This window comes from Collinsella sp. CLA-ER-H5, assembly GCF_040092375.1.
Lineage (GTDB): Bacteria > Actinomycetota > Coriobacteriia > Coriobacteriales > Coriobacteriaceae > Collinsella.
In genome coordinates this window covers 1-89,048 of sequence record NZ_JBBNLR010000008.1, presented here as the reverse complement: position 1 = coordinate 89,048, position 89,048 = coordinate 1, and the positions used below count along the sequence as shown (strand labels likewise).

Annotated in this window: 76 protein-coding genes; 45 read left to right on the top strand and 31 right to left on the bottom strand. The window is 61.7% G+C overall.

All coding sequences use genetic code 11. The annotated features are described in order from the left end of the window. Positions 1-146: 146 nt before the first annotated feature. Positions 147-341 (bottom strand): hypothetical protein, encoded by a 195-nt coding sequence (locus AAAX31_RS04670; RefSeq protein WP_349076327.1) that lies wholly within the window; start codon positions 339-341, stop codon positions 147-149. A 318-nt stretch (positions 342-659) separates the two neighbouring features. On the opposite strand from AAAX31_RS04670, the gene AAAX31_RS04665 reads away from it, so the two are divergent. The 4 genes from AAAX31_RS04665 (at position 660) to AAAX31_RS04650 (ending at position 3,475) form a co-directional block, all read left to right on the top strand. Continuing rightward, positions 660-959, top strand: a complete 300-nt coding sequence (locus AAAX31_RS04665) for a DUF2958 domain-containing protein (RefSeq protein ID WP_349076326.1) — start codon at positions 660-662, stop codon at positions 957-959. Between the two features lie 4 nt (positions 960-963). Then, positions 964-1,560: a hypothetical protein gene (locus AAAX31_RS04660; RefSeq protein ID WP_349076325.1), complete on the top strand. Its 597-nt coding sequence runs from the start codon at positions 964-966 to the stop codon at positions 1,558-1,560. 527 nt (positions 1,561-2,087) lie between these two features. Next, positions 2,088-2,741, top strand: a complete 654-nt coding sequence (locus AAAX31_RS04655) for a DUF1648 domain-containing protein (RefSeq protein ID WP_349076324.1) — start codon at positions 2,088-2,090, stop codon at positions 2,739-2,741. 500 nt (positions 2,742-3,241) lie between these two features. Beyond that, the gene (locus AAAX31_RS04650; RefSeq protein ID WP_349076323.1) at positions 3,242-3,475 is read left to right on the top strand and encodes a hypothetical protein; all 234 of its coding nucleotides are present in this window, start codon (positions 3,242-3,244) and stop codon (positions 3,473-3,475) included. A 101-nt stretch (positions 3,476-3,576) separates the two neighbouring features. Here AAAX31_RS04650 and AAAX31_RS04645 read toward each other — a convergent pair whose 3' ends face one another. From AAAX31_RS04645 to AAAX31_RS04615, 7 genes are all read right to left on the bottom strand, one after another. Further along, a complete protein-coding gene (locus AAAX31_RS04645) occupies positions 3,577-5,535 on the bottom strand; it encodes a type IV secretory system conjugative DNA transfer family protein (RefSeq protein WP_349076322.1) in 1,959 nt (652 codons plus the stop codon). Next, on the bottom strand, positions 5,532-6,887 hold the full coding sequence (locus AAAX31_RS04640; RefSeq protein ID WP_349076320.1) for a hypothetical protein: 1,356 nt from the start codon (positions 6,885-6,887) through the stop codon (positions 5,532-5,534). Before AAAX31_RS04640 ends, AAAX31_RS04645 begins: the two co-directional genes overlap by 4 nt. Further along, complete coding sequence (locus AAAX31_RS04635; protein WP_349076318.1) at positions 6,880-7,344, bottom strand: hypothetical protein; 465 nt, start codon at positions 7,342-7,344, stop codon at positions 6,880-6,882. Before AAAX31_RS04635 ends, AAAX31_RS04640 begins: the two co-directional genes overlap by 8 nt. Positions 7,345-7,426: 82 nt before the next feature. Continuing rightward, positions 7,427-7,885 (bottom strand): hypothetical protein, encoded by a 459-nt coding sequence (locus tag AAAX31_RS04630; RefSeq protein WP_349076317.1) that lies wholly within the window; start codon positions 7,883-7,885, stop codon positions 7,427-7,429. Positions 7,886-7,942: 57 nt separating this feature from the next. Then, entirely contained in the window at positions 7,943-8,407 is a 465-nt protein-coding gene (locus AAAX31_RS04625; protein ID WP_349076316.1) for a hypothetical protein, read from the bottom strand. 85 nt (positions 8,408-8,492) lie between these two features. Beyond that, a complete protein-coding gene (locus AAAX31_RS04620) occupies positions 8,493-9,125 on the bottom strand; it encodes a hypothetical protein (protein ID WP_349076315.1) in 633 nt (210 codons plus the stop codon). A gap of 1 nt (position 9,126) precedes the next feature. Then, on the bottom strand, positions 9,127-9,333 hold the full coding sequence (locus AAAX31_RS04615; protein WP_349076314.1) for a hypothetical protein: 207 nt from the start codon (positions 9,331-9,333) through the stop codon (positions 9,127-9,129). 198 nt (positions 9,334-9,531) lie between these two features. Here AAAX31_RS04615 and AAAX31_RS04610 point away from each other — a divergent pair, with 198 nt between their 5' ends. After that, positions 9,532-10,734 carry a hypothetical protein gene (locus tag AAAX31_RS04610; protein ID WP_349076313.1) on the top strand — a complete coding sequence of 401 codons (1,203 nt, stop codon included), beginning with the start codon at positions 9,532-9,534 and terminating at the stop codon, positions 10,732-10,734. Between the two features lie 8 nt (positions 10,735-10,742). Here the strand turns inward: AAAX31_RS04610 and AAAX31_RS04605 are convergent, their stop codons facing one another. Next, a complete protein-coding gene (locus AAAX31_RS04605) occupies positions 10,743-12,029 on the bottom strand; it encodes a site-specific integrase (protein ID WP_349076312.1) in 1,287 nt (428 codons plus the stop codon). Between the two features lie 770 nt (positions 12,030-12,799). Between AAAX31_RS04605 and bilR the strand changes: the two genes are divergently transcribed. From bilR to AAAX31_RS04570, 7 genes are all read left to right on the top strand, one after another. Beyond that, complete coding sequence (gene bilR / locus AAAX31_RS04600; protein ID WP_233506182.1) at positions 12,800-14,830, top strand: bilirubin reductase, long form; 2,031 nt, start codon at positions 12,800-12,802, stop codon at positions 14,828-14,830. 449 nt (positions 14,831-15,279) lie between these two features. Further along, on the top strand, positions 15,280-15,675 hold the full coding sequence (locus tag AAAX31_RS04595) for a helix-turn-helix domain-containing protein (RefSeq protein WP_117848371.1): 396 nt from the start codon (positions 15,280-15,282) through the stop codon (positions 15,673-15,675). A 285-nt stretch (positions 15,676-15,960) separates the two neighbouring features. Next, positions 15,961-18,843 (top strand): proton-conducting transporter membrane subunit, encoded by a 2,883-nt coding sequence (locus tag AAAX31_RS04590; RefSeq protein WP_349076310.1) that lies wholly within the window; start codon positions 15,961-15,963, stop codon positions 18,841-18,843. A gap of 12 nt (positions 18,844-18,855) precedes the next feature. Then, positions 18,856-19,437 carry an NADH-quinone oxidoreductase subunit NuoB gene (nuoB, locus tag AAAX31_RS04585; protein WP_117769763.1) on the top strand — a complete coding sequence of 194 codons (582 nt, stop codon included), beginning with the start codon at positions 18,856-18,858 and terminating at the stop codon, positions 19,435-19,437. Further along, complete coding sequence (locus AAAX31_RS04580; protein WP_117848369.1) at positions 19,437-20,138, top strand: NADH-quinone oxidoreductase subunit C; 702 nt, start codon at positions 19,437-19,439, stop codon at positions 20,136-20,138. Before nuoB ends, AAAX31_RS04580 begins: the two co-directional genes overlap by 1 nt. 5 nt (positions 20,139-20,143) lie before the next feature. Next, the gene (locus AAAX31_RS04575; RefSeq protein ID WP_117848368.1) at positions 20,144-21,232 is read left to right on the top strand and encodes a nickel-dependent hydrogenase large subunit; all 1,089 of its coding nucleotides are present in this window, start codon (positions 20,144-20,146) and stop codon (positions 21,230-21,232) included. Positions 21,233-21,239: 7 nt separating this feature from the next. Further along, positions 21,240-21,581 carry a 4Fe-4S dicluster domain-containing protein gene (locus AAAX31_RS04570; protein ID WP_117848367.1) on the top strand — a complete coding sequence of 114 codons (342 nt, stop codon included), beginning with the start codon at positions 21,240-21,242 and terminating at the stop codon, positions 21,579-21,581. Positions 21,582-21,891: 310 nt separating this feature from the next. Here AAAX31_RS04570 and AAAX31_RS04565 read toward each other — a convergent pair whose 3' ends face one another. Further along, a complete protein-coding gene (locus AAAX31_RS04565; RefSeq protein ID WP_117848366.1) occupies positions 21,892-22,521 on the bottom strand; it encodes a response regulator transcription factor in 630 nt (209 codons plus the stop codon). Continuing rightward, positions 22,518-23,774 carry a histidine kinase gene (locus AAAX31_RS04560; protein ID WP_117848365.1) on the bottom strand — a complete coding sequence of 419 codons (1,257 nt, stop codon included), beginning with the start codon at positions 23,772-23,774 and terminating at the stop codon, positions 22,518-22,520. The genes AAAX31_RS04565 and AAAX31_RS04560 overlap by 4 nt, the downstream gene beginning before the upstream one ends. Positions 23,775-23,874: 100 nt before the next feature. On the opposite strand from AAAX31_RS04560, the gene AAAX31_RS04555 reads away from it, so the two are divergent. The 6 genes from AAAX31_RS04555 (at position 23,875) to AAAX31_RS04530 (ending at position 32,089) form a co-directional block, all read left to right on the top strand. Continuing rightward, entirely contained in the window at positions 23,875-24,813 is a 939-nt protein-coding gene (locus AAAX31_RS04555; protein WP_117848364.1) for an ABC transporter ATP-binding protein, read from the top strand. A gap of 9 nt (positions 24,814-24,822) precedes the next feature. Next, a complete protein-coding gene (locus AAAX31_RS04550) occupies positions 24,823-26,010 on the top strand; it encodes an ABC transporter permease (RefSeq protein ID WP_117848363.1) in 1,188 nt (395 codons plus the stop codon). Further along, positions 25,997-27,202, top strand: coding sequence for an ABC transporter permease (locus AAAX31_RS04545; protein ID WP_117848362.1), 1,206 nt, complete (start codon positions 25,997-25,999; stop codon positions 27,200-27,202). Before AAAX31_RS04550 ends, AAAX31_RS04545 begins: the two co-directional genes overlap by 14 nt. A gap of 183 nt (positions 27,203-27,385) precedes the next feature. After that, a complete protein-coding gene (locus AAAX31_RS04540) occupies positions 27,386-28,099 on the top strand; it encodes an ABC transporter ATP-binding protein (RefSeq protein ID WP_117848361.1) in 714 nt (237 codons plus the stop codon). A gap of 8 nt (positions 28,100-28,107) precedes the next feature. Further along, on the top strand, positions 28,108-30,774 hold the full coding sequence (locus tag AAAX31_RS04535; protein ID WP_349076307.1) for an ABC transporter permease: 2,667 nt from the start codon (positions 28,108-28,110) through the stop codon (positions 30,772-30,774). Between the two features lie 109 nt (positions 30,775-30,883). Continuing rightward, positions 30,884-32,089 carry a DUF362 domain-containing protein gene (locus tag AAAX31_RS04530; protein WP_117848359.1) on the top strand — a complete coding sequence of 402 codons (1,206 nt, stop codon included), beginning with the start codon at positions 30,884-30,886 and terminating at the stop codon, positions 32,087-32,089. 164 nt (positions 32,090-32,253) lie between these two features. Here the strand turns inward: AAAX31_RS04530 and AAAX31_RS04525 are convergent, their stop codons facing one another. Continuing rightward, positions 32,254-33,219, bottom strand: a complete 966-nt coding sequence (locus tag AAAX31_RS04525) for an alpha/beta hydrolase (protein ID WP_349076306.1) — start codon at positions 33,217-33,219, stop codon at positions 32,254-32,256. Positions 33,220-33,405: 186 nt separating this feature from the next. Here AAAX31_RS04525 and AAAX31_RS04520 point away from each other — a divergent pair, with 186 nt between their 5' ends. From AAAX31_RS04520 to AAAX31_RS04485, 8 genes are all read left to right on the top strand, one after another. Further along, the gene (locus AAAX31_RS04520; RefSeq protein ID WP_349076305.1) at positions 33,406-34,089 is read left to right on the top strand and encodes a hemolysin III family protein; all 684 of its coding nucleotides are present in this window, start codon (positions 33,406-33,408) and stop codon (positions 34,087-34,089) included. Between the two features lie 110 nt (positions 34,090-34,199). Further along, positions 34,200-35,573, top strand: a complete 1,374-nt coding sequence (locus AAAX31_RS04515) for a hemolysin family protein (RefSeq protein WP_349076303.1) — start codon at positions 34,200-34,202, stop codon at positions 35,571-35,573. 24 nt (positions 35,574-35,597) lie between these two features. Beyond that, complete coding sequence (locus AAAX31_RS04510; RefSeq protein WP_229058903.1) at positions 35,598-36,431, top strand: hypothetical protein; 834 nt, start codon at positions 35,598-35,600, stop codon at positions 36,429-36,431. 136 nt (positions 36,432-36,567) lie between these two features. After that, a complete protein-coding gene (locus tag AAAX31_RS04505; protein ID WP_035136593.1) occupies positions 36,568-36,957 on the top strand; it encodes a YtxH domain-containing protein in 390 nt (129 codons plus the stop codon). After that, positions 36,957-37,712: a PRC-barrel domain containing protein gene (locus AAAX31_RS04500; protein ID WP_117848356.1), complete on the top strand. Its 756-nt coding sequence runs from the start codon at positions 36,957-36,959 to the stop codon at positions 37,710-37,712. The genes AAAX31_RS04505 and AAAX31_RS04500 overlap by 1 nt, the downstream gene beginning before the upstream one ends. Before the next feature lie 72 nt (positions 37,713-37,784). Beyond that, positions 37,785-39,191 (top strand): polysaccharide deacetylase family protein, encoded by a 1,407-nt coding sequence (locus AAAX31_RS04495; RefSeq protein WP_349076302.1) that lies wholly within the window; start codon positions 37,785-37,787, stop codon positions 39,189-39,191. 328 nt (positions 39,192-39,519) lie between these two features. Beyond that, on the top strand, positions 39,520-41,364 hold the full coding sequence (locus AAAX31_RS04490; protein WP_117758587.1) for a CBS domain-containing protein: 1,845 nt from the start codon (positions 39,520-39,522) through the stop codon (positions 41,362-41,364). 74 nt (positions 41,365-41,438) lie between these two features. Continuing rightward, complete coding sequence (locus tag AAAX31_RS04485) at positions 41,439-42,635, top strand: Nramp family divalent metal transporter (protein WP_117758623.1); 1,197 nt, start codon at positions 41,439-41,441, stop codon at positions 42,633-42,635. A 516-nt stretch (positions 42,636-43,151) separates the two neighbouring features. On the opposite strand, the gene AAAX31_RS04480 is transcribed toward AAAX31_RS04485, so the two are convergent. After that, the gene (locus tag AAAX31_RS04480) at positions 43,152-45,368 is read right to left on the bottom strand and encodes an acyltransferase family protein (protein WP_349076301.1); all 2,217 of its coding nucleotides are present in this window, start codon (positions 45,366-45,368) and stop codon (positions 43,152-43,154) included. A gap of 187 nt (positions 45,369-45,555) precedes the next feature. Here AAAX31_RS04480 and AAAX31_RS04475 point away from each other — a divergent pair, with 187 nt between their 5' ends. From AAAX31_RS04475 to AAAX31_RS04460, 4 genes are all read left to right on the top strand, one after another. After that, a complete protein-coding gene (locus tag AAAX31_RS04475; RefSeq protein WP_117848354.1) occupies positions 45,556-46,518 on the top strand; it encodes a ribokinase in 963 nt (320 codons plus the stop codon). Between the two features lie 30 nt (positions 46,519-46,548). Beyond that, positions 46,549-47,523: a nucleoside hydrolase gene (locus AAAX31_RS04470; protein ID WP_117848353.1), complete on the top strand. Its 975-nt coding sequence runs from the start codon at positions 46,549-46,551 to the stop codon at positions 47,521-47,523. A 103-nt stretch (positions 47,524-47,626) separates the two neighbouring features. After that, complete coding sequence (locus tag AAAX31_RS04465; RefSeq protein ID WP_349076300.1) at positions 47,627-48,115, top strand: S-ribosylhomocysteine lyase; 489 nt, start codon at positions 47,627-47,629, stop codon at positions 48,113-48,115. A gap of 145 nt (positions 48,116-48,260) precedes the next feature. Further along, a complete protein-coding gene (locus AAAX31_RS04460; protein ID WP_117848351.1) occupies positions 48,261-48,905 on the top strand; it encodes a DUF4867 family protein in 645 nt (214 codons plus the stop codon). Between the two features lie 197 nt (positions 48,906-49,102). Here AAAX31_RS04460 and AAAX31_RS04455 read toward each other — a convergent pair whose 3' ends face one another. Then, the gene (locus AAAX31_RS04455) at positions 49,103-50,209 is read right to left on the bottom strand and encodes an ATP-binding protein (RefSeq protein WP_117848350.1); all 1,107 of its coding nucleotides are present in this window, start codon (positions 50,207-50,209) and stop codon (positions 49,103-49,105) included. A 383-nt stretch (positions 50,210-50,592) separates the two neighbouring features. Here AAAX31_RS04455 and AAAX31_RS04450 point away from each other — a divergent pair, with 383 nt between their 5' ends. The 4 genes from AAAX31_RS04450 (at position 50,593) to AAAX31_RS04435 (ending at position 56,364) form a co-directional block, all read left to right on the top strand. Next, a complete protein-coding gene (locus AAAX31_RS04450; protein ID WP_117634553.1) occupies positions 50,593-52,023 on the top strand; it encodes a 6-phospho-beta-glucosidase in 1,431 nt (476 codons plus the stop codon). 425 nt (positions 52,024-52,448) lie between these two features. Beyond that, complete coding sequence (locus tag AAAX31_RS04445) at positions 52,449-54,248, top strand: histidine kinase N-terminal 7TM domain-containing protein (RefSeq protein ID WP_158558611.1); 1,800 nt, start codon at positions 52,449-52,451, stop codon at positions 54,246-54,248. A gap of 2 nt (positions 54,249-54,250) precedes the next feature. Beyond that, positions 54,251-55,744 (top strand): sensor histidine kinase, encoded by a 1,494-nt coding sequence (locus AAAX31_RS04440; RefSeq protein WP_147334499.1) that lies wholly within the window; start codon positions 54,251-54,253, stop codon positions 55,742-55,744. Then, positions 55,741-56,364 (top strand): response regulator transcription factor, encoded by a 624-nt coding sequence (locus AAAX31_RS04435; protein ID WP_117842985.1) that lies wholly within the window; start codon positions 55,741-55,743, stop codon positions 56,362-56,364. The genes AAAX31_RS04440 and AAAX31_RS04435 overlap by 4 nt, the downstream gene beginning before the upstream one ends. Before the next feature lie 191 nt (positions 56,365-56,555). Here the strand turns inward: AAAX31_RS04435 and AAAX31_RS04430 are convergent, their stop codons facing one another. The 5 genes from AAAX31_RS04430 to mgtA form a co-directional block, all read right to left on the bottom strand. Then, positions 56,556-57,398 carry a hypothetical protein gene (locus AAAX31_RS04430; RefSeq protein ID WP_349076298.1) on the bottom strand — a complete coding sequence of 281 codons (843 nt, stop codon included), beginning with the start codon at positions 57,396-57,398 and terminating at the stop codon, positions 56,556-56,558. Positions 57,399-57,478: 80 nt separating this feature from the next. Further along, entirely contained in the window at positions 57,479-58,720 is a 1,242-nt protein-coding gene (locus AAAX31_RS04425) for an SPFH domain-containing protein (RefSeq protein WP_349076297.1), read from the bottom strand. Between the two features lie 815 nt (positions 58,721-59,535). Beyond that, positions 59,536-60,090 carry a Trm112 family protein gene (locus AAAX31_RS04420; RefSeq protein ID WP_349076296.1) on the bottom strand — a complete coding sequence of 185 codons (555 nt, stop codon included), beginning with the start codon at positions 60,088-60,090 and terminating at the stop codon, positions 59,536-59,538. Between the two features lie 24 nt (positions 60,091-60,114). Further along, a complete protein-coding gene (locus AAAX31_RS04415; protein WP_349076295.1) occupies positions 60,115-60,852 on the bottom strand; it encodes a DUF4428 domain-containing protein in 738 nt (245 codons plus the stop codon). Between the two features lie 222 nt (positions 60,853-61,074). Next, a complete protein-coding gene (gene mgtA, locus AAAX31_RS04410; protein ID WP_349076294.1) occupies positions 61,075-63,843 on the bottom strand; it encodes a magnesium-translocating P-type ATPase in 2,769 nt (922 codons plus the stop codon). A gap of 436 nt (positions 63,844-64,279) precedes the next feature. On the opposite strand from mgtA, the gene pyrE reads away from it, so the two are divergent. Then, on the top strand, positions 64,280-64,960 hold the full coding sequence (gene pyrE, locus AAAX31_RS04405) for an orotate phosphoribosyltransferase (RefSeq protein WP_152074526.1): 681 nt from the start codon (positions 64,280-64,282) through the stop codon (positions 64,958-64,960). Between the two features lie 368 nt (positions 64,961-65,328). After that, the gene (locus AAAX31_RS04400; protein WP_117839941.1) at positions 65,329-65,949 is read left to right on the top strand and encodes a helix-turn-helix domain-containing protein; all 621 of its coding nucleotides are present in this window, start codon (positions 65,329-65,331) and stop codon (positions 65,947-65,949) included. A 144-nt stretch (positions 65,950-66,093) separates the two neighbouring features. Here AAAX31_RS04400 and AAAX31_RS04395 read toward each other — a convergent pair whose 3' ends face one another. Next, complete coding sequence (locus AAAX31_RS04395; protein WP_117839942.1) at positions 66,094-66,948, bottom strand: MurR/RpiR family transcriptional regulator; 855 nt, start codon at positions 66,946-66,948, stop codon at positions 66,094-66,096. Positions 66,949-67,114: 166 nt separating this feature from the next. Continuing rightward, the gene (locus AAAX31_RS04390) at positions 67,115-69,706 is read right to left on the bottom strand and encodes a hypothetical protein (protein ID WP_349076293.1); all 2,592 of its coding nucleotides are present in this window, start codon (positions 69,704-69,706) and stop codon (positions 67,115-67,117) included. Positions 69,707-69,820: 114 nt separating this feature from the next. Here AAAX31_RS04390 and AAAX31_RS04385 point away from each other — a divergent pair, with 114 nt between their 5' ends. From AAAX31_RS04385 to AAAX31_RS04370, 4 genes are all read left to right on the top strand, one after another. Further along, entirely contained in the window at positions 69,821-70,813 is a 993-nt protein-coding gene (locus AAAX31_RS04385; protein WP_124785749.1) for a helix-turn-helix domain-containing protein, read from the top strand. Between the two features lie 170 nt (positions 70,814-70,983). Continuing rightward, positions 70,984-72,423 (top strand): glycoside hydrolase family 1 protein, encoded by a 1,440-nt coding sequence (locus AAAX31_RS04380; protein ID WP_349076292.1) that lies wholly within the window; start codon positions 70,984-70,986, stop codon positions 72,421-72,423. A gap of 140 nt (positions 72,424-72,563) precedes the next feature. Next, entirely contained in the window at positions 72,564-73,100 is a 537-nt protein-coding gene (locus AAAX31_RS04375; RefSeq protein ID WP_117790320.1) for a PTS glucose transporter subunit IIA, read from the top strand. A gap of 235 nt (positions 73,101-73,335) precedes the next feature. After that, a complete protein-coding gene (locus AAAX31_RS04370; protein ID WP_117757704.1) occupies positions 73,336-73,893 on the top strand; it encodes a hypothetical protein in 558 nt (185 codons plus the stop codon). 493 nt (positions 73,894-74,386) lie between these two features. On the opposite strand, the gene AAAX31_RS04365 is transcribed toward AAAX31_RS04370, so the two are convergent. From AAAX31_RS04365 to trxA, 8 genes are all read right to left on the bottom strand, one after another. Further along, positions 74,387-75,055 carry an HAD-IA family hydrolase gene (locus tag AAAX31_RS04365; protein ID WP_117757705.1) on the bottom strand — a complete coding sequence of 223 codons (669 nt, stop codon included), beginning with the start codon at positions 75,053-75,055 and terminating at the stop codon, positions 74,387-74,389. Positions 75,056-75,160: 105 nt separating this feature from the next. Beyond that, complete coding sequence (hypE, locus tag AAAX31_RS04360; protein ID WP_349076291.1) at positions 75,161-76,195, bottom strand: hydrogenase expression/formation protein HypE; 1,035 nt, start codon at positions 76,193-76,195, stop codon at positions 75,161-75,163. A gap of 48 nt (positions 76,196-76,243) precedes the next feature. Next, positions 76,244-77,356, bottom strand: a complete 1,113-nt coding sequence (gene hypD, locus AAAX31_RS04355) for a hydrogenase formation protein HypD (RefSeq protein ID WP_226790499.1) — start codon at positions 77,354-77,356, stop codon at positions 76,244-76,246. Further along, positions 77,356-77,616, bottom strand: a complete 261-nt coding sequence (locus AAAX31_RS04350; protein ID WP_006235228.1) for a HypC/HybG/HupF family hydrogenase formation chaperone — start codon at positions 77,614-77,616, stop codon at positions 77,356-77,358. Before AAAX31_RS04350 ends, hypD begins: the two co-directional genes overlap by 1 nt. A 131-nt stretch (positions 77,617-77,747) precedes the next feature. After that, the gene (gene hypF / locus AAAX31_RS04345) at positions 77,748-80,219 is read right to left on the bottom strand and encodes a carbamoyltransferase HypF (protein WP_217107419.1); all 2,472 of its coding nucleotides are present in this window, start codon (positions 80,217-80,219) and stop codon (positions 77,748-77,750) included. Between the two features lie 117 nt (positions 80,220-80,336). After that, complete coding sequence (gene nikR, locus AAAX31_RS04340; protein WP_217107420.1) at positions 80,337-80,849, bottom strand: nickel-responsive transcriptional regulator NikR; 513 nt, start codon at positions 80,847-80,849, stop codon at positions 80,337-80,339. Between the two features lies 1 nt (position 80,850). Continuing rightward, positions 80,851-81,099 (bottom strand): hypothetical protein, encoded by a 249-nt coding sequence (locus tag AAAX31_RS04335; protein WP_006235225.1) that lies wholly within the window; start codon positions 81,097-81,099, stop codon positions 80,851-80,853. A gap of 221 nt (positions 81,100-81,320) precedes the next feature. Further along, on the bottom strand, positions 81,321-81,641 hold the full coding sequence (gene trxA / locus AAAX31_RS04330) for a thioredoxin (RefSeq protein WP_217107421.1): 321 nt from the start codon (positions 81,639-81,641) through the stop codon (positions 81,321-81,323). 136 nt (positions 81,642-81,777) lie between these two features. Between trxA and AAAX31_RS04325 the strand changes: the two genes are divergently transcribed. Continuing rightward, positions 81,778-82,353 (top strand): hypothetical protein, encoded by a 576-nt coding sequence (locus AAAX31_RS04325; RefSeq protein WP_217107422.1) that lies wholly within the window; start codon positions 81,778-81,780, stop codon positions 82,351-82,353. A gap of 64 nt (positions 82,354-82,417) precedes the next feature. On the opposite strand, the gene AAAX31_RS04320 is transcribed toward AAAX31_RS04325, so the two are convergent. Together AAAX31_RS04320 and AAAX31_RS04315 are read right to left on the bottom strand one after the other, a co-directional pair. Next, positions 82,418-83,695, bottom strand: coding sequence for a GHKL domain-containing protein (locus tag AAAX31_RS04320; protein WP_349076290.1), 1,278 nt, complete (start codon positions 83,693-83,695; stop codon positions 82,418-82,420). Then, positions 83,695-84,417: a LytTR family DNA-binding domain-containing protein gene (locus AAAX31_RS04315; protein WP_217107424.1), complete on the bottom strand. Its 723-nt coding sequence runs from the start codon at positions 84,415-84,417 to the stop codon at positions 83,695-83,697. Before AAAX31_RS04315 ends, AAAX31_RS04320 begins: the two co-directional genes overlap by 1 nt. A gap of 293 nt (positions 84,418-84,710) precedes the next feature. Between AAAX31_RS04315 and nadA the strand changes: the two genes are divergently transcribed. From nadA to AAAX31_RS04295, 4 genes are read left to right on the top strand one after another with little or no spacing between them, the layout of a single operon-like run. Beyond that, positions 84,711-85,736 carry a quinolinate synthase NadA gene (nadA, locus tag AAAX31_RS04310; protein ID WP_349076289.1) on the top strand — a complete coding sequence of 342 codons (1,026 nt, stop codon included), beginning with the start codon at positions 84,711-84,713 and terminating at the stop codon, positions 85,734-85,736. A 53-nt stretch (positions 85,737-85,789) separates the two neighbouring features. After that, a complete protein-coding gene (locus AAAX31_RS04305; protein ID WP_349076288.1) occupies positions 85,790-87,166 on the top strand; it encodes an FAD-binding protein in 1,377 nt (458 codons plus the stop codon). Between the two features lie 3 nt (positions 87,167-87,169). Continuing rightward, complete coding sequence (gene nadC / locus AAAX31_RS04300) at positions 87,170-88,030, top strand: carboxylating nicotinate-nucleotide diphosphorylase (RefSeq protein WP_217107427.1); 861 nt, start codon at positions 87,170-87,172, stop codon at positions 88,028-88,030. Then, positions 88,030-88,575 (top strand): transcription repressor NadR, encoded by a 546-nt coding sequence (locus AAAX31_RS04295; RefSeq protein WP_217107428.1) that lies wholly within the window; start codon positions 88,030-88,032, stop codon positions 88,573-88,575. Before nadC ends, AAAX31_RS04295 begins: the two co-directional genes overlap by 1 nt. The last annotated feature ends 473 nt before the right edge of the window (positions 88,576-89,048 follow it).

Below are 89,048 nucleotides of genomic sequence, written 5' to 3'. Positions count from 1 at the left end.
CATCCATTGGAACACGAGAAGGAGGCAGGTTAAACTGAAGGGACTGACCCCGGAGGAATTCCGGAATCAGTCCCTATGTGCGGCGTAGGCCGCTTATTAGCCCGTCCAAGAATTGGGGCGCAGTTCAATAATTGCCGGGGCGTTTTCTATTGACTGGATTCAGTGTTGGCCGTTTCGGTCCGGATGCGCCGCTCGGCCTCTTCGAGGTCCCTGACAATCCTTCCCAGCGTCACGCAGTAATGCGAGAAGACCGGGTCCTCCTTGCCGGACCGGTCCTCGCAGCAAAAGAGCATCGACTCATGAAAGCAGGCGAGCTCGTAGACGATGTCTTCGAGTTCCATGCGACTCCTTTCAAAAAGTAAATAAGGCCTTAAATGGTATCGATGCTGGACGTGGGCTGCCGGCGTCCGCCGTGAATCAGCCACGGCTCCGCGGCCGGGTGGCACCTCCGCTACGCCGCGTCAAGGGGGCCCATGAGACCCCGCACAAACCTCCGCTCCGCTCCGGTTGGTGGAGGTCGTCATGGACCTCCCTTGACCCGTCTTCGCTCCGGTGCGGCTTTGCAGGGAGCAAAGCCGACGACGACGCGCGGCGTCGCCATTCGGCTTTGCCCGCAGGGGCGAGATGTTGAGGGCCACGTGCCCGGAACGGAGGAAGGCATGCAGCAGCTGATGACCGAGGAAATCGCCAAGACGGTGCCGAGGCTCTACGAGCAGGACGGGGCGGAGGACCCCACGGTCTACGCCCACTACTTCTCGTGCGTGAACGGATGGGACTGGTGGCTGCTCGAGTTCGACGGAACGGACGAGGCGTTCGGCCTCGTCGAGGGCTACGACGACGAGCTCGGCTACTTCAGCATCAAGGAGATGGCCGAGCTGAACCGCCAGATGGGGTTCGCCGCCGTCGAGCGCGACGAGCACTTCTCCCCGAGGCCGCTCAGCGCCGTCAGGAGGAGGTAGCCGCATGGTCACGGTCGAGTTCGACTCCATGGGCGAGGCGGTCCGCCTCGCCCTCGTGGCCGATGAGTACGCGGGCGGCGGCCTGGCCGTCCTCCTCCTCGACGCCACGGACCCGCGCTCCGAGGGCTACATGGCCGAGTGGGGCGTGCTCACGGCGAGCGTGCCGGCGGCCGCTGAGTGGTGCCGCGGGCGGGGCAACGTCGCCATCGACGCCGACATGCCCGCGGCGCTCCTCGAGGCGCTCGAGGCCGCCGGCACGTTCCGGATGGCCGGCCGCTCGGCGGCGTCCGGGATGGCCCGCTACCCGCTGGCCACGGTCGCCGGGCGCGCCCTCGCCGGCATGGGCGGCCTGCCCGAGACCCTCGAGGAGGCGCTCGGCTCGACGGTCGTCGTCGAGTACGAGTCGGGCGGCGACGGCGGCGCGTTCGAGGTGGGGACCGCGCCGGCGGGCTCGGCCGAGCTCGAGCGACTCATCGCCGCCGCGAGGTCCGAGGCGGACGCGTTGGCGCGCTCCGGCGGATGGGCTGCCGTCCGGGTCGGTTTCGGGGACGCCGAGACCATCGACTGCGAGACGGGCCGGACGGTTTACGTCGCGGGGTGAAATGGGAGGAGAGCGCGGGCGCGGTCCGGATGGGCCGCGCTTTTCCTTTCACGGGGATGCGGAGCTCCCACCGTCCAAGTGCCTTGGACGGTGGGAGCTGGATGCGACGATATACTGCGCGTGCAACGGGGACACGCGCCTCCTTTTCGGTTGACTCCACCAGTTCGTGCAGAGACTTTTCGATTTCCCGCTTTGATTTGGAGGTCTGTAATTCCATATTTCTGGAATACGGCACGAGGCTGAGCTTCGAAATCGCGTCTTGCGTCGGTAGATTGTTCCGCGTCCGCGACCAGTTTTTCAAGGGTGCTAAGCTGGGACTGTATTGAGAGTTCGTTTAGGTGGTTCACATTGTCCATAGCGGTGACCGCCAATGTTGAATAGCTGTCTTGAAAGACTGTGTCACGCTAGTGTCGGTATCGATTTGATACTACGAACAAATTAGAACTAAATGGATATCGTTTCCATACTAATTAAAACAAATTTGCATTCAAGTTTTTATTTAAACTTGATTTAAGGCGGAGTGGAATGTGAGCGCACAAGGAGATGCGGAATCGATGAGAGCCTCAAAAAAAATTACTGCAGTGTTATCATCTCTCATCCTCTCTATTCTTCCATTTCTGATTCTATGGGCGGCTTGGTCAGCCCTCCCTGATACAATTCCCGCTCATTGGAGTGGGGGTGTGGTTGATCGATGGGGTAATAAGCTTGAATTGCTGGTTGTTCCGCTGTTTTCTCTGATTGGTTCTATTGCAATTTCTGTGTACCTTATTGTTTCCACGCGGCGAAGAGAGTTCGCGGATTTCTCTGTTCGAATGCGACGGGATTTTCTTGCGTGCTATATTTCTAGCCTTCTTTTATCGACAACCTGCTCAGTGATAATTGCCGTTTGGGTTCAGTTGATTCTTACGCAAAGCACTGCGGTTGATGGGGGGCTTGGACTATCGATCCTGTATTCCCTTCCCGGGCTATATGTGATCTTGTGCGCTTTGCCGCCTTTTTATGCGAGCGGCGAGAGCAAAAAGGGAGAGCGCCTGATAACAGTTCTTATTGGCGGCGCGGAGATTGTTCTTTGTGGAATAGTGCTTGAAGGTTCGGCTGCCTCTTATGCGATGATTGGACTGATGATTCTGTTCTGTGCGTTTGAGATTGTGTCACAGGTAAGGGATAGCCGGTCCTTATGAGTTGAATTACGCGCGTGCGGATATAAAGGTTGGCATGTTAAGCTGGTCGTTTTCTCGTTCTGGGACATTTGCAGTAGGATGAGTGGGACTAGGCGCGCTGCGGTGTGATGGTGACGGCTGAGGCTTGTATCGCTGCAAATCCGCTGATGCACATTTTGCTATTGGGCTTGAAGGTGGGACCGACAGGCCTTTGTTTGGGATGTTCTGGTCGTCCAACGCGTGTTGCACGGCTTTATATTGTTACGCTCGTTCGGCGCTCCGTTGGAGCATTTCCGGGCTTGTCGGCATCATGACTTGGCCAAGTGACACGCTTGCCGGGACGGTTGTAACGCCGCGCCGGTTCCGTGTGCTCCTTCGTTGTTGGCCCGTCCAGCCGGGGGCGGATTCGGCCTCATGTTGTGGCGCACGGCCTTCAGGGGCTTCCCCTGGCGAGCTATGTTCGTCCGTATGGGTAAGGGTCGGTTTGAGCTGACAATCCCGTGCCGGAAGAGGCTTGCACCATGCGCGCGATGACAGAGATTGAGTGGCTGGACGGCCGTGTGACGAAGGTGCCGGAGCTCGTCCTGGGCGATGCGCTCGGCGAGAGCGTCCAGGCGGAGCTCGATTTCGGGTTCGACGACGTGTTGGAGGGCCTTTGGGTTGAGGTGCGCCATCATGAGCAGGATAAGGGCGCACTACGGGCGCCCGGGATTTTGCGGCGCAACTCGGCGTGCCGAGTTCGTTTCCGCTGGTAGCGTGGCCGGTTAAACCGGAAGGCGGTCACGGCCAGCCGTCATACGCGCCTCGCGTGTCGTATGACGGCTGGCCGTTTGCGCAGGCAGGGCCGTATGACGCATCAGAACCCGTCGGGTGCGGCGGACGCCTTGCGCTTCCTGCCGCCGGACGGCGACCCTTTGGGCTTTTTCGGCTTCTCCGGGATGCGCCAGACCGGTGCCGGGACGGTGTTCCGGATCTCCCCCTCGAGCGCCCGCGCGAGCATCGCGCCCTCGGCCTCCGGCGACGTCAGGTCCAGCAGCGGCCCCAGGAACGTCTCGGTGATGTCGCGGCTGGCGAGCGCCATCGGGCCCTCTGCGTCGATCACGAGCGTGCCGTTCTCGCGTGCGCTCCAGGCCATGAGCTCCGACGGGGTGATCAGTGGGCGGCGCGCCACGGAGAACGACTTGCCGGACGAGGAGCTCTGCGTCCCCTTGGTGGAGCTCTCCCCGGTCGTCCTCACGCTGTAGTCGCCGAGGCGCTTGCTGATCTCCTCCGCCTCGCCGACGGACTCCACCGAGAGGACGACCTGGGTGCCGAGCAGTGCCAGCAGCGCGTCCGACTCGGCCCTCGAGTAGCCGCACCGCGCCTCCAGAAGCTGGATGTTCTGGAGCACGAAGACGACGTGCAGGCCGATGCTCCGGACCTCCGCGAGGTCGCCGAGGAGGCGGGGGATCTTGGGGATCCCGGACCCCTCGTCGATGGCGAGCAGGGTCTCCGCCGGCAGCCTGCCGCCTGATAGGCGCGCGGTCTCGCGCAGCGCCGACAGCGCCTGAGAGAAGATGCACGAGACGAGCGCGCCGCGGTCGCCGCGGTCCGTCGCGCTGGCGATGTAGAGGATGGTCGGTTTGCGTCCGACCGATGCGAGGTCGACCTCGCCGTCCCAGAGCATGCGGCTGACGTCGTCGTCGCAGAAGGACATGAGGTAGTTGCGCGCGGTGGAGACGAGGGCCTCCCCTCCGCCGCCGTTCGACGAGGCGACGAGGAGGAACTGGCGCGCCGGGTTTCCCGCCGGCAGGTCCGCGGCGAGCTCCTCCAGCGACTTCACGGCGCTCTTCCCGTCGCGGGGCTCCAGGAGCGCGAGCACGGTCGAGAGGTTCCGCGCGCCGTCGGGGATCCGCCCGTCCGTAATCGCGAGCAGGCAGAGGCCGGTCAGCAGGTTGCGGCTGGCGTCCGTGAAGAACCTCTGGCCGGAGGAGAAGGCGTCGGGCACGATGGCGGACGACAGCTCGCGGAGCTCGGCCACGGCACCTGCGACGCCCTCGGTCCCGAGTGCCGCGATGGCGCGGTCGAGGGGGTTGAACCTCGCCGACTTGACGGGCTCGTCGAGCCGGATGGCGACGACCTCCATCCCGGCCCTCCTGGCGAGCGGCTCGGTCCATGCGCGAATCTCGGACTTCGGGTCGTGGACGATGACGGACATCGGGATCCCGTGGGCGTTGCGGTCGATCGCCGCGACGATCGAGGGTGCCGTCGCGCGTCTGCTTTTGCCAGCGCCACTGCCCGCCCTTATGAGGCAGTGGACGGCGGGGACCATCGCGATCCCGCCGCCGATGCAGCCGGCCGCCACGAGCCCCTCCGCGGCGGCCTTCCCGTCCCAGGGAGGGCAGCGCCTCGCGACCCTGGAGGGCCTCGACTCGAGCCAGGCGTCCCCGTGCGTGCGCGTGGGCGCGCGGTCGCCGGCGAACGTTCCGTCGTGGAGTCTCGCCCATGAGCGGGCCCAAGAAACGAGGCCGAGGATGAGGACGGCCGTCGCGACGAGGGCGAGGGCCGCGAGCACCTCTCCTATCTCGCCCGACGCCGCCGCGTCGGCGGCCGCTTCGAGAGGGCTGCGGAAGACGTAGGCGGGCTCGGGGCCCGGGTCGGCCGTGGGCAGCCGCAGCAGGACGGAGAGGCCCGAGATGAGGGATAGAGTCCACCACCTGGCGTAGTCCCAGGCGCTGGCGGTCGCGGCGCAGGCTATGACGGCGGCGACGCCTTGGGCCGCGAGTGTGCCGGCGAGTTCCTTTTTCATATCGCGGTTGAAGGATTTCGGTTTCATCTCGTGATCGTCCTCTCTATCCTGTTTGCTATCTTCAGCGCGGGGACGCTCGACGGCCCGGTGCCGCCGGAGGCGAGGATTCTCAGGGTCACGGCGATGAGCCGCAGCGCCCTCTCGCCGGCCTCGTCCCCCATGTCGCGCCCGCCGGCGTCCCGGGCGGCCTCCCTGGCGACCAAGGTCGCCACCGCGGCGGCGCGCCCGAGGGCCGGGCCGGGCGACGGCGCATGCCTGAAGGCCCGGTCTGCCGAGGGACACCCCCTGAGGTCTGCCGGCTCGAGGTCCCGGCCGCGTGCGGCCTTTCGCGCGATCCTCTCGAGGCGCGCCCTCGGGATGCAGGAACGGGCCTCGGTGGCGAGCCCGGCCTCCCGCCGCCTCTCCACCGCCGGGCCGGTTCCGGGCGCGGCGCGTCGCGTCGGCATCTCCTCACGAGTTGGCGTCCTGTCGGGCACCAGGACGCGCAGGGCCGCGTTCTCGCACCGGAGGCCGAGGTCGGCGGCCTCCTTGCGGGCGTAGGCGTCCCGCGCCTCCCCGGCCAGGCACTTGAGGCCGGCGCACCTCTCGACCGCCTTCCTGTGGCGCTCCAGCGCGCCGGCGAGCTCGGGGGAGCCGGACGCCGCCCGGTCGAGGGCCTCCCTCAGCGCGGCGGATGCCTCCGGGTGGAAACGCCTGAGGTGGGCGGCCTCGATCCTTCCGTCCGGCGGCAGCTCGATATCGAAGCGGTTCCGGTCGATGCGGGCGACGGCGTCCAGAGCGGCCTCCCTCGCGAGGTCGCGCTCGATGTAGGCCTCCCGCAGCAGCGGTGCCATGGCCTTCGAGGAGATCTCGAGCCGCGCTGCCTCCATCTTCCCCTTGGGCAGCAGGGAGTCCCAGTCGCCCTCGTGGTCGACCGTGAGGATGTGGACGTGGTGGCTCGTGCCGTTGACGTGCATCGCCGCGTAGAACTCCACGCGGCTCTCGGGCACGCCGGTCATCTCGGAGAAGAGCCTCGGCCACTCGGACCGCACCAGCGCCTGCCAGGCGTCCAGGCGGTCGAGGCCGGCATCTGGGGCGATGTCGTTCGGGACCGTGACGACGGTGGTGAGCACCGCGCCGCCGTTTTGGGCGATGGCGCGCCTGGCCTCCGCCACGGGGACCGGGCCGCCCGCGCCCCAGAGGCCGCCGGTCGAGCCGGTCCTGTTCGCGGCGTAGGCGGCCAGGCCGTCCACGCCGAGCCTCCTGCCGTCGGCCTCGCTGACCTCGATGACGACTCCGCGGCGTGTGCCGGCGTATGCCGCCAGGCCCGCGGCGGACGCCCTCGCGGACGTTCCCGCGCGGACGACGGAGTGGTTGACGATGACGGGCGGGCTAGCCATCGGCACGCTCCCGCGCGTGGAGCTTCACCTCGTCGATCCTGCCGAGGCCAGCGCGGCTGAGCTCGCCGGCCTGCGCGAGGTAGTTCTTCCAGATGTCCGCGACAGGGACGTCCTCGAGCGAGGCGTAGGACGCCTTGAGGACGTCGGCCGACATGAGGCCGGCCATGATGGCGGCGGTCATGGGGCGCGAGAGGACCGCGGCGATGCGGTCCTCGGTGGCGTCGAGCTTGCGCTCGATGTCGAGTGCGGCGACGTCCATGCGCGCGTCGACGATGCCGCGGATGAAGCCCGCGACCTCGTTGCCGTAGAGGTCGAGCCCCTCCGCGGCGAGCGCCGAGCGCAGGAGAGAGCGGATCTCGTCGCTGACGTTGGAACCGTTGAGCTCCGCTCGCGTCTTGAGGGGGGTGTAGAGCTTTGAGTCGAGCTTCACGCTGACGTTCTTTGTTGTTGCTGTCATTCGATTCTCTCTTCGATGCGCGGTGATCATCGGCCCGAAAGCAGGGGCGGACCGACCGTTGTCGATCCGCCCCGCTTGAGGCCTACTCGTCTTCGAGTAGGACGTTGGGATAGCCCTCGGGCGCCTGGTCTGCCGGGAGGGGAGGATAGGCGACAAGCTTGTTCACGACTCCTATCGCATCGAGGTCCAGGATGCTGTCGATACCGCGGAGAACGCTGTCCGGGGTGTAAGAGCGATCGCCGCTGCGGGCGACCCCGACGATGACCCTGGCGAGCTCGCGGGGGTCGATACCGGGCCAGCGCCTGGCGATTTCCGCGACGATGGCGGGTGCGACGTAAGGGATATTGGGGACGGAGGAGTGGGACGCGATGACGAAGGCGTCGGGGATGCCCTCGATTCTCTCTGTGTGCTCGATAACGATGGGCTGGACGCCGTAGGTGCTCCAGCCGTCGAGCAGGCATTCGGCGTTCGAGGGGATGCGGAAGGAGTGGCCGTTGAGGGTGAGGGGCTTGTGGTTCTTATAGACACTGTTCTTGGGCATGGTTTTCCTTTCGATGTGAGAGGGCCGCCGCCCGCTCGGGCGGCGGCGTACGATGAGCTAGCCGTCGATGTCCTCGACAGTGAAGAGGGGCGAGGGGGCGCGATCGGCGAGTTCAATGGGGACCGCGCCGAAAACACCGAGTTCCTGAGTGATGCCCTCGAGTCGAGCTGAGAAGCGTTTGACAAACGCGTCGTGCGTCGCGCCGGTGCCGTTGACGACATAGGCGCGAGCTGCGATCTTGACGAGCTCGTGGTCGGGGATGCCATAGCACTCGTCGATGGCAGCGAGACAATCCATCGCGTCGACGGCCTCGTCAGTGGGGCTAAACGCCATGAAAGTGCGGGGGACGTTCCGAATCGAGCGCTTGAACTGCAGGATCCAGACGCTCTGGGCGTTTTCGGCCTGCTCGGGGTTGAGGACGGGGATGTCCTGGCTGCCATGGTAGACATACCGCTTCTTGGCGGTGTCGAAGGCGAGGGCCGGACTGCTGTCCGTCTGGACTACGACAGTCTGATGCCGCATAGGTACCTCCTAAATGTTGGAATCCATAAAACTGGTTGTCGATGATGAATGCCGCTGTTAGGCGGAGCCCTCGCCCTCGTGTCGGTCACGACTGCCTCCCCTCGCGTACCCCGGCGCTAATCAGCTCGATGAGCTCGCGTACGCGGTCGGGGTCTCCCCCGGCTGCCTTAAGTGCTCGGGCGATGCTTTTTCCCGTGTGCGTGGATGCGAACAGGGTTGCGCGCTTGTGGCGGTGACGGTCGCCGAGTAGCTCGAGGAGCGCGTCGGTCTCTTCGCGCATACGGCTGGCCCCGACGTCCGCGACGATGAGGACGGGAGAATCGCGATAGGGGTCGACAGCGTGCGATTTTGCGTTTGGGCCGAAGAGCTCGCCGCTGTTCCAGGCCTTGGCGAGTTCCGGCGCGCTTGCGAAGGTGGCGCACTCGCAAGATGACATCGAGAAGGCAACGGCTTCCGCTGCCGCCGTGTCGTCGTCGTCTCGGGCGATCCAAACCCACGCGCCGTCAGAGAGGCGCGCAGACTCTTCCCCCCTTGCGGCTGGAGCTTTGGCCGCAAAGACAGCAGACGCGCGCTCGGCGATGAGCTCGGGGGTGTGTTTGGGAGCGCGACGGGCGTTGCGGCGGGGGCCGCGCAGGGCCTTCCACGCCTCGGGCGTGATGACGGTGCCGATGGCATCGTAGTAGCTCTTGGGGGCAGGCAGGCCGTCGTAGTCGATCATTCTACTCACCGCTCTTACCGCGGAGGGCGCTGAGATAGGCGTTGAGATCGCGTTCGTAAATATATGTGCGGCGGCAAAGGTAGATGCCCATGCCGGTACGGGCGATGAGCTGGCCGGCGGTATCGGGGGTGAGATGCAACTTGTCCGCGACCTCATCGCGGGTGAGAAGCGGGCCCGTCTGGATGCCGGGCGCGTCGTTGTCGTCCATAATGGGACTCCATTCAGTATCGAATCGTGCATATTTGTGTCGACAACAACGACTATCGTCTATTTGGCTATACCCAAAAAGGTATAGAAACGGTATAATCAAAAACGCAGGTAAATAGCTTTATATGATTAGAATTGCCTCTTCAATTGTGTGTGTGGATTGTGGATTGGCCATTTATTGGCCGTGGTTGGAGCGCAGATGGACGTTTCTGGACTTGACTTAATGTCAGGAAGGCTGTCGGGGGTCGACGATGTCCGGGTGGATGGGGAAGATTTGGTTTTCTCCCCGTCTGCGCGCCCTGGCGACGGCGAAGTCGGCCGCCGGGATGACGAGTCCTTTGTTGAGATCGCCAACCTGGTTAGATATCCCTGCGACGGATTCGATGCGGCTCCACAGTTCACGTGTCGCGGTTTGAGAGACTCTACTGAGATGCTGTCCATATTGGCGTCAACTGTGGAAGCGGAGGGGTTTGAAAAAGAAGGTCTCGATGAGCTGTTGGCGGTCGCGAAATCAATTGGCCCATTGTTCGGTTCGCCGATTCGCATGCGCGGTGAAATCCGGGAGCCGATCGCGCTTTGGTATTGGGCGGCGACTCTGTTCAGCTATGCGGTCCGGCTGCGCGATGTCGAGATGGGACGAGCCTACGGCATCGGTCTTGAAGCTGGACTTGCCACGGCGTTTGAAATAAGAGGAGCTGGAACGGAAAAGAAGTCCCTGATAGCTGCGGTTCCGCTTTGCGTGCCAGACGTTGATCGGGATGTGTTGACCACGGTGGTTGGACCTTTATTGGCATTTTCCCCATCGGGTGCAGCTGTGATGCCCCTTGATGAGACCAGGCGTATCGATGACTCCGAAGTGGTTTCGTATCGTTTCGGCCGGCGGGGGGAGTCTGCGTATCCTCCGTTGGTGGGATGCGTTATAGGCAGGGCACGATTGGTCGAGTACTGTCTATCGCAGGAGGATGAGTGCGGTCTACCGTGCCTTGAGCTGCCGGGCGGCAATGTAGTCCAGCTGACGAGTGGACCAATCGACGGTGATACAGCAGACGACCATTCCGATGAACTGTCGATGGATCAGAGGGTTGCGTCCGAGCTTTTGCAGGCGATGGTCCTGTTCTTCACGGGGCAGGTTCATCTGGGATGGGTTCCGGTCCGCAAGCCTGACGGGATTGGCTTGTCTTTTAGGCCGACGTTTTCTAGTGCATTCGAGCGGCTATGGTGTTGCCTCGGAGAATGGTATCCAGAGGATGTTCTAAGAAGGTGCCCCCACTGCGGTCGGGTTTTCTCTACGCGGTGCGGAAGATCGAAGACATATTGCAGCGCCAAATGTCGAATCGCTGAAAAATCAGCGAGGCAGTATAGGCGTACGATAAACAAGGAGCTCCCCCGGGACGCGAGGTAGGGAAGAGTTTACTGGTCGGACAATAGATTGCCGATGGTATTTGCGGCGGCCTTGTCCTTGGCGGCAATTGCGTGCGAGTAAGTGTCGAGCGTAAGCTTGACGGTGCTGTGTCCGAGACGACTGCTGACGGTTTTGATGTCGACGTTCTCGCCAATGAGCAGCGTAGCCTGGGTGTGACGGAGGATGTGCGGAGTTAGACCCGTGTACCCCTTTCCTCTTGCGTATCGCACGCCATCTCGCTCAACGTAGTGGGTGATCTCCGTAAACTCGCCGAAGCCGTAGTCGGAAGACCATTCACGGAACCAACGGCCGAAGTTGTTGGGGTCCATATGGACGATTTCGATGGGGTCGCATTTCCGGCGCTCGTTCTTCATCGTCGCTCTTCCTTTTTTACGTGCGTCTCGCAGGGCATGGACAACCGGGGTGGATGAGTCCTGTTCCAGCCCGACCTCGGAGAGTAGTGTGCCCTGAAGCATCTTCCATGCGGACAGCCTGTCGTTCATGAAGGGACTCAGGGAAATGGACCTGAGCCCCTTGGCGCTCTTGGGGGCACGAGGGTTCTTGTCTGCCGCGAACTGCTCGCCGACAAAAATGTAGCCGTCGTCGAGATGAACGTTGGACCAGGAGAGGCCGAGTAGCTCGCCTCGTCGCATACCCGTGTCGAGCAGGAGGAGCATTCCGATCCTATGCGCGTCCATTTCCTGTGACATCAGGGTCTCAAGCAGCTTTTTCGCCTCATCTAGGCGCAGGGACTGCCTTTCGGCTCCCTGCGGCCGCGGGACTGATATTGCATCGCATGGGTTTTTGAGTATCAACTCGTCGACAAGGGCCGCCTTCATTATTTGTTTCAGCTTGACGTGGATTTTGTGCAGCTCGGATTCGGAGAAGCGCGCGGTCTTGCGGACGTCGACGTATGCCTGTTTGATGACGGGTGCGCGAAGGTCTCTTATGGGGTAGTTTCCGAACAACTCTTTGATTTCGTTGATTTCGAGTTGTTCTCGATCGTAGCTGAGGGGGCTCAGCTCGTTTTTCCGAGTGTCGTGAAATAGCTGGGCATACTCCCCGACGGTCTGGGAGGATTTTTTGACAACGATCCCCTCATTCAGCTCGGCTTTATACGCCTCGAGGGCAGCGCGTAGCTCTGACTTGTTCCTAGCGTAGACCTTGCGCCTCGGGGAGTATGCGTATTTGCCCGTAACGGGGTCTTTGCCCATGTTATGGCGAATGTAGAAAACGCCCTTTTGGGTTTTGCTTTTGACGGCGCTGCCTTTTCCGACGACAAGTGGTCTATCCATGATGCCTAGATTCTGCATAGTGGGTGGTGTCGAGTTCCGTTGTTGTATCGCATACGCTCGGAGCAGCACGCACGCGCGACCGCTTGCGGCGGACGCCGCGTGTGCGCTGCTCCGAGCGTATGCGATACAACTGCTGAAGTCAAGCATCCATTGGTCGAATTTTGGTCGAAATTGGCACGGTATTGATTCAAGCATTTTATTAAAATATGTTAATCTACCTGCATATATAACGGTATCAAAGAGCTTCAAAAAGTGTCGATAAACATCGATATTCCGTTCTCATAACCCGGAGGTCGTAGGTTCAAATCCTGCCCCCGCGACCAAGAACTTGCAGCTCGTCGGCCTAGCCGGCGAGCTTTTTTGTTATTCCGGGACTGTGTTTTCGGTCCAATTCTCGGCTTCTTAAACAAAATCTCGATCTGTAACATCTAGACCCGATTTGGGCGGCTAAGTGTTACAGATCGAGATGTTTCGGCAGGACGGTCTTCGTTTGTCTAAATCTGTAACACGAGGGACGGATTTTGCCGAGTTGTTGTTATAGATTGAGATTTTTTAGCAGGCGGGTTTGGTTTGTCTCGATCTGTAACAGTAAGACCCGGTTTTGTCGCGTAACTGTTACAGATTGAGACAAACCGACGGGCCGCCCTGCCCCATCCACCTGCCGCTACCTGCTGTCCGCCGATTTCCGTTGCGCTGTTGTATTCCCATGCCATATCCTCTAGACAACTACGCGGCAACATCGCCGCCGCGCCTACAAGAGAGGAATGTCCATGACCGCACCTGCATCCAAGCTGCTTCAGCCCATTACGGTTGGCCCCCTTGAGCTCAAAAACCGCATTATGTTTCCGCCGCTGACCACCGGCTACGAGGAGCGTGACGGCTCCATTGGCGAGCGCAGCCTGGCTTTTTACGAGCGCTTGGCCCGTGGCGGCGTGAGTTACATCGTCATCGGCGACGTTGCTCCCGTCATGACCGCAAGCCCCACGCCCAAGCTGGCGACCGACGCCCAAATCCCCACGTTTAAGGCCCTGGCCGATGCCGTCCACAAGCACGGCGCCAAGGTCGCGCTGCAGCTGTTCCACCCCGAGTACGACGTGCCCGGTGTCGGCCGCATGGTCATGGGATCCATGGCCGCCGCCAAGGCCGCGCAGGAGGCCAAGGCCGCCGGCGACGAGGAGACCTTTGCCGCCAAGATGGCCGAGTCCAACGAGATCCGCAACCAGGCCTACGCCAAGCTGCACCACGACATGCAGCACTTTGTGAACGAGGCGAGTGTGGAGCAGCTCACCCAGATCAAGGAGGCTATCGCCGCCTCGGCCGCTCGCGCGCAGCAGGCCGGGATCGATGCCATCGAGGTCCACGGCGACCGCCTGGTAGGTTCGCTGTGCTCGGCCATCCTCAACCAGCGCACCGACGAGTACGGCGGCTCGTTCGAGAACCGCGTTCGCTACGCGCTGGAGGTCGTCGCTGCCATTAAGGAAGCCGCGCCGCAGCTGATGGTGGAGTACAAGCTCCCCGTGATCATGGAGAACCCCGACGGCACGCCGCGCGGCAAGGGCGGCCTGCAGCCCGACGAGGCCTGCGAGTTCGCCAAGCTGCTCGAGGGCGCGGGCATCGATATGATCCAGGTCGCACAGGCCAACCACACCGGCAACATGGGCGACACCATTCCGCCCATGGGCGCCATGCCCTACAACTGGACGCTGCCCGTGGCCGAGCGCGTCAAGGCCCTGGTCTCCGTGCCGGTGGCAACCGTCGGCCGTGTTGTTTCGGTCGAGGCCGGCGAGAAGATTCTGGAAGACGGCGCCGCCGACATCATCGCCTATGGCCGCTCGCTCATGTGCGACCCCGACATTGCGCTGAAGGCCGCCACGGGTGAGCCCATCCGCGAGTGCCTCAACTGCAACAAGGGCTGCGTCGACGCGATTCAAAATCGCAAGTACATCTCGTGCGTGCTCAATGCCGAGAACGGCGACGAGGCGACCATCGCCATCAAGCCGGGCGAGGGCGACAAGAAGATCGCCGTGGTGGGCGGCGGTATTGCCGGCCTGGAGGCCGCGCGCGTGGCGGCCAAGCGCGGCTACGATGTGACCGTCTACGAGGCGAGCGATCATCTGGGCGGCCAGATTGTGCTGGCGGCCGCGCCTCCGCGCAAGGACGAGATCATGCGCTCGGTCGAGTATTACGAGAAGATTCTGCCCGGCCTGGGCGTGAAGGTTGAGCTCAACCATGCCGCTAGCCCCGCGGACCTCAACGCCGCCGATGCCGCGATTGTGGCCGTGGGCGCGCACGACGTGGTCATCCCCGTTCCGGGCGCCGACTCGGAGAAGGTCGTCTCGAGCTGGGACGTGCTGGCCGGCAAGGTGGAGCTTACGGGCCGCGCCGCCGTCATTGGCGGTGGCCTGGTGGGCACCGAGACTGCCGAGTACCTGCTGCAGCACGGCTGCCAGGTGGCGATCGTGGAGATGCTCGACAAGATTGCCGCGGGCGAGTCCGAGACCATTCTGCCGCTGATTATGAGCGACTTTGCCGAGCACAACGTGGAGCAGCACGTGAAGACCCGCCTGACCGCCATTACCGACGAGGGCGTTGAGGCCATTTGCACCACCGAGGACGGCGCCGAGGAGCCGGTGAAGATCGCCTGCGATTACGTGGTGATGGCCGTGGGCTCCAAGGCCAACGCGTTTGACCTGGATGGCGTGACGGTGCCCGTGACTTGCGTGGGCGACTGCTCGGGTGAGCGCACCGCCGACATTGCGAGCGCCATTCGCACGGCGTATCACGCGGCCAACGAGCTGTAGTTGAACATCGCGGCCAGGCGGGGCGGTAGCACGGATCCGTCTCGCCCGGCTGTGTCCCGTCGGGTGTTAACCGGTGCGGGGCCTGCAAGCGCAGCAGGTCCCGCCCTTTTTGTTTTGCTCCGGTGGATGGCAATGCGCGGTAATCATGAGGAGTGAGGACGTCTACTGCCTTGCAGATCACTCAAAAATATTGGGGGAGGGGTTAATAATTATATCCTCTATACCAAAGGACATAAAGAGATGCCAATTTTGTTGACAAGCGAATGACGATTAGCTGCGAGTCAGCTACCAGCGTAAATAATCGATAAAGAAATGTCGTAATTTGGTGCCAAATGCCCAGATAACGCCGCGTCTATTTTAATTAACTGCTTTGAGCAAACAGTAAAATGCTACTATCTAACTTGCACGTAAGAAAGCAGATTAACGGTTAAGGCTAAGAAGTGGCAGGTATGTCGGAAGCAACTAGGACTCGCACGCATGCGCCCGAGGTTAGGCAGCGCGCCGTCGAGATCCTCCAAGAGGGGGTCGGCCATCGCGCCCTCGCCGCGGAGCTTGGCATTCCCCAGGCCACGGCTCGTCAGTGGGCCCGCGCGTATGCCGTGGGCGGTGCCGACGCCGTTCTCAATGCCGGTTCGCATCATCACACCTATTCGTACGACGTAAAGCTCGCTGTGGTTAAGGACCGTCTGGAAAGCGGCTTGACGGTTCGCGAGGCCATGATCAAGCACAAGATTCCCAGCGAGTCTTCGGTCAAGGCTTGGTGCCGTCAGTACCGTGAGGGCGGTGAGTCCGCACTGGTCGATAAGCCGCGCGGTCGCAAGCCGCGCGTTAAAAAGGCGGAATAGCAAACGGGATGGTGCGCCCACAGGGGCGCATTTTTCTTGCCGCGCCAACTTTTTGGACCGGCGCGAGCCTGTCGGGACATCCTCCAAAGTGGCCAATAAACCGCGCGCAGTGGCCCGCGCGCCTGTCGCTGCGATAGGGGAGCGTCGCCTCTCTGCTCCAAAGCAGACGTGCCCTTACCCCGTACGCCTAAAACTCCCCAGTTGACCGAAAACCTGCCGCCGCTGCTCCTCAATTGAGCTATAACGTTAAACAATTGCAGCGTTTTTGCATGGGGGAGTGATGGTATGACGCTACTGTATTTCCTTACCCTGTTTCCGCTGGTACCGGCGCTGGGCATGCTGCTCGCGCGCGGTGACCGCGCCCGCGATGCGGTGGGGCTCATAGGTTCCGGCATTATTATGGCGGCGACAGTTGTAGTCGCCGTCATGTTTTTTGGCACGGGTCCGCAGAGCTTTGAGGTTGCCCCCGGCACCTCGCATGTGCTCTCGATCATCAGCTCCGCCATCGATGTCATCCTGTGCGCCGTCATCCTGTACAACGCGTATAAATATAGGAACGCGCTCACCACGGTGCTCGGCATAGTCCAGCTGGTGGGTTCGCTCGCCTTTGCGGCCATGACGCTGCCCGCGGCCGAAGCCGTCACGGCGACGCCGCTCTACCTGGACTACATGAGCGTGATCATGGTCCTCGCCGTCGGTATCGTCGGCAGCCTTATCTGCGTGTATGCCCTGGGCTACATGAAGGACTTCCAGGCCCACGACGAGCACGAGGCTGCGCTGCGCGGGCAGACCGCGCCCGACCGTCGCCCGCAGTTCCTGGCGCTTATGTTCCTGTTCCTCTCGGCCATGTTCGTCATCGTGACGAGCGACAACCTTGAGTGGCTGTTCTGCGGCTGGGAAATCACCACCGTGTGCTCGTTCCTTATGATTGGCTACACGCGCACGCCCGAGGCCATCAAAAACGCCTTCACCCAGATCATCCTCAACATGCTGGGCGGCATCGCGTTTTTGGTCGGACTCATGTACCTGCACGTTAACGGCATGCCGCTGACCATCTCGGGCATGATCGAGCTTTCCGGCGCCGGCACCGCGCAGTCCGCGCTGCTGGTGATGCCGGTCATCTTGCTATCGCTCGCCGCCCTTACCAAGGCCGCACAGATGCCGTTCCACACTTGGCTGCTTGGCGCCATGGTTGCCCCCACGCCCACGAGCGCCCTGCTGCACTCGTCAACCATGGTCAAAGCCGGCGTGTTCCTGATGGTCAAGCTGAGCCCGCTCTATGCCATCTATCCCGTGACCGGCTTTATGGTCACGAGTGTGGGTGCCATCACGTTTTTGCTCGCTGCCCTCATGGCCATCTCGCAGAGCAACGCCAAGCGTGTGCTCGCGTACTCCACCATTTCCAACTTGGGCCTCATTAGTGCCTGCTTGGGTGTCGGCGCGCCCGAGGCCGTATGGGCGGCCATCTTCCTGATCCTGTTCCACACGGTGGCCAAGTCGCTGCTGTTCCTGTGCGTGGGCACGGCCGAGCATCATATCGGCAGCCGCGATATCGAGGACATGGACGGCATGTTCAGCCGCATGCCGCACCTGACGCGCCTGATGATGCTGGGCATCATGGGCATGTTTGTGGCGCCGTTTGGCATGCTCGTGTCCAAGTGGGGCGCCCTGGTGGCGTTCGCGCAGACCGGCAACGTGCTCATGATCATGGTGCTTGCCTTTGGCTCGGCCGCGACGTTCTTCTTCTGGGGCAAGTGGCTTGCCAAGCTTTCGGGCGTCGACCCCACGGCTCAAAACGTTGAGGTCAATGTCCATAAGACCGAATGGATGGCCCTCAACACCATCGCCGCGCTGCTTATTCTGTGCTGCGTGGCGTTCCCGGTTATCTCGAGCGGTCTGGTGTCGCCTTACTTGGCCATGGTGTTTGGCCGCGTGCCGTACGTTATTGGCAAGGACGCCATGTATCTGATGGTGGTTATCGTGGCTTTTATTGCCGTGGTGTTGCTGACTTCATTCCGCGTGAGCAACAAACCGCATGTAAACGTATATCTTTCGGGTGTGGGAACCGACAAATATCGCCATTTCCGCGGCTCGATGGGACACGAGGTAAAGGCCGAAAAGCGCAATTGGTACTCGGAGGACGCCCTTGGCGAGAAGCGTATTGGCCCCGCGGGTAGCGTCGTGTGCTGCAGCATTATCTTGTTTGCGCTGCTGTGTTGCGCATGGATTGGGCCCGAGAGACTTGCCATGAGTGCGCCCTCGGTGCTGCGCGGCAAGTATTTTGAAGGTTCGGGCGTCGCGGGCATTTTTATTGGCACCGTGGCATTTGCCTTGCTGGCGCCGCTTGTGGGCGGCCTGATCGACGGCGTTGACCGCAAACTTTCGGCCCGCATGCAGGGCCGTGTGGGCCCGCGCCTGCTGCAGCCTTTCTACGACGTTTCCAAGCTGCTGCGCAAAGCCCCCGCCAGCGTAAACACCATGGACGATACCTACATGGCGTGCGCGCTCATCTTCACCGTCGTGGGCGGCGGCATCTTTGTGTCGGGTTCCAACACGCTGCTGTGCGCCTTTATGGTTACGCTCGCCGCGATCTTTGTGGTGCTGGCGTCCGCCTCGACGCAAAGTCCGTTTGCCCAGGTTGGCGCCGATCGTGAGTTGCTGCAGGTTATGAGTTACGAGCCCGCCGTTCTGCTGATGAGCGTGGGCCTGTACCTTGCCACCGACAGCTTCGATTCCATTGCCGTGACGGGGCAGTCGGCCCCCATCATCGTGTACAGCGCGCCCATTTTCCTCGCGCTGCTCGCGGTGCTTACCATCAAGCTGCGCAAGTCGCCGTTCGATCTTTCGTACTCGCATCACGCGCATCAGGAGATCGTCCAGGGCGTCGCCACCGAGATGAGCGGCGGCACGCTGGCCAAGATGACCCTTATGCACTGGTGCGAGACCGTGCTGTTTTTGATGTGGGTGGGCATGTTCTTTGTTTGGGACAACCCGGTGAGCTGGGTGGTCGCCCTGGTCGTGATGGCTGCGACGTATTTTGTCGAGGTACTGATCGACAACACCTTCGCACGCAGCACCTGGCGCAGCTGCTTTAAGCTCGGATGGGGTGTGGCGCTGGTGTTTGGCCTGCTCAACCTTATGCCCATCCTCGTCGACGTGTTTATTTAGGAGGCGGCATCCATGGATCATAAAATGTCGCGCTCGCCGTGGGTTATTCATTACGACGGCTCGAGCTGCAACGGATGCGATATCGAGGTGCTGGCCTCGCTCACGCCGCTGTTCGATGCGGAGCGGTTTGGCGTGGTCAACACCGGCAACCCCAAGCATGCAGATATCTTTTTGGTGACGGGGTCGGTCAATGCCCAGAACCTGCCCGTCGTGCGCCAGATCTACAACCAGATGCTCGAGCCCAAGTGCGTGGTGGCCTGCGGTATCTGCGCGTGTTCGGGCGGCGTGTTCCGCGATGCGTACAACGTGATCGGTGGCGTGGACCGCGCGATTCCCGTGGACGTGTACGCGCCCGGGTGCGCCATTCGTCCCGAGACGGTGATCGATGCCATCGTGGAGGCGTGCGGCATCCTGGATCAGAAGGAAGCCGTGATGCGCGCCGGCGGCGACCCGCTCACCGTGGGCGGTGCCGCAACCTGGGACGGTGGCGTTGAGCTGGGCGAGGACGGGTTCGTGGCTGCTGCGGGGGCCGGGGTCGGTGTCGACGCAGGCGCGGCTGACGGTGCGCCCGTCGCTGCAAAGGAGGCCGAGTAATGCAAAAGGCAATCTATACCACCGTCGGAATCGACGAGCTGTTGCCGCATGTGCAGGCGCTCAAGGGCTTCGGTGCCCGCTTTGTGCAGATGCACGCCGAGCGCTGTGTGGACGACGGATCGTATCGCCTGGTCTATACGTTTATCAACGTTCGTGCTGCTCGGGAGCATATCGCGCAGGACGGCAACTATGCGATTGAGAATCTGATGGTCGAGGGTATCGACCAGTACCAGGAGATTCCGTCCATCAGCTCGTACTATCCGGCGGTATTCCCGTTTGAAAACGAAGCGCATGACCTATTTGGTCTTGCCATCACCGACATGCAGGTCGACTTCAACGGCTTTTTCTACCAGGTCTCGACTGCCGAGCCCATGAGCGTTATCACGCCCGAGGTGAAGGCCGCGCGCGAGAAAGCCATGAAGGTCCGTGCCGCCGCCGAGGCCAAGGCGCGCAAGGCCGCCGCCGAGAAGGCTGCCGCTGCCGCGGCCGCTGCGGGGGAGGGTACTGCGGGTGCTACTGTCGCTCAGTCCGCTGCGGCTGCCGGCTCCGATGCTCAGCACGATGAAGCTGCCGCCAAGGCCGCGCTCAAAGCCGCCGAGCTGGAAGCAAAGCTCGCCGCCATGGATCCCGAGAAAGCGGCCAAGGTCCGCGCGGCGCTTGCCGCCAAGGCCGCCCGCGACAAGCAGAAAAAGGAGGCGTAAGGTCCATGGCACATCGCTCCGTTATTCCGTTTGGCCCGCAGCACCCGGTGCTGCCCGAGCCGCTTCATCTGGACCTGGTGATCGAGGACGACCGCGTTATCGAGGCAATTCCGCAGATCGGCTTTGTGCACCGCGGACTCGAGAAGCTTACCGAAAAGCGCGATATGCATCAGTTTGGCTACATCGCCGAGCGCATCTGCGGTATCTGCGCCGTGGGCCATAGCTGCGGCTATGCCAGCGCCTGCGAGCGCATGCTCGACATCGAGGTGCCCGGCCGCGTGCAGTATATCCGCACCATTTTGCACGAGCTTTCGCGCATTCACTCGCACCTGCTGTGGCTGGGCCTGCTCGCCGATGCCTTTGGCTTCGAGGCGCTGTTCTATCGCTCGTGGACGCTGCGCGAGCAGATTCTCAAGATTTTTGAGAGCACCTGCGGCGGCCGTGTGATCCTTTCGATTAACGAGATCGGCGGCCTTAAGCACGATATCGAGGACTCCGAGCTGGCAGGCATTGTCCAGACGCTCGATGCCATGCGTCCCGACTACGAGGCCCTGGTGCATACGTTTTTGGACGACAATAGCTGCGGCGAGCGCTTGCATGGCGTGGGCGTGATTAGCAAGAAGGAAGCGCTGGAGCTTTCGATGGTCGGCCCGTTCGGTCGTGCCTCGGGCGTGGACTACGACGTGCGCATGTTTGGCGACGGCGCCTATGCGGATCTGGCCGCGTTTGAACCTATCGTGGCGACCGATGGCGACTGCTATGCCCGCTGCCAGGTGCGTTGCGCCGAGGTCACGCAGGCCATGGACATCATCAAGGAGCTTGTGGGCAAGATTCCGCACGACGGAATCGGCGGGCGCACCAAGCTCACGCCGGCCGACGGCGCGCTCGGCGAGGTTGTGATTGAGCAGCCGCGCGGCGAGGCGTATTACTATGTGCGCGGTAACGGCACCAAGAACTTGGACCGCTTCCGCGTGCGGACGCCGACGTCGCAAAACCTGGCGGGTCTGACGCATGCGCTGCAGGGCGTGCTTCTTGCCAACGTGCCCATGATTATCCTGACCATCGATCCCTGCATTAGCTGCACGGAAAGGTAGGCGCGGCATGAGTTTGCTGACATTTGCCAAGACGGCCTTGGGTTCTATGGTCAAGCGGCCGGTCACGGTGTGCTATCCGCAGGAGAAGCTCGCGGCGCCCGAGCGACTGCGCGGGCATATCGTCAATGACATGGACGTGTGCATCTGCTGCGGCATGTGCGCGCGGCGTTGCCCGGCGGGCGCGCTCGCGGTCGATCGCAAAGGCGGCACCTGGTCGATCGACCCGTACGCCTGCGTGGTGTGCGGCGAGTGCATCGAGAGCTGCCCCAAGCACTGTTTGAGCATGGACACCGCCCGCACTCCAGTTGCGGCGAACAAGACTCCCACGGTAGAAACCAAACCGGAATAACTCTGGACTGGGGCTGGTATAGCGTTGGGATAGGGCCGGTGGGGCAAAATTGCCCCACCGGCCCCGCGCTTAAACGCGCGGTTGTACCGCCACGAACAAAACCATGCCGGATTACGGGGCTGGATAGCGAACCTCCGACCATATAGAAAACCGCAAAAACAAAACCGCAGGTAGATAGCCTGCCGTTTTCCAAAAAATGAAGGTATGGATGAGGGTCCCGACTTTAGCCCCGTAATCCGGCATAGTTTTGAAATAGCATTAAATCGGTAGCAGCTATTTTTCTTTGCCGGGGCGGTCGGTCTTCGGGCAATTACCCCCGCAGGTAGGCGATGGCGATCTGCGTGCGGTTGCGCAGGCCCATTTTGGCAAGGATCGAGCTGATGTGGTTGCGCACTGTGCCTTCGCCCATATAAGCGGTGGCGGCAATCTCCTTGTTGTCGAGGCCGCGGGCGATGAGCTCGGCGACTTCGAACTCGCGGTCGGTCAGGCTGACAAAGGCCGCGGGCCGGCGGGTCGCGCCGGCCTCGACGTCCGCCCCATCAAAGTTGATATCCTCGATCGCCTTACCTTCGAGTACGCGTTTGCCATCCATGACCTGCGCTAACGCTGGCGGAATGGCGGCGACATCGGTTTTGATCAGGTAGCCGCGGGCACCCAGTTTGAGCGCCGACACAATGTACTCGTCATCCGGGAATGTCGTCAGAAACACCACGCGCGCCGCAGGGTCGCGCTCGAGGATCTCGCGTGCCGCCGATAGGCCGTCGCGTCCTGGCATCTGAATGTCGAGCAGCGCGATGTCGGGTGAGTACTCGGTGTAGAGCGCCACCGCATCGTTGCCGTTGGCGCCGGTACCCACCACCTCGATCTGCGGCTGGGCGCCCAGGATAATCTTGAGCGAATCGACCACCAAGCGGTCGTCGTCGACAACGATGAGCCTCATCGGTCCTCATCTCCTTGCTGTTTGGGAACGGTGGCAAACACGCGCCAGCCGCCGACGCCGGCGCGCGGACCGGCGGTGAAGGTGCCGCCAAGCGCCTCGATGCGCTCGCGCATGGAGGCGAGCCCCATGCCCTCCGCGGCGCCACGGCCGATTGCTTGGACCCCGCCCACGCCATCGTCGGTAACGATGAGCTGGTAAAACGACGGATGCTCCATGCACCGTACGGTGGCAGTATGGGCGCAAGCGTGGCGCATGGTGTTGGAGAGCGCCTCGCGCAGGACCGCCGCAAAGCAGTTCGCGACGTTTGCGGGCGCATGTTCGGTCATAACTTCAAGCTCAATCTGCGGGCCGCCGTCCGAGCGCGCGCCTTCAACAATGCGTTCGAGCTGCACGGAAAGGTCGACGGCGTTGTCGTTGAGCGCGTGGACGCTGGTGCGCACAAGCTGGAGCGCCTCGTCAACCGTGCGTTTGACGTCGGCGAAATCGACGGCGACGCCGGGCTCGTCGGCGTGGATCACGCGCAGGGCTTCGGCTTGTAGCGAGGCACGCGTGAGCTGGTGTCCGACGTTATCGTGGATTTCGCGCGCGATGCGGGCGCGTTCGGCGAGTGTCGCGAGCTCGACTTCGTAGTCCTGGCGGTCGGCAAGATCGCGGTTGCGCGCCTCCAGCGCCAGAGCTCGTTCTTGCAGCTCGTCGCGGATACGGCGCATGCGCTGCTGTTCGCGCTCCAACTGGGCGGTACGTAGCGATAACAAGGTGGCGGCAACCGAAAGGATGGTGGTCAGCAGGAGCGTTCGGGCGGTGAGCTCGTCGGCGCGAAGGTCCGCGACAAGCGCAAAGGTAAAGACGGAGCCAATGCTCAGTGCGATCCAGGCGTGCTCGCGGCGCACGCGTCGCGCGATGTCATAGAGGGCGAGAGGCGCAAACGGCACAAACGGCGGCACGAAGACAGCCGCGATGATGTAAGCGTAACTCGCGGCCTCGCTTACGCGGCGCGTGCGTTCCCCCTGTGCGACCTCGGCCAGCGAGGTGGCAATAATGCCAAGGCAAAACGCCGCGACCAGGCGAGCGTCCACAGCAAGACCCATGGCGGCCGCAATACAGCACGCCAGCACGATCGATTTGTCGAAAAGCCTGTTCATACGGGTATTGTACGCGAAGCCGCGCGTGGTGGAGGGACCGCCTGCGCAACTGTGACATTCCTCCCACGCGGCAAAGCGGCGTCGATCGCTCGCGCGAGCGGGGGTTTTCACCTCTGCCCCCTCGCACTCGTGACAAAGCTCACTGGCGCGCGCCGGCGGCTCCTGCGATGATGCAATCGTACCGGGCTGCAATCAACAGAAGGGCCGCCTCATGACAGACATCGTCCACGTCGAAAACCTCGTCAAGCGCTACGACGATCTTATCGCGCTCGACCACTTTAACCTGAGCATCGCCCCCGGCGAGATCTTTGGCCTGCTCGGACCCAACGGCTCGGGCAAGACCACGTCCATCAACTGTATTCTGCAGCTGCTCGCTTACGACAAGGGCACCATCGAGCTGTTCGGCGAGCCCATGACACCCGCCCGCTACGACCTCAAGCGCCGCATCGGCGTGGTGCCGCAGCAGGTGGCGGTATTCGACGAGCTCACGGTGCGCGAGAACATCGACTATTTCTGCAGCCTCTACGTCAACGACCGCAAGCGCCGCCGCGCGCTGGTGGACGAGGCGATCGACTTTGTCGGGCTGGGCGACTTTACCAAGTTCCGCCCCGGCAAGCTCTCGGGTGGCCTGGCGCGTCGCCTCAACATCGCCTGCGGTATCGCGCACAAGCCCGAGCTCATCTTTTTTGACGAGCCCACGGTGGCGGTCGACCCGCAGAGCCGCAACGCCATCCTGGAGGGCATCTGCCGCCTGCGCGACGAGGGCGCCACGGTGGCGTATACCAGCCATTACATGGAGGAAGTCGAGCAGATCTGCAGCCGCATCATGATCATGGACGGTGGGCGCGTGCTGGCACAGGGCACCAACGACGAGCTCAAGCGCATGATCCAGATGGGCGAGCGCGTGACCGTCGAGGTCGGCGCCGTCGAGCCCGTCACGGTCAAGCGGCTGCGCGCCCTCGAGCACGTGCTCAGCGTCGAGCTGTCCGGCGGCGAGCTCGTCTGCACCTGCGAGGCGAGCCCACACAATCTGGTTGACATCCTCGACACGCTGCGCGCCGCCGACGTGGCACTCGGCCGCGTGTGGAGCGAGCCGCCGACCCTCAACGACGTGTTTCTTGAGATCACCGGCCGCGAGCTGCGCGACTAGGGGGCGGCCATGTTCAACACCATTATCATTACGGTCAAGACGCTGCTGCGCCGGCCGAGCACGTGGGTTTGGGGCGCGATCTTTCCCATTGCGCTTTCAACGATGTTCATGTTTATGTTTGCGAACCTGAGCTCCGACGGCAAGGTCGACCCGGTGCCGGTAGCCGTCGTGGCTGACGAGGCCTGGGACGCCTCGACCTTTAAGGACGTGGCGACGTCGCTTGCCAAGGAAGGCGACGACCAGCTGCTCGAGATCCACGAGTGCGACGATGCAGCCGATGCGAACCGTGCGCTTAAGGCCGGCGAGGTCGCGGGCATCTATACGGTCGACGACGCGGGCACGCCCAACCTCACGCTGCTTTCGAGCTATGACAACTCGCGTGCGTCGTCGGTGCTCACCGACCGCAGCATTTTGGAGACGGTGGCAAGCTCGTATACGCAAAATGCCGAGCTCATGTCCCAGATTGCCCAGGACAACCCGGCGGCGCTCGCCGACCCGGAGGCGGTTGCGCGCGCCCTGTCGCTCGAGGGTGGCACCCGCCGCGTAAGCCTGACACGCACCACGCCCGATGGCACGGTCATTTACTACTACGCGCTCTTTGGCCTGGTCGCGATGATGTCTGCCGAGTTTGCCGCCTTGAGCGTCGTCGATCTGCAGCCCAATCTGTCGGGCCTTGGTGCGCGTCGCTGCGTGGGCGGTCTTTCCAAGACGACGTCGCTGGCCGGCATTTTTGTCGGCTCGTGGCTGGTCTCCTTTGCCTCGATGGCAATCGCGATCGGCTACGTGCGCCTGGTCGTGGGCGTCGACTTTGGCGGGCGCGAGGGGCTGTGTCTGGTGGGCGGTGCCGCCTCCGCGCTTGCCGCCACGGGCCTGGGACTCTTTGTGGGCACGCTTCCCGTTAAGGGCGGCAAGGCGTCCAAGTCCGGCATCCTTACGGGCTTTGCCACCACGTGCGCTTTGTTCGCCGGGCTCTACGGTGAACCGGCGATGGCGCTTGCCGATGACGTTGCCCGCGCCTGCCCGGCCGAATGCTGGCTCAACCCCGTCAAGCTCATCTGCGACATGTTCAACCGCCTGTATTTCTTTGAGGACTTGGGCCCCTTTGCCGTTCGCGCCGGCGCGCTGGTCCTTATGGCGCTGCTGTTCGTTGCCGCCGCCACGCTGATCTTTGGAAGGAGCCGCTATGAGCACCTTTAAGACCGCGCTTCGCATGGCGCTGGCGCACCCGTTCTACCTGCTCATCTACACGGTGTTCATCTCACTGATGGGCGTATTCATCGCGGCATCGGTGAGCTGGAACTCGTCGCAGCTTACCGAGTACAAGCCCTACGACACCAACGTGATCGTGGTCGACCGCGACGACAGCGACCTTTCGCGTGCGCTTACCAAGCATCTGGGTTCGCGTTTTGAGCTGGTCACGGGCATCGGCGACGATACATACGATCTTGCGGACGCGCTCTCCAAGAGCAATAGCGCCAAGGGTAGCGCCGACTGCGTGTTCTTTATCCCGGAGGGGTTTGAGGGTGACCTTGTTGCAGCCGCCCGCGCGGGGGAGTCTCTGCCCAAGCTCGATGTGACCTACGGCGCCGGTACCATGGCGGCAGCGCTTTCGTCTGCCGAGGCCTCGCGCTGGATCTCGCTCGCGGGCGCTGCGGCCGCACTTGAGCCCGCCGCCTCTAACGGTAGCGTCGCCAAGGCTGCCGAGCATGCGGCCGCGAAGCGCGCCAAGGTCGAGATCGAGCAGGTCAAGGTTGACTCGACAGCCGCCGCCACGCTCGAGTCGTATTTCAACTTTGGCGCGTACGCGATTATCTCGTCGGTCATCGTGTCGGTGGGATTGGTGTTCTCGGGCATGAACGAGCCCGAGCGCGTGCGCCGCATGGATGCCGGCCCGGTCTCCGAGCGCCAGCGTTCGCTCGCCGTGTTTGCGGCCGCTGCCGTGCTCACCGTCTGCATTTGGCTCGTGTCGAGCATGATGGGCGTCGTGGGCTTTGCCGGCGCGGTTGCCGAAGTCGGCGTGGGCCGTGTGTGCCTGGCGCTGGCGGCGACGTTTGCCCTGGCGTGCACGCCGCTGGCCGTTGGCTTTGCGCTTTCGAGCCTGGGTGCGCGCGAGGAGTTGCTCAACGGCGTGGGCAACCTGCTCGGCATGCTCATGACGTTTTTGGGCGGCGCCTGGATGCCCCTGTCGCTGATGGGCCCGGCCGTGCAGACGGTGGCGCATTTTGTGCCGACATATTGGGTGAACGACGCGATCAGCAAGGCACTTGCCTCGGATTTGACGTCCGCCGTGCTGGGGGACATCGCCTGCGACCTGGGCGTCACGGCACTCTTCGCCGTGGCCATCGCCGCCGTAGGCCTCGCCCTCGCACGCACCAAATCCCGCGCCTAGCCACCTAGTCATTGGGTACTCATTGGGGACAGACTTAAATGAGTGGTTTCAGTCATTTAAGTCTGTCCCCAATGAGTACCCAATGACTGGTTTGGAAAAAATCGCGCACGTCGCTTAAAAATAGTTCGCCCAGGTTTACTATTACCCTAGAAAAGTAGCAGAAGGCTAACAACGGGGGATAGCATGGCAACGCGGGAAGCCTATGTCCAGGTCAAAGGGCTCAAGAAACACTACGGCGACGGTGACGCGCGTCTGACGGTACTCGATGGCATCGACACGTCCATCAACCGCGGAGAGGTCTGCGTCATGCTGGGGCCTTCGGGCTCGGGCAAGTCGACATTTCTTAATCTGATCGGCGGCCTGGAGGATGCCGACGCCGGCTCTATTCTGGTGGACGGCTGCGACCTCACGGTGCTCAAGCCTGCCGACCTGGGCGAGTATCGCCGCCGCGAGCTGGGCTTTGTCTTTCAGTTCTACAACCTGGTGCCCGACCTCACCATCAAGGAAAACATCGAGGTCACGGCACACCTGTCCAAAAAGCCGCTCAACATTGACGACCTGCTGCGTTCGCTGGGTCTCTACGAGCACCGCAACAAGTTCCCGCGCCAGGTCTCGGGCGGCCAGCAGCAGCGCTGTGCCATCGGCCGCGCGCTCGTCAAAAACCCGGGCCTGCTGCTGTGCGACGAGCCCACGGGCGCGCTTGACTACAAGACGTCCAAGGAAATCTTGCAGCTCATGGAAGACGTCAACCGCGAGTACGGCTGCACCGTCATTATCGTCACCCACAACGCTGCCATCGCCCGCATGGCCAATCGCGTGCTGCGCCTGCGCGACGGGCGCATCGTCGAGGATGAGCTCAACGAGTCGCCCGTCGCAGCCGCCGAGCTCGATTGGTAGGCGGCGCCATGACACCTCTCGCAAAACGTCTCCCGCGCGAGCTGCGCCGCAATATCGGTAAGTACCTGGGCATCTTTTTGCTTATGTGCGGAAGCATTGCCCTTACATCGGGCTTTTTGCTTGCGGCGCATTCCATCGGCTGCCTTATCGACGACATGCGCGATGCGTACACGATTGAGGACGGCCGCGTGACCACCTCCTTCGAGGCCACCAAAGACCAGCTCAAGGCAGTCGAGGACGCGACAGACGACGTCGGCGGCGTCACGCTCTACAAGAATTTCTCCATCGACGCCATCATCAAAAAGACCGCCGGCGACGACGGCACCAAGCGCACGCTGCGCACCTATGCGCACCGCACCAAGGTCGATATCGCGTCCTACTGTGAGGGCAGGGAACCCAAGGCGGACGACGAGGTGGCCATCGACCGTGTCTTTGCCACCAATAACAACCTGTCCGTGGGCGATAAAGTCGAGCTCGAGGGTCGCACCTACACCATCTGCGGCATCATGACCCAGCCCGATAGCCAGGCGCTGTTCCTCAACAATTCGGACTTTACGGTGAACACCATCACCTATGGCGTGGCCGAGGTCACCGACGCCGGCTTTGCCGCGCTCGAGGATGCCGGCGGCGCGCCTGCCTACACCTACTCCTTTACCTTTACCGACCGCGACCTCTCTACTGCGGATCGCATCGATGCGGAGCAGGATATGGTCGAGGCGCTGACCGATGTCGATGCGCGCGTGGACGATCTGATCGATGCCGATTCCAATCAGGGCATTGGCTATGCGCGCGACGACGTGGACGGCGACTCCATGATGTGGACGACGTTGCTCGACATCATCATCGTGATCATGGCGTTTGTCTTTGTGGTCCTTACCGACGCCACCATCGAGGAGGAGAGTGCCATCATCGGCACGCTGCTCGCCAGCGGTTATCGCCGTCGGGAGATCGTCCTGCACTACCTGGCACTTCCCGCCATCGTGGGCGTGGTCGCGGCGCTTTTGGGCACTGCGCTCGGCGTTGTGTTCTTTACCGAGCCCATGCGCAGCCTCTATTACGGTTCGTACAGCCTGCCGCCCTTCCAGGTGTATTGGAGCTGGGAGATCTTTGTGAAGTGCGCCGTGGTTCCTGCCGCCGCGCTCATTCTCATCACGCTGGTGGGCCTGCTTCGCAAAATGGGCAAGACGCCGTTGCAGTTCCTTCGTCACGAGGCGAGCGGTAAATCGGGTACCAAGCGTGGCCTGCAGCTGCCGGAGCGAATGGGCTTTGTCTCGCGCTTCCGCCTGCGTATCTTCCTGCGCAACCTGGGCAACTTCGCCACGCTCTTCGTGGGCATTGCGTTCGCCTCGCTGCTGCTGCTCTTTGGCCTGGCGATTCTGCCCACGATGACGCACTACGCGGACAACCTCGAGACGAGCCTGGTCGCCGAGCACCAGTACACGCTCAAGGCTCCGCTGGAGCTCGAGGGCACCGCCGAGGTGCGCGAGCAGTGGTCGGCACTCGAGCGCTTGCAGTCGGTTGACGGCGCGCTGCTTTCCGCCGCTCAGGATGCCGATGACGAGCTTGACGACGCGGCCGATGCGGCGCAGGCGGCAGCCGATGCCGCGACCGCATCTCCGTCTGCCGAGAGCCTGACCGCGGCGCAGGATGCGCTTGCCAAGGTCCAGGACAAGAAGGATGCGCTTTATGCGCGCCTCGATGACCTTGCCGATGCCCTCGGCTGCAACCGCGACGAGGCTATCGACCTGATCGACAAGGCCTCTAAGATTGACGCTGACAACGACGATATCCACCCGGTCAATACGATCGACAATGGTGCAAGCGCAATCGCGCAGGCCGAGAAATACGCCGTCTACCAGCTGCAATACGACCGCGGCGATGGAAATGGCGAGGAGACGATTTCCGTCTACGGCATTTCATCCGACTCGCGCTATTGGAAAGACCTCAACGTCGGCGACGGACGCGTCGTCTTTGGCGGTGGCTTGCTCGACAAGTTCGGCTGGAGCGAGGGCCAGAAGGTCACGCTCAGCGACAAGTACGAGGGCGAGCATTATTCCTTTGAGTACGCGGGCAAGGACTGTGCCTGGGGCTCCAAGTCGGATATGAATGTCTATATGAGCATCGACGACTTTAACGAGCTGTTCGACAACGACGCCACCTACTTTAACGGCTATGCGAGCAACAAGAAGCTCGACCTCGATGCTCGTTACTTTGCCGGCGACACCACGCCCGACGACATGCGCGCCGTGGGCGACCAGTTCATCGGCATGATGAGCAAAATGATCGGCATGATGGTTGGACTTGCGGTGTTCATCTTCCTGCTGTTTATGTACCTGCTGACCAAGGCTGTGATCGACCACAGCGCCCGTTCGATTAGCTACATGAAGGTCTTTGGCTATCGCGAGAGCGAGATCTCGCATTTGTACATCCGCTCGATCACGCTGTGCGTGGTGGCGTCGCTCGTGCTGAGCCTGCCGGTCATTATTGGCTCGCTCACGGCCATCTTCCGTTCGATGCTGCTCGCCTATAACGGCAATATCGAGATCTATGTGCCCGCTTGGTCCATGGCGGCGTGCGTAGGAATCGGCTTTGCGACCTACCTGGTCGTGGCGCTGCTGCACACGCGTTCTATCAAACGTGTGGGCCTGGCCGAGGCGCTCAAAGTCCAAGAGTAGTCATTTAAGAACGTCCCCAATGACTAGGTTCCGTACTTGACTTTAACTCTGCTTTAACTGGTACCATCCTCTATGTCTGTAACGCCATATAGACCGAGGGGATATATCTATGACCGCAACTGCACCCGCAGCACCCGCTAAGGTGTACTTCACCAACCTGCGCACGCATGCTCGCGAGAGCCAGCTCGACAAGCTCAAGCGCCTCATACGTCACGCCGGTATTGAGCAGATCGACTTTGAGAACAAGTTCGTCGCCATCAAGATTCACTTTGGCGAGCTGGGCAACCTGAGCTTTTTGCGCCCCAACTACGCCCGCGCCGTCGCGGACGTGGTGAAGGAGCTGGGCGGCAAGCCCTTCCTCACCGACTGCAATACGCTCTATGTCGGTAGCCGCAAAAACGCGCTCGAGCACATCGACACTGCCTACCAGAACGGCTTTACCCCGTATGCCACGGGTTGCCAGATTATCATCGCCGACGGCCTCAAGGGTACCGACGAGGCGCTCGTCCCGGTCGAGGGCGGCGAGTACGTGCGCGAGGCCAAGATCGGTCAGGCGCTCATGGATGCCGATATTGTGATCAGCCTTACCCACTTTAAGGGTCATGAGCAGGCCGGCTTTGGCGGCGCCATGAAGAACCTGGGCATGGGCGGCGGCAGTCGCGCCGGCAAGATGGAGCAGCATGCCGCCGGCAAGCCGAACGTCGCGACCGAGCACTGCGTTGGCTGCCGTGCCTGCGAAAAGATCTGCGCGCACAACGCCATCTCGTTTGACGATACCCGCGAGCGCGAGCTTGCCAACGGCAACACTCGCACGGTGCACGTGGCTGCCATCGACCACGATCGCTGCGTGGGCTGCGGACGCTGCATTGCGGCATGCAACCAGGACGCCATCAAGCCCGGCTATGAGGCCGCGGCCGACGTGCTCAACTGTAAGATCGCCGAGTACACCAAAGCCGTTGTCCAGGATCGTCCCAGCTTCCACATTTCGCTGGCTATGGATATCAGCCCCAACTGCGATTGCCATCCCGAAAACGACACACCTATCGTCAACGATATCGGCATGTTCGCGAGCTTCGACCCGGTCGCCATCGACCAGGCCTGCGCCGACGCCGTCATGGCGTCCGAGCCGCTGCCCAACACCGAGCTTACCGATAGCGCGGCCAAGATGGAGCACAACCACGAGCATCTGGAGGGCGAGCAGGCCAAGGATCCCTTCTGCATCACGCATCCCGACACCGACTGGCGCGTGTGCATCGCGCATGCCGAGAAGATCGGCCTGGGCACGAGCGAGTACGAGCTCATCGAGGTCAAGTAGCGTCGTCCTATTGGACAAACCAAGCGCCTTTGTGGCGTTAGTTGAGTAAAAGCCGCCCACGAGCACAACGCTCGCGGGCGGCTTTTTGGAAGTGCGGCGAAAAATCGAACCCCGCCGACCACAAACCGTTTTTTGGCAACAAAACCCCAGACGTTGCTTTTTGCCTAAAAATTCTTGTCGAGGAAGTTGTCGACCGTGTCCCAGTAGAGTTCGGGGTCGACCTGCGCGCTCTTGGCGTGGGTGGCGCCATGGATGGTGAGCTTTTGCTTGACCTTGCTGGCGCACGCGTCGTAGTTTTGGTCGAGCATATCGTACGGCACAAAAGTGTCTTGGTCGCCGTGGATAAACAGCATGGGAACCGTCGCGTGTTTGAGTTGCTCCACACTGCTCGCCTTATGAAAGTCGTAGCCCGCGCGCACGTTGCACACCAAGTTTGCTACATCGAGCAAGGGAAAGCTGGGCAGGCCGAACACGTCCTTGAGCTGCAGAGAAAACTCGTCCCAAACACTTGTATAACCGCAGTCCTCGATAATGCATTTCACGTTTGCGGGCAGAGATTCCCCCGCGACGTTCATGGCAGTTGCCGCACCCATCGACTCGCCAAAGACCAGGATGCGCGCCTCGGGGTCAGCCTGAACGATTTGCTCGATCCATGCGACGATGTCGAGGCGCTCGGGCCAGCCCATGCCGATATAGTCGCCGCCGGAGCGCTCGTGGGCGCGTGCGGCGGGTGCGAGTACGTTCATGCCGCGGTCGTGGAATCGCTTGACGTATCGGGCCATACCGATGGGCTCGTTGGTATATCCATGCAGGCAGACGGCGTAATCGTGTGCGCTCTCCGACGCAGCAAAATACCAGGCGGCAAGCTCGGTCCCGTCGTTCGCGGTGAGGCTGCTGCTCTCGCGGTTTTCCTTAAACCACGCCCGTGCCTCGCCCTCCTCGGCGTCCATCTGCTCGCCCTTTTCGGCGTCCTTGCCATCCTGCATCATCTTCATGGTGTACGGCGCTTGGGGGTTCAGGGCAAAGTCAAACAAAAAGTTGCCGGCAAACCCCAGCAGCGCGACAACGAGCACCAGCGCAACGACGCCGGCTATCTTGAGCTTTCGATGGGAACGTGCGTTTTGAGACATAAGAAGCTTTCCTATAAGATGTTAATACATCAACATTTAATGCAAGCGCATTATGGACGTTCGCCGTTGATGCGTCAACAGGCAAAGAATGGGTAAACAAAGGGTCACGTATGGTGCAAATTTCGCACGTACCCAGACGCTTTGATATAGTGTTGAGAACTCTTTACGTTGGAGGATGTAACCGGCATGTCCGATTCGAGCGACAGTTCTAAGCCGCGACCCAAGACCGCGGCCGTTCCACACTACACCATGGGCGAGGAGATCATGAACTCCGTCACCCATGGTGTTGGCTGCCTGCTGGGTATCGCGGGCCTGGTGCTCCTGATCGTATTCGCCGCCCTGCGCGGCGGAGGCCCGGCCCACATGGCCGCGGCGATCGTCTATGGCGTAAGCATTATCCTTGAATACTTGGCCTCCACGCTTTACCACGCGATTCAGCCCGCGGGTGCCAAGCGCGTATTCCGCATCATCGACCATAGCTGCATCTACCTGCTCATTGCGGGCAGCTATACGCCGTTTTGCCTCATTACACTGGCAAACGACGGCGGCGCTGTGCTGTTCTTTGCCGTATGGGCCATCGCCATTATCGGCATCGCCCTCGAGTGCTTTATGCGCGAGCGTCAACCGCACTGGGTAAGCGGCCTGGTCTACCTGCTGATGGGCTGGCTCGTCGTCTTTAAGCTGCCCGAACTTGTGGCACTGCTCAGCCCCGTGGCACTTGCCCTGCTCGCCGTCGGCGGCGTGTGCTACACCGCGGGCGTGCCGTTCTATATCGCCAAAAACGTGCGCTATCTTCACAGCGTGTTTCACCTGTGGGTGCTCGCCGGCAGCATCTTCCAGTTCATGGCGGTGATTCTCTTCGTAATCTAGCGACCACGCCTGCGCACCCGCGTCCTTGTTTGGGCGCCGGTGCAATTGCCGTATCCGCCGTCAACGTTTTAATCCGACGTCCCGAATCTTGGAGGTTCGAGAAACTCCCGATGGACATAACCATCTCCCTTATCACCACCCTCGTTTTGACCCTCATCAACGGCTACTTCTCTATGTCCGAGATGGCGCTCACCACGGCCAAGCGCGCCGTGCTGGAGCACGAGGCCGAGGAGGGCGACAAGCGCGCCGAGCGCGCCATTAAGCTGGCTGCCGACTCCGACCAGCTGCTGGCCACCATCCAGGTTGCCATCACACTCGTGGGCTTTGCCTCGTCCGCCGTCGCCTCGACGAGCCTGTCCGACCCACTCGCCGCTTGGCTCACGAGCTTTGGCATCGCGCCGCTCTCCGCCATCGCGCGCGGCCTGGCGCCGGTCATCATCACCGTCGCGGTCGCCTTCGTGTCCATCGTGATTGGCGAGCTTGTGCCCAAGCGCATTGGTCTGGCCAATGCCGAAGGCGTGTCCAAGCAGGTCGTGGGGCCGCTTTCCGTGTTCCAAAAGATCGCCCGTCCGCTCGTGTGGCTGACCGGCGCCTGCTCCGATGGTCTGGCTCGCATCCTGCGCATCAAGAGCGCCGACGACCGTCAGAACGTCTCGGAAGAAGAGATCAAGTACATGGTCTCGGAGCAGGACGACCTGCTCGACGAGGAAAAGCGCATGATCCACGAGATCTTCGACCTGGGCGACACCGTTGCCCGCGAGGTCATGGTGCCGCGCGTGGACACCACCATGTGCGAGGACGACGAGACGGTCGCCGACGTGCTGTCCACCATGCGCCAGACCGGCTTTAGCCGCATCCCTGTCTATCACGAGGATCCCGACAACGTCGCCGGCATCGCGCACATCAAGGACCTGATTCAGCCCGCGCTCGACGGCAAGGGCGACCAGCCCATCGCCGGCTTTTTGCGCGACGCCACCTTTGTGCCCGACACCAAGGACATCCTGCCGCTGCTGTCCGAGATGCAGACCTCGCACGACCAGATCGTGGTGGTCGTGGACGAGTACGGCGGCACGGCCGGCATCATCACCATCGAGGACATCGTCGAGGAGATCGTCGGCGAGATCGAGGACGAGTTCGACCCCGACAACAAGTATCTCACGCGCCTTTCGCGCCGCGAGTGGCTCGTTGATGGGCGTTTTTCGTGCGATGACGCGATTGAGCTTGGTTGGCCGCTTGAGGAAAGCGATGATTATGAGACCATCGCCGGCTGGATTTTGGAGCTTTGCGACTCGGTGCCCGACATCGGAGAGGTGTTTGAGGTTGCGGGGTACAAGTTTAAAGTGCAGTCGATGCGTGGCCAGCGCATCTCGCTCATTCGCGTGATCGCTCCGGTCGAAACCGATAAGAAGGATTCCGAGTCTTCGGCAGAGAAGCCGGCGGCGTCGGGTGCGGGCTCTGTGGATCCGCACGATGGCGACGAGTAGGGCAAGGAAGAGTAGGGGAGAGTTATGGCAGGCCTGTTCAACATCCTTAAGGTCACCGTCAGCGAGGACAAGATCTGCGCGCATGTGCTGGTGAACCCCGGCATGCCGCTCATGACCTCGGAGGATATCGAGGCCACGGCGCGCGTGTATTACCTGGTGCCGGCGATTGCCAAGCACCTGTGCCTGGGTGATTCCGGTCGCGAGTTCCAGGACTGCATGGGCCAGACCGAGCTTTGCCATCTGCTTGAGCATGTGACGGTCGAGCTCATGAACGAGACCGGGCTTGCCGGCAGCATCTCGTGCGGCCGCACGCGCGTAAGCGAGCACGACGAGCGCGTTTTTGAGGTTGAGCTTTCGTGCCCCGACGACGCGCTGGCCATCGGCGCGCTGTCTTCGGCCACCTTTATGATGGACTGGGCGTACCTGCACGCCGACCAGCCTGCCCCTGACGTGGAAGGCACGGTCGCGGGCCTGCGCAACCTGGTGCTGGGCATGCGCGCCGAGGCCGAGGGCAAGGATCCTCACGAGGCCGTCGCCGCTGCGAACGGCGAAGATGCTGCCGAGGCCGAGGGCGCTGACGAGGGCGATGTGCCGGTCGACGCCGAGCCCGTTGCCGATGCGACCGCCGAGCCCGTTCCCACCGAGCCCCAGGGCGTCCCCAACTTTGACGACGAGCCCCAGGTGGCGATTGATACCGAGGGCGCGGTTGCCGAGAACCACGAGGCCTCCGCTGCCGTCTTTGGCGGTGCGGCGACGGTTCCGGCAGGGCCTGCGCATGAGGGCGGCCTGCCGCTCGTGGACGGCGCCGGCGAGGACCCGGGTGCCACGGTGGCCATGCCGGCTATGCCTCAGGAGTAGGCCTACGCGTTTATCACCATCACGTACTTGCGCCTTTGCCGTACGCAGATGAGCGGAGCGGCAAGTGATGCGCTGCGGGTATAATGGACAGCATTCAAACGGTGGGCACCGACGTGCCCGCAGGAGAGGAATGATCATGGGTAAGACTTTCAGCTTTGTCTCCGGCGCACTTTTTGGCGCCGCTGCCGGCGCTATTGTCGGCGTTGCTCTGGCCCCGCGCTCGGGTGCCGAGACCCGCGCCATGGCTGCCGATATCGCTAACGACGCCTGGGACAATATGCGCGACACCTACGAGCACAGCGCCGAGGAGGCCCGTGCTGCGGTGAATGACTTTGGCCCGATGGTTGACGCCAAGACCGACGACCTGCGCGCCAAGGTCGACCTGGCCCGCGAGCGCATGGACCAGCTGCGCGAGCAGCTCAACGACGCCATTTCGGGCGGCAACGTGACGCCTGCCGCCGACGTCGTGGTCGAGAACGCCGTCGAGGCTGATACCGAGGCTGCGGAGCCCTCGACCGAGGCATAATGCGCGCCGGGGATTTTGTCGGCGCCAAGATCTATCGCAAGCCTACCGAGGACAAGCGCACCAAAAAGGATGGCACGCCGCGCAGCCCTAAAAAGCTCGGAAAGATTCACTTTCCGGTCTTTACCCCGGGCGGTACGCGCGTGGTCGGCTTTATGGTCCGCCAGTCCGATATCGCGGGCATGATCGAGCGTCCCGACCGATTCGTAGCGCTCGACGCCATTGGTGTCTACGAGGGCGCCATTGCGGTCGATGACGTCAAGGACACGTACGATTCCGCCGCCGCTAAGCGCCTCGACATCAACTTGGACGATTGCATCATCTGGGTCGGTATGGACGTGCGCACGGAATCGGGCGACGTCGTGGGCTATTGCTCGGACGTTGAGTTCAAGCCACGCTCGGGCATCGTGCAGGCATTCTATGTGACCGCCGGTGCTGCTTCGAGTGTTTTGGTTGGTGACACGCAGGTGCCGCCGACGATGCTGCGCGGCTACGAGAACGGTGCGATGGTCGTCTCGGACGAGGTCAAGTCGCTCGGGTATTCGGGCGGTGCGGCCGCCAAGGCCGCCGAGGCCAGCGTCGTGGTGGGCGACAAGGTCAAAAAGGGTGCCAAGGTACTCGACGACAAGGGATCGGTTGCCGTGGACAAGGGCAGTCGCGCACTGGGCAAGCAGCTCGGCAAGACGCGCGGCATGTTCAAGGCCTTTAAGGACGAATACCAAAAGGCGAGCGGAGGCTCGTCAAAAGCTACAAAATAGCGACGTACCAAATGATGGGAGGCAAGCCGGAGACCTGTTGCTCCGGCTTGCTGTGTTTATGGGGGAGGGCACATGCACCAAAACGGATCCAACTTAAACGGGCGTTCGGGTGCGCATCCGACAGCGCGCCGCGACCTGGGGCAGCTGCCCAGCGGTCAGCGCCGCCGTCACCGTAAGCCCGGCGCGATGTATCTCAACCATAGCCGCGGCTTTAGCGATCGCAGCGCGCGCATCGGCAACAGCCGCACACCCCGTCGTTCGTCTCGCCTGCCCTATGCGCTGATCGCCGTGGGTTGCGCGCTCGTGCTGTTTATCGCTGCCGTCGTGGGCTACGTCAACCGCAGCGTGGACGTGGAGCTCAACGGCCAGAAGACCGCGGTGCGCGTGGGCTCTACGCTGCAGAATCTCATCGACGAACAGGATTTGACTGACACCTACGACGCAGGCGACCTGCTAGCCGTCGATGACAGCGTGCTCAAGCGCCATGGGGGCGAAAAGCTGTCGGTGAAGGTCGACGGCAAGCGCGTGAAGCAGGGCAAATGGGATAGCCGCGAACTCGAGGGCGGCGAGAAGGTGACGGTCAAGGATGGCCGTAACACTTACGAGAAGCACGAGGTTCAGGCTACGGTTATCGAGCCCAAGCTCAAGGTCGAGGGCACGGGCGCTATCGAGTATGTGCAGACATGGGGTGTCCAGGGCCGATCCGAGGTGTGGGTTGGTGAGCGGTCAGGCAAGACGCAAGACCGCGGCGAGGTTGTGCCCGCCACCGATTGCGTTGTTGCGTGCGCCAGCGTGGCGCCCAAGGGCAACAAAAAGTACGTGGCGCTGACGTTTGACGAGGGTCCGAGCGGCGCCACCAAACAGATCTTGCAGGTGCTCAAGGAAAAGGGCGTCACCGCGACGTTCTTCCTTTCGGGCGATGCGGCCGAGGCCTCGCCTGCCACGGCCAAGGCGATTGTCGACGCCGGGTGCGAGATCGGATCCAACAGCTACAGCGACGATTCGCTCAAGGGTCAGGACCGTGAGGCGGTGCGCGAACAGATCACGAAAGGCACCGATGCGATTAAGTCGGCGACCGGCGTGAAGACGATGCTGCTGCGTGCTCCCTACGCTGCCTTTGACGAGCAAAACTGGATTGATGCGATGGACCTGGTCTCCGCCGTGGTCTCGTGGAATATCGACTCGGGCGACTGGCTGCTAAACGGTGCCGACGAACAGGTCTCGACGGTGCTCGATTCGGTGACGCCGGGCAATATCGTGCTGCTCACCGATAGAGACGAATGCGCCGAGCAGACACTCGAGGCGCTGCCGCAGATTATCGACGGCCTCATTGCCGACGGCTACAAGATCGTGACGCTCAGCGACCTGGTCAAGACGGACACGTCGCTGAGCAAAAAGCTCACCTCGCTGACGAAGGTCACCATGCCCAAGGACGCCGTGTTCCCCCAACTTGCCGAGGACGACGACACCACAGAGTAGTCATTGGGTAGTCATTTAGGAACGTCCCCAATGACTATGTCACGGATGCGTCAGCGTTTGGTATGCCTGCAATGTGCAGCGCATAAATTCGATGCCGCAGGGCGATGCTGATGCTATAGTTACTGCGGTTAATGAGGGTCAAGAGAAAGGTTACAGGTGAAATCCAAACCTCGACCATACAGTCGATGACCCCATGCAGGTGCTTTTTGCGCATGCACGGGGTGTAAGCGTCGAGCGGCGTGCCGCCCGCGCATGCGTATACATATCCAGAAGCCCCCGGACGTCGCACATGCGGCCGCGTTCGGAGGAATAATGATGGGGAGCACCATTGAATTATCTGAGTGAGATGCTCAAATTGCCGGTCTTGGACGTCGATGGAGAAAAGCTCGGCGTGGTGAACGATTTTGGTATTGCTACCGGCGAAGTTTTTCCGCACGTGACGTCGCTCGCGTTCCGCGGTCCCGGCAAGACGCCGTTTATGATCAGCTGGCGCAAATGGGTCGACCGTATCGACGAGACGGGTGTACACCTTAAGACGTCGGCCACCGAAATCCGTTTTTCGTACCTGCAGCCGACCGAACTCTTGCTTGCCCGCGACGTGCTCAACAAGCAGATTGTCGACACGCAGGGCATGAAAGTCGTGCGCGTAAACGACATCAAGTTTTCCATGTCGGGCGAAAATCAGCTGCGCCTGCTGGGCGCCGAAGTGGGCGCCCGCGGTCTGCTACGCGCGATCAGCCCCGCACTCGAGCATATCGTCGAAGGCTTTATGAAGCACCTGGGCAAGCCGCTCAGTGAGGACATCATCGCTTGGTCCTACATGGACCTGCTCGATCGCTCGACCAAGAACATTCAACTCTCGGTGTCGCATAAGACGCTCGGCGAGCTGCACCCTGCCGACATCGCCGACATTATCGAGCAGCTCGACCCGCGCCTGCGTGCGCAGGTGTTTGCACAGCTCGATACTGCCCAGGCCGCCGAGGCCATCTCGGAGTTCGATGACGACGAGCTTATGACCGAGATGCTCGAGGGCCTGTCCGACACGGACGCATCGTCGATGCTGGCCATGATGGACCCGGACGACGCCGCCGACCTGATCGACGAGCTCGATTACGAGAAGGCCGAGAAGCTCCTGCGCCTGATGGGCGTCAAGGAGGAGAAGGCGATTCGTAACCTGCTGGGCTATGAGGACAACACCGCCGGCCGCATCATGACCTCGGAGTTTGTCTCGCTGCCCGCCACGGCGACGGTCGGCGATGCCATCGAGGCGATTCGCAAACTCGATGAGGACTTCGAGAGTGTCTATTACGTCTATACCGAGGATCCGAGCGGCATGCTCACCGGCGTGCTCTCGCTGCGCACGTTGATCGTTGCCGACCGCGATGCCACGCTGGGCCAGCTCGCCTATCGCGACCTGGTCTACGTGTCGCCCGACGAGGACCAGGAAGACGTGACGGACGAGATGACCAAGTACGACCTGGTTGCCATCCCTGTCTGCGACGAGAACCGTCATATCCTGGGCATCGTGACCTTCGACGACGCCATGGACGTCATCGCCGAGGAGCATCAGGAGGACCTGCAGATCGCCGGTGTCGGCTCGGGCGATAGCGCGTCGGACGACTCGACGAACGTGCTCAGCTGGTTTGTGCATCGCCAGTACTGGGTTGTCGTGTGGGGCATTGCCTCGTGCATCATGGCAACGGTGCTGGGGACGGCGCTCGGCTCCGCGCATCTGGTGGTGTTCCCCATGTGCGCCATGCCGCTCGTGCTGCTTGCTGCCTCGCGCATGGTGTCGTTCGTCAAGAACTACTTCTTGGAGTATGACGGTCACGACGACGAGCCCAAGCCGTATCTGGGGTTCTTCTTCCAGAGCACGGGCATGGGCCTGATTCTGTCACTCGTGACCTACCTGTGCGCCCAGCTGGTGCGCACCGCTGCGTTCCCCGATGCGCCCATGTTTGAGGAGCAACTCTTTACCGGGTGCTTTAATATCGCTGCCATCATTTGCCTGGTTGGCAACATGAGCGCCGTGATTTACCTGATGGTGCTGTTCTGGCGTGACGAGCATGACCTCAACACGTCGGGCACCGCCATGAACGTTATTGCCGTCATGATCTCGTGCGTAGCGTACTGCGCCGCTGCGGTGCTGCTCACCATGTCGGTCATGGGTTAGGTGGTCGCGTGCAAAATACCAAGCAAAAGTCGGGCACCAAGCAAAAGTTGACCATCGCGGCCATCTTTGGCGCTATGGGTCCCGGTCTGCTGGCGGCGCTTTCGGGCAATGACGCCGGCGGCATTGCAACGTATTCCAGCGCGGGCGCCAGCTATGGCTACAAGATGCTCTGGATGCTTCCCGTCATGACTGTGCTGCTTATCGTGACGCAGGAGACCGCGGCGCGCTGCGGATGCGTCACGGGTAAGGGCCTGGCCTCGCTCATCCGTGAGCGCTTTGGCGTGCGCAGGAGCGTGCTGGCCATGGCGGCGCTGTTGATTGCCAACACGGCGGTGACCATCTCGGAGTTCGCGGGTATCGCGAGTGGCCTTGCTCTGTTTGGCGTTCCGGCGAGCATCTCGGTGCCGCTCGTGGCGCTGCTGGTGTGGATGCTTACCATGTCGGGCAGTTTTCAGCGCATCGAGAAGATTTTGCTGCTGGTAAGCTGCGTGTTCGTGACCTACATCGTCGCCGCGTTTATGGCCGGCCCCAACTGGGGCGAGGTCGCGGTCGACTTGGTCGTCCCCAATATTCAGAACGATCCCAGCTACGTGTCGCTCGTGGTCGCAACAATCGGTACCACCATCGCACCGTGGATGATCTTCTTGGCGCAGAACAACGTGGTCGATAAGAACGCGGGCGAGGACGATATCGTGCTGCAGCGCATCGATACCGTGAGCGGCTCGCTTGCCGCCGATGTCATTGCCGGCTTTATTATCATCACGACCGGTACGGTGTTGTTCCCGGCGGGTATTCAGATAAGCGATGCTGCCGATGCTGCCCGCGCGCTGGAGCCTATTGCGGGTCAGTGGTCCACGGTACTGTTTGCCTCGGGCCTGGTCGCGGCGAGCTTCTTGGCCGCCTGCGTGCTGCCGGGCGTTACGTCGAGCGCTATCTGCGAGGCATTTGGCTGGGAGCGCGGTGCTGACCGCAGCTGGGACGAGGCCCCGGTCTATCGCGGCATCATTACGGCCATCATCGGTATCTCTGCCGTGCTGGTGCTTATGCCCGGCGTCGATCTGTTCCAGATTATGATGACCTCGCAGGTCATCAATGGCGTGCTACTGCCCGTGGTTCTGGTGTTCCAGGTGGTTATCGCCGCTGACCGTCACATTATGGGCACTAACCGCAACGGCCGCGTGTGGAACGTGCTCACTTGGGCGACTATCGGTGTGATTACGGTGCTCACGGTCGTCATGTTTGTTCTGCAGGCGATGGGTTACAGCGCTTAGCGCCTCTTTTGGACTCCAAACAGGCCGCCGCCATGGGCTGCGACCTGTTTTTTTGCCTGCTGTAGGGTGTTAGCTATATGGCAGTGGGCAAAAAATGCCAAATATGAGTACTGTTGCTAAGTGAATAGCATTTACATCCAAGAAGATAATGAACATAAACTATAGTATGTTCATTAAAATTGGTTCCAATACGCCTTAAACCAGTCAGGTTGGCTGCTTTAGGGGTTGTAGGAGACGCTCAGACGTCATTTTGGGTGGTTTTGCCTGTTACTAAAATGGTAACACTACTCATATTTGCCTTTTTTGTCCACAGACCTTTGAGGTTGCGGCGAAAAGGGCTTGTTTTGATTGTTTGGGGCAGGCGCGAGGCGCGGAAACGATGTCTGGAACGGCGGAGCGGCTTGGAATTCATCCGTAGAGGTCTTCATTGGCTGCGCCAGGAGTGTCCCTAACTGCCGGAGGGGGTGTCTGCCGTAGCAGACACCCCCTCCGGATGTGGGAAGTTTACGCTGCAGGTTACTTGTCGGTGCCCAGCTTGTGTGGCTTGAGAGCGAGCGCATTGACGAGTGCGTCGGTGGCAGACTTGACGGCTGCCGGCTGCGGATCGTTGACGTGATCCTCGGGGTGTACGGGCAGGTCCTTCTTGACGGCATCGTGGATCAAGTTGAGGTACTCAGTCACGCCAGTGGTCGATAGGTGCGTGCCATCGCCATCGAACAGGTCGTTGCGGTTGGCACTGTATCCGTACCAATCGATAACGCGCACGTTCTTGTAGCGCGTAGCGGCGTTGGCGATGGCCTGGTTGGTAGAGCCAACCCACGGCTGCGGGCTGCGCGTGTTCACAAACACCACAATACGCTTATCTCCTGCATCGGCCATGATGGCGTCGATCTGGTCGTCGGTTACCAAGCCGTTGGTGCCCAGCGCAAAGACCACGATCTTGCCGGCAAGGTTCTGCTGGAGATAGCCCTCAAATGTCGCGCGGCCCGCATCAAACTGGCGGCCCTTTTCGGCATCGATATGGCTGTGTGGGAACACGCCATCAAAGGAATCAACGGCACGCAGCGACACGGAGTCACCGATCATCAACAGGTCGTAGGAGCCATCGGGGAAGCCGTCGTTGTCCTTGTCGGTGTCGTCGGCCGCCTGCTGGTCGGTGGGCGCGGTGTTTTTGGCTTCCTTGTTCAGAACTTCGGCGCCCTCACCGCTCAGCGCAGACGTCTCGGGCACAAAGATCAGGCCGCCCAGTGCAACGACCAACACGACAGCGCAGGTTGCGCAGGCAGGGACGTGCGCGCGTGCCCAGTTAGCGGGCTTTGTGGTGCCATCGCGGAACTCGGCGACGGTGCGGCCGAAGGCGCCCTTCCTAAACGGCGTTTCGATAAAGCGATAGGAGCACTCGGCTACGGCGACCACCAGCAGCACCTGCAAAATGTACTGCCACCAGGGCGTATCGTTGATGTTGGCGACCGGGTTCATGAGCAACAGCAGCGGATAGTGCCACAGGTAGATGCTGTACGAGCGCTTGCCAATCCACACGAGCGGCTCGGCGGACAGCGCGCGGGCAACCATTCCCTGGGGCTGCACGCAGGCCGCGATGACCATGAGCGTGAGGATCGAGCACAGCAGTGTGCCTCCGCGATACTGGAAGGCGGTGTAGCCGTTGGTGAGCGCGACCATGGCGGCAAGGCCAACCAGACCCACGACGCCCAACACATCGATGGATGCGGGCGAGGACCAAAAGCGCACGAGGGCGCTCGGCTGTGCCGGGGCGGTCTCGGCTGCTTCGTCGGCCTTCTCGCCAGGCTTGCCCTCGGCGTTCTTGCCGTGCTTGGCGGCGCCAGCTAGGCGATTGAGCCCCAAACGACGAGCGAGACGCACCGGCGCCAGGTCGCGATCGGGGATAAAGGCCATCCAGGCACCCAGCAGCAGCGAGAACACGCGGGTGTCGGTGCCGTAGTACACGCGGCTGGGGTCGGCGGCAGGGTTGTAAAGCACCATCATGGCTAGGGCAGATACCGCGGCAAGGCCCAGAACCACGCGGCGCGTGTTGGGCTTGCTCACATGCATGGATACCATGGCAAACAGCAGTGGCGGCCAAATCAGGTAGAACTGTTCCTCGATGGCAAGCGACCAAAAGTGCGTGAGCGGCGAGGGGTCGCCCAGAGCATTGAAGTACGAGACGTTTTGGGCAATCTGCCACCAGTTGTTGAAGAACAACAGCGACGGCAGGATGTCGGGGCGCATCTTGGTGAGCATCACGTGGTTGAAGACGGTGCACAGCGCACAGGTCACCACCACGACGGTCACCACGGCGGGGACCAGGCGACGGATGCGGCGGATCCAGAAGCTCTTGAGGTCGATGCGGCCGGTCTTAGCGACTTCGTTGAGCAGCAAGCGCGTGATCAGATAGCCCGAAAGCACAAAGAAGATCGTGACGCCGAGCAGGCCGCCCTGAGCCCACGTGAGGTTAAGGTGATAGAGCACCACCGCGACGACGGCGAGCGTACGCAGGCCGTCGAGTGCAGGGATGTAGCGGGACTTGGGGCGAGCGGGCGTCTGCTCCGCGGCGGGAGTGTTGGCGCGGCCCGCGTTGTTGGCAGAAGCGCGATGGGGGCTCGCGGTGCGTCGCGGTTCGTCGGCACGGCGTTCGCCCTTCACGCGTTCGTGCGGCGCCGGCTCGTTGCCCGTGCGGCGTCGACCGCGCGAGCCCGATTGCGAGAGTTGTTCCATAAAACATCATCCAATGACGAGAATAATCATCACGCCTTCATTGTAGCTGCCTGCTCCTGTGAATGCTTGCTGCTGGCGCAAGCTCAAGCGCGCGTCCACATCAAAGTGAACTAAAGTTATAGGGGGTGCGAGAGTGCACGATCGACGGCCGACGGTGGGCATAAGGCCCGCAGATGAGGAGGTTTCCATGGCAGATCGCGGCATCGTTGCGGTGTTCGGCAGCATGAACATGGACCTTTCGGTGGCGTGCGAGCGCATACCGCGTGCGGGCGAGACCGTCGGCGGCAGCGGGTTTATCACCAACGCCGGAGGCAAGGGCGCCAATCAGGCCGTAGCTGCCGCGCGTATGGGCGCGTGCACGCACATGATCGGCGCGGTCGGTCGCGACGCGTTCGGCGCGTCGCTCGTGGCGGGGCTCCAAGACGCCGGCGTGGACTGTGACTTTGTAGTGCATCGCGATGACGTGGAGACGGGAACGGCGACCATCATTCGCTGCGAGAGCGACAACCGCATCATACTGTCACCGGGCGCCAACCATGCGCTTGCGGGCGCGGACGTTGCCTGCGCGTTGAGGCGTCTGGTGGCCCATGAGCTCGACGGCGACGCCAGCGAGATTGCCCCGGCTGCCGGAAGCGTCTTTATCGCCCAGGGCGAATGTGACCTTGCGGCGACGGCCGAGGCGCTTGTTTGCGCTCACGAGCTGGGGTTCTATACGGTCTTTAATCCAGCGCCCGCCTGCGAGCTGCCTGCGGAGGTCTGGCCTGCGGTCGACCTGGTCTGTCCCAACGAGACCGAGTGCCAGGTGCTGACGGGCATTCTGCCCACGGATGATGTGAGTTGCGTCGCCGCGCTCAATGCGCTGCTCGACAAGGGCGCCGGCGCCGCGGTCATCACGCTGGGCGGTGCCGGCTCGGTTACGCTCGGCGATGGCGGTGAGCTGCTGCGCATGCCGGCACTTTCGAGTGCGGTAGTCGATACCACGGCCGCCGGCGATACGTTTATCGGCGCGTTGGTGGCGGCTCGCCTAGAGGGCTTGCCGCTCTTTGAGTGCATGGCCGCGGGCGCTCGCGCCTCGGCAGTGACGGTGTCGCGCCTGGGCGCTCAGCAATCGATTCCCACGCGCGCCGAAGTTGAACATTGGTTTGGTTAAACGATAAAGACGGAGAAGCGGAGTAGAACAATGGCAATCAAGAAGCTGATCCTTGATCTGGATATGGGTGTGGACGATGCGATGGCGCTGGCCTATGCCATCGCGAGCCCCGAGGTGGAGCTCGTGGGCATCACCACGTGCTTTGGCAACGTGCGCGTCGAGCAATCGGCGCACAACTGCCTGGCGGTGCTCGATCTGCTGGGTCGCCCCGAGGTTCCGGTGTACCTGGGTGCCGACCGTCCTCTGCAGGCGACTGAGCCCTATACGCCGCCGGCGTCCACCGCGCTCATTCACGGCAAGAACGGCATCGGCGGCGCGAGCGTGCCCGCGTCGCCCTACGAGCCGGTGGGGGCGACCTCGGCCGACGGCAACGCTGCGGTCGATTATCTGATCGATGCCGCGCGCACCTATGGTCCCGATCTGGTCTACGTAGCGACTGGCCCGCTCTCCAACCTGGCGCTCGCCCTGGAGCGCGATGCGGCGGCGATGATGTCCATCGGCCGCGTGGTCGTGATGGGCGGCGCCCTTACCGTGCCCGGTAACGTGAGCGCGGGCGCCGAGGCCAACATGGCGAGCGACCCCGAGGCAGCCGACGCGGTGCTGCGCTCGGGCCGTAAGCTCACCATGGTGGGTCTGGACGTGACGCATCGCGTGGTGCTCACACGCCGCGACATTGCCGGCTGGACGGGCTCGGGCACCATGGCGGGCTGCGCATTTGCGAGCATGGTCGAGCACTACATTGGCTCGTACGAGATGAACGCACCCTACCTGGGTGGTTGTGCGCTGCACGATCCGCTGGCCGTTGCCGTGGCGGTCGACCCCACGCTCGTAGGTGCGCTCGGCTGCAACCTGCGTGTTGATCTGCTGGGCGAGTACCGCGGTCGCACCATCTGCGATGAGCGTCGCCTGTCCGATCCGGACAAGAGCGCGCTTGTGGCACTGACCGTGGATGCTCCGCGCTTCCTGTCCGAGTTCAAGACGCGTATGGCCCGTGTCCTTGGCTAAGTTGTCTTTTTGGGACGGGGCTTTTTTGACTGGTATGATTGGTGTGACCATTCGAACCAGCTAAAAGAGCCCCGTCCCAATTTGACTATCGAGAGGATCTGCCATGGAGCGCATCGCGAGCTTTTCCGTTGACCATCTGCTGCTTGAGCCCGGCGTGTACGTGAGCCGCATCGACCGCGATCCGGCGACCGGCGCCGCCGTTACCACCTTTGACCTGCGCCTGACCACGCCCAATAAGGAGCCGGTCATGAACACGGCCGAGTGCCACACCATCGAGCACCTGGGCGCGACGTTCCTTCGCAATCATGCCGAGTGGTCGAGCCGCATTGTCTACTTTGGCCCCATGGGCTGCCGCACGGGCTTTTACCTGGTTGTCTTTGGCGAGCTGACGAGCGAGAAGGTCTTGCCGCTCGTCAGCGAGCTGTTTGAGTTTGTCGCCGGCTTCGAGGGCGATGTCCCCGGTGCCGCTCCCGAGGAATGCGGTAACTACCTGGACCAGAACCTCCCCATGGCCAACTGGCTTGCGCGCCGCTACCTCGACCGCGACCTGGCCGATATCGACGAGAAGCATCTGCACTATCAGCAGGCGTAAGGGCTTTGTCGTCCAAAACGCGCGCATTGGGCGCCTTCGCTTATGCGGGGGGCGCCTTTTTGTTGATTGGTCGGGGTGAGCGTTCAAAATCGCTCATGTTTGTTCTAGAATGTTCGTATAGTCACATTTACGAACAGGAGTGAACATGCATATCTACTCTGTCAACGATCCCGAGTTCAAATCCTATGGCAACGTTTGGGATGACGTTCCGTCTGAGCTCACGTCGCCCGTGCTCGAGGCGCTCTCTGCCACGCCCATCCCCGAGGGCAGCAAGTACGTTGCAAGTGCGCCGGAGCTCGAGGGCGTCAAGGATGCCGATAAACTGGGCTTTCTCATGTTTGGTGGCCGTCCCTTCCAGCTCGGCTGGTGCAACGGCCACAACACGCGTCTCAACTGCCTGGAGTACCACCGCGCGAGTGAGTTCAACCTGGGCGCGCGCGACTTTATCCTGCTCGTGGCGCATCGCTGGGAGATCGAGGACGGCAAGCTCGATACCGCGTGCGTCAAGGCGTTCTGCGTGCCGGCGGGCAAGGTTGTCGAGGTCTTCAACACCACGCTCCACTACACGCCGTGCATGGTCGACGACGGTGGCTTCCAGGTGATGGTGGCGCTTCCCGCCGGCACCAACGGCCCGCGCCCCGAGGCCGCAACCGACATGCCTACCGCCGGTGACAGCTACTGCTACTGGAAGGCCGACAAGTGGGTTCTCTGCCATGCTGACAGCCCCAAGGCTGCCGAGGGCGGCTACGTAGGCCTCATCGGCAAAAACCTCGATATCGCCTGCGACTAGAATCTTCTGTCTCGATCTGTAACATCTAGCGGGCTAAATCGTCTCTACCTGTTACAGATTTAGACAAACTGCAGGGGACAGACCGAACAATCTCGATCTGTAACACCAGGCTCGGTTTCGACGGCCTACCTGTTACAGATCGAGCCAAACCGGGCCCAAGCCGCCACAAAGGTGCCTGTCCCCTTTGTGGTGGCTGCCTAGAGTTGGCTGCGCAGATAGTCAGCCATATATGGAACGGCGAAACGCACGTAACCGCGGCGCGCCTGTTCGATTACGCCGGCGTCGATGAGGCGCCGGCGATACTTTTGCGCATAGTCGGGTGTGACTGACATACGTTTCGCTACATCGGAAATGCGCGAAACGGCGTCTTCGTCATCAGTCATTGCGTCGAGAAACGCGACGTCTTGGTCCGATAGCGCGGCGAGCGTCGTTTCACAAACATCGTTTTCGAAATCGGCTTTTGACGCTTCGATAGCTCCGTCGACTTGCTCTGGCGTTACGTGTTCTCCTGTCTTGCAGCGATTGCCGATGTTATAGCCGATGAGCTGCAGCATATAGGGCGAGCCTTGGGTTGCGCGAGCGGCACGGAGGCGAAGATCGCCTGGAATATCAAGGTCGAGCTCTTCGAAAGCCCGCTGATAATAGGCATCGACATCTCCGACTGAAAGCGGTTCGAGCGTGACCTTGCGAGCGCGGTTGAGAAATGTCAGCACGCGGTCATTGAGCGTTGCACAGACGGCTCCCGGGAGACCTGCCATAACAAGCGCGACGTTGAGTCCCTCACCGACCAGCTCTTGATAGGCGGTGACGAGCTGTCTAATCTCAGGTGAATTAGCTTGGAGCTCATCGATAAGGATGAGGATGCCGTGCCCCTGCTCGGTCAGCTTGCGCGCCAGCTGCGTGAGTTTGAACTGGAAACTCTTGGTCTCCTGCACATCGCGTGTGAACTCGAGACCGGCTGAGAAGCCGAAGACGCTCAAGCTACCGCCAGAAAGTTTGGGGAGATGACGCTTGCTGACATAAGGCTCGCCTGCTTCTTGGATTTTTTCAACAATGCGCTCAAGCATATCTTCGGAGGCTACGGTGGGTGTGGCGACAACAAAACCGAGCTTGCGTGCGCGGTCGGCAAGTTCCCACAGAAGAACCGTCTTGCCGCTGCCTCGCTGGCCGAGCATGAGCATGGCTCGGTCTCGATTGCCCGGCTCCTGCTCAAGACCGGAGATGAATGTCGAAATCACGTTCCCGCGACCCACCAGATAGGACGGGCGATTTCCAAATGAGGGGGAGAAGATGGTTTCAGTCATAAGTCTCCTTTCCTTTTTTTCCTATTTTTTCCTTTCTTTCCTATTCAGTCAAATGAATTGCTGAGCGAAGGCGGTTACGTAGGCCTCGTCGGCAAAACCTCGACATCACCTGCGACTAGAATCTTCTGTCTCGATCTGTAACATCTAGCGGGCTAAATCGTCTCTACCTGTTACAGATCGAGACAAACCGGGCCCAAGCCGCCACAAAGGTGCCTGTCCCCTTTGTGGTGGTTTGGGGCGGCGGTATCAGAAAGTGTCAGACGGGGCGGCTGCCGGGCCGCCGTGTGCGAAAAGAAGTGTCGGCCTGCGTCGCTGTCGTTGGGCGAGGCCCTATTTGCGGGGATACTGAAACCACGACAAGCAGCGTATGAAAGGATCGATGCATGGCTTTTCGTAAAGACTTTCTGTGGGGCGGCGCGACGGCTGCCAACCAGTGCGAGGGCGCTTACGACGTGGATGGCCGCGGCCTAGCCAACGTGGATGTGGCACCGCACGGCCCCGAGCGCTATGCGGTGGTCTCCGGCCAGCGCAAGATGCTCGACTTCGAGGACGGCTATTACTACCCCGCGCAGACTGGCATCGATTTCTATCACCATTACAAGGAGGACATCGCCCTCTTTGCCGAGATGGGCTTTAAGACCTTCCGCATGAGCCTGGCGTGGACCCGCATCTTCCCCAACGGTGACGAGACTGAGCCCAACGAGGCCGGCTTGGCCTTCTACGAGGACGTGTTCCGCGAGTGTCAGGCGCACGGCATTGAGCCGCTCGTGACCATCACGCACTTCGACTGCCCGATTCACCTCATCAAGGAGTACGGCGGCTGGCGCAACCGCAAGCTCATCGACTTCTACAAGAACCTCGCGACCACGATCTTCACCCGCTACAAGGGTCTGGTGAAGTACTGGCTTACCTTCAACGAGATCAATATGATCTTGCACCTGCCGTTTATGGGTGCCGGTCTGGTCTTTGAGGAGGGCGAGAACAAGGAGGCCGTCGAGTACCTGGCCGCCCACAACGAGCTCGTCGCCAGCGCTTGGGCAACCAAGATCGCTCACGAGATCGACCCTGAGGTCAAGATCGGTTGCATGCTTGCCGCAGGTAGCTACTACCCCTACAGCTGCCGTCCGGGCGATGTGCGCCAAGCGCAGATTGACAACCAGAGCAACTATTTCTTCGTCGACGTTCAGAGCCGCGGCTACTACCCGGCCTATGCCGTCAAGAAGCTCGAGCGTTTGGGCATCGATGTGGGCATGACGGATGAGGACCGCGAGATCCTGGCCGCCAACACCGTCGACTTCATCAGCTTTAGCTATTACAGCACCCGTTGCTCCGCCGGTGCCGATAACCCCGATGTCGAGCGCACCCAGGGCAACGCCTTCGCCGGCGCCAAGAACCCCTACCTGCAGGAGAGCCAGTGGGGCTGGGCCATCGATCCGCTGGGCTTCCGCATCACCCTCAACGACCTGTACGACCGTTATCAGAAGCCGCTGTTTGTGGTCGAGAACGGCCTGGGCGCCAAGGATGTTGTCGAGGAGGATGGCTCCATCAACGACGACTACCGTATCGACTACCTGCGCCAGCATATCGCCGCGATGCGCGATGCGGTGACCGAGGACGGCGTTGACCTGCTGGGCTACACCACCTGGGGCCCAATCGACCTGGTGTCTGCCGGCACGGGCGAGATGTCCAAGCGCTACGGCTTTATCTATGTCGACCGCGATGATGCGGGCAACGGCACCCTCAAGCGTTCCAAAAAGAAGAGCTTCGACTGGTACAAACACGTCATCGAGACGAACGGCGAGGACCTGGCCTAAGGCTTCCCAACAACCATAGCCTCCTAACCAAAACGCCCGGCGAGCAGTTAATGACCGCCGGGCGTTTTGTTAAAAGAAGTGAAAGCACTCATTGGGGACGTACTTAAATGAGCGCCCGCAGAATGAGAGTGGATAATCTCCCGTTTTTAGCCTGTTTGTGGGCTCAAAGTGGGAGATTATCCACTCTCGCCATTTGGGCGTCCAAAAATCCTCGCTCGTTTTGTCTTAGTCATTGGGGACGTTCTTAAACGACTAGTCGCTGGCGACGTCCCTCGCCGTCGGCGGATTTTGGGACATGTGGCCCGCTTTTTGGGCCCGCCTGTCGGTACACTAAAAGCACTATGGGTACCTGCGAGCGACATATCGGCCACGCGGCCGCCCGATCCGCACCCGTGGCGGATCCCAGGGGCGGCAGGCTCTTCGCCATGCCGCGATTCCTTGTTGGCATATCGCATGGCGTGTATCGCCACCGCGTCTTTGTTATCGCCGGCGCCATTACCGCGCTGTTCCTTATGCTTTTGGCAGTCTTGCCGGCACTGTTCGTCTCCGACCCCAAGCTTTCCAACACCGTGCCCGCCTATAGCGAGGTGTCCGAAGAGGTCGTGGATGCGCTCGTCCACTCGAGCTCTCTCCCGCTGCTTGTCGCCGCAATTGCATTTTCAATCTGGGGTGTGTTGGCGTACCTACGCTGCTTGGACTACGTCTTGCGCCGCCGCCTTGTTGCCATCGCCGCCATTTGTGCCCTGTGGATGATCGAGGTCATCCTCAAATATAAGTCGTTCACGCCGTTCTATGCCACCGTGCTGTGGTACCTGTACTACGTGCCCATGACGCTCATTCCGCTGGTCTACCAGCTGTGCGGTCTGCGCCTCGCGGGTTTGGAACAGCATCGTATGGGGCGTCGGTACCGCACCGTTTTGTGGGTCATGGCTGTCCTGCTTATCGGCTTTGTGCTTACTAACGATGTTCATCAGCAGGTCTTCCATTTCGATCGATCGAGTGGAACCTGGAGCAACGATTACACATATGGTTGGGGCTACGGTACCGTTCTGGTATGGACAGCCTTTAACTTCGTTGCCTTTTTTATCTTGGTAGGACGGTCCTCGTCTTTTCGTATTCAGCGTTTCTCGGGCACGGCCGCGCTTGTCCTATTGGGCGGCGCGTTCTTTGCCATTTCATATGCGCTGCGTGTGCCCTGGGCATGGAGGCTTAATTTTTCACTTGTCTACTGCGTCCTGTGCGTGGTGGCGATGGAAATCTGTCTCGATTGCGGTGTCATCCCGTCGTACCACGATATCGCCGGTATTTTCGGCACCTTGCCGCTTGACCTCAAAGTTCTAACGCGTGACCTGCAGGAAGTCTATGTCACGCCGGTGTCAAAGCCAATGCCGGTAGGCGTGCGTGAGGAGTTGCGGGTCCAAGAGCACGGGCACGCTCACGCCTTTGCCGTGGCGTCCGATCCCGATGTAATGTATCGCGCCTTTCCGCTGCTGGGTGGATCGGCTCTCCTTGCCCAGGACGTCTCGGAGCTCAACGAACTCAATCGCGAACTGGCGCATCGTCGCATGGAGCTGCAACGCCAAAATGAGCTGCTTGCCGCCGACTACGACCTTAAGACACATTTGGCAGACCAAGAGGCCGAGACCTTACTGGTCCAAGACGTGGACCAAGCGCTTGCCCGTGCGCTCGAAGGGATGTACGACCTGCTGAGCTCGCTGCCGCCGTTGACCGATGAGGCATCTTCGCACGAGCGTTACCGCATGCTGCAGCGCGCCAAGATGCTCGTCGCCTATTGCAAACGCAAGGGGTCGCTCACGTTGGCACAGCACGGGGAGAGCGGTTTTGACCGCGACCGCATTCAGCTCATCGCCAACGAGCTTGCAAGTGACCTACGCACCATCGATGTCGATTGCGCCTCGATTATCGCCATACGGCGCCCGATGCACGCCAGTACGGTAAGCGCCCTGTACGACTGCGTGTATGACTTTGCGTTTTTTGCCTACACCACCGACCATCCGGCGCTTATGTATCACTTGGGCGACCATGACCGGTGCAGTGTCGAGCTGCGCGCCACGCTTTTTTCCAACGATGATGAAGATCTTTCGCAGACGCCCGCTGCGCAAGAGCTCGAAAGCGCTCTGCAAGGGCGCAACGTGGCATACCGCCTTGAGGGCGAGCCCGGCCAGCTGCGCATGATCGTCTTGATGCCGAGGGCGGGTGAGTGACGATGCAGATTTCGTTCATCCTTCCCCAAATCGTTGCGCTCGATGTTGTCTTTGCCCTGGCTGCGTGTCTGCAGATGATCCACGTCCCGCTCATCGCATCGCGCCGCTCGTCCTATAACCGTAAGGTGATTTGCGCCTACGAGACGAGCCTGGTGCTTCACCTGATGATTTCGGCGCTCATCTTATTCGCGTCGTCTGGCTCGTATCTGGTGGCGTCGCTTGACGTTTGCGCCAGGGCAATGGGCGGAGTGCTGTGGCTCAATGCCGCGATCTTTGCCTATGGCGTGGTCCTTATGGTGCGCTATCGTCGCCCTGTCATGCTGGCCGAGCTGCTGCTTGTTGGCGCCGTGACACCGCCGGTGGTTTTTGCCATGGGCTCGGTGTGGGCCGTTGTCCTTATCGCAGAGGGAGCGTTCTTCCTGTTCCGTTCCGTCGCGGCGCTCTTGATGGACGTCCGTAACCGCCAAGAGGATATCACCGCGTTCTCGACGATTGAAACCATCAACGTGATTCCCGTGGGCATCCTGTATCTGGACTCGAGGGGCCGTCCACTGCTCATGAACCGCTGCATGCGCAAAAACCTGGCGGAGCTTCATATGCCCACCGACCTAGGCGATATGAGCGGTACATGGAACGACCTGCGCAAGCTCAGCATGCAAATGCCCGAAGGCGGTAAGAACCGCGTGCGGATCAACCTGGACCGCTTTGGTGAGGCGCGTGCGGTGGTCGAGGTTTCTCCCGCCGAGATTCGCCTGTTTGTGTGCGATGACGTTATGGTCTCGGGCCGTTCGTTCGAGCGCATAATCGGTCTGGACGTGACAGAGTATGCGCATGCGCATGACCGCCTGGCGCAGGCCAATCACCTGCTTGAGCTTGCGGGCCAAGAGCTCCAGGCCCAGATCGAAGAAGTCAAAAAAGTTGCCGACAATGCGGCCTATCTGCGCATGCGCACCCGCGTTCACGATGTGATCGGGCAGCGCCTGTCCATTCTCCATCGTTATCTGGAGGAAGGGCGCCTGGATGACGAGTCACTCGAGCAGATCGACCCGCTGCTGCGCTCAATCGCTGCCGATCTGCGCAGCGGGGGCGACACCGAACCGGCAGAGCAACTGGGCGATATCGTCCATGCTTTTGGCCTGGTGAGCGTGCAGATCGATGTTGAGGGTGCGCTGCCTGAGGACGCGCGTGTCGCCGCTGCCTTTTTGCAGATTATCCGCGAGGCCTCGACCAACGCCACCAAGCATGCGCAGGCGCATCGGGTCCATGTGCGCTTGTGGCAGGAGAGGACGGATGCTGACGCCGTCGCGCACATGACGATTTCTAACGACGGGTCCCCGGCCCCCGTATCGTATCGCGAGGGAACGGGTATCCCAGGTATGAGGCATGTCGCGCAAGATCTGGGTGGCAGCCTAGAGGTCCACGCCACCCCGCCCTTTACGCTTACGGTATCCATTCCGCTTAACGCTAGCGACACGTCCCAAAGGAGAAACTCATGATCCGCGTGTTAATTGTCGAAGATCAGGCTATCTTGCGCGAGAGCCTCGCGCGTTCCGTGGGTGACCAGCCCGACATGACGGTTGTCGCCGCGATCGCCGACGCCTCGGATGCCTTGGACGTTGTGCTCAAGGAGCGCCCGGACATGATACTGATGGACGTGTGCACCGAGCATGACTCCAACGGCATTGTGGCGGCGGCGCGTATTAAAGAGGAGCTGCCCGAGTGCCGCGTCATCATCATGACGGGCATGCCCGAGATCACCTTTGTGGACCAGGCGCGCGAGGCGGGCGTCGATAGCTTTGTGTATAAGAACGTCGGTATCGACGAGCTATTCGCCGTGATGCGTTCCACGCTGGCGGGCTACTGCACGTTTCCCAAGCCTCCCGAGAGCATCTTCTCGGGCACGGCGGCCCTCGACGATGTCGAGCTGTCGATTTTGCGCCTTGCCTGCGAGGGCAAGAGCCGTCGCGAAATTGCGGCCGAGCTGTTTATGAGCGAGGGCACCATCAAGCGCCGCATCTCGGAGATCCTCAACAAGACCGGCTACGACAATATCATGCGCCTGGCCGTGCATGCGGTGACCGAGGGCAGCATCGTTCCCAACATGGAGCGCTCGTAATCGACGCGCTCGCCCGTGTTCCGGCGCCGTAAAGATAGACCGCCCGCCGTTTCGCATCTAAAAACGGCAGGCGGTCTGCTTGTATGGGCAGTGTTGTCGGCGCAAGGCGACGGTGCCGCAGGATCAACTCCTGCGGCACCGTCTGGTGTGCGCGGATGTGTCCGCCAATCCGCGGCTATCGGTGTCCGCCGTTATGCGATGGTTGCGCTGTAGGAGGCGACGTCCTCGTAGGAATCGGTCAGGTAGGCGTCGATGCCGATGGTCGTGTTGACTAGGCTGTCGAAGCTGTCAAGCGTGCCCTTCGAGAAGGTGAACTCTTCGGTGGCGTTGGTGCCGGGCATCAGGTGGGCCGAGAACCAGGCTTCCTTCATGGTGCCGTTGACGTTTGTCTTGCCGGTGGGAGCGTAGAAGGTCAGGTCCTTGTCGCTCTTGTTGACGATGTTGACGACAAAGCCGATGTCGCCCCAGTCGTCCTGGAACTTCTCGGTGATGGTGATGGTGCACAAATCGTCATCGGCGACGGTGACGGCGGGGGAGATTTCGACGCTCTGGACATCGCCGTCTTCGACGGCCTCCTCGACTTCCTCTTCCTTCTCGGCGGCCTCGCGATCCTTCTTCACGGTACCGGATAGGTCCTTATCGGACTTGCTAAAGATGAGCTTGTCCTCGCCGTCCTCAAGGACAAGCTTGCCGTCCTCGAGCTTCACGTCGGTCGTCTCCTTGTCGACGGTGATGCTCGCGGTGGTAGCGTCCTTGGCCTCCCACTTTAGGTCGGAAACTTCGGAGAACAAATCGAGGCTGCCCGTGCCGTCTTCGTCCAGGACCAAGATGCAGCTGATGCCCCATTCCTCGAACATATCCATATACTCATCGGTCAGTTCTTCGCCCTCCAGGGTTCCACCCGAGAGTTCCCAGCTGCCGACGAAGTTGGCCTTGGGGTCTTTGCCGCCGCCGCTGCAGCCCGTCAGGGCAAAGGCGAGCGCAAGGACGCATGTCAGAAATGCGAGTACGGACTTTTTGAACGTTGTCTTCATGGTGTCCTCCTTTATCGAACGAAACCCATAGAAGCAAATGCGGGGGTGGCGGATCCCCCGCCAATTACCAGATAGAGGGGCTAGGGCCTGGGCGTTCCGCAGTTGCTGCAGAACTTGCCGCCGTTTTCGCTGCCGCAGTTGGGGCAGAACCACTTGGCCGGTGCCGGGGCGGGTGCGGGACTGCCACACTCGGAGCAGAACTTGCCGGTGTTGGTGGCGCCGCAGCTGCAGGTCCATGTGCCGGCCGCGGGAGCAGCGGCGGGAGCCGGTGCGGGAGCGGGTGCCGGAGCCGGCTGCGGGGCGGCCTGCTGCTGTGCTTGGCCGGCGGCGAACAGCCGGCTGGCGTTCATGCCGCCCATGCCACCTGCCATGCCCATGCCCATAAAGCCTGCCATCGCGCCGTTGGGGTTGGCGGCTGCCGCGCGCATTGCGTCGCTCTGGGCGCTGGCAATGTTGGCTGCCGCCATGGTGGGATCGCGCATGACCGCGGCTTTCTGCAGATCCTTGATCATCTGCTCGTCCTCTTGCGAGGCGGCGATGGAGTTGACGCCAAAGCTCACGATCTCGACGCCGCGCAGGTCACGCCAATCGGCAGAGAGGACCTCGTTGAGCGCGCGGGCGAGCTCGGTGGTGTGGCCGGGGATGGCGCTGTAGCGGATGCCCATTTCCGAGATCTTGGCAAAGGCGGGCTGCAGGGCGGTGAGCAGCTCGGACTTAAGCTGGCTGTCGATCTTGTCGCGCGTGTAGCTATCGGTCACGTTGCCGCACACGTTGGTGTAGAACAGCAGCGGGTTGGTGATGCGGTACGAGTACTCGCCGTTGCAGCGCACGGAGATGTCAACGTCCAGGCCAATGTTGTTATCGACCACGCGGAAGGGCACGGGCGAGGCGGTGCCGTACTTGTTGCCGATGATCTCCTTGGTGTTGATGAAGTAGACGCGCTGGTCCTTGCCCGCGTCGCCGCCAAAGGTAAAGCGGCTGCCGATATTGGCGAAGGTCTCCTTGATGGAATCGCCTAGGTTGCCGCTAAAGACGCTCGGCTCGCTGCCGGTATCGAAGACGAACTCACCGGGCTCCAGTGCGACTTCGATGATCTTGCCGTTTTGCACCACGAGCATGCCCTGGCCGTCGTTGACGGCGATGACGGAGCCGTTGGAGATGACGTTGTCCTCGCCGCGCGTGTTGGAGCTGCGGCCACCGGTGCGTTTGCTGCCCTTGCAGGCCAAGACGTCAGCAGGCATCGATTCGCAGTAGATAAATTCCTTCCACTGGTCGGCCATGACGCCGCCGGCAGCTCCCAATCCAGCTTTCAAGAGTCCCATGGTGATCCTCCTTTCTCGTCAAAGGCCGGGTGGTATTGGTTGGATTGCTTAGTCGTCCTTGTCGTCTTTCATGACAACGGTGGTCTCGGTGCGGCTGAAGGTGTCGTGCTTCTCGACCAGGTCGAGCTCGCCGCAGTACTCGTCGGCGTGGGTGGCCTCGTTGGCTGTCTTGAGCTGGCCCACCAGTAGCACGTCTCCGATAATCACGATGATCAGCGGCGCGACGATGTTGATGAGGATGCCCTCGATGTCAAAGGCGAGGTAATCCGGATCGAAGGCGTTCTCACCCATGAAGAGGATCTGGGAGAGGACAAATCCAATCACAAAGAACAGCACCGAGGCGATAGCGAGCTTGGGCTTGGAGCAGGGGAGCTCGCCGACCATGCGGCCGGTTTGGCCGTTCATGGCAAACAGGTAGCTCTTGCCGTTCCACGAGGTAGAGAGCATCCAGACGGGGAACAGCGCATAGTTGCTGTCTTCCCAGGTGTAGTCGAGCTGCTTGCTTTCGACCGTGGCATCGTCATATTCGTCGACGACGGTCTCGCGCAGGGCCGAGATCGTGCTCTCCTCCATGCGGCGCTCGGCACGCGCCTTGCAGGTCTCGCAATCCTCGTCGTAGCGGTTGGCGATGTAGCCGGGCATATACGCGACCGAGAATGGGCGCAGGGCATCGTAGTCAAACGGCTCAATGGCGTCCATGTGGCCGTCGGGCATCTTGGACGATCCATCGACGGGCACGCGCTCAAATGAGATATTGCCTTTACGGTAGGCGTCGTAGTGGTCGGTGGTCGTGACGGTACGATCGGATTCCTCAGTCACGGTCTCGTTGGTAGCATCAAAGTACACTTCGCCGTCCACGCGGGCGCCGTAAAGCCAAAACGGCACGTAAACGCCTTGGACTTCGTCGATGTGGTTGCCGGTGACAAAGCTCTTGGGCAGCAGGATCTTGCCCTTGTAATGCTCTTTGAGCGCAGCCATAACGTCGTCGCGTCCGAGCTAAACGGAATCACCAGGTCGGGTGAAAAGTCGCCCGAGAGCTGACCGGGTGCCACGGCGGGGTTGCCGCAGTACGGGCAGGTGGTAACGGCGACGGTACCGTCCGAGATTAGCTCGGCGCCACACGATGAGCAGATATAGCCGGCGTTTTGGGCGAGCTCCTGCACCGCAGCGTCGGCGGCGGGCTTGGGCGCTGCTGCCGCAGCGTCGGCTTTGGCGTCTGCCTTGTCCTGGCGCTCGCGATAGAGGACTTCGACTTCTTCGACTTCAAAGCGCGAGTCGCAGTAGTCGCAGACGAGCTTTTGCTCGGCGCTGGCAAAATGCAGGGGGCCGCCACACGCGGGGCACTGATAGTTAACGCTCTCGAAGGCCATGGTCGGTCCTTTCCGTGCCGGGGGCTATGCGCCGATGGCGCCGCCGCAGTATTCGCAGCGTCCGCTGGCATCGGGAATGGTGGTGGCTCCGCAGAAGGGACAGGTCACCGCGGTCTTGGGGGTCTTGGCGGCCACGACGCTGTCGCGCGTTTCCTGGCGCAGCTGCACCAGGGCGTCGCGGACCTCGGTTGCCTGGCGCTTGGCCTCGCGGTACTCGATGGAGCCACGCTGATCGATGGTGGAGTCGTTCACGCGCAGGTTGATCTCGGTAAAGTATGGTGTGTTGACGTGGATGGTCAGGTTAAAGTCGTAATCCAGGTCGTAGCGCGGCGGATTGTAGCTCTCGCGCTCGCCATCTTTGGTCTCGCGATAGATCTCGGTGCGGTGCTCGTCGATATCCATATCGCAGCCGAGTACCTGCGAGAACTCGATGATGTCGGGGTTGGCGTCGCGCCAGCGACTCTGCGAGGTAATGATCAGCAGACCCGCGTCTTCGTCGAGCATGATGTTGGTGCGTCCGGCAGAGAGCGTGCGCGTAGGGTTGAACGAGGCCAGGCGCTCGGCATTGGCCTCGCGGTAGGCGAGTTGCTCGCGGATATCGTCCGCGGTGCTGGAGCGATAGGCGTGGAAGTAGGGGGAGAGCTTGCCGGCGCACTCTTTGCACAGGTAGCCTTCGTTGATTTTGGTCTTACCTAGAAGTCCCAGCTCGGTACCGCAAATCGCGCATTCTTTCTTCTCGAACATCTTGTCAAAGAAGCCCATGGCTGCCTCCCATCAACTGGTAGCGTGTGTCACTTTTGATGATGGGGGAGCACACATTCTTTCACGATACCCAGACGGCTCAAGGAGTCTCCACAACTGGGACACATGGCCCATTTTGGGTAGTTAATTTGGGACGGGGCTTTTTTAGCTGTTTTGGGCCGCTGCGGCCAGCGGGGGCGGGTCGCGGCGGCCCAAACATCCTTGACGAAGGTGCCGGTGAAGTTACAGCAGCTCGCCGTGGCGGGCGATGTAGCGGCGCTTGACCAGCTGGGTGAGCGCGATATAGGCGGTGACGATGCCGACGAGCAGCGCGAAGAAGCTCGGCGGCAGCGGCATGAGGCCCAGCGCATCGGCGATGGGGCTTGCCGGCAGCCAGGTGACGAGTGCCAGACCCAGCACGGTGAGGACGCACAGCGCGGGGGCGGCGTGGTCGCGCGGGCTCGGCAGGCGCGGGGAGCGCAGCATATGGATCACGAGCGTCTGTGACCACATGGACTCGACAAACCATCCGCTCTGGAAGAGCGCCGCAAAGGCCGCCATGCCTGCGACGTTGCCCGCGGCGGCAAGCTCTGCCCAGCTCGCGCCCACGGTTGCGGGGCACACCACAAAGAAGAGGACGACGAAGGTCGCGATGTCAAACAGCGAGCTCACGGGGCCCAGCTCGAGCATAAAGCCCCTAATGGACGTGGCATCCCAGGCGCGCGGGCGGGCAGTCCAGGCGTCGTCGACGGTGTCCCACGGCAGCGCGATGCATACGATCTCGTAGACCAGCGACAGCAGCACCAGCTGCAGGGCGCTCATGGGCAAGAACGGCAGGAACAGGCTCGCGACGGTCACGGACAGCACGTTGCCAAAGTTGGAGCTCACCGTGGTCTTGAGGTACTTGAGCAGGTTGCCGTAGGTGCGACGGCCTTCGATGGCGCCGCGCTCGAGCACGCCCAGATCCTTCTGAAGCAAGATGATATCGGCGGATTCCTTGGCGATGTCGACGGCGGAATCGACCGAGATACCGCAGTCGCTCGCGCGCATGGCGGCGGCGTCGTTAATGCCGTCGCCCATAAAGCCCACGGTGTGACCGAGCAGCTCGCGCATGACGCGCACCAGGCGCGCCTTCTGCAGCGGCGAGAGTTTGGCAAAGAGATGAGTTTTCTCAGCGCGCTCGGCAAGCTCGGCGTCGTCGAGCGCATCGATCTCGGAGCCCAGCAAGACGTTACTCGCGTCGATGCCGATCTGCTCGCAGACGGTGGCGGCCACGCGGTCGTTGTCGCCGGTTAAGACCTTGACCGCCACGCCCTTGGCCTCGAGGGTGGCGACGGCGCCGGCGGCACTTGCCTTGGGCGGATCGAGGAAGGCCAAAAAGCCCATCAGCACCATGTCGCACTCGTCGGCGATGCCAAACTCACCCACGCAGCGCGGATTGGTCTTTTGCGCCACGGCGATCACGCGCAGGCCCTCGGCATTGAGTTCGGCGACTTGCTTGCGAATCTGGGCGAGCTTATTTTCGCTGAGCGGCTGGGCGACACAGTCAACCTCGACAAAGGAGCAAATCTCGAGCATTTCCTCGGCAGCTCCCTTGGTAACCATCTGGGTTTTGCCCTGGGCGTCGGCGACGACTACGCTCAGGCGACGGCGTGAGAAATCGAAGGGCACCTCGTCGACCTTGGTATAGCGGTCGCGCAGGCTCTGGCCCAGCGTGGAGTCGGGCGCGACAGTCGAGGGCGTCACGTCGGCACGGTCGATGACGGCCAGGTCGATAAGGTTTTTGAGGCCGGTCTGGAAGAAGCTGTTCAAAAACGCATGGCGCAGCACGCGTGCGTCCTCGTTGCCGTCAGTGTTGAGATAGCGCTCGAGCACGATGCGGTCTTCGGTGAGGGTGCCGGTCTTGTCACAGCACAGGACATCCATGGCACCGAGGTTTTGGATCGCCGGCAGCTCCTTGACGATAACCTGGCGGCGGGCGAGGTCCTTGGCGCCCTGCGACAGGCTCGTGGTCACGATGACGGGAAGCATCTGCGGCGTGATGCCCACGGCCACGCTCGTGGCGAACAGCAGCGCGTCGATGACGTTGCCCTTGGTGGCGGCGTTGATGGCAAAGACGGCCGGCGCCATAACGAGCATAAGGCGTACGAGCAGCATGGAGACGCTCGAGACGCCGCGGTCAAACGCGCTCTTCTCGCCGCGCCCGTTGAGCATCTTGGCGATGCCGCCCAGGTAGGTGTCCGAGCCGGTGGCAACGACAAGTGCTATAGCGGTGCCGTTTTGCACGGAGGTGCCGGTAAAGACGATGTTTTTGCAGGCAGAGAGCGGCAGCGCGGAGCTGCCGGCACCCTCGGCGACGGTGATGGCAGCGGTCTTTTCGACGGCCTCGCTCTCGCCGGTGAGTGCGGACTCGATCACAAACAGGTCGCGCGCGGTGATGATGCGGGCATCGGCCGGCACCATATCGCCGGCAGAGAGACGGATTACATCGCCGGGGACGAGATCGTCAAAGGGAATCTCGATACGCTCGCCGTCGCGCAGGGCACAGCAGGTGTTGGAGACCAGGCCCTTGAGGGCCTCGGCCGCATTGCCGCTGCGAGCCTCCTGGATAAACTTCATGCTGCCCGATACCAGCAGCATGATGCCGATGACGATGACCGTGGAGGGATCGCGCTGGGGCTCGGGTACGGCGAGCACGTCGATGTAGAGCGAGACCAGCGCGAGCGCGGCGAGGATGCCGGCGAAGGGATCGATGAACGCGTCGGCGATGCGACGGGCGAGCGTCTTGGTCGGCGCCTCGATGGTGTTGGGGCCGGCGGCGTCCAGGCGCTCGGCGGCGTGTTCGGCAGTGAGTCCGTCGGCCGTGGCGTCAAGCAGCACGAGGGCGTCCTCGGCGCTATGGGTGGCGGCGAATATGGTGTTCTTGGACAGGCCGGTGTGAGCGGCGGGGCGCGCCGTGCGGCGGCGCTTGGAGATGACTTCGAGTACCGTGGCGGTTTTGAGCATCAGCATAGGGTCCTCCTTGTTAAAGGGAGTTAGCGTACGTGTCGTATGTGCTTTAAAAACCTAGATGTCGCTCACGTCATGCTCTCGAACCACCACAAAGGGGACAGGCACCTTTGTGGTGGTTTTGACGATCGATTCGTGGCGCTTATGCGTGTGCGGAGTCCTTGCGGCGTGCCGAGGGCGACATGCAGGTTTTTCGACTATGGCTGCCTTCCATGGCACACCTCCTTAAGGCCGGGCGCGGCGCGCTTTGGGTATCTCGTACCCGTTTTAATCCGCCCGTATTCTTGATGAGGGGGTTTGCCGTGTCAACCTCATTGTTCGGAAAACCATTGTCCCTGACAAAGCCTTTACAGAATGACGTGGCCTCAAAGCGCGCCCACATCGACGCCTCGCCTGCGCTAAACTGAAGAGCACGTACGCGATTACGAGAGGAGCCCGCATGGAGGCTTACAAGCAAGAGTTCATCAAGTTTATGGTCGAGTCCGACGTTCTTAAGTTCGGCAGCTTTACGCTCAAGAGCGGCCGTCAGTCCCCGTTCTTTATGAACGCCGGCGCTTACGTGACGGGCTACCAGCTCAAGAAGCTGGGCGAGTATTACGCCCAGGCTATCCACGATAACTTTGGCGACGACTTTGATGTCCTGTTTGGGCCGGCCTACAAGGGTATTCCGCTGGCCGTCGTGACCGCGATTGCCTACCACGAGCTGTACGGCAAGGAGGTCAAGTACTGCTGCGACCGCAAGGAGGCCAAGGACCACGGCGCCGACAAGGGCAACCTTTTGGGCTATGAGCCCCAGGACGGCGACCGCGTGATTATGGTCGAGGATGTCACCACCTCCGGCAAGTCCATCGACGAGACCTACCCCAAGGTCAAGGCTGCTGCCGATGTCGAGATCAAGGGCCTTATCGTTTCCCTCAACCGCATGGAGGTCGGCAAGGGTGGCGTGACCACCGCGCAGAAGGAGATCGAGGCCAAGTACGGTTTCCCCGTCGCGAGCATCGTCTCCATGGCCGAGGTCGTCGAGACCCTCTACAACCACGAGATCGACGGCAAGGTCGTCATCGATGACGAGCTCAAGGCCGCTATCGACGCCTACTACGAGCAGTACGGAGCTCGTTAGTTACGGCGTTTTACCAAACGCCGTAACTGCTCGACGCTGCAAACCCGCCAGAGCGGCAATCTGCCTTTCAACTTCGGCGGCATGACCAGAAGGTCAATGCCGCCTCGTTTCAAGGCACCTTGCTCGCTCTGGCGGGTTTTCGCTGTCGCTACCAAAACATCGGCGTTGCCGTGGTAGTCATTGGGGACAGACATAAATGAGTAGTCATTGGGGACGTTCTTAAATGACTACTCAGGATGAGCGTCCAAAAATCCGCGCTCGTTCGATTGGCGCATGTCTACGCAGCGTAGGTTGTCGAGCCTGGCCTTCAAATGGATACTGACTGTCGAACCGGTTCACTCCATTTCTTCAATTTGATTGGACAGCCCATGAACCAGACACGGCAAACCAATGCCTCCCATACTTTTTTGGCAGCGCATGCCATTAAGCAGCTGCGCGAAGAGCGCGGCCTCACCCAGCGCGCCCTGGCGGAAAGCCTTGGTGTGACCGATAAAGCCGTCAGCAAGTGGGAATCCGGCCGCGGCCTTCCCGACATTTCCCTCGTTGAGCCTTTGGCCCAGAGACTCGGCATAAGCGTGGCTGAGCTTTTGGCTGGTGACATTCGGGCCAACGCCAACCGTGCAGGCAATATGCTCAAAGGCGTCTTTTACGTTTGCCCTATCTGCGGAAACGTTGTGCACGCGCTCGGAGAAGGCAGCTTTAGCTGCTGTGGCTCCACGATGTTTCCCCAGGAGGCCGAAGAGCCGGACGCGGACCACGCCTTTTCCATCGAGCGCATCGAGGACGATTGGTACGTCACGCTCGATCATCCCATGACCAAGGATCACTACATTAGCTTTGTGGCATATGCGACTATGGACGGCGTCTGCTTTAAGAAGCTCTATCCAGAGCAATCGGTGCAGCCGCGCTTCCATATTACCGGGCGCGGCAGGATATATCTTTACTGCAACCAACACGGGCTCTTTACGTCGCTGACGCCTCGCAAATAACGGCTGTCTATCCGCCCTCCTCATGCGTTTCCCAGGGGACCCAAAATGAGCGTGGATAATCTCCCGGTTTTGGCCTGTGTGCGGGCTCAAAGTGGGAGATTATCCACGCTCGTTATCTGAGTGTCCAAAAATCCACGCTCGTCGTTACTTGAGCCCGGGCAGGCGGGTGTAGGGAAACGACCGCTCGAGGAACTCGGAACAGCGGGCGTAATCTTTGGCAAAGTAGCTGCTGTAGAGCGAATCGAGCACGTATTGCACGGCGATGTGGCTGGCGAACTGCGTGATGCGGTGCGTCATACTCTCGTGGTCGCTCACCATGAGATAGGCGGCAAAGCCGGGGTGAATGCGGGCGCAGTACGGTGTGCCGATGACGATGACCGGGACGCGTCGACTGCTGAGGATCGGCAAGATCTCCCTGAGGTTGGGGGCAAGGCCGCTGTAGGAGATGACAATCGCCACATGGTCGGGGCCCGAGGCGAGCGCCGTACGCACCTGCGCCTCGACGCTGCCGTAGCACGTCGCGCTTTTACCGGCGGAAAGCAAGCGATCGCGGAACATTCCCGCTGGATACAGGTTATGCGAGCCCGTGTAGATGTCCACGGTGTCGGCGCGCATGACGAGCTTGGCGGCGTAGTCGAGCTGTGCGGGGTCGAGCAGTTCCTGCGTTTCGGCCAAGGTGGTCTGGTAGAGCCCCTCCATGCGCTCCATTACCTGTGCGGGGGTGGAGGTGGCATCGAAGGGAAAGTTGATGTCCACGTCGCGCCGATTGCCCGCCTCGGTCGCCTGGCGGATGAGCTCGACCTTGAGGTCTTTGAATCCCTCGAGGCCGAGCTTTTTGCAAAAGCGGTGCACGCTCGCGACCGAAACGTTGGCGCACGCGGCAAATTCCTTAATGGAAAGCCCGCGCACATCCTCGCCCATGGCGAGGGCCGTTTGCCCAAGTTGTTGCTCGGTGGGGGTGAGGCTTTTGCCCTGCGTGATCTTTCGCCTGATATCCATATGGCTCCTATGCGTTTGCGTCGCGATAAACCAATCATAACGATAAATAAAACGTTCGGCTTGGCTGGGAGTTTTGGTCCGCCGGTCTATGAACGACGGACCGCTCGACGCCGTGCGGGCTCAACATGGGGGCACTGTCCTTGTTGGGCCGTTTGCGCCCGGGGCGTTACCCGAGCACACGTACGGGCCCCAAGAGGCCGCTGGGCTCGGAGGGCTCGGTCATGCCGAATATGTCGGGGACGGCGTGATCGAGGGTGTTGATGATGTCGATCGTAAGCGCGTGCTCACCGGCCAAAAGCGCGCCGACCTCAAAGCGGTAAGGCGGACAGATACGGGTGCCGAGGGATTTGCCGTCGAGGGCGACGGTTGCGGTCTCAAAGACCTCGCCAAGGTCGATGACGGTGCTGGTGACCGCTTCGCCCAGGACAAAGGAGGCCTGGTAGCGGAATGTGCCGGCCTTGCCGGGGAACTCGGCCGAGGAAAGGTCGTGCAGGTCTGCAAGCTCAACAGGCTCGCCAAAGGCATCGGTGCCAGGGGCAGAGAAGGCAACCGCCCAGGGCCCGTCGATGCATGCGGCTTCGTCTCCAACGGTTGCCGCGCCGGCGGAACCTGTAGCCCCAAGGACCACGATGCAGCTCTCGTAGGGAGCCAACTCGAGCGTGCCGTCAAAGGCGGCGGGCTCGGTGCCGTTGAGCAGGTCGAGGCGCGCGCCTGCAACGGGTGTGCCGTCGGCAAGCGCAACCTGAGTGGAGATACCCTGCTTGGGATGCTCGTTGACGAGCATCAGATAGCTCTCGCCCGCCCGCTCGTAGCGCAGTGCGCGCAGCCAGGGCTGGGGCTCGGCGCAAACCACGGTCTGCATGCCGGTATTGGCAAGTGTGCCTGCGAGCCCGGTGGTCGCCAGGAGTTTGATGCCGGCGAGCGCGGTTGCATCCAGGGAGGCAAAGCCCTCGCGGCCTGCAGTGTCGCCGTCGTAGCGCTTGTTCGGCAACTTATCCAGCGCGTACACGGCAACGCCCGCGGCTGCGGCGCGCGCGGCAAAGTCGAGCACGGCTCCGCCGACAAACTCGGCTCCGGGCATCACCAGGCAGCGGTATGCCTGGCCGTTCACGCTAAAGCCGCTACCGTCTGCGGCAATTTCAACGGCATAGCGCCCTGCGTCCTCAAATGCCTCTGCTGGCACGATGTCAAAGTCGACCTGCGCGCGCATAAGCTCGGAGGCGGCATGCTGCATAAAGTTCGCCTCGCCTGCCCACTCGGCGTCCGCATGGTAGAGAAGCGCCGCCGGGGTCGTTGCACGCCCGCCGCTCAGCAGACTCGCCGTACGGTTCATGTAGCTCATGAGCTGCCCAAAGTGTGCAAACTGGGGGTTTTGGCCATGCGCATAGAAATGCGGCGGGCAGTCCCAGTCGGGGAAGGCGGCCATGCTAAAGGCATGCGGCACAAACCAATTGACGCCGCGCACCAAAAAATGATCGGCGATCCACTTCATCTCGCGCAGGCCTTCGTGCCATCCAAATGCGCCAAAGACCTCGGCCATGCAGCGCCCCTGCTTTTTGGGGTCGAGGTGTGCTGCCGAGGAGCCCAGCTTGGGCAGCACGTAGTTATAGAACTCGAGGTCCCATACGCCGCGTCCGTAGCTGTGAAGGCCGCGGTCCATGCCGGGTACCAGCTGGTTGATCACGATGTCGACGCCCGCCATGTCCTGACCGCCCACGGCGCGGAAGTAGTGCCCGGCGCCCACGCCCAGGCGCGCGTGGCAGTCCTTGTCCTCGATAACGTGGCCGATGTACTGCACGCCGCGCGCGCGGCACCAGTCTCCGAGCTGGTCGCAGAAGCACTCCTTATAGAGGGTGCTCGCGATGTCCATATAGACGTGGCGTACGTGCGCGCCGGCCGGCTCGCGGTCCCACAGGTGCGGGAGCTCGGCCAGGTAGCGCTCGCCCAGTGCAGCGCGTAGGCGACGCTCAAGCTCGGCCGACCAGGGTAGGGGCGCGGTGGCCTTGCCGATGAGCGTGTCCGAGATGCCATCGGGGCCCGTGGTGCCCTTCTCGTTGGCAAATCCGGGCTCATCGGAGAAAAAGCCCAGGATCGTCTTGCCAAACTCATCGCCCAGATGCTCAAAATGCGGCTCGTAGACAGCATCGATGAGCTGCGCCACCGAGGCGCGGTCGACCATATTGATGTAGTCCTCGTTGTAGGAGGTCTTGCCGCTCGTGAACATCACGCATGCCTGCGTGAGGCCCGCAGGTGCATCGAAGACCAGGCGGCTGGGGTTGCCGTCTGCATCGTCGATTACTCGGTAAGCGACGTCGACGGGGCTGCCGTCCTGCATAAATGTCGCGCCGTAGAAGCGCTCCGTTTTGTCGAGCATGTTGGCGAGCGCGATGCTCGCGGCGGACGTGGGGCCCACGATGTCGAACGTGCGGTGCGTGAGCACGATCTTGCGGAGCTCGGGCACGGCCTCCTCGACGGCGCCGTTGGCAAAGCCCGTGGGGAAGTGCGCATCGTCCAAGATCCAGAGCTTAAGGCCCAGCTGCTTGCACTCGTCAATGACAAAGCGCAAGTCGCGCCACCAGCCCTCGCCGCAAAAATCGGGGTGTGGGCGGCTTTCGAGACAGACCTCGTGGATGTCGGCGCCGGCGATCTTTTCCAGATACTCGGCAATGGTCTTATGGCTCTCGCCCTTCATCCACAAAAACGGAAGCACGTGGTTGTCGTATGTGCCCTCGAGCACCTGCTGATAGTACGCGGTCATGGATCCTCCTTGGCTCGATCGGTCTGCTGCATAGCACAGATTATGGACGCGTCGGCGCGTTCTGCTAATATCTGAATCACGACGAACTATGACCAAATCAACGATTGGCAAGCCATGGAGATCGACGAGCTCGAGCGTAGGCTCAGCGAACTGAGCACCAGTGAGATCGCTTATAAAGACGGCATGGCATTTGATTGGTCGATTATGACCGAGCATGTCGAAATCGACGGATGCCCAGTGCGCAAGATTGGGCAGCCAGGGTTTGCCTATGCCCAGCCCGGCATGCCGCGTGGCCTGACGATAAGGAAAAACTCGCGCTTTAATGCAGTTCCCGAGCACGTGCATGATTACGTGGAGATGAGCTATGTGTATCGCGGGCGCTGCCCGCAGACGGTGGCGGGGGAGAGGCTCGAGTTGCGCCGCAACGAGGTGCTTTTGCTCGACGCCCTTTGCCCTCATGCCGTGGCGGCGCTCGGCGAGGACGACATCATGCTGAGCATGACCGTTTCACGCTCTTTTTTGCGCCGGAGTCTCGAGTCGAGCCTCTCGCGCGAGAGCGCGGTCTCGCGGTTTTTGTTCAACGCGCTCAACAGCGAGACGGACCATCGGGGCCATGTCCGTTTTCATTGCGGCGAGAGCCGTCGGATTCGGCGCTACATGCAGGAGATGCTCTGCGAGCTGTACGACCCGAGCCCCAACGGTTCCGAGATCGTCCTGCGTCTGTTTCAGCTGTTTTTGGCCGAGCTCATGGATTGCTACGAGCGCGAGCTGGTGCGCGGCGCGGCGGACGGCGCGGCGGGGCCCACTGCCCTGGTGACGGGAATGCTTGGCTATATCGATCGCGAATTCGCTGCATGCTCCCTCGAGGGGATGGCGGCGGAGTTTGGCTTGAGCCCTAATTATGCGACGGCGCTCCTCAAGCGACATGTGGGCAAGACCTTTAGGCAACTTGTGCAGGAGCGACGCCTGGTGCGTGCGGCCGAGCTTCTGCGCGGTGGCGCCACGGCCGGGGCGGCTGCGCATGCGGTGGGCTATGAAAACATGAGCTTCTTCTACCGTAAGTTTCACGACAAGTATGGCTGTACCCCCGCGGCATACCGCCGGTAAGCGCGGGGCGGATCGTCTTCGCTCCTTCGGTGTCAAAATGTTTCAGCTGCAGCGCTGTTGCAGCGCGCGTCTGCGAAAAGAAGTGTCCAAATCGGCGCCTTCGCCCTGGCCTGGAGCGACTCGGCGGCATACTCGTTTCATCAGCAACACGCATGAGCGAGGAGACACTTATGGGATTCCCCGAGGGTTTCTATTGGGGTGGCGCTACCGCCGCCAATCAGTTTGAGGGCGCTTGGAACGTGGACGGCCGCGGTCCGTCGGTCGACGACCACTTCTTGGGCGGCAGCTACAAGGAGCCGCGCCAGATTACGATCGACATCGACCCTAATCGCTTCTACCCCAACCATGACGGTATCGACTTTTACCATCACTACGAGGAGGACATCGCGCTGTTCGCCGAGATGGGCTTTACCATGTTCCGCATGTCCATCTCTTGGAGCCGCATCTTCCCCAACGGCGACGACGCCGAGCCCAACGAGGCCGGCCTCGCCTTCTACGACCGCGTCTTCGACTGCCTGCGCGCTCACAATATCGAGCCGCTCGTGACCCTGTCGCACTACGAGATGCCCTATCACCTGGTCGAGAAATACAACGGCTGGGCGAGCCGCGAGCTCATCGGCTTCTTTGAGAAGTACTGCCAGACCGTCTTCGACCGCTATCAGGACAAGGTCAAGTTCTGGCTCACCTTCAACGAGATCAACTGCGGCACTCAGGACATGGGCAACCTCTTTGAGACCAGCATGATCCAGGGCTTTGAGGGCCCGGCTTCGGCGGTCCACACCACGCCGCAGGCCCGTATGCAGGCCCTGCATCACCAGTTTGTCGCCAGCGGCCGCGTCGTGCGCTATGCCCACGAGCACTATCCGCAGTTTAAGATGGGCAACATGGACTGCTTCATCCTCTCCTATGCCGCCACGTGCGATCCGGCCGACGTGTTCGCCACGCAGCAGGAGATGAATACCATGAACTGGTACTGCTCCGACGTGCAGGTGCGCGGCAAGTATCCGTTCTATGCCAAGCGCTTCTGGGCCGAGAACGATGTCGAGCTTGTGATGGAGGACGGTGACCTGCAGGATATCGCCGACGGCAAGGTCGATTTCTACACCTTTAGCTACTACATGTCCGGCACCGTGGGCACCCACAGGGATCACGAGATGACCGAGGGCAACATGACCTTTGGCGGCAAGAACCCCTATCTGGAGTCCACCGATTGGGGCTGGCAGATCGATCCGCTGGGCCTGCGCATCGCCCTCAACGAGATTTACGCCCGCTACGAGATTCCGCTGATGGTGGTCGAGAACGGCATGGGCGCCTACGATGAGGTCGAGGAGGACGGTTCCATCCACGATCCGTACCGCATCGCCTACTTGCAGAGCCACATCAAGGCCATGGGCGAGGCCATTGCCGACGGCGTCGACCTGATCGCCTACACCTGGTGGGGTCCCATCGACCTGGTGTCCGCCGGCACCGGCGAGATGCGCAAGCGCTATGGCTTCATCCACGTCGATAAGTACGACGACGGCACCGGTACCTACGAGCGCCGCCGCAAGGACAGCTTCTACGCCTACCAGAAGATCATCAAGTCCAACGGTGCCGAGGGCCTGGATTAATCGACAATATGAGTGCCACCGGGGAAAAGCGTTGGGATGGGCTCGCGATTCGAGTCCCCACCTTAGCATTTGAACCATTTGGCACTATAATCACCATAGGCATGCGCACAACGTTGCGCTTAATCAAGAGGAGAAAACGTATGGGTCTGTTTGACATGTTCAAGAAGAAGGCTGAGCCCGCGACTGCCGCTGCTCCGTCCTCCATCTCTGCTTCTGCCGGCGCCGACGTGCTGTGCTCGCCCGTCAAGGGCAAGGTCATCAAGATGGCCGATGTGCCCGATCCCGTCTTTGGCGGCGAGGTCCTGGGCAAGGGCTGCGCCGTGTGGCCCGAGGACGATCTGGTCTACGCTCCCTGCGACGGCAAGGTGACCGTCACCATGGGTCACGCCGTGGGCCTGCAGTCCGATAGCGGCATCGAGGTTCTGGTGCACGTTGGCGTCGATACCGTCAACATGAACGGCGACGGCTTCGAGGGCTTCGTCAAGGCCGACGATGTCGTTAAGGCTGGCCAGCCCATGCTCAAGATCGACCGCGCCAAGATCGCCGCTGCCGGCTACAAGGACTGCGTCGTCGTGGCTGTGTCCAACACCGCCGAGTTCGCCGACGTCGAGCTCGCCGTCGAGGCTGACTCCGCTGTCTCCGCTGGCGATGCCATCGTCAAGGTCGTCCGCAAGTAGTCTGCGGCAACATAAGGGTGTTTTGGGGTGGTCGGGTTATCCGGCCGCCCTTTTTTATTGCAATGCGGCGGAACGTTTTATTGCGCGTTGGGCGGACCGGTAAACCGTTCGGACGTTAAATCGAGCCGACTGCGCCTTTGCTTTGCCGGGGGTGTTCGTTATCGGCTAGTATGGCCTTATTGTTACGACGCGCACCGCGTCGGGAAGCGCGGTGCCGCTTGTTGGGAGGAATGTCATGAAGAAGAAGCTGCTGCTTGCGCCCCTGATGGCTGTTCTGGTCGCGTGCGTGGTTGTGCTTTCCGGCTGCGGAGGTCCTTCGGTTGAGGAGCTCATCACCGAGGATCTTACGACGCAGTTTGACGAGGTCAAGAACGGCGGCGACGACTTCCTCGCCGGCCTGGAAGAGGCCTCGGGCGACGAGTTCGAGCAGCTGGGCATCGATCCCAAGGAGTACGCCAAGAGCTATCTCGAGGGTTTTGACTACAAGATCGGCGATGTGACGGTCGACGAGGACAAGGGCACCGCGACTGCCGATGTCACCATTACCTGCAAGTCCATGAACAAGATCGTTGAAGATTTCGCCACCCAGTATCAGGAGAAGATCGCGGCGCTCGATACGATGCCTTCCGAGGACGACCTGTACAAGATGGCCGGCCAGGTCATGGTCGACGTGACCAAGGCCGCTAAGACCAAGGACACCAAGGTTACCTTCAAGTACACCGCCAATGACGATGGCGAGTGGTCTGCTGACGATTCCGCAACCACCGAGATGATGAATGCGATGATGAGCTAGGGGAGTTACGCGGTAGTTCGTTACGGCGTTTTACCAAACGCCGTAACTGCCCGACGCTGCGCGGGCACCAGAGCGACAACTTGTCATTCAAAGAGGACGGCATGACCAGAAGGTCTATACCGTCCTCTTTTCATGCCAATTTGTTCGCACTGGTGCCCGCTCGCTGCCCGTCCTCTACCTGCGGCGTTGCCATGGTAGTCATTGAGGCGGCACTTGGGGACGTTCCTTTTCTGCCGGCAGTTGGGGACACTCCTTGTATCAACGCCGTATCAAATGCTCGGGAAAATGCGACCCGGTTTTTTGGCCGAATTCCGGGTCGCGGTTTCCGGATGGGGCGGGTTGCGGAAACCGCGACCCGGAATATTGCTCTGAAACGGGATACGGTTTCCCCGACGCGCCTCAAACGGAAAGTGCATCCCATTTCGGAGCTCCAAAACGGGATGCACTTTCCGCGTGGAAGAATTGTCGCAGCTGCGTTAAGCGGTGTCGCTCGCTACTCGCCCAAGATTAGCTCGGCGAGTTCGTCCTGCGTATCTACCACGTAGTCGGCACCGGCGGCTTCCAGCTCTGCGCGGCCGCGGAAGCCCCAGCTGACGCCCGCGCTCTTAAGGCCGGCGTTGTGGCCGGTCAGAACATCGACATTCGAATCGCCCACATAGAGCGTGGTTGCCGGATCGGCGCCCAGCTCTTTCATCACATGCAACGTGACGGGTGCCTCGGGCTTGGGCGGAAATGCGCCCACACGGCCCTGTACCAGCGCAAAGCGATCGGGGCCAAAGTATTTCTCGATAAGCGGGGCTGCCGAAATATGATCCTTGTTGGTGAGCACGGCAAGCTGAACGCCCGCTGTGCGCAGACGGTCGAGCATCTCAATCGTGCCGGCGTAGGGTGAGGTGTGGTCCTCCTTGTGCTCGCCGTAATAGGCCCTAAACTCGGCAAGCGTCTGCTCAAACATACGGCCGTCGCCCGCGTACTCGGCGGGCATAAAGCGCTCGACCAGCTTGAGCATGCCGTTTCCCACCTTGTAGCGGTACTCGTCTACGGCAAACGTGGGCCAGCCGTGCATCTCGCAGGTATGGTTGCTGGCGGCCGCCAGGTCCTCGAGCGTGTTGAGGATGGTGCCATCCAGATCAAAGATCACATGGGAAAAAGCTGCTGCCATGGGTGCTCCTGCCGCTTGAGTTGTAAAACGCACCCCATGATACTGGGCATGCGTGCCGGGCATGTTTGGAATCTGAATATCTTTAATAGCCCTGAGCCTTTGTCGTTAGCAAATCCTCGGCAGTTGTTCTCCCACAAGCATGTCGAGGATACGGGTCGAGCCCCAGCCGGTGCGTACGCGCACGGCGGGACGGGCGCCCTCGGCAAGTGGCAGCACGCGACCGATGATGGCGGCGTTCTCGCCGTAGCGGGCGGCGCGCATGGCTGCCAGCGCGGCATCGGCTTGCTCGGCCGGCACCACGGCAACCATCTTGCCCTCGTTTGCCACCTGCAGCACATCGTAGCCGAGCATCTCGCAGGCTGCCTGCACGTCGGGGCGCACGGGCACGGCATCCTCGTCGACCTCCATGGCAACGCCGCTGGCCTGGGCAAACTCGTTGAGCGTGGACGCCAGGCCACCGCGCGTGGGGTCGCGGAAGCAGCGTGTGTCGGGTGCTGCGGCAAGCACATCGGCAATCAGGTGGTTGAGCGGCGCGGCATCGCTTTCGATGGTGCTCGAAAACGCCAGGCCCTCGCGTTGGCTCATGATGGCGATGCCGTGGTCGCCGAGTGTACCCGACACCAGGATGATATCGCCGGGCCGGCAGTTGGCGCCGCTGAGCGCCACGCCCGCGGGCACCTCGCCCACGCCGGCGGTATTGATGTAGACGCCGTCGGCCCCGCCGCGCTCGACCACCTTGGTATCGCCCGTGATTATGGACACGCCCGCCTCGCGCGCCGTCTCGGCCATCGTCTGCACGATTTGACGCAGCTTGTCCATGGGATAGCCCTCTTCGAGGATAAAGCCGCACGATAGGTAGCGCACGTTGGCGCCCGAGGTCGCGACGTCGTTGACGGTTCCGCACACGGCGAGTCGGCCGATATTGCCGCCGGGGAAGAACTGCGGCGAGACTACAAAGCTGTCGGTCGACATGGCGATGCGCCCGCTCGCGGGCAGCGCAGCGACGCCGGCATCGTTGCCCTCGAGCAGTTCGGGCGACCCAAAGGCATCCAAAAAGACCTCATCGATGATGCGTTTCATCATCTGGCCGCCAGAGCCGTGGCCCAACAGGACAGTGCTATCGGTGGCAGTACGGGACATATCGAAAACTCCAATCGTGGGTGGTGCCGGTGTGTGGGTGTGTCCGGGCTAGTCGCGGTAGCGGTAGTACGCCGCGCAGCTGCCCTCGGAGCTCACCATGCACGGGCCGACGGGGTGCTCGGGCGTGCAGGTGCGGCCAAAGAGCGGGCAGCTGCTCGGCGCAATGGCCCCGCGCAGCACGTCGCCGCAGCGGCACCCGCGCGGCTCGACCGTCGCCTCAACGGGCACGTCAAAGCGAGCACGGGCATCAAAGCGCGAGAACTCGGGGCGGATGGAAAGACCCGAGTTGGCAATCAGCCCCAGCCCGCGCCATGTGGTATCGCACGGCTCAAATACCTGCTCGACCAGCTGGCGCGCCACGGGATTGCCGTCGGCATTGACGCCGCGACGGTAGGCGTTGTCGATTGCGGGCCTGTCCTCGACAACCATCTGGACCAGCATACAGATGCCCTGCAGGATATCGACCGGTTCAAATCCTGTGACCACGCCCGGGGTATTGAACTCGTCGACCAAAAAGCCAAAGGGGGCTAAGCCCGTGATGGTGGCGACGTGTCCCGGCAGGATAAAGCCGTCGATGGCGGTCTCGGGATCGTTGGCGATGGCGCGCAGCGCCGGCGGCGTGGTCTTGTGGGCGCAATAGACCGAGAAGTTCAAAAGCCCGCGCGCTTCGGCCTCCAAGATGGCGGCGGCGATGGTGGGCGTTGTGGTCTCAAAGCCCACGCCCATAAAAATGACCGGGCGATCGGGGTTTTGCTCGGCAATGTCGAGCGCGTCGAGCGGGGAGTAGACGATGCGAATGTCACGCCCTGCCGCTTTTTGCGCAGCGAGCGAGGTGGATGATCCGGGCACGCGCATCATGTCGCCAAAGGTGGTGATGATGGCGCCGTCTATGTTGGCGAGCGCGATTGCGTGGTCGATGTCGCGGTTGGCGGTGACGCAGACGGGGCAGCCCGGGCCGCTCAGCAGCTTGAGCCCGGCCGGCATAATGGAGCGAAAGCCATAGCGCCCGATGCTCACGGTATGCGTGCCGCAGACTTCCATAAGGTTGATGGCGCGGTCGCCGACAAGCTCATGAATGCGCTCGATGAGCTCGCGAGCCAGCTTGGGATTGCGGAATGCCGAGAAGTCGATACCGGAGCGAGCCGGTTGTTCGGGCGCCACTAGTAAGCCTCCGCCGGGTTGGTGGCAAGCTGGTCTTCTTCGACCAGCTCGGACATGGCATTAACAAGCTCGAGCGTTTCCTGTGCTTCCTGCTCGTCGACGATCTGGATGCCAAAGCCGGCGTGTACGAGAATATAGTCGCCAACCTGCGCCGTCGGCACGAGTCGCAGCGACACGGGGCGCTCGATGCCCATCATGTCGACGGTGGCCTTGAGGTCGTCGTCGCGTTTGACTACTTTACCGGGAACGGCAAGGCACATATTGTTCCCCTTTTATACGCTTTGCGCTGGACGGGCGCTCAATAATCCATCAGTTGATGGTAGCGCTCGCGGGCGCTGCGGGCAAACGCGCTACACCTGTGAGACGGCGGCTTGCGGGCTGGCCGAACAGCCTATTGCGGTGCGACCTGTGCGAGGCGAGTGCGTGCGACTGCCGCCTGACCGTAGGCGATGCAGCCGTCGTTAACGGGCACGGTTTGGGGAATCAAGACCGTAAGGCCTGCGTCTTTAAGCTTGCGGGTGAGGAACTGAAGCAAAAGTCGGTTCATGAACACGCCGCCCGAGAGCGCGACGGTATCGATGCCCTCGTGCACGCAGATATCGCTGGCGATGCGCGCCGAGGAGCGCGCGACGGCGACATGGAAGTCGAGTGCGAGCCTGTCGGCGGGCGCTCCGGCTTCAATTCCTCCCAAAAGTGCCTCAAAGAGTGCTTTCTGGTCCAGAACATAGGGGCCGTCTAGCCACGATGGGCCAGATGCGAAATAGCCGGCGTTGTCGTCGGGAAAATGGGCGATTTCGTTGTCGAGCGCGCGCCAGGCGGCGGCCTCAAGCTCGATGGCGGGTTCGCCCTCGTAGGTTGCCTTGTCGCAGATGCCCAGAATTGCTGCTGCGGCATCAAAGAGACGCCCCATGCTGCTGGTACGCGGGCTGTTGATGTCGCGCTCGATCATGGTGGCTGTCACGCTGCGCGTTTGCTCGTCGAGGCTGTCCAAAAGTCGAGCGGCACCTGGGTGCTCGAGCAGGCCGAGCTCACTGAGCAGGGCAAAGGCGTTGCGGCGGGCGTCGCGCACGGAGGCCGCCCCGCCGGGGAGCGCCCAGGTGCGCAAATGCGCGGCGCGCTCAAAGCCGCCAAGGCCGGCGACAAGAAACTCGCCGCCCCAAATGGTCCCATCGGTGCCGGCGCCGGTGCCGTCAAAGGCGATGCCAAGGACGCGCGCGTCGGTTGTAAGCTGGCCCGCGGCGATGGCCTCGGCCATTACGCTCGCGATATGCGCATGATGGTGCTGCACCTCGACGAGCGGCAGATTGCATTTTCGCGCCTGCTCGCGCGCCCACTGGCCCGATAGATAGCTGGGGTGTACATCGCAGGCCAAGGCGGCGGGCGCCAAGTCAAAGAGATCTTCCAAGCGCGTGCGCGCGGCGTTCCAGGCATCGAAGGTCCCGCCGTTTTCAACATCGCCGATATGCTGCGACACAAAACAGGTTGCCTCGCCGTTCGTCCCTTCGCGCGTGAGCGCAATCGTGGCCTTTTGTTGTGGCCCGCAGGCGAGCACGCAGGACGGAGCGCCGTCGAGCGCCGGCAACGGCAGCGGCTGGGGTGCATATCCGCGAGCGCGGCGCACGGGCATAACGGCGCCGCCGACCACGCGCACTACAGAGTCGTCGTAGCGCGAGAGGATCGCGCGGTCGTTACCGAGCAACGCGTCGGCGATGCCGGCGGCAACGAGGTGTTCCCAGGCAAGATCGTCATCGGTCTCGATGGGCTCTTCGCTCAGGTTGCCGCTGGTCATGACGAGCGCGTGCATACCGCAGGCTTCTGCCACGGCAAGCAACAGATGTTGAAGCGGCGTATAGGGGAGCATGACGCCGAGCTCGGGCAAGTCGTGCGCGACAGATGGCGCGAGGGCGAGGATGTCGGGGGAACCGCCGTTGCCCTCGCCAGCAGTGCGCTGGCGCAGCAGCACAATGGGGCGGATACTGCCGGCGAGCAGATCGCGTTCAGCATCGTCGATATGACACAGGCGCCCGGCATCGGCAAGACTGCGCACCATGACGGCAAGCGGCTTATTGCTGCGGCGTTTGCGACGGCGCAACTCGGCCACCGCCTGCTCGTTGGCAGCGTCACAGGCTAGATGGAATCCGCCCAGGCCCTTGATGGCGACGATGCCACCGCTGGCCAGCAGCTCAACGCAGCGCTCGATGATAGCGTCGCTGGCCTCGCGTGTGGTGCCGACGGCCGGTGTCGCGGACGAATTCCCGCACGCATCGCCGTTCACAGCCTCGCGCCACGTAATATGCGGCCCGCAATCAAAGCAGGCATCGGGCTGTGCGTGAAAGCGACGGTCGAGTGGATTGGCATACTCTGCGGCGCAGGCGGGGCACATGGGGAAACGGTCCATCGAGGTAGCCGCTCGGTCATACGGCAGCGACCGGATGATGGTAAAGCGTGGGCCGCAGTTGGTGCAGTTGATAAAAGGGTAGTGATAGCGCTGATCGGCGGGGTCGAACAGCTCGCGCAGGCAATCGTCACAGGTGGCGATATCGGGCGAGACGAGAGTCGTGTGCGCGGTCTGATCCTGCGACGCTACGATGCGAAAGCCCTGCTCATTGGCAGTGCTCCAGCCGCTAGGCTCCAAATCCGCAATATCGACTCGCTCAACGTGAGCTGCCGCAGGCGCATGCTCAGAAAGCGCGGCAACAAAAGCATCGAGCGCATCGGCCGGAGCGTGCGCCTCGATATGCACGCCGTCGCCCGCGTTGAGCACCCATCCGCAAATGCCATGCGCCATGGCCTCGCGATACACAAACGGTCGCATGCCAACGCCCTGCACAATGCCCGTCACATGAATATGCACATGCCGCATGCGACACCCCTCATCAAAACCGACCAAAAAGGGACAGGTTTATTTTGGTAGGTAAAACTTCTAAACCTGCCAAAACAAACCTGTCCCTTTTTGGCAGGTGCGCTGCGGGAAATCCCGCTACAGCCCCAGGCTCTGCTTGGTGGCGGCGCACGTGAGCTCGCCGTGCTTAACGCCGCGCAGGCCCAGCAGGCGGTCGGACAGTTCGTAGACGCGCTCGCCGCGACCCTTGAGCGCCAGGATCTCCAAGCAGTTGTGGTGATCCAGATGTACGTGCATGGTCGATACGATCTCGTCGGTGTAGTCGTGCTGCACTTCGTCCAGACGGCGCGTCAGGTCGCCGGTATGGTGGTCGTAGATCATGGTGAGCGACCCGATAACATGCTCATCGGGCGTGCGCATCTGCTCTTTGGCGATCGAGGCGCGAATCAGGTCGCGCACGGCCTCGGAGCGGTTGGCCACGTCGCCGCGGCGCGCGATCTGTTCGTCAAAACGGCGCAGCAGGTCGTCCGGTGCGGTAACCGAAAAGCGGACCAGCTCGGAGCCGGAGCCACTACAGTGGCAGCCTGCGTCACCGTCCGCCCCGTGCGGATGCTCGTGCTCGTACCCGCAGCCGTGCTCATGTTCGGCCACGTTACACCAGCTTCACGGAGCCGACGGAGTTGTGGTCGGCCTCGATGGCTTCCTCGTAGCCCTCGAGCGCGTCATGCGCCTCGTGCAGCGCGGCCATGGCGGCCTCGAGCTTGGCGCCGATGCGCTCCATGTCAAAATTCTCGGTCGCATGCAGCAGCTGATGGCTCCACTCATGAGCGAGCTCGATGGTGTCGTCGACCTGTTTGACGCTCATGGCAAGCTGACTCATGTTCATTCCAACATCATGCATGGGAAATCTCCTTTTGTATGGGGCAGTTCAGTGGTTCAGATTTTACTACGCCCGCTCTGCGCGCAGTTGCATAAGAAAACGGGTACGAGTCTGTGCGACCCGCACCCGTTCACTGGGGGCTGTTTGTGACTACCATACTATCCGTGGTTGCACTCGGTGCATCCAGAAGTCCGGCGAGCGGTGCAAAAGCGCTCATAGACGGCGAGTAAGTAACAAGCGTATTACAGATGCTTCTCCAGCAGCGCCTGCAGCCTCGCCTTGGGTAGAGCGCCAACCGAGCGGTCAATCTCCTCGCCGTTCTTAAACACAATCAGCGTGGGGATGCTCATGACGCCATACTTCATGGCCAGGTCCTGGTTGTCGTCGACATTGCATTTGGCAACGGCAAGCTTGCCCGCCAGCTCATCGGCAACCTCGTCAACGATGGGCGAGAGGGATCGACAGGGACCGCACCACGGTGCCCAAAAATCAACCAGCACGGGCAGGCTGTCGTTAACGATGGAATCGAAGTTCTCGGGGGTAATCTGATTAATGCCAGCCATGGTGACCTCCATAATGCGACGCGGCTCGGCCGCGTAAAACTCAGTACGACCGTGCTTATACCCAGCCGCCCGCAAAGCAACCACTCGCGGGCAGCTCTTTTATATAATGGTGGGCACGCAAACGATTGGAGAGCGCATGTCCACGTCACAAAGCCAGAAAAAAGAAGCCATCGCCCAGGCGGCCGAGCAGGAGCTCACATCGCTTGCGGTCCGTGGCGTGCGTATCGCGGGCAACGCGTGCTCGCCGATCGTTCTGGTCAAAGGCGATTTGGACGACGCCGAGCGTTCGGGTGGCGAGCTTGCTGCCGGCCCGGATGGCACGGCGTTGCGCAAGGCGCTTGGGGCCATCGGCTACGCGCCCGAGGATTTTTGCGTGCTGGCAAGCGTCGCCGGCGTGGGTGACGGAGCGGTCGCGGTGGGCGAGACTCTGCCGTGCGAGCTGTTCCGCGAGGCGCTTGAGGCTTTGGATCCCGAGGCGGTGCTACTGCTCGACAACAACGCGGCTGACGCCATGCGCGAGACCTACGCCGATATGCTCGTGGCGATCGATGACTTCGACACCGCCATGCTCAAGCCCGGCTTGGTCGCCCATGTGCAGGGTCGCCGCGTGCTCGCGCTCGACGGTTTTGAGGCGGCGCTAACTGACAAAGCCGCCAAGCAGCGCATGTGGGCATACATCAAGCAGCTGACCCCGGCGGCCGCTCCGCTGTAGCGGATTAGCGCCGGCGAGCGATTGTCTGGCGGGCAAGGCACGCCTCGAGATCGGCGCCGCACTTCTACATCACAGCGCGCAGCTCAAACCGATCGCCGTTAATGCGGAACTGGCAGTTGCCGTTCATGCGTTCGACGGCAAGCTTAATGCTCTTGGTTCCAAAGCCGTGTCCGGTGTGCCCGGCTACGGGCATGCCGTCGACCATGCGCGGCGCGCGGTCAAACGTGTTGGAAACTAACAGCAGCAGCTGGCCGTCCTCTAATCGCAGGTCAAAGTCGACGAATCGCTTTCCTTGGGGTGCGGCGCTTGCAGCGGTGATAGCGTTTTCCAAGGCATTTGAGAGCACGCTAAACAGGTCGGCGTCACCTACGTGGATGGTTTCGGGTACGGCGGCGCGCAGGTTGGCGGTAATGCCGTTTCTATTGATATCCGAGTTAAATGACGAAAGCGCGATGTTTACGGTCTCGTTGGCGCAGAAGCGGCGTACGGCGGTGCGATCGCCGACTTCGCAGAGTTCATCGATGCGTTTGAGCGCCTCGTCGGTGTGGCCCTCCTCAATTAAAGCGGCCAGGCCGCGTAGGAAGTGGCGCATATCGTGGCGAAGAATCGACAGCTCGCGCCCAGATTGACGCCAAGCCTCGAGCTCTTTGATGGCGGCGCTGTCGCGGGTTTCGAGCATCCAGCGCTCTCGCTCGGCGGTTTCCTTTTCTTCGTATTCGCGCAGGTAAACGGCAAGAAACATAAGATAGAAGGCACAGAGCGCAAATGCCAAAAACTCAACCGTCACCACCGAGCCCGAGTGGAACAGCGTGGTGTAGACGTTGGTGGCATAGTCAAAGACGTAATAGACGAGCGGCAGGATTAAAAGGATGCCCAGCTCGGTGGTGCTTTTAATCGCCAAGCGCGGACCGATGTCGCCGGCCCAATGCAACAGGACGGCAAAGGCGGCGAGTGTGGTCGCGATGCGCGCCAGATAGTACGCGATCTGAGAATCGGTTGCGGCAAATGCGGCAATGCCCATCCAATTGCTGAACTGGCAGCTCAGATAGGCACTCGTAATGCCGAGTACGGCAAGCAGCGGGCTCAGGCGGTAGCGCGCGCACAAATAGATGACGAGCGGCAGATGCACGACGAGTGGATATACCTGGCGGGCGAAAAGCTCGCCGCCGACGGCATTGGCGAGGCCAAATGCGCATCCAGTTACGGCACCGACCAGCACCAGTTCAAGCGCATGACGCCGGTTGATCTCGACACCGCACAGCGCCGCCGAGGCAAAGACGCCAAAGAGCAGCGTCGTGGCGTGGTGGATTGCCCAAAGGATCATTTCGACCGTGGAGACCATCAGTGTCTCCCACCCTCAAAGCGCACCGCAAAGTAGGCGTCTTGGAATCCCTGCTTGCAGCTGCGCGAAAGCGGGATGCACGCGCCCGAGCGCATGACGATGTCCGTGCGGTCAAAGTGATCGATATTGCGCAGGTTGACCTGGTAGCTGCGGTGGCATTTAAAGAAGGTGGCATTTTGCGCCAAACGGTCTTCGACGCTGCGGAACGACTCAAGTGCCTCGATATCGCGTCCGTCGCGCAGGTGGAAGACCACGTGCTTGTTGCGCGCCTCGGCATATTCGATGTCGGACAGGCGCAGGGCGTGGTAGCCAAAGGAAGTTTTGATCACGAGCTCGTCGGTTGCCGCCGGGCGCATGCTCGAAAGCTCGTCGAGCAACTGCGCTAGGCGTTCGTAAGCCACGGGCTTGAGCAGATAATCGAAGGCGCGGACCTCGTAGGACTCCAGTGCAAACTCGGGCGATGAGGTGAGAAACACCAGACGCACGGCGGTATCGGCCTGGCGCAATTCGCGCGCGGTGTCCATGCCGTTGACGAGCGGCATGATCATATCGAGCAAGATGATGTCGGCGCGCGATGCGGCATGGCGGGCCAGCAGGTCCTCGCCGCGCGTGACGAGCGCAACATCGACCGCCGTGCCCGTCTCGCTCGACCAACGGTCGATCATCCGGTGCAGTCTATCTAGAAAAGCGACGTCGTCGTCGCAGGCAATAATCTTGAGCATTCTGAGCCCCCTTAGTAGTTCGATTTTGCCACATTGGGTGCGGACCGCTCGCGGAGGCGTGTCCCATTTGCGCCCCACGTCGCGCAACTCGCGCCGAGCGGTATTGCGGTGGCGAAAGATGCCTCCTGCGCTATCGAGAGCTCGGCTATCCTCAGCTTGCCAGTTCGAAAATGGACCTGCCGCATGATTGAATCTTTATTTCAACTTTACACCTAGGTTTACAGCTGTCTTGTCAGCTGTAAACCTAGGTGTCATACTAAAGCCCCAAGATTCGCCAAAAGAGAGGGGCCTTGATGGCACAGAGCGCGAACATGGATGCGTCGGAGCTTGCACGCGATATCGCGGCCGGCCTAGCATCGGCAACGACGGCAACGGAGCGCGCGGCACTGGTGCCCGCAGAGCTTGTCGAGGCCATTCAACAACTAAAAACCCAACGTGACGCGGTGATCCTAGCGCACTATTACGTGGCGCCCGAGGTACAGGCCGTGGCTGATTACGTCGGCGACAGCTTTTACCTGGCAAAGCTTGCCAAGAGCCTGCCGCAGCAGACCATCGTGCTGTGCGGCGTGGAGTTTATGGGCGAGAGTGCCAAGCTGCTCAGCCCCACCAAGACCGTGCTGCTGCCCGAGCCGGGCGCGGACTGCCCCATGGCGCACATGGTCAAGCGTGAGACGGTCGACGCGGCGCGCGCCGAGTACGGTGACGACCTTGCCGTGGTCTGCTACGTCAACTCCACGGTCGAGATCAAGAGCTGGAGCGACGTGTGCGTCACCAGTTCCAACGCCGTTAAGATCGTGTCCGAGCTGCCGCAGCAGCATATCCTGTTCATTCCCGACCAAAACCTGGGACGCTTCGTAGCCGAGCAGGTGCCGCAAAAGCACGTCATCCTCAACAACGGCTACTGCCCACGCCATCACATCATCACCGTCGAGCAGATCGTCGACGCGACGGAGGCCCACCCCGACGCGCTCGTGCTGGCGCACCCCGAGTGCAAGGCCGACGTTCTGGCCGAGGCCGACTACATCGGCTCCACCGCCGGCATCATCAGGTATGCCGAGGAGTCCGACGCGAGCGAGTTCATTATCGTGACGGTCCGCGGCGTGCTCTACGAGCTCGAGCGCCGCTGCCGGGGCACCGGCAAGAAGTTCTACTTCCCCGCGGTGCAGCCCACCTGCGTCAACATGGATCTCATCACGCTCGAAAAGCTCGTGCGCTGCCTGGAGACGGGCGAGGGCGAGGTGCAGATCGGCGTGTCGGACGAGGCTGCCGACCAGGCCAAACTCACGCTCGACCGCATGCTCGAGTACGCAACGCGCTAGAACAATGTGACAAAGGGACAGTCCCTTTGTCACATTCAAGGGAAAGGATTCCTGTGGAAACCAAGCAATACCCCGATATGGAGTGCGACGTCGTCATTGCCGGCTGCGGCGTGGCAGGCCTGTACGCGGCCCTCAATCTGCCGACGAGCACGCGTGTGATCATGCTCTCCAAGGGCGCTGTCGACGAGTGCGATTCGATGCTCGCGCAGGGCGGCATCTGCGTGCTGCCTGAGGGATCGGACTACGATGCCTTCTTTGAGGACACCATGCACGCCGGTCATTACGAGAATCGCCGTGAGAGCGTCGACATCATGATCCGCTCGAGCCGTTCGGTCATCAACGACCTGCTAGCGCTGGGCGTGGATTTTGAGCGCAAGGCCGACGGCAGCCTCGACTTTACCCGCGAGGGCGCGCACAGCCGTCCGCGCATTGCCTTCCATGCCGATATCACCGGCAAGGAGATTACGACCAAGCTGCTCCAGGCCGTTCGCAAGCTGGATAACGTGCAGATTTTGGAGCACGTGGCCATGACCGATATCCTGACGGGCGAGCGTGACGGCGCCACGGTGTGTGCCGGTGTCGTCGCCGTTTCCGTGGACGAGGACAACTCGGTTCGTCCTGCCGACGAGCTGGCAAATGCTGCCGAGGGCGTGCATGCCGGCGAGCCGTTTAAGATCCATGCCCGCCACACGCTGTGGGCGACGGGCGGCATCGGTGGCGTATACGACCACTCGACCAACTATCCGCAGCTCACGGGCGATGCCTGCTACATCGCTCAGGAGCATGGCATTAAGATGGAGCACCTGGACTACGTGCAGATCCACCCCACGGGACTGTTCTCGCCGCAGCCGGGCCGCACCTTCCTGATCAGCGAGAGCTGCCGCGGCGAGGGCGCGATTTTGCTCAACGCCGCCGGCGAGCGCTTTACCGACGAGCTTCAGCCGCGTGATGTGGTCGCCGCCGCTATTCGCGAGCAGATGAAGCAGGACGGTACCGAGCACGAGTGGCTGAGCTTCGCCCCCGTCGAACGCGATGTGGTGACCGGGCATTTTGCCAACATTCGCGCGCGCTGCCTTGAGGACGGCCGCGACATCTTGGACGAGCCCATCCCCGTTACGCCCACGCAGCACTACTTTATGGGTGGCGTATGGGTCGATAAGGACGGCCGCACCTCGATGCCCGAGCTCTACGCCGCGGGCGAGACGGCCTGCAACGGCGTTCACGGCAAGAATCGCCTTGCATCAAACAGCCTGCTCGAAGCGCTGGTCTGGGGTCGTCGCGCCGCGTGGTATATGCGTACCGGCGAGTCACTGGCCGTGGAGCAGGCGGGCGATCCCGCGCTCGATGGCCGTCATCGCGCCCTGAGCGCCGACATCCTGGCAATCGATGATTTGGCCCGTGCCGCCGGCACGCAGGCCGTGGAGGAGTAGACCATGAATCCCATTACCATGAAGCTCGTCGTCGATGATCTGATTTTGCAGGCTCTGCGCGAGGACATCACGTTTGAGGACGTGAGCACGGCGAGCGTGTGCCCCACGGCGCGTCCCGCTACCGTTGAGCTTATCGCCAAGGCCGACGGCATCATCGCCGGCTTGGATGTGTTCGCCCGCACCTTTGAGCTGTTGGATTCGCAGAGCTCGGTGCTGTTCGACGTTGCCGGCGGTGACGAGGTGCACGCCGGCGACCATGTGGGTCAGGTGCGCGGCGATGCGCGCGTGCTGCTTTCGGGCGAGCGCGTGGCGCTCAACTACCTGCAGCGCATGAGCGGCATCGCTACCTACACGCACAGCATGGCCGCGGCGCTCGAGGGCACCAAGACCGTGCTCGTCGACACGCGCAAGACCACGCCGGGCATGCGCGTGTTTGAGAAGGCGGCGGTCGAGATCGGCGGCGGCAGCAACCACCGCTACAACCTGTCGACGGCCGTCATGCTCAAGGACAACCACATCGATGCCGCCGGTGGCGTGACGCGTGCGATCGAGATGGCGCGCGCCCATGCATCGTTTACCACGACGGTCGAGATCGAGTGCGAGAACCTGGACATGGTGCGCGAGGCTGTGGAGGCCGGCGCCGATATCATCATGTTCGACAACATGACCCATGACGACATGGCCGCCGCCATAGAGCTTATCGCCGGTCGCGCCAAGACCGAGTGCTCGGGCAATGTGGATGCCAGCAATATCCGCGCCCTGGCTGATCTGGGCGTCGACTACATTAGCTCGGGGGCATTGACGCACTCTGCGCCGATTCTCGACCTCTCGCTTAAGCACCTGCGTCTGCTGGACGGTAAATAATGGACGCCCGCGAGCGTCGCCGTGCCATCATGGCCGTGCTCGAGGGAGCCAAGGGGCCAGTTTCGGGCAGCGCGCTTGCCCGCGAGGTGGGTGTGAGCCGCCAGGTCGTGGTGCAGGACATCGCCCTGCTGCGCGCCGATGGGCACGATATCGTGGCGACCAACCGCGGCTACGTGCTGCAGGAGGCCCCCAGCAGCCCCGCCGTGCCCACGCGCTTGGTCAAGGTTCGCCACAGCGTGGAGCAGGCAGGCGATGAGCTCACGAGTATCGTCGACGCCGGAGGCGCCGTGCTCAACGTGATCGTCAATCACCGCGTGTACGGTAAGATCACGGCCGACCTGGACATCCGCAATCGTCGCGATGTTGAGCGCTATCTGCGCGATATCGAGAGCGGCAAGAGCTTCCCGCTGCTGACGGTGACCAGCGGCTACCACTTCCATCGCATTGCGGCGGAGGACGAACAGACCCTCGACGAGATCGAGGCGATGCTCAAGGAAAAAGGCTACCTAGCAGACCTGATGCCCTACGAAGACGATCTCTCTTAGCCGACGCTGCAAACGCCCCTAAGCGGCAATCTGACGTTCAATCGTCGGTCGCGTACCCAAAGTACGCTTCCCTCCTCTTTCACGTCACCTTGCTCGCTTAGGGACGTTTTCGCTCATATGACCCAATCCGCTGTCAAGAGCCACAATGGCCCCGCCGACCGCTTGCAATCGGTCGGCGGGGCCTGCCGTTGAACCCGTCCCGGTCCGCCCCCGGCATGTCGTCGACGCCTTCGGCTCAGTCTCATATCCGCGGATACCGTTCTGTCGGCCCGCACTCCATTCCTTCGGCGGGGCTCCCCAAGTCTGACTACGCGCATGCGGCCGCTGCCGCGCGCCCAGCGAAAGCGGGGGTATCCCCGAAGGCTGCCCGGCTCGCCGGGACGGGGGCTATGTCTATTCGGTTGCCTCCCGGCACATCGCGCCGAGGGCCCACAGCCACCTCACGAGCTCGGCGGCGGTGGCGGCGTTCGCCT

What these genes read in the sequence shown, in the direction of transcription:
- AAAX31_RS04670 (WP_349076327.1), bottom strand. Translation starts at nt 341, where the DNA reads ATGGAACTCGAAGACATCGTCTACGAGCTCGCCTGCTTTCATGAGTCG.
- AAAX31_RS04665 (WP_349076326.1), top strand. Translation starts at nt 660, where the DNA reads ATGCAGCAGCTGATGACCGAGGAAATCGCCAAGACGGTGCCGAGGCTC.
- AAAX31_RS04660 (WP_349076325.1), top strand. Translation starts at nt 964, where the DNA reads ATGGTCACGGTCGAGTTCGACTCCATGGGCGAGGCGGTCCGCCTCGCC.
- AAAX31_RS04650 (WP_349076323.1), top strand. Translation starts at nt 3,242, where the DNA reads ATGCGCGCGATGACAGAGATTGAGTGGCTGGACGGCCGTGTGACGAAG.
- AAAX31_RS04645 (WP_349076322.1), bottom strand. Translation starts at nt 5,535, where the DNA reads ATGAAACCGAAATCCTTCAACCGCGATATGAAAAAGGAACTCGCCGGC.
- AAAX31_RS04640 (WP_349076320.1), bottom strand. Translation starts at nt 6,887, where the DNA reads ATGGCTAGCCCGCCCGTCATCGTCAACCACTCCGTCGTCCGCGCGGGA.
- AAAX31_RS04635 (WP_349076318.1), bottom strand. Translation starts at nt 7,344, where the DNA reads ATGACAGCAACAACAAAGAACGTCAGCGTGAAGCTCGACTCAAAGCTC.
- AAAX31_RS04630 (WP_349076317.1), bottom strand. Translation starts at nt 7,885, where the DNA reads ATGCCCAAGAACAGTGTCTATAAGAACCACAAGCCCCTCACCCTCAAC.
- AAAX31_RS04625 (WP_349076316.1), bottom strand. Translation starts at nt 8,407, where the DNA reads ATGCGGCATCAGACTGTCGTAGTCCAGACGGACAGCAGTCCGGCCCTC.
- AAAX31_RS04620 (WP_349076315.1), bottom strand. Translation starts at nt 9,125, where the DNA reads ATGATCGACTACGACGGCCTGCCTGCCCCCAAGAGCTACTACGATGCC.
- AAAX31_RS04615 (WP_349076314.1), bottom strand. Translation starts at nt 9,333, where the DNA reads ATGGACGACAACGACGCGCCCGGCATCCAGACGGGCCCGCTTCTCACC.
- AAAX31_RS04610 (WP_349076313.1), top strand. Translation starts at nt 9,532, where the DNA reads ATGGACGTTTCTGGACTTGACTTAATGTCAGGAAGGCTGTCGGGGGTC.
- AAAX31_RS04605 (WP_349076312.1), bottom strand. Translation starts at nt 12,029, where the DNA reads ATGGATAGACCACTTGTCGTCGGAAAAGGCAGCGCCGTCAAAAGCAAA.
- bilR (WP_233506182.1), top strand. Translation starts at nt 12,800, where the DNA reads ATGACCGCACCTGCATCCAAGCTGCTTCAGCCCATTACGGTTGGCCCC.
- AAAX31_RS04595 (WP_117848371.1), top strand. Translation starts at nt 15,280, where the DNA reads ATGTCGGAAGCAACTAGGACTCGCACGCATGCGCCCGAGGTTAGGCAG.
- AAAX31_RS04590 (WP_349076310.1), top strand. Translation starts at nt 15,961, where the DNA reads ATGACGCTACTGTATTTCCTTACCCTGTTTCCGCTGGTACCGGCGCTG.
- nuoB (WP_117769763.1), top strand. Translation starts at nt 18,856, where the DNA reads ATGGATCATAAAATGTCGCGCTCGCCGTGGGTTATTCATTACGACGGC.
- AAAX31_RS04580 (WP_117848369.1), top strand. Translation starts at nt 19,437, where the DNA reads ATGCAAAAGGCAATCTATACCACCGTCGGAATCGACGAGCTGTTGCCG.
- AAAX31_RS04575 (WP_117848368.1), top strand. Translation starts at nt 20,144, where the DNA reads ATGGCACATCGCTCCGTTATTCCGTTTGGCCCGCAGCACCCGGTGCTG.
- AAAX31_RS04570 (WP_117848367.1), top strand. Translation starts at nt 21,240, where the DNA reads ATGAGTTTGCTGACATTTGCCAAGACGGCCTTGGGTTCTATGGTCAAG.
- AAAX31_RS04565 (WP_117848366.1), bottom strand. Translation starts at nt 22,521, where the DNA reads ATGAGGCTCATCGTTGTCGACGACGACCGCTTGGTGGTCGATTCGCTC.
- AAAX31_RS04555 (WP_117848364.1), top strand. Translation starts at nt 23,875, where the DNA reads ATGACAGACATCGTCCACGTCGAAAACCTCGTCAAGCGCTACGACGAT.
- AAAX31_RS04550 (WP_117848363.1), top strand. Translation starts at nt 24,823, where the DNA reads ATGTTCAACACCATTATCATTACGGTCAAGACGCTGCTGCGCCGGCCG.
- AAAX31_RS04545 (WP_117848362.1), top strand. Translation starts at nt 25,997, where the DNA reads ATGAGCACCTTTAAGACCGCGCTTCGCATGGCGCTGGCGCACCCGTTC.
- AAAX31_RS04540 (WP_117848361.1), top strand. Translation starts at nt 27,386, where the DNA reads ATGGCAACGCGGGAAGCCTATGTCCAGGTCAAAGGGCTCAAGAAACAC.
- AAAX31_RS04535 (WP_349076307.1), top strand. Translation starts at nt 28,108, where the DNA reads ATGACACCTCTCGCAAAACGTCTCCCGCGCGAGCTGCGCCGCAATATC.
- AAAX31_RS04530 (WP_117848359.1), top strand. Translation starts at nt 30,884, where the DNA reads ATGACCGCAACTGCACCCGCAGCACCCGCTAAGGTGTACTTCACCAAC.
- AAAX31_RS04525 (WP_349076306.1), bottom strand. Translation starts at nt 33,219, where the DNA reads ATGTCTCAAAACGCACGTTCCCATCGAAAGCTCAAGATAGCCGGCGTC.
- AAAX31_RS04520 (WP_349076305.1), top strand. Translation starts at nt 33,406, where the DNA reads ATGTCCGATTCGAGCGACAGTTCTAAGCCGCGACCCAAGACCGCGGCC.
- AAAX31_RS04515 (WP_349076303.1), top strand. Translation starts at nt 34,200, where the DNA reads ATGGACATAACCATCTCCCTTATCACCACCCTCGTTTTGACCCTCATC.
- AAAX31_RS04510 (WP_229058903.1), top strand. Translation starts at nt 35,598, where the DNA reads ATGGCAGGCCTGTTCAACATCCTTAAGGTCACCGTCAGCGAGGACAAG.
- AAAX31_RS04505 (WP_035136593.1), top strand. Translation starts at nt 36,568, where the DNA reads ATGGGTAAGACTTTCAGCTTTGTCTCCGGCGCACTTTTTGGCGCCGCT.
- AAAX31_RS04500 (WP_117848356.1), top strand. Translation starts at nt 36,957, where the DNA reads ATGCGCGCCGGGGATTTTGTCGGCGCCAAGATCTATCGCAAGCCTACC.
- AAAX31_RS04495 (WP_349076302.1), top strand. Translation starts at nt 37,785, where the DNA reads ATGCACCAAAACGGATCCAACTTAAACGGGCGTTCGGGTGCGCATCCG.
- AAAX31_RS04485 (WP_117758623.1), top strand. Translation starts at nt 41,439, where the DNA reads ATGGGTCCCGGTCTGCTGGCGGCGCTTTCGGGCAATGACGCCGGCGGC.
- AAAX31_RS04480 (WP_349076301.1), bottom strand. Translation starts at nt 45,368, where the DNA reads ATGGAACAACTCTCGCAATCGGGCTCGCGCGGTCGACGCCGCACGGGC.
- AAAX31_RS04475 (WP_117848354.1), top strand. Translation starts at nt 45,556, where the DNA reads ATGGCAGATCGCGGCATCGTTGCGGTGTTCGGCAGCATGAACATGGAC.
- AAAX31_RS04470 (WP_117848353.1), top strand. Translation starts at nt 46,549, where the DNA reads ATGGCAATCAAGAAGCTGATCCTTGATCTGGATATGGGTGTGGACGAT.
- AAAX31_RS04465 (WP_349076300.1), top strand. Translation starts at nt 47,627, where the DNA reads ATGGAGCGCATCGCGAGCTTTTCCGTTGACCATCTGCTGCTTGAGCCC.
- AAAX31_RS04460 (WP_117848351.1), top strand. Translation starts at nt 48,261, where the DNA reads ATGCATATCTACTCTGTCAACGATCCCGAGTTCAAATCCTATGGCAAC.
- AAAX31_RS04455 (WP_117848350.1), bottom strand. Translation starts at nt 50,209, where the DNA reads ATGACTGAAACCATCTTCTCCCCCTCATTTGGAAATCGCCCGTCCTAT.
- AAAX31_RS04450 (WP_117634553.1), top strand. Translation starts at nt 50,593, where the DNA reads ATGGCTTTTCGTAAAGACTTTCTGTGGGGCGGCGCGACGGCTGCCAAC.
- AAAX31_RS04445 (WP_158558611.1), top strand. Translation starts at nt 52,449, where the DNA reads ATGCCGCGATTCCTTGTTGGCATATCGCATGGCGTGTATCGCCACCGC.
- AAAX31_RS04440 (WP_147334499.1), top strand. Translation starts at nt 54,251, where the DNA reads ATGCAGATTTCGTTCATCCTTCCCCAAATCGTTGCGCTCGATGTTGTC.
- AAAX31_RS04435 (WP_117842985.1), top strand. Translation starts at nt 55,741, where the DNA reads ATGATCCGCGTGTTAATTGTCGAAGATCAGGCTATCTTGCGCGAGAGC.
- AAAX31_RS04430 (WP_349076298.1), bottom strand. Translation starts at nt 57,398, where the DNA reads ATGAAGACAACGTTCAAAAAGTCCGTACTCGCATTTCTGACATGCGTC.
- AAAX31_RS04425 (WP_349076297.1), bottom strand. Translation starts at nt 58,720, where the DNA reads ATGGGACTCTTGAAAGCTGGATTGGGAGCTGCCGGCGGCGTCATGGCC.
- AAAX31_RS04420 (WP_349076296.1), bottom strand. Translation starts at nt 60,090, where the DNA reads ATGGCCTTCGAGAGCGTTAACTATCAGTGCCCCGCGTGTGGCGGCCCC.
- AAAX31_RS04415 (WP_349076295.1), bottom strand. Translation starts at nt 60,852, where the DNA reads ATGGGCTTCTTTGACAAGATGTTCGAGAAGAAAGAATGCGCGATTTGC.
- mgtA (WP_349076294.1), bottom strand. Translation starts at nt 63,843, where the DNA reads ATGCTGATGCTCAAAACCGCCACGGTACTCGAAGTCATCTCCAAGCGC.
- pyrE (WP_152074526.1), top strand. Translation starts at nt 64,280, where the DNA reads ATGGAGGCTTACAAGCAAGAGTTCATCAAGTTTATGGTCGAGTCCGAC.
- AAAX31_RS04400 (WP_117839941.1), top strand. Translation starts at nt 65,329, where the DNA reads ATGAACCAGACACGGCAAACCAATGCCTCCCATACTTTTTTGGCAGCG.
- AAAX31_RS04395 (WP_117839942.1), bottom strand. Translation starts at nt 66,948, where the DNA reads ATGGATATCAGGCGAAAGATCACGCAGGGCAAAAGCCTCACCCCCACC.
- AAAX31_RS04390 (WP_349076293.1), bottom strand. Translation starts at nt 69,706, where the DNA reads ATGACCGCGTACTATCAGCAGGTGCTCGAGGGCACATACGACAACCAC.
- AAAX31_RS04385 (WP_124785749.1), top strand. Translation starts at nt 69,821, where the DNA reads ATGGAGATCGACGAGCTCGAGCGTAGGCTCAGCGAACTGAGCACCAGT.
- AAAX31_RS04380 (WP_349076292.1), top strand. Translation starts at nt 70,984, where the DNA reads ATGGGATTCCCCGAGGGTTTCTATTGGGGTGGCGCTACCGCCGCCAAT.
- AAAX31_RS04375 (WP_117790320.1), top strand. Translation starts at nt 72,564, where the DNA reads ATGGGTCTGTTTGACATGTTCAAGAAGAAGGCTGAGCCCGCGACTGCC.
- AAAX31_RS04370 (WP_117757704.1), top strand. Translation starts at nt 73,336, where the DNA reads ATGAAGAAGAAGCTGCTGCTTGCGCCCCTGATGGCTGTTCTGGTCGCG.
- AAAX31_RS04365 (WP_117757705.1), bottom strand. Translation starts at nt 75,055, where the DNA reads ATGGCAGCAGCTTTTTCCCATGTGATCTTTGATCTGGATGGCACCATC.
- hypE (WP_349076291.1), bottom strand. Translation starts at nt 76,195, where the DNA reads ATGTCCCGTACTGCCACCGATAGCACTGTCCTGTTGGGCCACGGCTCT.
- AAAX31_RS04350 (WP_006235228.1), bottom strand. Translation starts at nt 77,616, where the DNA reads ATGTGCCTTGCCGTTCCCGGTAAAGTAGTCAAACGCGACGACGACCTC.
- hypF (WP_217107419.1), bottom strand. Translation starts at nt 80,219, where the DNA reads ATGCGGCATGTGCATATTCATGTGACGGGCATTGTGCAGGGCGTTGGC.
- AAAX31_RS04335 (WP_006235225.1), bottom strand. Translation starts at nt 81,099, where the DNA reads ATGCATGATGTTGGAATGAACATGAGTCAGCTTGCCATGAGCGTCAAA.
- trxA (WP_217107421.1), bottom strand. Translation starts at nt 81,641, where the DNA reads ATGGCTGGCATTAATCAGATTACCCCCGAGAACTTCGATTCCATCGTT.
- AAAX31_RS04325 (WP_217107422.1), top strand. Translation starts at nt 81,778, where the DNA reads ATGTCCACGTCACAAAGCCAGAAAAAAGAAGCCATCGCCCAGGCGGCC.
- AAAX31_RS04320 (WP_349076290.1), bottom strand. Translation starts at nt 83,695, where the DNA reads ATGGTCTCCACGGTCGAAATGATCCTTTGGGCAATCCACCACGCCACG.
- AAAX31_RS04315 (WP_217107424.1), bottom strand. Translation starts at nt 84,417, where the DNA reads ATGCTCAAGATTATTGCCTGCGACGACGACGTCGCTTTTCTAGATAGA.
- nadA (WP_349076289.1), top strand. Translation starts at nt 84,711, where the DNA reads ATGGCACAGAGCGCGAACATGGATGCGTCGGAGCTTGCACGCGATATC.
- nadC (WP_217107427.1), top strand. Translation starts at nt 87,170, where the DNA reads ATGAATCCCATTACCATGAAGCTCGTCGTCGATGATCTGATTTTGCAG.
- AAAX31_RS04295 (WP_217107428.1), top strand. Translation starts at nt 88,030, where the DNA reads ATGGACGCCCGCGAGCGTCGCCGTGCCATCATGGCCGTGCTCGAGGGA.